A 115,343-nucleotide genomic window follows, 5' to 3' on the forward strand; every position below is an offset into this window, starting at 1 on the left:
GCCGTGTCTCAGTCCCAGTGTGGCCGATCACCCTCTCAGGTCGGCTACGCATCGTCGCCTTGGTGAGCCGTTACCTCACCAACTAGCTAATGCGCCGCGGGCCCATCCTGTAGCGACAGCTTGCGCCGCCTTTCAACGAAAGACCATGCGGTCTTTCGTATTATCCGGTATTAGCACCGATTTCTCGGTGTTATCCCCGTCTACAGGGCAGGTTGCCCACGTGTTACTCACCCGTCCGCCGCTAACGATCCAAAAGCAAGCTTTTGAATCGTCCGCTCGACTTGCATGTATTAGGCACGCCGCCAGCGTTCGTCCTGAGCCAGGATCAAACTCTCCATAGAAAAGTTATCCTTAGCTTTTACGCTGCTGTTTTGTTCAGTTTTCAAAGAACATCAAGCACAAGATATATCATACAAGATGCTTTTTTTATTGTCAACACTTTTTACGCTATTTTTTATAAAAAATAAAATGACAACGGCAATAACCATTGTCATTTTATAATCTCTTCAATGAACAAATCTTTTTTATCTTTGAGAGAAATAATTTTGTTTGTTTCAATCATCTTAACCATTGGGTGATTTGGTGCATCTTGTTCAAAAAAGATGATTTCCCCGATTTGTTCATTTGATAATTTTACTCTTGCCCCGATCGAAAGGGTCATTAAAAGAGAAGCTAACGCTCGAACAACAGAAAGATCAAATTTTCCAAAACAATCTTTATGGATTTGTTCAAACACTTTAAAAGGGGATTGTTTATTACGATAAGGCCGCTCAGAAATCATCGCATGGTAAACATCAGCAACAGCAACAATTTTACTATACGGGTGAATTTTTTCTTCTTGAACGCCAAGTAAATACCCGCTGCCGTCATTTCGTTCATGATGTTGCAAAACAGCGAGCTTTACCCCTTCTTGAAGCGCTGTAATTTTTTGAACCATTTTATATCCGTAAACGGTATGTTGGCGCATATCTTTATATTCCATTGGCGTAAGTGCTGTGCTTTTGTAAAGTATTTTCGGATCAACTTTAGCCATACCGCAATCGCTTAATAATCCAGCAATTGCGACTTGATAATAGTCTCCTTTTGTATATTGCAATTTTTTCGCCAATACGCCTGAGAGAAGGCCGACCGTTACTGCATGATGGAATAAATACTCTGATTTTGTAGAGTAGTGATGAAAAAAGAGCAATTCTTTTTCCGATTCCAATACTTTTTCAAATAAAGGAATAAACATGTGACGGACTTTGCCGATGTCAATCGGTAACCCAGACTGCCAACCTTGAAACATTTGTTTATACTGCTGCACAGCTTCTAAATATAGTGTCAATATATCTTTGTTATCGACTGCTTTTGGCTTTGGCGCATCTTCTTGAATAATTTCACTTGGTCGAAATGTACTCCCATCGACAAGAACTGACTGTACACGTACTTGAGAAACGAGAAACTTTTGTAATACAGTTAAAAGTTTTGGAGTTAACACCGTGTTTTTCGGAACGATGACACGATTCGATTTCCCGATAACATCTTCGGCTAAGATGCAGCCTTCTTGCAATTGAGCTGTTTTTACTAACAACACGTCTTTCTCCCCCGCCTTTGTAAGAACATAGAGGGGGAATTCCCCTCTACTCTTCTTGCAATTGTTCTTGTTCTTTTTCTTCTTCTTTCGGCACTTTAGCTACTGTCGCAACATACTCTTGCTCGTTTTCTCCATCAAGACGCATTAACTTGACTCCTTGGGTGTTTCGTCCCATGACAGAAATATCACTTACCGCCATACGAATCATTACACCACCTGCAGTCATTAACATTAAATCTTCTTCACCTGTAACCGTTTTTACTGCGACAACATCCCCATTTTTTTCAGTAATGTTACACGTTTTAATCCCTTTTCCTCCACGGCTTTGAATACGATATTCTGAGGCTGGTGTCCGTTTTCCGTATCCATTTTTCGTCACAATTAAAATTTCTTCGTTTCCATTCAAACTCTCCATACCGACTACTTCGTCACCCGGACATAACGTAATTGCTTTCACACCTGCAGCTGTGCGTCCCATCGAACGAACATCTTTCTCAGGGAAACGAATTAACATCCCGTTTTTCGTCCCTACAATGATATGTTTATGACCGTCTGTCAGTTTTACGGATATTAATTCATCCCCTTCATGCAAATGAATAGCAATTAAACCGTGGTTGCGAATGTTAGCAAATGACGATAGCGGCGATCGTTTTGCAATACCTTGCTTTGTTGTGAAAAATAAAAACGCATCTTCACGAAATTGATCTATGGCAATAACTGTATTAATCACTTCATCTTTTTCAATGTTTAATAAGTTAACAATCGGAATTCCTTTTGCTGTTCGGCTAAACTCTGGGATTTCATATCCTTTTGCTTTATACACTTTTCCTTTGTTTGTAAAAAATAAAACAATGTCATGTGTAGATGTAATGACTAAATGTTCAACAAAATCGTCCTCATTCGTATTCATTCCTTGAATACCTCGTCCACCTCGGCGCTGGCTTCGGTATGTTGAAACAGGGAGACGTTTAATATACCCTCTATGCGTTAATGTAACAACGATATTTTCGCGAGTAATTAAATCTTCATCATCAATTGTTTCTAACCCACCATTTACAATTTCTGTACGACGATCATCATTGAACTTCTCTTTAATTTCAAGTAATTCGTCACGAATAATTTGTAAAACTTTTTGTTCATCAGCTAAAATAGCTTTTAAATGCGCAATGAGCTTCACTAGCTCCGCATATTCTTGTTCGATTTTTTCACGTTCTAATCCTGTTAAACGTTGCAGACGCATATCTAAAATCGCTTGCGCTTGTTTTTCACTTAACTGGAACTTTGTCATTAATCCTTCTTTTGCTACGTCTACAGTCGCAGATTGACGAATAAGCTCAATCACTTCGTCTAAATGATCAAGGGCAATACGTAACCCTTCTAAAATATGGGCGCGAGCTTCCGCTTTGTTCAATTCAAACTGCGTACGACGACGAATAACAATCTTTTGATGATCTAAATAATGCTGTAAACATTGTTTTAAGTTCAACACTTTTGGTTGACCGTCAACAAGGGCAAGCATATTAATACCAAAGCTTGTTTGTAATGCTGTTTGTTTGTATAAATTGTTGAGCACCACATGGGCACTTACATCTCTTCTTACTTCAATAACGATGCGCATGCCGCTCCGGTCAGATTCATCACGCAAATCCGTAATGCCGTCAATTTTCTTTTCACGTACAAGCTCAGCAATTTTTTCAATCAACTTTGCTTTATTTACTTGATAAGGCAATTCTCGGACGATAATTGTTTCTTTTCCGTTTTCTTTTTGTTCAATCTCTGCTTTGGCGCGCAATGTAATCGAACCTCGTCCTGTTTCATACGCTTTTCGTATACCGCCTCTTCCGATAATTTGCGCACCTGTCGGAAAGTCTGGACCAGGCAAATACTCCATTAGTTCAGCAATCGTCATATCTGGATCTTTCATTAGTTCTAATAAAGCGTCAATGACTTCCCCAAGTTGATGCGGCGGAATGTTTGTCGCCATCCCGACCGCAATACCTGAAGACCCATTTACGAGTAAATTTGGAAAACGAGCCGGCAACACAATGGGCTCACGTTCTGAGCCATCGTAGTTATCTTGGTAATCAATCGTATCTTTGTTAATATCCCGCAACAACTCCATCGAAATTTTCGACATTCTTGCTTCTGTATAACGCATAGCTGCTGCGGCATCTCCATCAATTGATCCAAAGTTTCCGTGACCATCAACGAGCATATATCGATAGTTAAAATCTTGTGCCATCCGCACCATCGTATCGTACACCGCTGCATCGCCGTGTGGATGGTACTTCCCGATCACTTCACCGACAATACGTGCGGACTTTTTGTAAGGCTTGTCCGCTGTCATCCCTAAATCGTGCATCGCATATAAAATTCGGCGATGTACCGGTTTTAGTCCGTCACGCACATCAGGAAGTGCACGCGATACAATGACGCTCATAGCATAGTCGAGAAACGATGCACGCATTTCTTGACTAATACTTATTTCTTTTACACGTTCAGACATATAGACGAACCTCCCTTACTTAACAAAATAATAAAACGAGGGGAGGGTGAACAAACACTCTCCGACATACTTAAATATCAAGATTTTTTACATACTTCGCGTTTTCTTCGATAAACTGTCTACGCGGTTCTACTTTATCCCCCATTAAAATTTCGAACGTTTCGTCTGCTTCCATCGCATCTTGCAAACTTACTTTTAGCAACGTTCTCGTTTCTGGATTCATCGTCGTTTCCCAAAGTTGTTCTGGATTCATTTCTCCAAGACCTTTGTAACGTTGAATAATCGGTTTTGGTTGTTCTGGTAACCGAGCTAATATTTCCTCAAGTTGTCGATCACTATATGCATACTCAATTCGTTTCCCTTGCTGAATTTTATATAAAGGTGGCTGAGCGATATAAACATAACCTTGTTCAATGACCTCGCGCATATAGCGGTAGAAAAATGTCAACAACAGTGTACGAATATGCGCCCCGTCGACATCTGCGTCCGTCATAATAATGATTTTATGGTAACGAGCTTTTGTAATATCAAACTCTTCTCCAATTCCCGTACCAAGAGCTGTAATAATTGCACGCACTTCATTGTTTGATAAAATTTTATCTAATCTTGATTTTTCCACGTTAATAATTTTTCCACGCAACGGTAAAATCGCTTGAAAATGACGATCACGTCCTTGTTTTGCAGAACCACCCGCTGAGTCTCCCTCAACGACATACAGTTCACATATCGATGGATCCTTCGAAGAACAATCCGCTAATTTCCCAGGCAAACTTGATACTTCAAGGGCATTTTTCCTTCTTGTTAATTCTCGCGCCCGTTTAGCTGCTAGACGTGCTCGTGAAGCTAAAATTCCTTTTTCAACAATTTTTTTCGCGACCGTTGGATTTTCAAGTAAAAACTTTTCAAATTGCTCCGCAAAAATGGACTCTGTCGCGGTGCGAGCATCGCTATTTCCGAGTTTTGTCTTCGTTTGTCCCTCAAACTGTGGAGACGGATGTTTCACGGAAATGATTGCTGTTAATCCTTCACGCACATCTTCACCCATCAAATTAGCATCTTGTTCTTTAAACATATTGTTTTTTCGACCGTAATCATTAATGATTCGCGTCAACGCCGTTTTAAAACCTAACTCATGCGTACCGCCTTCGTGCGTGTGAATGTTATTAGCAAATGAGTATATATTACTCGTATATCCATCGTTATATTGTAAGGCGATTTCAACTTGGATGCCGTCTTTTTCTCCCTCAATGTAAATCGGTTCATCGTGCAGTGTTTCTTTCGTCCGATTTAAATGTTTGACGTATGAAGAAATTCCACCTTCGTAATAATATTCGTTGCGTCGCTTTTCGCCACGTCGATCTTCTAGCGTAATGCGAATCCCCTTATTTAAAAAAGCAAGCTCTCGTAAGCGATGTGCGAGCGTGTCATAATCATACTCGGTTGTTTCTGTAAAAATTTCTGGGTCTGGTTTAAAATGAATAGTTGTCCCTGTCCGATCTGTCTCACCTACAACTTGCAAATCAGAACAAGGTACGCCTCGCATATATTTTTGATAGTGAATTTTTCCATCACGATGCACATACACTTCTAACTCTTCTGACAGCGCATTGACAACAGATGCCCCAACTCCGTGTAAACCGCCAGACACTTTATATCCACCGCCGCCGAATTTTCCACCGGCGTGTAACACAGTCATAATTACTTCAACAGCTGGTCTTCCCATTTTTTCATGAATGCCAACAGGAATCCCACGGCCGTTATCGATGACTGTAATGCTGTTATCTTCTTCAACAATGACGTTAATTTCCGTACAAAATCCAGCTAACGCTTCATCAATGCTGTTATCGACAATTTCCCATACGAGATGGTGTAATCCTTTTGGACCAGTTGACCCGATATACATCCCTGGTCTTTTCCGTACCGCTTCTAACCCTTCGAGAACTTGAATTTGACTTTCATCATAAACGACTTGTTCTCTTTGTTCCATCGTCATTATTGATCACCTACGCTTTCCTTTTCGAACAATACGTTCGAGGTTTATAGAAAAACTATCGTCTCATCATTTGTCCAGAGACAACTTCATACACATCTGCCTCACGAATGACGCGATGCTCAATTCCATCTATGCTCGTTGTTGTTACAAATGTTTGTACTTTACCTTGGATAGCATCTAATAAATGCGTTTGGCGAAAATCATCAAGCTCTGATAGTACATCATCAAGTAACAGAATAGGGTACTCGCCAATTTCTGAAAAAATTAAATCGATTTCAGCTAGTTTCAATGAAAGAGCTGTCGTCCGTTGTTGACCTTGTGAACCGAACGTTTGTACATCTTTGCCGTTAATCGTAAAAGATAAATCATCTCGATGTGGCCCAATGAGCGTTGTACCTCGTTCGATTTCTTTTGTCTTTATTTTTGCGAACTTGTCGTTATACACTTCTACTATTCTCGACCATTGTTGTTCGTCTAATACATCAACTGAAGGACAATAGTGAATACCTAGTTGTTCATTGCCCCGGCTAATTTCAGCATGGATTGGTTTGGCCCACGTTTGTAACAATTCAATAAATTCATATCTTTTTAGAGTGATTTTTGCAGCGAACTCTACAAGCTGCTCCGTAAGCACATCGAGAAACGTGTCATCCGTCTGTTTTTTCGCCTGAAGCAGTTTCAAATATTGATTTCTTTGTTGCAACACTTTTTGATATTGTCCGAGCTCGTGCATATAAACAGGTGATACTTGACCAATTTCCATATCGATAAACCGTCTTCGAATTTGTGGGCTCCCTTTGACTAGGTTTAAATCTTCAGGGGCGAACATAACAACGTTCATATGGCCAACGTAGCTGCTTAATTTTGCCTGTTCAATATAGTTTAATTTCGCTTTTTTTCCTTTCTTCGACACAGTCAACTGCAAAAAAATTGGACCGTTTTTCTTTTCTACTTTACCTTCTATTTTAGCATAATCTTCTTCCCAACGAATGAAATCTTTATCGTTTGTTGTTCGGTGTGATTTTGCCATCGATAAGACGTAAATGGATTCCATAATATTCGTCTTACCTTGAGCATTTTCTCCTAAAATGACGTTTACTTTATTTCGAAATTGCCAACAACCTTGCTCATAATTCCGATAATTTTTTAAAGTTAATTGTTCTAAAAACAAAGGTGCTCCCACCTTTACGAACGAATCGTAAATGTACCGATTGTTTGAATATGAACAACATCTCCTACTTTCAACTTGCGACCGCGGCGTTGTTCCCTTTCGCCATTAACGAACACATCGTTTGTTTGTAAAAACCATTTCGCCATTCCACCTGTTGAAATGACGTTTGCTAGTTTTAAAAATTGTCCAAGTGTAATTGTTTCAGTTGAAATTTTTATTTCTTTCATCCATTATCCGCTCACTTTCTATAAAAGTGTCCATTCTTTCATTGTACTAAAAAATAAGGGGGAAGAAAAGGAAAGCTGCTAGATCTTCTAGCAGCTTTTTAGTATGTTCGTACAGGCAAAATTAACTGAAGCATAGAATCGTCATGAAGCGGTCGAATGACAAACGGCCGCATAGCACCAGTAAAGCTAATTTTAATTTCTGCCCCTTCTAACGCTTTTAATGCGTCCATCATATATTTTGCGCTGAAAGAAATTTTTAATTCTTCACCTTCTACCTGTTCACATTGTACTTCTTCGACAACTTTTCCGATTTCAGGTGAGTTCGATGAAATTTCAACGACTTTGTCAGACAATGTCGATAAACGAACGACGTTATTTCTTCCTTCACGCGCTAGCAACGATGCACGATCGATCGCTTGTAAAAACTCTTTTGTTTTGACAATCATATCTGTTTGGCTTTCTGTCGGGATGAGCCGGGATGTATCTGGATAGTTTCCGTCTAATAACCGTGAGAAAAACAATAAATGTTTTGTTTTGAATAATACTTGGTTTTCCGTTACGACAATGTGAACAGGCTCATTTGATTCTTCAAGAATTTTATTTAATTCGTTTAAGCTTTTGCCCGGAATGACAATGTTGTAATACGCTTCGGATTCCGTTTCTACTTTTGCTTTTCGCATCGCTAGTCGATGGCTATCTGTTGCAGTACACGTCAGTTCATTATTTTCAATGCGCCAGTTTACACCTGTTAAGATCGGGCGTGTTTCTGAGGTGGACACCGCAAATACCGTTTGGCGAATGACATGTTTTAGTAAATCAGCTGGCACTTTAAACATGTTTTCCTCTTGAATTTGTGGTAGGCGCGGATATTCTTCTGGATCTAATCCATTCAAATGAAATTCGGTTTTTCCGGAGCGGATCGTTGTGACGAATTGATCTTTTACTTCGATTTCTATCGTTTCTTTCGGTAACTTACGAACAATCTCACTGAAAAATCGTGCTTGTAAGACAACGCTACCTTGTTTTATGACGTCAACAATGACCCGATCTTCTTCTTCAGCTGGAATGAATGATTCGATCGAAATATCTGAATCACTTCCTGTTAAAGTAACGCCTTGTTTTGAGGCAACGATTTTAATTCCAGTTAAAATCGGAATAGTTGTTCGAGATGATACAGCTTTCATCACATCTTGTACACTTCTTACTAAATGATCGCGATCAATAATAACTTTCACAAAGAAAACCTCCCTAATTTATTTATTATATTTTTTTAAAAAACTATTAATCATAGTACTAGGCGCTGTGATTATGTGGATAAGTGAATAAAACAAAGGAAGCACAGACTATCCACATGTGGACAGACTGTGCACAAACATAAAGCAGTTATTCACATTATTTCAGTTTCTCCATAATTTCTTTTAGCTGTTTTTGTAATTGCACATCTGTTTGGATAAGCGCTGAAATTTTCTCGTGAGCATGGATGACAGTCGTATGATCACGTCCTCCAAATTCCTCGCCAATTTTCGGAAGTGAGCAGTCCGTCAGCTCGCGCGAAAGATACATCGCAATTTGGCGCGGAAATGCAACCGATTTTGTCCGTTTTTTTGCCTTAAAATCTTCGAGTTTCAAGTTAAAATGCTCCCCAACAACGCGTTGAATGTCTTGGATTGTAATGACTTTTGGTTTGGAGCTTGGAATAATATCTTTTAATGCTTCTGCTGCTAAATCTGCGTTAATTTCTTTGTTAATTAAAGAGGAGTAAGCAACGACGCGAATGAGAGCCCCTTCTAATTCACGAATGTTCGAGTCAATTTGATTAGCGATGTACAACATCACTTCGTTCGGGATGTCGAAGCCTTCTGCTTTTGCTTTTTTACGTAAAATGGCGATTCTCGTTTCTAAATCAGGAGGAGTAATGTCCGTAATTAATCCCCATTCAAAACGAGAACGAAGGCGATCTTCTAACGTCGGAATTTCTTTCGGAGGTCGGTCACTCGAGATCACAATTTGCTTACTTTCCTCATGTAACGTATTAAACGTATGGAAAAACTCCTCTTGTGTCTGTTCTTTTCCGGCGAGAAATTGAATATCATCTATTAACAGCACGTCCACGTTACGATATTTATTGCGAAAATCGTCTGGACGATTATCGCGGATGGCATTAATAAATTCATTTGTAAACTTTTCCGAAGATAAATAAACGACTTTCGCTGACGGATTATGTTCAAGAACGTAATGACCGATTGCGTGCATGAGGTGCGTCTTGCCTAGGCCTACACCACCATAAATGAAAAGGGGGTTGTACGCTTTGGCCGGTGCTTCTGCTACTGCTAAAGATGCAGCGTGGGCAAAGCGATTGCCTGATCCAATAACAAAAGTATCGAACGTATACTTTGGATTCAGCATACTTTGTGGAAATTCTGTTTGTTCGTCATCGTGTTTCCGCGGTTTGCTCGATGGTTTTAGATCAAATTCCTCTAGTGCTTGATGATTAGGGATCGTGCATTTAATTTTTAACTCTTCTCCGGTAATGTCATAGAGCGTTTGCTCAATGAGCCGCGTGTAGCGCGATTCGAGCCAATCTTTTGTAAATTCGTTTGGAACGGTAATAATAAGGATGTCGCCTTTTAGCGAATGAGCAGATGTCGATTTTAACCACGTTTCAAAGCTCGGTTTGCTAATTTTTTTCTCAATCTCGGCTAATGCTTTATTCCATAAGTCCGAAATATTTTCCACGCCGCTCTCCCTCCTTCTCCGCGCGGGTGTTCAACATTTGTATAACTTTGTCTATAAAAAAATTTTTTTTCGACAGTTTTCACCGATTGTGGACAAATATTTACACAGGATGTGGACGGAACTGTCCACACATTATCCACATTTTGTGGATAATGAAAAAAACTTATAGAATTATCCAGAGTAAAAACAACAATATAATAGCAGATAAATACTTATGTTGCAATGGGTTTAAAAGATTATCCACAAAACGAAAAAGATGTGAAAAAATTTTATCCACAAGGTTATAAGATGTGAAAAACTTGTCGATAAATGTTGTGGATACGAAAAAACCGACAAAAAATTTATCCACAACAATAATCACAAGATAGTCAAAAAAAGATACTCCTGGAGTAGTTGACATTTCTCTAAATTTCTCACTATAATTAGAAAGACTGTCTTTTAACAGTTATTCCTCAGGGAGGTGTCATATATGAAAAGAACGTATCAACCAAATAAGCGGAAGCGTAGTAAAGTACACGGTTTCCGTGCGCGCATGAGCACAAAGAACGGAAGAAAAGTTCTTGCTCGCCGTCGTCGTAAAGGAAGAAAAGTATTATCTGCATAGGCCACTGAACGATCAGTGGTCTTTTTTCTAACGGGAGTTACGATCGAGGTGTGATTGAGACACATGAAAAAAAAATATCGCATAAAAAAAAATGATGAGTTTCAAGAAGTATTTCAACGAGGAACATCGGTAGCGAATCGGCAGTTTGTCGTATACGTTTTAGATCAACCGGGACAATCGTATTTTCGCATTGGGTTATCCGTTAGCAAAAAAATTGGAAAAGCAGTCGTTCGGAATCGGGTGAAGCGTTATATTCGCCAAGTGTTTCACGAAGAACGTGATCGGATCGAAGCGGGAAAAGATTATGTCATTATTGCGCGAATGCCAGTAGCTACGATGGAGTATGAAGAGGTAAAAAAAAGTTTATTACATGTTTTGAGACGGGCAAACGTTTTTCATTAGCGATATGTTAAAATATTTCGTGGAACGTATAAAGTAAGGGGGAAAAACGAGTGAAAAAAAGGCAAGTCGCATGGTTGTTTTTACTTCTTGCTGTTGTGTTAGCAGGATGTTCAGAAATTAACCAGCCAATTACCGCGGAAAGTAAAGGATTTTGGAACGAGTACATCGTCTATCCACTATCTTGGTTAATTACATACACATCTGAGTTATTTGGCTCCAATTACGGCTTAGGGATTATTGTGGTGACGATTTTAATTCGTTTAGCTATTTTGCCGCTAATGGTCCAACAAACGAGAAATTCTAAAGCAATGCAAGCGTTACAACCAGAACTGCAAAAACTTCGTGAAAAATATAGTTCAAAAGATGCGCAAACGCAACAAAAACTGCAACAGGAAACGATGTTGCTTTTCCAAAAGCACGGTGTGAATCCGTTAGCAGGGTGTTTGCCGTTATTCATTCAAATGCCGATTTTAATTGGATTTTACCACGCTATTATGCGCACAGAAGAAATTGCACGCCATAACTTTTTATGGTTTGACTTAGGGGAAAAAGACCCATTCTATATCTTGCCGCTTGTGGCAGGGGTAACGACATTTATTCAACAAAAGATGATGATGGCGGGCACGGAACAACAAAATCCGCAAATGGCAATGATGCTTTGGTTAATGCCAATTATGGTCGTTGTATTTGCGATTAACTTTCCAGCCGCGCTCTCGCTTTATTGGGTTGTCGGAAACTTGTTTATGATTGCACAAACGTATTTCATTAAAGGACCAGACTTAAAAGCAACAAAACAAGCTGGGGGAACAGGAAAGTGAAACGAGTGACGGTGAGTGGCCAAACGGTAGAAGAGGCAGTAGAAAAAGCGCTAGCGCAATTACATGTGCCGAAAGAAGCGGTCGATATTGTTGTTGTTCAACAAGAAAAAAGGCCGTTTCTCGGCTTTTTCGGTGGAAAAGAAGCGGTCGTTGAAGTAACGATTAGCAATCCGTTTTCTTGTGTGGAATCATTTTTAAAACATGTGCTTGAGCAAATGAATGTCCGTGTCACTCTTTCTTATCAAGTGGAGGAAGACCGTTTCATCGTTTCACTTTCCGGACAAGATGTAGCACGAGTAATTGGAAGACACGGTCAAACACTTAATGCTTTACAATTATTGGCACAAGGAGTTTTAAACCGTTGCACCGATCGTCCGCTTCATGTTGTGATTGATGCGGAAGGGTATCGGAAACGAAGAGAAGAGACGCTCGTTCGTTTAGCGAAAAATATGGCGAAAAAGGCGATTCAAACGGGACAAGATATTTCGTTAGAGCCAATGAGTGCATGGGAGCGGAAAGTCATTCATACAGCGTTAAGCGATGATGAAAGGATACAAACGTTTTCAGCTGGGGCGGAGCCGCATCGTCATGTCGTTATTTCACTAAAACGATAAACATTCTCTAGGGGAAGTCGTTCCTAGAGAATTTTTTTTGTAAATGGAAACGTGACGTGTATGTTGTTATTCACATGTGGATAAGTTAAAATTTATTTGATTATCATTGTGAGGAAAACATACATGATATAGATTGTGGATATTTTTGTTTATGAAAGAAGGTGAACAAGGTGGAATTTGATACAATTGCAGCGATTTCAACTCCGATGGGGGAAGGGGCGATTGCGATCGTCCGTTTAAGTGGGGATGAAGCGATAAAAATTGTTGATCAACTGTTTGTCGGTGTTGGGGGGAAGAAGCTAAAAGACGTCCCATCTCATACGATCCATTACGGGCATATTGTGCATTCAGAGACGAAAGAAACAGTTGAAGAAGTGATGGTAACAGTAATGAGAGCTCCAAAAACGTTTACACGTGAAGATGTGGTTGAAATTAATTGCCATGGGGGGCTTGTTTCTGTTAACCGCGTGCTTCAGCTCGTGTTAGCGCATGGAGCTCGTCTAGCACAACCCGGAGAATTTACAAAAAGAGCTTTTTTAAACGGGCGTATCGATTTATCACAAGCAGAAGCGGTAATGGATTTAATTCGTGCAAAAACCGATCGGGCGATGGCTGTCGCATTGAACCAGATGGAAGGACGTTTGTCGAAACTCATTCGTCGATTACGTCAAACGATTTTAGAGACGTTAGCGCATGTCGAAGTAAATATTGATTACCCTGAATATGATGATGTCGAAGAAATGACGCATCGGTTGTTGCTTGAAAAGGCAACAGAAGTGAAAAATGAAATTGAGCGACTGTTACAAACGGCACAGCAAGGAAAAGTGTTACGAGACGGATTAGCAACAGTCATTGTCGGGCGACCGAACGTTGGAAAATCATCGCTATTAAACAGCTTAGCCCACGAAAACCGCGCGATTGTCACTGACATCCCCGGTACAACGAGAGATGTCATTGAGGAGTACGTCAACGTTCGAGGTGTGCCGCTCCGTCTATTAGATACGGCAGGTATTCGTGAAACAGAAGATATTGTTGAGCGAATTGGCGTTGAGCGGTCACGGAAAGTGTTAAAAGAGGCAGACTTAATTTTACTCGTCCTCAACTACAACGAACCGTTAACGGAAGAAGATGAACGATTGTTCGAAGCGGTCAAAGGAATGGACGCGATTGTAATTGTCAATAAAACGGATTTGCCGAAACGAATCGATATGGAGCGAGTGCAACAATTGGCGCAAGGCGCACCGATCATTACCACATCGTTGTTAGAAGAAAGAGGAATCGACCAACTTGAAGAGGCGATTGCCTCATTATTTTTCAGCGGAGATGTGGAGGCGCGCGATTTAACGTATGTATCAAACTCGCGCCATATTGCGTTATTGACGCAAGCGAAAAAAGCGATTGAAGAAGCGATTGACGGCATTGAATCAAGTATGCCAATTGATATCGTGCAAATTGATTTAACGAGAGCGTGGGAATTGTTAGGTGAAATTATTGGAGATACGGTGCACGAAAGCTTAATTGATCAATTGTTTGCACAATTTTGTTTAGGAAAATAAGGAGGGTATTTATGCATTACGAGGCAGGATCTTATGATGTCATCGTCGTAGGTGCCGGTCATGCGGGATGTGAAGCAGCGCTTGCTGCTGCGCGCATGGGAGCGAGTACGTTAGTGATCACACTGAATCTTGATATGATTGCTTTTATGCCATGTAACCCATCTATCGGCGGTCCTGCAAAAGGCATCGTCGTTCGCGAAATTGATGCGCTAGGCGGGGAAATGGGGAAAAATATCGACAAAACGCATATTCAAATGCGTATGTTGAATACAGGAAAAGGACCTGCTGTGCGAGCGTTACGTGCACAAGCAGATAAATTTTTATATCAACAAGAAATGAAAAAAACGCTCGAAAATCAAGAGAATTTAACATTATTGCAAGGAAAAGTAGAAAAATTAATCGTAGAAGACGGTGTATGTAAAGGAGTAACTACGCATACAGGTGCCCGTTATTATGCCAAGGCTGTCGTCATTACGACAGGAACGTTTTTACGCGGTGAAATTATTATCGGAGACATTAAATATTCAAGTGGGCCAAACAATCAACAGCCATCGATTAAGCTTTCAGAACATTTAGAGGAACTCGGTTTTGAACTTGTTCGCTTTAAAACAGGGACACCACCGCGGGTTAATAGCCATACGATTGATTACAGCAAAACAGAAATTCAGCCAGGCGATGAAGTGCCGCGCGCCTTTTCATATGAGACGAAACAATATATTACCGATCAACTCCCTTGTTGGCTCACTTATACGACAGAGGAGACGCACCGAATTATCGATGAAAATTTACATTTGTCGCCGATGTATTCAGGGATGATTAAAGGGACAGGTCCGCGTTACTGCCCATCGATTGAAGATAAAATCGTTCGTTTCCATGACAAGCCACGTCACCAAATTTTCCTTGAACCAGAAGGAAGACATACGCAAGAAGTGTATGTGCAAGGTTTGTCTACAAGCTTGCCAGAGCATATTCAACGCCAAATGTTAGCGACAATACCAGGGTTAGAAAAAGCGCAACTCATGCGAGCTGGCTATGCAATTGAATATGATGCCATCGTTCCAACGCAACTATGGCCAACGTTAGAAACAAAGGTCGTTCAACGGTTATATACAGCAGGGCAAATTAATGGGACATCAGGATATGAAGAGGCGGCTGGTCAAGGGCTTATTGCCGGCATTAATGCGGCATGCAAAGCGCTCGGAAAAGAGGAGTTAATTTTAAGTCGCTCAGAAGCATATATTGGCGTTTTAATTGACGATCTTGTTACAAAGGGAACGAACGAGCCGTACCGCTTGTTAACATCTCGTGCGGAATATCGCCTTTTATTGCGTCATGACAATGCAGATTTACGTTTAACAGAAATTGGTTACAGACTCGGGTTAATTTCACAAGAGCGATATGAAAAGTTTATAGCGAAAAAAGAAGCGATCGAAGCAGAAAAGAAACGTTTAAAATCGTACATTATTAAACCGACGCCGCAAGTGCAAGAAATGATTCGCAACGTCGGGGGAAGCGAATTAAAAGACGGCATTCGAGCAGCCGACTTGTTAAAGCGTCCAGAAATGACGTATGAGCATATTCAAATGATTGCACCGGCGGAACAACCGATTGATCCTGAAGTAGCGGAACAAGTAGAAATTCAAATTAAGTACGAAGGGTATATTGAAAAATCGCTACAACAAGTTGAAAAATTAAAGAAAATGGAGAATAAAAAAATTCCAGAAGACATTGATTACGATGCGATTACAGGGTTGGCGACAGAGGCGCGACAAAAATTAAAACAAGTTCGCCCGCTTTCTATTGCGCAAGCATCGCGCATTTCAGGAGTCAATCCAGCGGATATTTCAATTTTATTAGTTTATTTAGAGCAGGGAAAAATCGCACGCGTGTCAAATGAATAAAGAGGGATGAACGATGGATGTAAATACATTTAAACAAATGTTAGAGGAGAAAGGGATTTGGCTTTCTCCTCAACAACTCGCTCAGTTTGAAACATATTATCAACTGCTTGTCGAATGGAATGAAAAAATGAATTTGACGGCTATTACAGACAAAGAAGGCGTATATTTAAAACATTTTTTTGATTCCATTACACCTGCTTTTTATTACGACTTCTCGCGGCCGTTATCTATTTGCGATGTTGGGGCGGGGGCAGGGTTTCCGAGCATACCGTTAAAAATTTGCTTTCCTCACCTACATGTATCAATTGTCGATTCATTGCAAAAAAGAATTACGTTTCTCAATCATTTAGCTGCGCAACTTCAGCTTGAAGGAGTAGCTTTTTATCATGATCGTGCTGAAACGTTTGGACAAAAAACGGTCCGTGAGTCGTTTGATGTCGTCATGGCTCGTGCTGTCGCGCGGTTGTCTGTGCTAAGTGAACTTTGTTTGCCGCTTGTAAAAGTAGGCGGAACGTTTATTGCGATGAAAGGAGCATCCGCACATGAAGAGCTTGAGCAAGGGAATACAGCGATCCGCGTGCTAGGCGGTGAAGTGACAAAAGTAGAACAATTTTTATTGCCGATTGAGGAAAGTGAACGAGCGATTGTTTTTGTTGAAAAGAGACGAAAAACACCGAAGAAATATCCACGCAAACCAGGGGTACCAAACAAACTTCCAATTGAATGAATGTTTTGAGTTCTCAAAGGTGGTGTCAGGGGGAAATGAAGCATCCTTTTTCACGCTTTTTTAGCTTTGGTGAGAAAGAGCAAGAAGAAATCGTTGTACCAAATGAAGAAATAAAACGAATAGCTATTTCACAAATTGTTCCAAACCGTTTTCAGCCACGGACCATTTTTGTTGAAGATAAAATTGACGAACTTGCTCAAACGATTCGAACACATGGAATGATTCAGCCAATTGTCGTTCGAGAATGTGAGGATGGGAAGTTCGAAATTATTGCCGGGGAACGAAGATGGCGGGCAGCGCAAAAACTTGGCTGGACGGATATCCCTGCCATTATTAAAAATTTAAACGATACGGAAACAGCTTCTGTTGCTTTAATTGAAAACTTACAGCGGGAAGAATTGACGCCCATTGAAGAAGCGATGGCTTACGCTCGCTTGCTAGAATTGCATCATTTAACGCAAGAAGCGTTAGCGCAACGGCTCGGGAAAGGACAATCGACGATTGCCAACAAACTTCGCTTATTAAAGCTGCCTCAAGAAGTACAAGATGCATTATTGCAACGTCAAATTACAGAGCGACATGCTCGCGCTTTGATTGTGCTAAAAGACTACAATAAACAGTTAAAATTGCTTGAGGAAATTATCCAAAAGCAATTAAACGTGAAGCAAACAGAAGATCGAGTGGCGAAAATGTTAGAAGATGAGAATGAAAAACGTCCGAAACCGAAGCGAAAATCGTTAAGTAAAGATATGCGCATCGCTGTCAATACGATTCGTCAGTCGTTAACGATGGTCGCTGATAGTGGTGTTGCTATTGATTCGGAAGAGGAAGAGTTTGAAGACTATTATCAAATTACAATCCGCATCCCGAAAAGACAAAAATAGTACCTCATCAAAAACGACGATGAGGTTTTCTTTTTGTATATGAAAATATTGAAAAATTCATGATACAATAAAAGTATTATAGGTAAAGGATGGGGAGCATTGTGGGGAAAATTATTGCGATTGCTAATCAAAAAGGCGGTGTTGGGAAAACGACAACGGCGGTAAATTTATCGGCGTGTTTAGCTCATATGGGAAAGAAAACGTTACTTGTCGATATTGATCCGCAAGGAAATGCGACAAGTGGCATTGGTGTGGAAAAACATGAAATTGAACAATGTGCATACGACTTATTAGTGGAGGAAGTGGATGTACGTCAAGTCATTCGCCCGACAAATATTGAGCGATTGCACATCATTCCTGCCACTATTCAATTAGCAGGAGCTGAGATTGAGCTCGTTCCAATCGTTTCAAGGGAAGTGCGCTTACAAAAAGCATTAAGTCCAGTGAAAGAGATGTATGATTTTATTATTATCGACTGCCCACCTTCCCTCGGATTGTTGACGATTAACGCTTTAACTTCAGCTGATACAGTATTAATTCCTGTACAATGTGAATATTACGCATTGGAAGGATTGAGTCAACTATTAAATACGATTCGTCTTGTGCAAAAACATTTAAATTCAAATTTACGTATTGAAGGTGTATTGCTCACGATGTTTGATGCGCGCACAAACCTTGGTATTCAAGTGATTCAAGAAGTGAAGAAATATTTTCGTGAAAAAGTGTATGAAACGATTATACCACGCAATGTACGACTAAGTGAGGCACCAAGCCATGGGAAGCCAATTATTTTGTATGATGCGAAATCGCGGGGAGCGGAAGTATACGCAGACTTTGCGAAAGAGGTGATCGCAAATGGCTAAAGGGCTCGGAAAAGGCATTCATGCTCTTTTTACTAATTTAGAAGCGGAGAAAGGGGAAATGGTTCAAGAAATCGATATTCAACAACTTCGCCCTAATCCATATCAGCCGCGCAAAACGTTTGATGAACAAGCGCTAGAAGAATTAAAGCAATCGATTATGGAACACGGAATCGTTCAACCGCTCATCGTTCGCCAGACGATCAAAGGGTATGAAATTGTCGTAGGTGAGCGGCGTTTTCGAGCGGCGCAATTAGCAGGAATGAAAACTGTTCCAGCGGTTGTGCGTGAACTCTCGGACGATAAAATGATGGAGATTGCGTTGCTGGAAAATTTACAGCGCGAAGATTTAAATCCAATTGAAGAAGCAACAGCATATCAATTATTGCTTACGCGATGCAAATTAACGCAAGAAGAGTTAGCGAAACGTTTAGGAAAGAGCCGGCCGCATATTGCTAACCACCTTCGACTTCTTTCACTTCCAAGTGATGTTCAGCAAATGATTGAAGAAGGTACACTATCGATGGGACACGGTCGGGCGTTACTAGCATTAAAAAACAAACAGAAGCTTGCAGCTGTTATTCAACGAGTCATGCAAGAATCCCTTAATGTCCGACAACTTGAGGCGCTTATTCAACAGCTAAACAAAAATGTTCCACGTGAAACATCGAAAAAGAAAGAGGAAAAAAGCCTGTTTTTAGCGCAAAGTGAAGCGTTATTGCGCGAGCGTTTAGGAACAGCGGTATCTATTAAAAAACATCGGAAAAAAGGGAAAATTGAAATTGAATTTTTCTCTGAAGAAGATTTGACGCGTATTTTACAATTGTTGAATGCATACGATGAACAAATGGACGAATAGGATGTGACATCAATTGGCTTTACTCGGTACACTCGTTAACGGAATATGTATTATTATTGGGGCTCTATTAGGTGCTGTGTTTAAAAATATACCCGAGCGGATAAAATCTACGGTTATGAATGGAATTGGGCTTTCCGTTGTCGTCCTTGGTGTAAAAATGGGATTAGAAAGCGACCAATTTTTAATTGTTATTATTAGTTTAGTTTTCGGTGGAGTGCTAGGAGAAATATGGGATATTGAAGAAAAGCTTGAGAGATTAGGAGTTTGGGTAGAAAAAAGAATAGGATATGGAGCAGAAGGGGCAATTGCAAAAGGATTTGTGAGTGCCACGCTTTTGTTTGTTGTTGGTTCGATGGCTGTCGTCGGTGCGCTACATAGCGGATTAAGAGGCGATCATCTTATACTGTATACAAAATCGATTTTAGACGGCTTTGCGAGCATCATCTTAACCGCTACGTTTGGCATCGGCGTTCTTTTTTCAGCCATTCCTGTTGTTGTATATCAAGGTTCTATTGCCTTAATGGCTACGCAAATTGATCGGTTTATTCCGCCAAGCGCCCTCGAGGCATTTATTGCTGAATCGACCGCAACAGGCGGAATTTTAATTATGGCGATCGGATTAAATATGTTAAATCTTACGTCTGTTCGTGTAGCGAATTTATTGCCGAGCATTTTAGTTAATGCGTTAATTGTTGCTTTTATGCACATGTTATTCTGATAGTTTATATTTCAGCTCGTTTATCTTTAATGATGCGAATCGGTTTTGTTTTTTCAGCTGCATTCCGGCCTCATAAATACCTGTTGCAATCATTTCAGCCATATTCATTACTAAATGAAGTCGGGTGTTTTGTAGCACGAAAAACTCCATAAATCCGCTTACATTAACAATGCCAGTAATGTGAGCGTCACCGACAGAAGGGAGATTTTTATTGACAGCAGCTCCAGGTTTTAATGGACCTTTTTCAATGGAAATCATCCCGATGTTTTTTACGCGCCCGAGACAAGCATCGACGGCGATAATAAATGCATGTTTATGTTTTTGTTGAATGTCTTTTAGTTTATCTTCTAAATTCACCGCATGAATCGGATCTTTTAACGTTCCGTACACATAAAACGGCAACGATCCTTTTTGTTCAAGCATCGTGCCGACAAGTGGGCCAAGCGAATCGCCAGTCGAACGATCGGTACCGATGCAAACGATGGCAACAGGCGTATGTGTAGAAGTTGGAAGCAAATATAAAATGGCCGATGCAAGTTGGGATACTGCATCCGGTTCATCGTAAAAAAATTTGTTTTGCATACGTTCGTTCCCTCCTTCAATGAAATGACGTGGTAACAGTATACGGAAAAATGTGAATATATATACATTGGACATCGTAGAAAGTTCGCGCGCTACAAATATAAGTGAAATACTGTTACAATAACTTATGCGCAAACAAATAAGCTTGTATAGGTCATTTTGCTACGATGGAGGTGCGATGAATGGAGCAAGTGCAAAAAATATACGGTCGTGTCGTTGAAAAAATTATCGAAGGTGAATGGCTCGTTACAGTTGGTGTCAGTTTGTTTAAAATGATAGTGATCATTCTCTTAGCATCAATTTTGCTGAAGGTTGTCAAATTAACGATCGCAAAGTTTTTTGCTGTTCGGCAAAAAGCACCGATTCGATTATCTGAACGAAGAGAAGCAACATTGATGCGCTTATTAAACAATATGGCTACGTATAGCATTTACTTTATTACGTTTATGATGATTTTAGACGCCTTTGGTGTCGATATTCGTGCCATTTTAGCTGGCGCTGGCATCGTTGGACTTGCTGTTGGTTTCGGGGCACAAAACCTTGTTCGCGATATTATTACCGGCTTTTTTATTATCCTTGAAGATCAGTTTGCGGTTGGAGACTATGTACGTATCGGTACATTTGAAGGACATGTAGAAGAAATTGGTTTACGTACGACGAAGCTGAAAAGTTTTACAGGTGAAGTGCATATTTTGCCGAATGGGTCGATTACGCAAGTGACAAACTTTTCTTTAAATAATAGCGTGGCGGTTGTCGATGTAAGTATTGCTTATGAAGGTGATTTAGAAAAGGCGGAAGCTGTTATTCGTGAAGTGTTACAAGAAATGCCAAACAAATATGAAGATATTGTGAGCCCGCCAGAATTATTAGGCGTGCAAAATTTAGGACCGTCTGAAGTCGTCATGCGCATTACGTGTGAAACGAAGCCGATGCGTCATTGGCATATCGCGCGCGCCTTGCGAAAAGAAATTAAGCTTCGTTTGGACGAGCGTGGCATTGAAATTCCGTTTCCTCGTTTAGTTCTTTATAATCGTGAACAACAAGCGGAACGTGCTTAAACAACGGAAAGGAGTGTGCTATATTGAATAAAGAGTATGGCATGCATGATATCGTCGAAATGAAAAAGGCGCATCCTTGTGGGACAAATCGTTGGAAGATCATTCGAATGGGCATGGATATTCGCATCAAATGTGAAGGATGCGGTCATAGCGTTTTGTTACCACGGAAAGAATTCGAAAGAAAAATGAAAAAAGTGCTTGTCAAACATGAGGAATAGATGAAGAGAGGAGTATGATGATGGGTTTAACAGCAGGGATTGTTGGTCTTCCGAACGTCGGAAAATCAACGTTGTTTAATGCGATTACAAAAGCAGGTGCCGAATCTGCCAACTATCCGTTTTGTACGATCGAACCAAACGTGGGGATCGTTGAAGTGCCAGATGAGCGACTAAAAACGTTGACAAAACTATTTAATCCAAAACGTACAGTTCCAACAGTATTTGAGTTTACAGATATTGCTGGGATTGTTAAAGGTGCTAGTAAAGGTGAGGGGTTAGGAAATAAGTTTTTGTCGCATATTCGTCAAGTTGATGCGATCTGCCAAGTTGTGCGCTGTTTTGCTGATGAAAATATTACGCATGTGGCTGGAAAAGTCGATCCGATTGCCGATATTGAAACGATTAATTTAGAGCTTATTTTTGCTGACTTAGAAACCGTAGATAAGCGAATAGACCGCGTTGGAAAAATGGCTAAACAAAAAGATAAAGAAGCGGTATTCGAATACGACATTTTAAGCCGTCTAAAGGAAACGTTTGAAGCAGGAAAACCAGCTAGAACACTTTTGTTTACAGAAGAAGAAATGAAAGTCGTAAAGCAATTGCATTTATTAACGATTAAACCGATGTTGTACGTTGCGAACGTTGGTGAAGAAGATTTAGCTGATCCAAACAGCAATGAGTACGTCCAACAAGTAAAAGCGTTCGCAAAAGAGGACAACGCAGAAGTGATCGTCGTTTGCGCTAAAGTCGAGGCGGAGATGGCAGAATTGGACGATGAAGAAAAAGAGATGTTTTTACAAGAACTCGGTATCGAACAATCTGGTTTAGACCAACTCATTCGCGCCTCATATAGCTTGCTTGGGTTAGCGACGTACTTTACAGCGGGTGAACAAGAAGTGCGCGCATGGACGTTCCGTAAAGGAATGAAGGCACCACAATGTGCAGGCATTATTCATTCTGATTTTGAACGAGGGTTTATTCGAGCAGAAACGGTATCATACGAAGATTTAGTGGCAGCAGGATCGATGGCGGCTGCTCGTGAAGCTGGAAAAGTACGCTTGGAAGGCAAAGATTACGAAGTGCAAGATGGCGATATTATTCATTTCCGTTTTAATGTCTAATCTTGCATACGAAAGTTGTTCGTGATATAATCAACAAATGTGAGTAATGATATATTGCTCCTTGCTCTGTATAGAGCCGTGTAGACCAAAAGGAGGTGACTGTGATGAGAAAGTACGAAATTATGTACATTATCCGTCCGAACATGGAAGAAGAAGCGAGAAAAGCAGTTGTTGAGCGTTTTAATAACGTGTTAACTGAAAATGGCGCAGAAATTACAAATGTAAAAGAATGGGGTAAGCGTCGTCTCGCTTATGAAATTGAAAAATTCCGTGACGGTTACTACATGATTTTAAACGTTGTTGCGAAACCAGCAGCGGTTCAAGAATTTGACCGTTTAGCACGCATCAGCGAAGATATCATTCGTCATATCGTAGTGAAGGAAGAAGAATAATTTCCTCATGAATAGGAGTGGTTCTGATGATTAATCGCGTAATTCTCGTCGGAAGACTGACGAAAGATCCGGAATTACGCTATACTCCAAATGGAGTTGCTGTTGCCACGTTTACGCTAGCGGTAAACCGAACATATACAAACCAACAAGGTGAACGTGAAACAGATTTTATTAACTGTATCGTTTGGCGCCGGCAAGCTGAAAATGTGGCGAACTATTTGAAAAAAGGTAGTTTAGCTGGATTAGAAGGTCGAATTCAAACGAGATCATATGAAAACCAAGAAGGAAAAAAAGTGTATGTGACAGAGGTTGTCGCCGATAGCGTGCAGTTTTTAGAGCCGCGAGGTGGCGGTGAGCAACGTGGCATGGCATCAGGCAGCTATGGCGAGCCGTTTCCATTTGGATCAAATCAGAACCCGAACCAAGGACGTAGCAGCGGATTTAGTCGAATTGATGATGATCCATTTGCGAACGATGGACAACCAATCGACATATCGGATGATGATTTGCCGTTTTAATATACATGATCAACGAAAGGAGGATACACGATGGCAGGACGTAAAGGTGGACGCACAAAACGTCGTAAAGTTTGCTACTTTACAGCAAACGGAATTACACACATCGACTACAAAGATGTCGACACATTAAAGAAATTCATTTCTGAGCGCGGTAAAATTTTACCTCGTCGCGTAACAGGTACGAGCGCAAAATATCAACGTAAATTAACAATTGCGATCAAGCGTGCTCGTCAAATGGCTTTATTACCATACGTTGCGGGCGAATAAAAAGAAAAAGCAGTAAGGGGGACGGAGCCTTACTGCTTTTTGTTTTCAAGGAGGGAAAAAAGTGAAAAACGCGCGTGTATTAACAGAAGGGGCTGTGCAACTCGCCATTTTTACAGTGCTTCTTTTACTTAGTTTATATATGCCTGTATTCGGGATGGTTACTACGTTTTTTTTAGCAATTCCATTTCTTTTATTTACGATGCGCCATACATATAAAAATGGCTTGTTTTTACTTGCTGCATCATTTATTCCATCCATTTGGTTCGGTTCATTTTTCTCTGTTCCGATGACGTTTATGTTTGCAAGTAGTGGAGTGGCCATGGGGCATGTATGGCGAAAACACGGTGGAAAATACGCCGTTTTGCTCGTTGGTACGCTCTCTTTTTTAGTCAGCATGATCATCATTTATGCGGGTTCTGTTTTATTTTTTGACATTCACATTGGTAAACAAATTGAAGAAATCATGCAACAATCGTTTCAAAGTGCACAAAACATATTAGAAAAAATCGGGCAACAAACGAACGACCAATTTGAAAAAACGATGAAACAAACGATGGATGTTGTTATCGATTTGTTGCCGACGGCGTTCGTTTTTGCTGCCGCATGTTTTGCTTGGATTACTCAACAAGCTGCCTTGCCTATTTTAAAGCGATTAAATATGCCGATTGGTAACTGGCAACCGTTTCGGGAACTCGTTTTACCAAAAAGCTTATTGTGGTACTATTTAGCGACAATGCTTGTATTATTTTTTCCGATCGGGCACGATTCATTTCTTTACGTTATACTCATCAACTTATTTCAAATTTTGCAGTTGCTTATGATGATCCAAGGGTTCTCGTTCATTTTTTATTGGACGCATCATAAACATATGGGACGTAAAGGGGCCATTGCCATTGTTGTTCTATCGCTATTTTTCCCTTTTTTACTTCACCTCGTGCGAATATTAGGTATAATTGATTTAGGATTTGATTTGCGAAAGAGGTTGAAAGATTAATGACGCAAGGAGCTGACGTTCATGTCCAGTTTGTATGAAAAGCAGAGGCATCGCTATCCCTTGTATGTTTTAATTGGTATTACGTTCATATTGCTTGTTATCGTGACGTACTTTGAATGGGTAATTGGGATAGTTGCTGCTGTGCTCCTTGGACCGACGTTATTTCACGTATTTCGATCGTATAAAGTCGCTCAAGAGGAAATTGAAGATTATATTTCTACCCTTTCTTACCGCATTAAAAAAGTTGGAGAAGAAGCGTTAATGGGTATGCCGATTGGCATCATGCTCATTAACGATGAGCTGGAAATTGAGTGGACAAACACTTTTCTATCTTCTTGTTTTGGAGTGGATACGTTAGTTGGCCAATCGTTATATGATGTTGCTGAGCAACTCGTTCCGTTAATGAAAAAAGAGGCAACCGAAGAAGTCATTACGTTACATGATCGAACGTTTAAAGTAATCATTCGGCGAGAAGAGCGGTTACTTTACTTTTTTGATATTACTGAACAAGCAGAACTAGAGAAAAAATACGAGCAAGAAAAAATCGTATTAGGAGTCATCTTTCTCGACAATTACGATGATGTAACGCAAGGAATGGACGATCAAACGAAAAGCCAGCTCAATAGTCAAGTGACGTCCATTTTAAACAGATGGGCGAGCGAATACGGGTTATTTTTAAAACGTACGTCGTCTGATCGATTTATCGCTGTGTTAAATGAACATATTTTACAACAGCTAGAGAAAAATAAATTTTTTGTTTTAGATGAAGTGCGTGAGCAAACAGCGAAAAATCATGTGCCGTTAACGTTAAGTATCGGTATTGGAACAAATTCTCCTTCTTTGCCGGAATTAGGGGCATTGGCTCAGTCTAGTTTAGATTTAGCGCTTGGACGTGGTGGCGACCAAGTAGCGATTAAACAACCGAATGGCAAAGTGAAATTTTACGGCGGGAAAACAAATCCAATGGAAAAACGGACAAGAGTTCGGGCCCGCGTCATATCACATGCGCTAAAAGAGCTCATTTTAGAAAGTGAACAAGTGTTTATTATGGGACATAAATATCCCGATATGGACGCCATTGGTGCTGCCATCGGTATTTTAAAAGTGGCTCAAATGAATCAAAAAGAAGCGTTTATTATTATTGATTCGAGCCGCATTGATTCTGGGGTACAACGGTTGCTTGAGGCGGTCAAAAAGCAGACGGAACTTTGGTCTCGCTTTATTTCCCCTGAACAAGCATTAGAGTTAGCGACAGAAGATACGTTGCTCGTTGTCGTCGATACACATAAACCTTCTCTTGTGATTGAAGAACGGCTATTGTTGCGACTAGATCGGGTTGTAGTCATTGATCATCATCGTCGCGGTGAAGAATTCATTCAAGATCCGATTCTCGTTTATATGGAACCGTATGCGTCATCAACGTCAGAGTTAGTGACGGAATTGCTAGAATATCAACCGAAACGTTCGAAGCTTTCTATGCTTGAGGCGACAGCTTTATTAGCTGGGATTGTCGTTGATACGAAAAGTTTTACGTTGCGCACAGGATCACGAACGTTTGATGCCGCTTCATATTTACGGGCGCAAGGGGCGGATACAACACTTGTCCAAAAATTGTTAAAAGAAAATATTGAGCATTACATTAAACGTGCTAAAATAATTGAGAACGCTATCATTGATGAGCACGGTTTTGCGATTGCGAAAGGAAATGTGAACGAAGCGTATGATCCTGTTTTAATCGCTCAAGCAGCCGATACGTTATTATCTTTGCATGGTGTTGTCGCTTCGTTTGTCATCTCGAAGCGAAACGATCAAACGATTGGAATTAGCGCTCGTTCATTGGGAGATGTCAACGTTCAGTTAATTATGGAAAAACTTGATGGCGGAGGCCATTTAACGAATGCGGCGACTCAGCTTACCAATGTAACGATTGACGAAGCCGAAAAACGATTGCGAGCAGCTATTCGAGAATATATTGAAGGAGGTAAAGAAACATGAAAGTGATCTTTTTAAAAGACGTGAAAGGAAAAGGGAAAAAAGGAGAAGTAAAAAACGTTGCAGATGGTTATGCGCAAAACTTTTTATTTAAACAAGGTCTTGCGATTGAAGCAACGCCGGCGAACTTAAAAGCGTTAGAAGCGCAAAAAAATAAACAAAAGAAAGAAGCGGAAGAAGAATTAGCCCGCGCAAAACAATTGAAAGAAAAAATCGATACATTAACTGTGGAATTGTTTGCGAAAGCTGGTGAGGGAGGTCGTTTATTCGGTTCGATCACAAGCAAACAAATTGCTGAAGCGCTCCAGCAACAACATGAAATTAAGATTGATAAACGTAAAATTGAATTAGATGATGCGATTCGGGCGCTTGGATATACGAATGTACCGGTTAAGCTTCATCCAGAAGTGACTGCGACATTAAAAGTACATGTGCAAGAGCAAAAGTAATGAAATGTGATTTTATGCCGGATTTTTTCCGTGCATATAATCACATTTTTCTTATGAGAAAGGATGGTGAGCGTATATGAACGACGTATTTGCTGATCGACTCCCCCCACAAAATATTGAAGCTGAGCAAGCTGTGCTCGGAGCAATTTTATTGGAGCCATCAGCGCTCACAACCGCTTCAGAAATATTAATTCCCGAAGATTTTTATCGAGCTGCCCATCAAAAAATTTTCCGGACGATGTTGCAACTATCTGATCGTGGTGAACCAGTCGATTTAGTGACCGTTACATCAGAACTAGCAGATGCGAATGCCCTTGAAGAAATAGGGGGCGTTTCATATTTAACCGAGCTAGCGAATGCTGTTCCAACGGCGGCAAATGTACAATATTATGCGAAAATTGTAGAAGAAAAGTCCATTTTACGCCGTTTAATTCGTACAGCTACATCAATTGCTCAAGACGGCTATACGCGGGAAGATGAAGTAGAAGATGTGTTAAATGAAGCGGAGCGCAAAATTTTAGAAGTATCGCAACGAAAAAATACGAGCGGATTTCAAAATATAAAAGATGTGCTCGTTCAAGCGTACGATAACATTGAAATGCTTCATAATCGCAAGGGTGAAATCACTGGAATTCCGACTGGATTTATTGAACTAGATCGGATGACGGCCGGGTTTCAACGAAGCGATTTTATTATTGTTGCTGCTCGTCCATCTGTCGGAAAAACTGCATTTGCATTAAATATTGCGCAAAATGTGGCGACGCGTACGGGTGAGAATGTGGCCATTTTCAGCTTAGAAATGGGTGCGCAACAGCTTGTGATGCGTATGCTTTGTGCAGAAGGAAACATTAACGCTCAAAACTTGCGGACGGGCAAACTCACACCGGAAGACTGGGGAAAGTTAACGATGGCGATGGGAAGCCTGTCAAATGCCGGTATTTTTATTGACGATACGCCGAACATTCGCGTAAGTGAAATTCGTGCCAAGTGTCGCCGCTTAAAACAAGAACAAGGACTTGGAATGGTATTAATCGATTACTTACAGCTTATTCAAGGAAGTGGACGAAACCGCGAAAATCGTCAACAAGAAGTATCGGAAATTTCTCGCTCGCTAAAAGCGTTAGCTCGTGAATTAGATGTTCCTGTCATCGCTTTATCTCAGCTTTCTCGTAGCGTAGAGCAGCGCCAAGATAAACGCCCGATGATGTCTGACTTGCGTGAATCAGGAAGTATTGAGCAAGATGCCGATATTGTCGCTTTTTTATATCGTGATGATTATTACGATAAAGAATCGGAAAACAAAAATATCATTGAAATTATTATCGCAAAACAACGGAACGGTCCGGTTGGTACTGTACAGCTTGCTTTTGTTAAAGAGTATAACAAGTTTGTCAACTTAGAGCGCCGCTTCGATGATGCAAACGTTCCGCCTGGAGCTTAATTGAATACGAATAAAAATGATAAAAGCATATATAAATGTTCGGTTTTTTATTGATTTTTTGTAGTTGATTTGGTACACTTACTTTGTTTGGAATTGATGAAGCGGAGGTGCTCGCCATGTCTTCAGTTGTTGTTGTTGGAACACAATGGGGCGATGAAGGAAAGGGTAAAATTACAGACTTTTTATCACAACATGCAGAAGTGATTGCACGATATCAGGGTGGAAATAACGCCGGACATACGATTGTATTTAACGGCGAAAAGTATAAATTACATTTAATTCCTTCTGGCATTTTTTATAAAGATAAAATTTGTGTCATTGGAAACGGAATGGTTGTTGATCCGAAAGCGCTTGTGCAAGAATTAGCGTATTTACATGAGCGTGGTGTAAGCACGGAAAATTTACGCATTAGCAACCGCGCACATGTGATCTTGCCTTATCATTTAAAGCTGGATGAAGTAGAAGAAGAACGAAAAGGGGCTAATAAAATCGGAACGACGAAAAAAGGAATTGGCCCTGCTTATATGGATAAAGCGGCACGTGTCGGCATCCGCATCGCAGATTTGCTCGACCGTGAAGTATTTGAAGAAAAATTAGCCCGTAATTTAGCGGAGAAAAACGTACTTTTTGAAAAAGTGTACGGTGTTGAAGGATTTAAATTAGAACACATTCTTGATGAATATTATGAATATGGACAACAAATTGCGAAGTATGTTTGCGATACGTCTGTCGTATTAAACGATGCGCTTGATGAAGGACGTCGTGTTTTATTTGAAGGCGCCCAAGGCGTCATGTTAGATATTGACCAAGGAACGTATCCGTTTGTTACGTCATCTAACCCTGTGGCTGGTGGGGTAACGATTGGTGCAGGTGTTGGTCCAACAAAAATTAAACATGTTGTTGGTGTAGCTAAAGCATATACAACACGTGTCGGTGACGGTCCGTTTCCAACTGAGTTAAACAATGAAATTGGTGACCGCATTCGCGAAGTAGGCCGCGAGTATGGAACGACGACAGGGCGCCCACGTCGCGTCGGTTGGTTCGATAGCGTTGTTGTTCGCCATGCCCGCCGAGTTAGCGGGATTACAGATTTATCTTTAAACTCAATCGACGTATTAACAGGTATTGAGACGTTAAAAATTTGCGTCGCTTATCGATATAAAGGACAGATCATAGAAGAGTTTCCGGCAAGCTTAAAAGTGCTAGCGGAATGCGAACCTGTATATGAAGAATTGCCAGGGTGGACAGAAGATATTACTGGCGTAAAAAGCTTAGACGAACTTCCAACTAATGCCCGCCGTTACGTTGAGCGCATTTCGCAATTGACAGGTATTCCGCTTTCTATTTTCTCTGTCGGACCAGACCGTTCTCAAACGAATGTTGTCCGTAACGTATATGCATAAGAAAAAACGTCGATGACTCGTTCGTCGACGTTTTTTTAAAAAAACTATTGTCTTTTTACTAATTATATAATAGAATAATAGATGTCTGTTAGAATACGGTTCCGTGGTGTAGTGGTTAACATGCCTGCCTGTCACGCAGGAGATCGCGGGTTCGAATCCCGTCGGAACCGCCATTTTTTATTAGCACGCTCGAATGGACTTCATTGATCAGGCACCAGCGTACCGCTCGAGCCGCATCTTGAGTAAGCAAACGGAGAGCGGGACGAAGGACGTTTGGTTTTCGAATAAATAAAGGATGAAGCTATAATCGATATGGCTCGGTAGCTCAGTCGGTAGAGCAAAGGACTGAAAATCCTTGTGTCGGCGGTTCGATTCCGTCCCGAGCCACTTGTAAGCATAGATACATATATGTGTCTATGCTTTTTTATTTTATAATAGTGACATGGTACACTATATGTAAATACGCCTTTTTGGGGGAGTGAACATAAATGGAGAAAAAAATTTTAGTTGTTGATGATGAAAAGCCGATTGCTGACATTTTGCAATTTAATTTAAGAAAAGAAGGATATGACGTATATTGTGCGTACGACGGTGTGGAGGCGTTACAAAAAGTAGAAGATATTCAACCGGATTTAATTTTATTAGATATTATGCTTCCGCAAAAAGATGGTATGGAAGTATGCCGCGAAATTCGTAAAAAATACGATATGCCGATCATTATGTTGACAGCAAAAGATTCTGAAATTGATAAAGTGCTTGGACTAGAGCTCGGTGCGGACGATTATGTAACGAAGCCATTTAGCACGCGCGAGTTGTTGGCACGCGTGAAAGCTAATTTGCGTCGCCATCAACAAAGCCAAGAACAAGATGTAAAAGAAATGAGCGAAATAAAAATTGGTTCGCTTACCATTCATCCAGACGCTTATATTGTATCTAAACGGGGAGAGGAAATTGAATTAACTCATCGCGAGTTTGAACTTCTTCACTATTTAGCGAAACATATCGGTCAAGTGATGACACGTGAACATTTACTTCAAACGGTATGGGGATACGATTATTTTGGCGATGTGCGTACCGTTGATGTAACCGTTCGACGTTTGCGTGAAAAAATCGAGGACAACCCTTCGCATCCAACGTGGATTGTGACAAGACGAGGGGTAGGATATTATTTACGAAATCCGGAACAGGAGTAACCGCATGAAAAAAGTAAGTATATTCCAATCGATTCACGTGAAATTTGCCTTGATTTATATTTTGCTTATTTTAATCGCAATGCAAATTATCGGGGCTTATTTCGTGCGTCAATTAGAGGCACAACTCGTTGAAAACTTTAAAAACTCGTTAAATGAGCGCGTGATTTTGCTCGCTTACAATATTGAACAAGAAATGAATAAAGAACGCGATAAAAAAAGTCCTACAATCGAAGAAGAGATTCGCGCAATTTTACAAGATTTCGTGTCACAAGATATTTCTGAAGTGCGCGTTATTGATAATAAAAGTAAAGTATTAGGAACATCGAATCCATACAATCAAAATATTGTCGGAAAACGGACGACAGATTTACTAATTAAACGAACGTTAGTTGCAGGCGAAATGACGGAAAAAATGCTTGTTGATCCGAAAACAGGGCACCGCATGTATATTTCCTCGACCCCAATTAAAGTAAAGAACGAAATGAAAGGGGCTATTTATGTTATCGCCTCGATGGAAAATGTTTTTGCACAAATGAGGCAAATTAATAACATTTTAGCGACTGGAACAGGAATCGCTTTAGTCATTACAGCGTTGTTAGGCATTTTACTAGCGCAAACGATTACTCGTCCCATTTCAGATATGCGTAAACAAGCATTAGCGATGGCAAAAGGTAATTTTTCACGAAAAGTAAAAGTATACGGGTATGATGAAATTGGACAGCTTGCGCTCAGTTTTAACAACTTAACGAAAAAATTGCAAGAAGCGCAAGCGACGACCGAAGGAGAGCGTCGTAAGTTAGAATCGGTATTGACGCATATGACAGATGGTGTGATCGCCACAGATAGAAAAGGGAGAATTATTTTAATTAATGATGCGGCGCTAAACATTTTAAATGTTTCACGTGAAACAGTGTTGTCTGCCCCTATTGTGAGCGTATTAGGATTAGACGAACAATACACATTTGAAACGCTGCTGGAAGAGCGTGAAACGTTAATTTTAGATTTTAGTACAGAAGAAGAAATGTACATTTTACGCGCTTCTTTATCTGTTATTCAAAAAGAAAAAGGGTTTGTAAACGGGTTAATCGTTGTGTTGCACGATATTACAGAACATGAAAAAATTGATCGCGATCGTCGCGAGTTTGTCGCTAATGTTTCGCACGAGCTACGGACGCCGTTAACGACCATGCGCAGTTATTTAGAAGCGCTTGCGGACGGAGCATGGCGCGATGAGGAAATTGCTCCGCGATTTATTGAAGTGACACAAAATGAAACAGAGCGAATGATTCGTCTCGTCAACGATTTGTTGCAGCTTTCTAAGCTTGACAGCAAAGACTACAAATTGAAAAAGACGCGCGTTCATTTTATTCCATATTTTCATAAAGTGATCGATCGATTTGAACTAACGAAAAAAGAAAACGTTTCGTTCGTTCGAGACTTTCCTGATGAAAAAATCTTTGTTCATATGGATGAAGATAAAATTACACAAGTGCTTGATAACATTATTTCTAACGCCTTAAAATACTCTCCGCAAGGAGGAAAAATTACGTTTCGTGTGAAGAAAAAAGAGGATCATATCGAAGTAAGTGTGAAAGATGAGGGAGTCGGTATTCCTAAATCGGATTTATCGAAAATTTTTGAGCGTTTTTACCGTGTCGACAAGGCGCGCTCACGGAAGCTCGGTGGAACAGGGCTAGGTCTTGCGATTGCAAAAGAAGTTGTCGTCGCACATGGTGGGCGTATTTGGGCTGAAAGTCAAGAACGGAAAGGGACAACGATTTACTTTACTTTGCCGATTGAACAACAGAAAAAAGGATGAAAACGATGAAATACGAAACGATGAAATCGATTGTATTGACGATTCTTGTATGTACGAGCGTTTTTTTAACGTGGAGCTTATGGACGTATCAGCCGAAATATGACTTCATTGAAAACGCAAAATACATTCAAAACGTCCCTGTCAGCAATGTTGCGGTCGATTATGGTACAGTCGTTCAGCCGCGTTATATTTTTATTCATAAAGATGCACAACATTACGGGATGACGCATCATTCAGACATTTATAAATTTATGAAGGAAATGAAAAATTGGACGTTCGATCATTTTGAAAATATATCAGACACAGTAAAAAAAGAACAATTTCTTTCGTTTATCCATGGGAAAGGAAAAATAGAAATTATTTATCCAGACGACATACCGATTGAAATGTATCATACGATTTTTCAAATAGATGATACAGATGTTGAAAAAGTTCGCTTTGATCGCATCATTATTCCAATGAATGAAAACGAAGAAGAAATTCACGTATATTTCGTATCTGTCAATGAAAAGCGTATATATAAAGCGGTCGCTCAAGATGTGTCGATAGAGAATTTGAAACAAACATATTATGCGCGCGCAGAGCGTTATACACCATTTTTATCGTACGACATCAGTGAAACAAAATCGCTATTTTTACCAGCTCGTCCACTCGTATTAAACCGATTGCAATACTATATGGACGAATTAAGCGCAGATCGTTTTAAAGATGCGCTATTTACAGATCCGAGTTTTGTGAAAAAAGATGTGCTCAACTTCGGAGAAGAATATACAGATGGTTCGCGGTTAATGGATGTCGATTTATCTAAAAAGTTACTATTGTATGTCAATCCAGCGGCTCGTGGCGAAACACAAACGTTTGATCCAACGATCTTGCAAAAAAGCATCGACTTTGTCAACGATCACGGCGGTTGGACGGATACGTATTATTTTGATCGCTTAGACGAAAACGGTAGAAAAGTAACTTTTCGTTTGTTTGCCAATGGTTATCCTGTATTTAATCGTTACGGTATGGCAGAAATTATACAAATATGGGGAGAAAATGAGATTATCAATTACCAACGCCCATTATTTACATTAGCTATTCCCGATCGGGTGAGCTTGCCAATTACACTTTCGTCTGGATATGAAGTCATTGATCAGTTGAAACAACAAAAAAATATTCAACATGAGTTAATTGATGATATTGCCATCGGTTATGAGCTCATTCGTGATTCGGAGCGGGAAAATATCGTCATGTTAGAACCAGCTTGGTACTGTTTATATAACGGAACATGGCGGAAAATTGTGATGACGACAGATGAACGAAGAGGGGATATCATTGGATTGGAGTAAAACGAAAACGATTTTTATTATTACATTTCTCATTCTCGATATATTTTTAGGGTACCAATTTATTCAGAAAAAAAATAGTAGCCAGCTTGATGTCATTTTAGAGGCGACAATTGAAGAACAACTTGAAGCAGATGGTATTACATATGTCGATTTGCCAAAAGAGATCACGAAAGCGACATATGTCAGTGGGAAAAGTAAAACGTTTACGGAAGAAGAAGTTAAAAATTTGCCAAACCAACAAGTAGAAGCAGCAAATGAAACGGTTTTGCAAGCTCATTTTATTAAACCTGTTCCATTGCAAGACCCGAAAGACGGTTATCGTTTAACAGAGTTTTTAAGGCAAAATATCATTGCGGGTGATCAATATACGTTTTGGAAGTATGACGAAGATTTACAAGCGCTCATTTATTTTCAACAATATGAAGGAAAAACGATTTATAAAAACGTGAGCAGTATGTTGCTTATTTATGTGAACGATCAAAATGAAATGGTCGGTTACGAACAAACGTTGCTTGTTGATTTAGAAAAGAACGAGAAAAAACAAGAAATTTTGCCAGCGATTAAAGCATTAGAGACGTTGTATAAACGAAATCACTTAAAGCCTGGTGATCGCGTAACGAAAATCGATTTAGGTTATTATGCACTTGTCCAGTTTACGACTTCGCAAGTGTTAACACCGACATGGCATGTTGTTGTGAATGGAAAAACAGATTATTATGTCAATGCATTTGAAGGACAAGTGATTAGCGATGAAAATAAAGTGTTGGAGTGAATGAGATGAGGTTTAGCGTTTTGGCAAGTGGCAGTACAGGTAACGCCTTTTACGTAGAAACGGAACGTGAACGGTTACTTGTTGATGCAGGATTAAGCGGTAAACAATTAGAGCAACTATTTGCTCATATTGATCGCCGTCTTCAAGATGTAACAGGTGTTTTAGTGACGCATGAACATAGCGATCATATTAAAGGTTTAGGCGTCATTGCTCGGAAGTACCGCCTTCCGATTTATGCGAATGAAAAAACGTGGAAAGCGATGGATGGACTCATTGGTGACATTCCATCTGAACAAAAATTTATTTTCCCAACGGGTGCTGTTCGCACGTTTGGAGATATGGATGTTGAGTCATTTGGCGTGTCGCACGATGCCGCCGAGCCTATGTTTTATGTGTTTCATTACGAGGGAAAAAAGTTAGCGCTTATTACAGATACAGGGTATGTTAGCGAGCGCATGAAAGGTGTCATTTGTCATGCGGATGTATTTGTATTTGAAAGCAACCATGATGTAGAAATGTTACGTATGGGAAAATACCCATGGAACATTAAGCGACGTATTTTAAGTGATGTCGGACACGTATCTAACGAAGATGCAGGTCTCGCCTTAGCGGACGTGATCGGTGATAAAACAAGGCGCATTTATTTAGCTCATTTAAGCCAAGATAACAATATGAAAGAATTAGCGCGAATGACAGTTGCTCAGACGCTTGAGAAAAAAGGGATGATCGTCGGACAATCTTTTCAACTATATGATACGGATCCGGTTCGTCCGACAGCGCTCGTTTCCGTATAAATTTCACCGTTTTTTCACCAACATGACGTATGTATATTGTTAGATGATGAGCGAAAAAACAGGTTATAATGGAAAATGGGTCAATATTTGAGATAGAAAGGACGGGTGAAAAATGGGCTATTATGATGATCATTATGAACATGTTCGTCAAAAACAAAAAGGGAACCGCGGAGGCACGTTTTTGGCGGGATTAGTCGGGGCGATTTTAGGGGGAATGCTTGTCATCGTCGCTATTCCTTCGCTAGTAAAATGGGACGTGTTACCTTATTCACTTGAACAAACGGAAGAAAAACAGACGACGGTAACAGAGCAGCCAAAAGTAGATAAAAGTGTAGCAGTAGATGTCGTCACTCAAGTAACGAAAGCTGTAAACAAAGTATCTAATGCGGTTGTCGGCATTGTAAATATTCAAGAAGCAAGTTTTTGGTCAGAAGGCGGGGAAGCTGGAACAGGTTCCGGTGTTATTTATAAAAAAGAAGGGAATAAGGCATATATCGTCACTAACCATCACGTCGTTGAAGGTGCGAGCCGTGTCGAAGTGAGCTTAAGCGACGGAACAAAAGTGCCAGCTCGTCTTCTTGGAAGTGATGTATGGACCGATTTAGCAGTATTAGAAATCGATGCGAAACATGTCACAAACGTAGCTGAATTCGGTAACTCAGATGTCGTGAAGGTCGGGGAACCAGTGATTGCAGTTGGGAACCCACTCGGCTTGCAATTTGCAGGTTCTGTGACGCAAGGAATTATTTCTGGGGTAAACCGTACGATTCCAATTGATATTGATCAAGATGGCATTCCAGATTGGCATGCAGAAGTATTACAAACAGACGCTGCAATTAACCCAGGAAACAGCGGAGGAGCACTCGTAAATATCGAAGGTCAAGTCATTGGAATTAACTCGATGAAAATTGCGCAAGAAGCCGTGGAAGGAATCGGATTATCCATTCCGATTAACTATGCAAAACCGATCATTGCGGATTTAGAGAAGTTTGGACAAGTTCGTCGACCATATATGGGCGTAGAGTTACGTTCATTAAGCGATATTCCAGCATATCATTGGCAACAGACGCTCCATTTGCCGGCAAACGTGAAAGAAGGGGTTGCTATTTTACAAGTCGTACCGGGATCACCAGCTGCCCAAGCGGGTTTGCGTGAATTTGATGTCATTGTCGCGTTAGATGACGAAAACATTCCGGATGTCATCGCCTTAAGAAAGCATTTATATAATCGGAAACAAATTGGCGATACGATGAAAGTAACGTTTTATCGCGATGGCAAAAAACAAACAGTGACATTAAAATTGGCTAAACAATCATTATAATGAAACGGCAGGGCATGCCCTGTCGTTTCATTCATAAACGAGGAGTGGTATGTTTTGTGGAAATGTTGTGAACAACATGTCGAACTTGCGATTGATATGTATGTGGATGAAAAACAACAAGCGCCTGAGATATCAACAGTTTCTGTGGATAAAAAAGAAGAAATGTGCGATTTTTGTGAACTGCGTGCGGTATATATAGTAGGGAACTAACGTTTCTACACAATATGTGGATTTATATTGTGGATATGTGGATAAAACCTGTGGATATTATGTTTGTAAAGTGGGGATCACTTGTGAATATATATATTATTGCTGTGGGTAAGTTGAAAGAAAAATATTTAAAACAAGGAATCGAAGAATATACGAAACGACTGTCATCCTATGCAAAAATCGACATCATTGAAGTAGCGGATGAAAAAGCGCCAGAGCAGTTAAGTGAACAACAAATGGAGCTCGTAAAAAAGAAAGAAGGCGAACGCATTTTAGGTAAAGTAACAGACGATATGCACGTCATTGCTTTAGCCATTGAAGGAAAAATGATGTCTTCTGAACAATTTGCTCAAACGCTCGATCGATTAGCGACATACGGAAAAAGTAAAGTCGCTTTTGTCATCGGAGGGTCTCTCGGCTTAAGCGATGACGTCATGAAACGAGCAAACGAATCGCTTTCATTTTCAAAAATGACGTTTCCGCATCAACTCATGCGCCTCATTTTAACCGAGCAAATTTACCGCGCTTTTCGCATTAACCGAGGAGAACCGTACCATAAATAAAATAAGCGGCGAAATGAAGCCGCTTATTTTACCCCTTTCATAAAGCTTTCAATTTTTGGTGAGATGATGAAAAGAATGATACTAAAGACGATGGCGATTCCGCCGATTGTTCCGAAATAAGCCATTTCGGTTTCAGGCGTATAAAACTTCACAATTTGCGCGTTAATGGCTTGGGCAGCTGCGCTTGATAAAAACCATAAGCTCATCGTTTGTGCTGAAAACGCCGCAGGAGCAAGCTTTGTTGTTGCCGATAAACCGACTGGCGATAAACATAGTTCCCCAAACACAACGATTAAGTAGCTTAGCACGAGCCAAAGAGGGCTCACTAATGAGTCGTTTCCGCCGAGATAAGCTGGTAATAAAATGACGACAAACGATAAACCAGCAAACAGTAGCGCTAAAGAAAATTTCTTTGGAATGGACGGCTGTTTATCCCCTAACTTCACCCATAGCCAAGCAAAAATCGGTGCAAATGTAATGACAAATAACGGGTTCAACGATTGGAACCAAGCTGGCGAAAGATCAATACCAGCAAAATGCAACTGTGTTCGTTTATCCGCATATGTTGCTAAAATGGTCGAACCTTGTTCTTGGATAGACCAAAACATGGCTGATGCAATGAATAATGGAATATAGGCGATGATGCGCGAGCGCTCAACATCTGTCGTTTTTGGACTACGATACATCACTACGAAATAAATAGTTGGAATGACAATACCGAAAATGCCGACGAGTGATACAAACAGATCAATTGTTAATACGTTTGTCCATGAGCCAATGAGAACGAGCAAGGCGATGACCGCTGCGCCAATTGCCCCCCATGTAAACACTTTTTTCTTTTCATCTGCGGATAATGGATTTGGGACATGCGTTCCGGCAAGACCAAGATTTCTTTTTTTCGTTCCGATAAATACGAGAAGTCCAAAAAACATACCGATCGCCGCAATCCCAAAACCGAGATGGAAGTTATATTTCATCCCAACTGTTCCAACAACGAGCGGAGCTAAAAATGCACCAAGGTTAATCCCCATATAAAAAATGCTAAATCCTGCATCGCGACGGTGATCCCCTTCAGCATATAAATCGCCAACGACGCTCGAAACGTTTGGCTTAAGCAATCCTGTCCCAAGAACGATGAGAACCATTGAAACGAAAAACATTGTGACACTTCCTGGAATCGCTAAAGCCATATGACCGAGCATAATTAAAATTCCGCCGTAAAAAACGGCTTTCGCCGTTCCGAACAATCGGTCAGCAAACCATCCACCAATAATACCAGACATATAAACGAGTGAGCCGTAAATGGACATGATCGCTAAAGCAGTTGTTTCATCTAGCCCTAGCCCACCTTTTGATACTTCGTAATACATGTAAAATACGAGAATGGCACGCATGCCATAGTAAGAGAAACGTTCCCAAAACTCAGTAAAAAATAACGTAAACAGTCCTTTCGGATGGCCGAAAAAACCACGTTGAGGAACGCTGTCCACAATTTGTTGTTTACTTTGTGACATAATAAAACACCTTCCATTTTCGAAAATAATAATTTTTATTTTCAGTATTTTCTGTATGAAACCGATCCATATTAATAAAAAGGTTTCACAAATCATAATTTTAAACGAATAGACAGATTAAGTAAATAAAAAATTTTCTAAAATAATATAAGAGGATAGCTTTTCGCCATCCTCTTATTTGCGATGCATTTTAAACTGTAAAAACAATTCATTGTAATATGCAAGCATGCTTTTTCCGAGATTTTCATACACTTCAAGTTTATTGGCCAGTTGTTCGCTCGGGTAAAAACGTTCATCTTCAACAATTTCCTTCGGCAAATATTCGAGCGCCTTTTTATTTGGCGTTGAGTAGCCGACGTATTCGGCATTTTGGGCTGCATTTTTCGGATCAAGCATAAAATTAATGAATTGATGGGCACCTTCAATGTTTTTTGCCGTCTTTGGGATAACCATATTATCAAACCATAAGTTTGTTCCTTCTTTTGGGATGACATAATCGAGCCGTTCATTTTCCCACATTATTTCTGCCGCATCCCCTGACCAGACGATGCCGATTGCTGCTTCTTCGTTCGCAAGAAGCATTTTAATTTCGTCACCGACGATCGCTTTGACGTTTGGCGTGAGGGCATCTAGTTTTTGCTTTGCTTGTTGTAAATGTGTTTTGTTCGTATCGTTGAGCGAGTAATGTAAACTATTTAATGCCATTCCTATAATTTCGCGCGCTCCATCGACAAGCAAAATTTCATTTTTAAACGCCGGATCCCATAAATCGTTCCAACTCGTGATTTCCTTTCCGCCAAGTAGGGCACGGTTATAGACGATGCCGACCGTTCCCCAAAAGTAAGGAATGGAATATTGATTCCCTGGATCAAACGATAAGTTAAGGAAGCGTTCATCAATATAGCGTAAGTTCGGGATTTTTGCATGATCGATCGGAAGTAACAACCCTTCTTCTTTCATTTTGCTGATGGCGTATTCTGAAGGGACAGCGACGTCAAATGTCGTGCCACCTTGCGCAATTTTCGTCATCATCGCTTCGTTTGAATCAAACGTTTGGTAAATCACTTTCAAGCCTGTTTCTTTTTCAAATTTTTTAATGAGTGCGGGGTCAATGTAGTCGCCCCAGTTATAAATCGTGACAGTATTGTCTCCTCCATACCCTTCAGATGATTCGATCGTTTTTGTAACATAAAGCAAACTAAAAGCAACGAGCCAAACAAGCAAAAAAAGCGACAATATTTTTTTCATTTTTGTCCCCCCTTCACGCTAGCTCGTTTTGTCATAACGTAATACACGACGACGAGAGAGAGCGTAAATAAGAAAAGAAGGGTAGATAAAGCGTTCACGGATAACGAAATCCCTTGTCGTGCCCGCGAATAAATTTCAACAGACAACGTTGAAAAGCCGTTGCCCGTCACGAAAAACGTAACTGCAAAATCATCAAGCGAGTATGTGAGCGCCATGAAAAACCCAGCGAAAATGCCGGGGGTAATGTATGGGAGGACGACTTTCGTCAATACGTTCCATTCGTTTGCCCCTAAGTCGCGTGCCGCGTCAATGAATGTTGGGCTCATTTCTTGTAGCTTTGGCAGCACCATTAACACGACAATTGGAATGCTGAAAGCGATATGAGACAGAAGAACGGACGTAAAGCCGAGCTGAATGCCAGCGATCGTAAATAAAATGAGAAACGATGCCCCGATAATGACGTCAGGGCTGACAATTAAAATGTTATTTAACGTAAGCAACGTCTGTTTCCAGCGATGCTTCGCATAATAAATGGTGATCGCCCCGAAAACGCCAATGATTGTCGCAAGCGATGACGATAATAATGCGATGATCATCGTATGCAATACAATGATGAGCAAGCGCGTATCATCAAACACTTCTTTATACCAATCGAGCGTAAACGATTCGAAATGATGCATCGTTCCGCCACTATTAAACGAATAGTAGATTAAATAAAAAATAGGCATGTATAGTATAAAAAACACAAGCGCTAAATAGAGGCGAGAAAACTTCATTGTCTCACCCCCCATTTTTTATTCCCTGTCAACGCCATGATACTAGCCATGGCAATCATTAAAAAGACAGCGATTGTCGCCCCCATTCCCCAGTTTTGCGTCACGAGAAAATGTTGCTCAACAGCGGTGCCAAGCGTAATGACGCGGTTTCCAGCGATCAACCTCGTCAACATAAAGAGCGAAAGCGACGGAATGAACACCGCCTGACAGCCTGCTTTTACGCCATCAAGCGTAAGTGGAAAAATGACGCGACGAAATGTCGTCCATTCGCTCGCTCCTAAATCGCGTGCCGCATCCATGAGAGAAGGATTCAATTTTTCAAGCGCATTAAAAATCGGCAAAATCATAAACGGAATAAAAATATAAACAGATACGAAAACAAAACTAAAATCCGTAAACAATAACTGCTTCGTTCCGATTCCGATGGCTTCAAATAGCGCATTGATTGCGCCATACGTGCCGAACAATCCGAGGAAAGCATACGCTTTCAACAATAAATTGACCCATGTCGGCAAAATAATAAGCAACAACCATAGCTGCTTATGCTTCGTTTTCGTCAATAAATAGGCGGTTGGATAAGCGATAAGAAGCGAAATGGCTGTAATTAAAAATGCATACCAAAACGAATTAAACGTCATTCGTAAATAAACAGGTGTGAAAAAAGTTTCATAGTTCACGAGCGAGAAATGGCCTTCCATATCGAAAAACGAATAATAAACGATAAGAATGATCGGTGCAATGACGAACAACCCGATCCATAGCCAATATGGGATAGCATAAGCGTAACGGCGCATGTTACTCCCCTCCGCTCTGCTTCATGACATGGATCGCTTCCGGTTCAAAATGAAGGCCAATTTCTTCTCCGATTTCCGCCTTTTTTGTTGAGTGAACAAGCCACTCGTTCCCATATGCATCATAACAACAAAGCTCGTAATGAACACCACGGAATAAAACGGAATCGACGCGCACGCGCAATTTGCCTCGTTCAACAGTTGTTAATTCTAAATCTTCAGGACGAATGACAATATCTACCCGTTCATTTTTTGCAAAACCGTGATCGACGCACGTAAATTGTTGATTTGCAAATTCTACAACAAAATCGTCAATCATCGTGCCAGCAATGATGTTTGACTCCCCGATAAAATCAGCGACGAAGCGGTTGACAGGCTCATCATAAATATCTTTTGGTGTACCGCGTTGCTCAATTTTTCCTTTATTCAATACAAAAATTTCATCTGACATCGCAAGTGCTTCTTCTTGATCGTGAGTGACGAAAATAAATGTAATGCCAAGTCTTCGTTGTAGTTCGCGCAACTCATATTGCATTTCTGTTCTCAATTTTAAATCAAGTGCAGAAAGCGGTTCATCTAACAACAAAACTTCCGGCTCGTTGACGATCGCGCGGGCGATGGCGACACGTTGTCGTTGTCCACCTGACATTTCATGAATCGCACGTTGTTCGTACCCTTCTAAGTTGACGAAACGAAGCGCTTCCTTTACTTTTCGTTCGATATTTGCCATGGGCATTTTTTTAATGCGCAAGCCAAACGCGACGTTTTCAAACACGTTTAAGTGAGGAAAAAGAGCGTAATCTTGGAACACCGTATTCACTTGCCGTTTATTTGCTGGAACGTTGTTTATTCGTTTTCCATGGAAATAAATATCGCCTTTCGTCGGTTCGATAAAACCAGCGATTAAGCGAAGGATGGTCGTTTTTCCGCAACCGGACGGACCGAGAAGCGTATAAAATTTTCCTCGCTCGATTTCAAAACTAACATCATCGAGCACAGGAAGATCATCATCGTATTGTTTTGTCACATGGTCAAAGCGAATAATGACGCGATCGTCCATATTGTTTTTCCCACCTCATTTAGCTATTTTTAAATTCATTATGAACGATCGGTTTATATTGGGCAACTTTTTATTGAAGGACACCGTAGCTAATGATTTCAACGGTTGGATGAATATCGATCTTTGCTTTCGCAAAAGCTTTCGGCCAGCTTTTTTGTTTTTGAAACGGTTTGTATTCGTAAGCGCGGGCATACAAACCAAATCCGACTGGATCGACTTCGTACTTTTGCATTTTTTTGACGATGCTCTCCAGCTGTTTTTGTATTTCCTTTGCAAGCCATTTCTCGACTTTTTTCTTTTCTTTTTTCATATCGATATATGTCGTTGACTCCGTGACGATTACGCCGAGCTTCATACGAACGTCAAAATGGAACACCCCATTTCGAAATGACGGTTTATATGAAAAATCACCATGTTCAACCGAAATGCTTACGTATTCATTTTGTTTAGTCAATTCTTTCGTTTGAAACGTAAGCGATGTAGCAGGTTTAACATTTTTTTTCAATATCGCAAAATACGGGCTCTCTTTTTGGGAAAGGCTACCGACATATTTTCGTTGTCGATTAAATAAAGCAATGCCACCTGCTACTAAATCCCCTTTATGCACCTTTAAAATGGGGGCGAATGGAGTTTGGGCACGATCGAGCGATGAACGTCGAAAATCAAGCATATTAATTTTTGTCGTTTGTTTACTTACATGTGCCGTTAATATGACATCGCGAATAGCGACAGATAAACGCGGTTTATCGTCAAGACGAACGAACATTAAATCTTTTAACGGACCATCAAAAATGATAAAATTCGCTGTTGTTGAATTTTTCGGATCGCGATAAAACACATCCAAATAGGAAAACATGTCGTGTTTTTTCGCGAACGTTTTACTGACGATAATGTTTTGCGCTTTTCCACCAACAATTTTTCCAGACGCAAACGCGTTTGCTTTTGACCGTCCGTCGCGCGGCGTCATTCCAACTGTACGAATGACTTCGTAAATGTTTTTAGACTCTTTATTAAACACAGGGCTAATCGAGTAAACGAGTAACTTTCCATCTTTCCCCTCATCTAAACCGACCGTTAATACAAGTGTCAATTCGTCAAGTTGTGTTTTCATTCCACATCCACTAGCTATAAAAAAGCAAACGATGACATATATACACTTTTTCATTTGTTTTTCCCTCCTTGAAACCATCGTGCAATGGAGGTGTAAATAAATAAACCGATAGGGAAAAAGTACGCTCCCCATAAACCGTATCTTTCCCACCACGAACCCATCGTTTGAATATGGGAATACGATGGGTTGTATAAAAACGACGTGAAAATAAATATACAAACAGCAACGAGTAATACGATCGTATGATCCTTTTTTCCAATGAGTTGACTAATGCCAAAAACAGTTGTGAAAATATAGGGGATGCCTGTCGTTGACATCACGAACAAATAAAACGATAAAAAAATCACTTCAAACCGTTCGATAAACGAAAATTCGATCGTTTTAAGCAGCGACAACGTCGGCCAAATAAGCGAAGGTGTTTCGTCTGGGCTAAAAAAAATAAAACATGTGATCGTAATGAGCAAAAATGTAAAAGCCGAGATGCTGTTGGCGATGACCATCGCTTTTACCGCATGCTTTTTTTCTTTTAAAAACGGGTAAAACACGAACGCTAATTCAAATCCTAAAAAAGATAAAACCGTCGTTTTCACCGCTTGAATAATTGGAGCCCATCCTTCCTTGAGCATAGGGAGCATATGCAAAATTGTTCCTTTTTGTAACGGCACAGCAATAAGAATAGGCATCCAAAGCGTTAAATAAAAGACAACTTCAGCATAACGCCCAAGTACACGCACACCATTTCGTGTAATGAAAAAGCCAGGGAGCATAAATAACATCATAATGAGATAGTTTGGTGTGTTTGGTAAAACCCATACTTGTGTAATATGAATAGAGGTAAAAACGACGGTGATTGACGCTAATAAAGCGTAAGCGACAAAAGCAAGATGAAGAAACGTCCCAAATATACGGCCGAAGTAGCGACGAGAAAGATCAAAAATCGTGTCTTGTTCATGCTTTTCCATCGTTTTTATAATGATCGTACTTGCGATGATCGAAATGATCCAGCCCATGACAATGGCGATCCATCCATCTGTATTGGCAATATCGGCAAGTTGGGCTGGAAGCGATAAAATGCCAATGCCGACTTGTGTACCTGAAATAAGAAAAATATATTGCATCGTTGTTATTTCGTTAAATTGATATCGTTTCATACCCACCACTTATTTACGAAATTTTTTTTGTCTCGTCAGTTGCGTTGGACGGGCGGATAATGGGCGCGTGCGCATCATCCAAAGCGGGAAGCGCAAAAGTGTATCTTTCCAATCGCGCAACCGCGCAGGAGCAAACGGACTTCCTGCAGGTGTGCCGAGCGACTCTAATGAAATCAAATGGCCGATAATAAGCATGAACCCGATAACCATACCGACTAAACCAAATAAAGAAGCGGCAATCATCATTGGAAAACGCAATAAACGAATCGACTCGGACATATCTGGGTTCGGAATAATAAACGATGCAATGGCTGTCAACGAGACGATGACGACCATAATGTTGCTGACGATGCCGGCTTCAACGGCTGCTTGTCCAATGACGACACCGCCAACGATGCCGACCGTTTGTCCGATCGGTGCAGGTAAACGCAACCCCGCTTCACGTAACATTTCAATCGCAAGTTCCATTAAAACGGCTTCTAAAAGCGGTGGAAGCGGGACGCGTTCGCGCGATTCGCCAACGGTTAGCAATAAATTGAGCGGAATAATTTCGTAATGAAACGAAAGTGCTGCGATGTAAGCCGATGGTAAAAAGATCGCCATAAAAAAGGCAAGCAAGCGCAACAGTCGCAAAAACGAGGCAATCATCCAACGTGTACTGTAATCATCAACGGTTTGGAAAAACGTAATAAACGTCATCGGACCAATCATGACGCTAGGCGAGCGGTCAACAACGATAACGATGCGCCCTTGTAATAAGTTGCTGACCGCAGCATCTGGTCGTTCCGTCAACAAAAATTGCGGAAACGGTGAAAACGGATTATCTTCAATATGTTGCATCAACTCCCCGGTATTGACGATCGTATCGACATCAACTTGTTCAATCCGATCTTTCAACTCTTGCAGCACTTCTGGATGAGCGATGTCTTCTAAGTACAATAATACGACAGGGGTATGTCCGCGTCTGCCGACGGTCGTTTCTTCAATTTTTAATTGTTGGTGTGGCAAATAACGACGAATTAACGCGATATTTTTTTCACACGTTTCAATAAAACCTTGGTGCGACCCTTTAAGCGATGATTCAATTTGCGGCTCTGCGATCGCGCGTTGCGGCCATCCTTGCGTATCCAACAACAATACATGGTCGTCGCCGTCTAAGAATAGTGCGGTTTCCCCTTGAAACACCCGTTGAAAGACATGTTCCCATTTTGTCGTATATGATTTTGAGCCGATTGGCAATTGAATATCAGCAATCGTGTGAATTTGTTTCGTTTCAAATAAAAGCGGATCAATAATGTTATTGTTAATCGAGTTTTTATCAACGAGCGTGTTGAGATAAATAAGCAACGCTCGTCTTTTTGGTTCCCCAATAAATAGATGACAATATATGAGATCAGGCGTTTTTGAAAAATAATCACGCAACGTTTGTTCGTTCATATCGAGCGAGTGCGTGACGGTTTGTTGTATTCCGTTCATCATTCATCCCCTTTAAGCTGTTGAAGTGGTTCGATAGCTGGTCCTTCTAGCACTTTTCCAGTAAAACAGAAGCGTGAACCGTGGCATGGGCAGTCCCATGACCGTTCACTATTGTTCCATTCCAGTTCGCAACCCATATGCGTACACGTTGTATCGACGACATACAGCGTGCCTTGTTCGTCGCGGTAGGCACCTGCCCGTTTTCCGTCTACATTGACAACGGCTCCTTCCCCTTTCGATATGTCGCGAGGGGTACGAAGGGCATATTCCAGTTTTCCGGTTAAAAAATGTTTAGCGACATCGATGCCCTCAGTGAACAAATTGTTTAGTGACGGGTCAGCGATAAATCGTGACGGAGTAAATAAATGCGCGTAACGATGTTCTTTTTGTAACGCTAAATGTGTCAAAAGACGAGCTGCGACCATACTTGTCGTCATCCCCCATTTTCGATATCCTGTCGCGACAAGAATGTGCGGAAGACTTTTGCGAATCGGACCGATGTATGGAAGATTGTCTAACGTGACGAGATCTTGCGCCGACCAACGATATAGCACATGTGATAGTCCGAACGTATGTTCACAAAACGATTGTAACGCTTCATAGTGGTGAATCATGTTGATTCCTTGTCCGACTTTATGCGACTCGCCGCCAACGAAAAGAAGTGTTTTTCCGTCCATCGTTGTACAGCGCAGCGACCGCTTTGGTTCATTTGCGCTTAAATACATGCCTTGCAATCGTTCGTGAGCTTCGACTGCAATGACATAAGATCGCTCTGCATGCAAGCGTGCAAAGTAAAAAGCAGGGTCAAAAAACGGAAAGTGGGTACAAATGACAACAGTGTCACAAGTGATCGTTGCTCCATTTTTCGTTTGTACAATCGGCTGCGTCGTTGTCTCAATATGTTGTGCAACAGTTTGTTCGTAAAAAGATGCCCCGTATTTTACAGCAAGCTCGACTAATGTTTTTATATAATGGAGCGGATGAAATTGCGCTTGGTTTCGCATCATGACTGCACCTTGGATAGAGAAAGGAAGCGACAGTTGATCGACATATGCCCCATCGATGCCGAGCGTTTCATACGCTTTCCATTCCGCCTCAAGCTTATGTAATTGCGTTTCTTCGGTTGTATATACGTATGCATCTTCTAGCGATACGTCGCAATGAATATTGTGTTCTTTTACGATATGCAAAATCGATTGCAACGCTTCTTTGTTTGCTTCGTAATATTGCCGAGCGCTATCTTCACCGAAGTGGGCAATCAGTTCATGATAAATGAGATCATGCTGGGCAGTTATTTTTGCGGTCGTATGCCCTGTTGTGCCGTGACATAGCCGGTCTGCTTCGATGACGGCGACACGCACTCCTTGTTTAGCGAGCAAATAAGCCGTTGTAATGCCTGTTATTCCTCCACCAATAATCGCTACATCCGTTTCAATCGGTTGCGTCAAAGATGGAAAAGACGGAAGCGTTGTTGTTTGTAGCCAATACGATTGAGATAACTTTGGTAAAGACATGTTTTTGTTCCTCCATACCCATGTTTTTCTTAATTTTCCCCAAATCGAAAAGTTTATGATGAACATTTGCAAAGATGATAAAATGGAAATAGACGAGTATAGAAACGTTTTTATAACATAACGTAAGAGGGAGATTGAAAGTGAATAAAGATGCAAACATTCGTTTACAAGATAACGTGGTGTTAGAACATTATGGGCTTAATGAGTTGCATTTAGAATCTGTTCGTCATTATCGCGAGCAATTTGCAAAAGCAAAGCCAAACCATCCGTGGAACGGGTTAGAAACGAAAGATTTTTTATATAAAATTGGGGCATGGGGAAAAATACGAGATACAAACAAAGAAGGGCTCACATTAGCAGGGCTCCTTATGTTTAGTGAAGAGCGAATGATTACAGAAGTTTTACCACAATACTTTTTAGAATATCGCGAATATGATGATCATGCGGTGCATTGGACAAACCGCTTTACTTCACAAGACGGAACGTGGTCGGGAAATATTTATGATTTTTATTTTAAAGTGATGAACGAGCTCAAAGATGTATCTACATTTGAAAAAGAAGCGGTGCATGAAGCGCTTATCAACGCGATTGTCCATGCCGATTATAATGGCGATGGAGGCATTATTGTTGAACGGCAGCAATCATATATACAATTTTCTAATCCAGGGCTTTTCGGCATTCCTTTAGAACAAGCATATAGCGGCGGGATTAGCCATTTGCGCAATCCGAATATGTTTAAAATGTTTATTTACATTCAGTTTTGTAAACGTGCTGGAGTCGGTTTAAAAACAATAGAGACGATTTGCTCACAACAACTCGCTGTCGAGCAATATGATTTTCAAAAACGAACGGTCGTTACATTGCCTATTGTGTCCTTCTCAGAAAGACATGAACATATAGAGGAGATCGAGGCAGTAAGTGATTGGACGGACGATGTGCCATTGTCGGACTCCGTAAATAAAGAAGAAAACTCCTATAATATCGAGCAAAACTCCGTTAATAACGAGATTAAGTCCGTAAATAACGAACCAGACTCCTTAAATAGTGAAGTTTACTCCTTAAATAAAGGGCTTAACTTCATAAATAACGAGGACAACTCCATAAATAAAGAAGAAAACTCCGTAAATATCCCATCCGACTCCGTAAATAAAGTGGATGAGGAAGAAGAAATAAATGTCGATCAGGAGTTATGGAACATTGCTGAAATTGCACGTAAGAAAAAAAGGCTTGCACCGACCAAAATGGAAGAAATCATTTTGCAACTATGCGCTCATCGACCGTTAATGTTAAAACAATTAGCGTATTTACTAGATCGGACGCCAGACGGTTTACGAAACAACTATTTAGGAAAGTTATTAGCAGAAGGAAAAATGCGCTTAAAGTATCCAGAACAACCAAATCACCCAAAACAAGCATATATGACGAATAAATAATATTCATGATTTGTTCAATATTTCACAAACTATAATCGACAAAAGAATGTTACAATGATGGTAACAAAAGAAAAGTTGAGGTGACAGAAGATGCTTGTATGCGAATGGAGAAACTTTTCAACAGATGCGGAAACATATACACTAGAGATATTTGAAGAAATGATTGGCGATGAATTTGAAGCGATGATGTTTGAAGATGATCAAGAAATTCCTTCTTATATATGGACAGTAAACTATGTTGTCATTGTGAAACGAAATACGCGCATGTACAACGATATTTCGTTTACGAAAATCCCACGCAATCCAGTGTGTGAGTAACCGTCTTTTTTAACAAAAGACGGTTCTCTTCTAAAAATAATTGCTCAACATTTCACAAAGTTGACACACACGAAAGTGATTCCTTTCGTTATAATGTAAATGTGAAAACAATCACATTTTATTTTTTTTAATTATCTTGTGAAAAGTTTCACAAGAACAATATAGGAGGGTCTTATATGGCTATTGATGAAAAAGTATTAGACCAAAAGAAAGAAGTTACAAAAATGATTGATACGCTTGTGGCTAATGCGCAAAAGGCGTTAAAAGCGTTTCGCGATTACGATCAAGAAACGATCGATCATATCGTCAAACAAATGGCGTTAGCTGGGCTTGATAAACATATGTATTTAGCAAAATTAGCGATTGAAGAAACAAAACGTGGCGTGTATGAAGATAAAATTATTAAAAACATTTTTGCGACAGAATACATTTACCATAACATTAAATACGATAAAACGGTTGGCGTCATCCGCGAAAATGAACAAGAAGGCATCATTGAAATTGCCGAGCCTGTTGGGGTGATCGCTGGGGTTACACCGGTAACAAACCCAACATCAACAACGATGTTTAAGGCGCTTATTTCAATCAAAACGCGCAACCCAATCATTTTTGCGTTCCACCCATCTGCGCAAAAATGTAGCAGTGAAGCAGCACGTATTTTACGCGATGCAGCCATTGCAGCTGGCGCGCCAGAACATTGTATTCAATGGATCGAAACGCCTTCTGTTGAAGCGACTCAACAATTAATGCATCATCCTGGCGTTTCGCTTATTCTTGCGACAGGTGGAGCAGGCATGGTTAAAGCGGCATATAGCTCAGGAAAGCCAGCATTAGGGGTTGGACCTGGTAACGTGCCTTGCTATATTGAGAAAACTGCAAATATAAAACGTGCCGTGAACGATCTCATTCTATCAAAAACGTTTGACAACGGTATGATTTGTGCGTCTGAACAAGCGGTTATTATTGATAAAGAAATTTATGATGCCGTGAAAAATGAGATGATCGCAAACAAATGTTACTTCTTAAATGAAGAAGAAAAGAAAAAAGTTGAAAAGCTTGTCATTAATGAGAATACGTGCGCAGTCAATCCGAATATCGTCGGTAAACCAGCATATGAAATTGCGAAAATGGCAGGCGTTGATGTACCTGTTGATACGAAAATTCTTGTAGCAGAACTAAAAAGCGTTGGTCCGCAAGAGCCGCTTTCTCGTGAAAAATTAAGCCCGGTATTGGCGTGCTATAAGGTGAATAGTACAGAAGAAGGTTTAAAACGAGCAGAAGAAATGCTTGAATTCGGTGGACTTGGCCACTCGGCTGTCATTCATTCAGAAAATCAAGAAGTCATTCTTGAATTCGGTAAGCGAATGAAAGCAGGACGGATCATTTCGAATGCCCCATCTTCACAAGGAGCGATCGGTGATATTTACAACGCATACATTCCGTCATTGACGCTCGGTTGCGGCACATTCGGTGGCAACTCTGTTTCGACAAACGTTGGGGCGACACATTTAATTAACATTAAAAAATTAGCGAGAAGGAATGTAAACATGCAATGGTTTAAAGTTCCGCCAAAAATTTATTTTGAAAAACATGCGACACAATATTTAGCGAAAATGCCAAACATCTCACGTGCCTTTATCGTTACAGACCCAGGCATGGTGAAGCTCGGCTATGTTGATAAAGTGTTGTACTATTTACGCAAACGCCCAGATTATGTGCATTGCGAAATTTTCTCAGAAGTTGAGCCAGATCCATCGATTGAAACCGTCATGAAAGGTGCCGATATGATGCATGCGTTCCAACCAGACGTCATCATTGCTCTTGGCGGTGGTTCGGCGATGGATGCGGCGAAAGCGATGTGGTTGTTCTATGAACATCCGAATACAGACTTCAATGGGTTAAAACAGAAGTTTTTAGATATTCGTAAGCGTGTATTTAAATATCCAAAACTCGGTCAAAAAGCGCAATTTGTCGCGATTCCAACAACGTCTGGTACAGGTTCAGAAGTGACATCGTTTGCGGTCATTACAGATAAGAAAAATAACGTCAAATATCCGCTTGCTGATTATGAGTTAACACCAGATGTCGCCATCGTTGACCCGCAATTTGTTATGACGATGCCAAAACATATTACAGCGGATACAGGTATGGACGTATTAACACATGCCATTGAGGCGTACGTATCGAACATGGCGAACGACTATACAGACGGATTAGCGCTAAAAGCAATTCAGCTCGTTTTTGAATACTTGCCACGCGCATACAAAAACGGCAACGATGAAGTAGCACGCGAAAAAATGCACAACGCATCAACCATTGCTGGTATGGCATTTGCGAACGCCTTTTTAGGCATTAACCATAGTTTAGCGCATAAACTTGGGGCAGAATTCCATATTCCACACGGACGTGCAAATACGATTTTAATGCCGCATGTCATTCGTTACAACGCGCAAAAACCGAAGAAATTTACAGCGTTTCCGAAGTACGAACATTTCGTAGCTGACGAACGTTATGCTCAAATTGCGCGCTTGCTCGGCTTGCCAGCAAGAACGACAGAAGAAGGAGTAGAAAGCCTCGTTCAAGCGATCATTAAGCTTGCAAAAGAACTTGATATGCCATTAAGCATCGCGGCAACAGGCGTCAGCAAAGAAGCATTCGAAAGCAAAGTTGACCAACTCGCTGAATTAGCTTTCGAAGATCAATGTACAACAGCTAATCCAAAATTGCCATTAGTCAGCGACCTTGCCGACATTTATCGCCAAGCGTATAAGGGAGTGTAAGATGATTTAGGGACGTCCGATGGAGGATGTCCCTTCTTTTTGTTTATGGTACACTAATAGAGGAAAGCGAGGGACGGATCATGAAGCAAGCGAAGACGAACGCTGTGCGCATGCTTGATCGCGCACGTGTGCCATATGAACTGTTCACTTATGACTATACAGATGGACAAATTGATGGAATATCGGTTGCGAAAAAAATTGGGCAACGTGAAGAAATGGTATATAAAACGCTTGTGACAAAAGGGGCGAGCGGACAACTTTACGTATTCGTCATCCCTGTCGCAGCGGAGTTGCATGTAAAAAAAGCAGCGGCTGTTGTTGGAGAAAAAAGTGTGCATATGTTGCCTGTGGCAGATATTGAAAAAATGACAGGGTATGTGCGTGGCGGTTGTTCGCCAATTGGAATGAAAAAGATGTATGACACGTATGTTGACGAATCCGCTCTTGCGCACGAGCAAATCATTGTGAGCGCAGGGAAAATTGGCATGCAAATGAAACTTTCTGTTCAAGATTTATTAAAGCTGACAAATGGAAAAACGGCACATGTCGTCAAAGAGTAGAAAGGAGAATTTTCGCATGCGAATGATCAAAGAGGAAGAACGACACATCGAAGAAGGACTGTTAGATGATGACAATCGGTTGCTTGCGGAAATGATTTTGCCAAGCCGCTTAAAGCGCATGTATGATGTGCTAAGTGCACGAACAAGGTATATTACCATTTTGACGGAAGCGGTAGACGACCCGCACAATCAGGCAGCGGTATTGCGTTCGGCGGAGGCATTTGGCATTCAAGACGTTCATGTCGTCACCGGAGTGGCTCGGTTTGAGCCAAACAAATGGGTGACGCGACATGCGGACAAATGGTTAACAGTGCATAAACATTCATCGATTGAACGGGCGATTCGCCATCTCCAACAAAACGGCTACCAAGTATATGCAAGCTATCTCGGGGAAGGAACGATTCCGCTTGAACAAATTGACGTATCGAAACCGACGGTGCTTTTGTTTGGAAATGAGCATCGTGGGGTATCAGAAGAAGCGCTTGCTTTAGCGGACGGAAAGTTTATCATTCCGATGAACGGATTTGTGCAAAGTTTTAATATTTCTGTCGCGGCAGCGATTTCCCTTTATGAAATCACGAAGCGAGCGAAACAAGTGGCAGGCGAGCAGTATCATTTATCGCTAGCAGAAAAGAAAGAAATATACGAACATTGGATGAAGCTTTCGCTTAGCCCACGGCTAAGAAAAATGGTGGAAAGTAAAATGGGAGGACGCAATGATTGAAGCGGTGATTTTTGATTTAGATGGCGTCATTGCTGATACCGTTGAGCTGTATTATATCGCGACAAAACGTGTCGCGGATGAAATTGGTGTACCGTTTGATCGACAGCTCAATCAAAAGCTACAAGGCATGAGCAGACAGGCGATGGTTGAGGCGCTTCTCGGTGAAAAGGCGCATGAATGGTCGGAGGAAGAGAAGCGAGCTCTTGGTGACCTTCGCGGTCAATATTATCGCGAGTTGATCGAGCAATTGTCGCCAAGTGACGTGTTGCCGGGAATGATGGAGCTTCTTTGCGACATTCAGCGCGACGGTGTTCCGATGGCACTTGCATCGTCAAGCTCAAACGCACATGTCGTTGTCGAACGGCTCAACGTGCGCTCTTTTTTCGATGTCATTGTTGATGTCAAAACGATTACGCGCATGAAGCCAGATCCGGAAATTTTTTTAACAGCTGCGAGACAGCTTCGTGTCGACCCATCCCATTGTGTCGCTATTGAAGACGGGGAAGCGGGAATGAAAGCGATCAAACAGGCAAATATGTTTTCAGTCGGCATCGGAGTGCATTTAGCCTCGCTGTCTCCCGATTGGCTCGTTCAACGGACAACGCAATTGACATGGGACGAGTTAAAAAAGCGATTTATGCAAAAAGCTGGTCAATGACGACCAGCTTATTTTGCACCTAATATTTCCTTGGCCTTTTCGACAAGTTCTTCTGATGGCGTCGGGATGCCTTCAAGTGGATATGTGAGTCCAAGTGCTTTCCATTTGTATACACCGAGTTGATGATACGGAAGAACTTCAATTTTTTCGACGTTGTGCAACGTACGAATGAAGTCAGCTAAGCGATGTAAATCTTCTTCATCGTCTGTGACGGTTGGAACGAGCACATGGCGAATCCAGACAGGCACGTTTCGTTCTGATAATAGACGTGCAAACGCTAAAATATGTTCATTCGTTTTTCCTGTTAGTTTACGATGTTTTTTTTCATCAATATGTTTTAAATCAAGCAAAATTAAATCTGTGTATTGAAGCAATTCATTTAACTTTTGTTGAAATGACGGTTCCGTCGTATAACATCCGCCAGACGAATCAATCGTTGTATGAATGCCAAGCTGTTTACAACGGCGAAATAGCTCAATTAAAAAATCGATTTGTAAAAGCGGTTCTCCGCCACTGACCGTTATTCCGCCGCCAGATGCTTGCATAAAAGGCAAGTACGTCTGGGCATCAGCAATTATTTCATCAACAGACATTTGTTTTCCTTTGCCAATCTCCCACGTATCTGCGTTGTGACAATATTGGCAGCGCAACAAACAGCCTTGAGTAAAAATGACGTAACGAATGCCGGGGCCATCCACCGTTCCGCACGATTCGATTGAATGAATAAATCCGTTCATGTTGTTTCCTCCTAGGTAGAAAGCTCCCACGATGCGTGGGAGCTTCCATTACATTGTTTCATGGAACGTCCGATTAATGACGTCAATTTGTTGTTCACGTGTTAATTTAATAAAGTTGACCGCATAACCTGATACGCGAATAGTCAATTGCGGATATTTTTCAGGATGTTCCATCGCGTCAAGTAATGTGTCGCGGTTAAAGACGTTGACGTTTAAGTGATGACCGCGTTTTTGCGCATATCCATCTAAAATCGCCACAAGGTTTTGAATGCGTGTCGCTTCATCTTTACCGAGCGCTTTTGGTACGATCGAGAACGTGTTTGAAATGCCGTCTAATGCATATTCATACGGTAATTTTGCGACAGAGCTTAACGATGCAAGCGCTCCTTTTGTATCGCGACCGTGTAATGGATTCGCACCAGGTGCGAACGGTTCACCAGCGCGACGACCATCTGGTGTATTTCCTGTCTTTTTACCGTATACAACGTTTGATGTGATCGTTAAGATGGATGTCGTATGTTTCGAGTCGCGGTACGTTTTATGTTTGCGCAATTTTGTCATAAAGCGTTCAACAATATCGACCGCAATCGCATCAACGCGATCATCGTTATTGCCGTATTTCGGGAAGTCGCCTTCAATTTCAAAGTCGACAGCTAAGCCATTTTCATCACGAATCGTTTTTACTTTCGCATATTTAATCGCACTTAATGAGTCAGCGACAACGGACAACCCAGCGATACCAGTTGCCATCGTGCGCAAAATGTGCGTATCGTGAAGCGCCATTTCGATTCGTTCATAACAATATTTATCATGCATGTAATGGATGACGTTTAATGTATTAATATACAATTCTGCTAGCCATTCCATGACGTTGTCAAATTTGCGCATCACTTCATCGTAGTCTAAGTATTCAGATGTGATTGGCGCAAATTCTGGGCCGATTTGTACTTTTAATTTTTCATCCACCCCGCCGTTAATCGCATATAATAATGCTTTTGCAAGGTTTGCACGCGCGCCGAAAAATTGCATTTGCTTGCCGATTCGCATCGCGGATACGCAGCATGCGATACCGTAGTCATCACCGAACTCAGGTCGCATTAAATCGTCATTTTCATATTGAATGGAGCTTGTTTGAATCGACATTTTCGCGCAATATTTCTTAAACGCTTCTGGCAACTGTGTTGACCAAAGCACCGTTAAGTTTGGTTCTGGCGCCGGGCCTAAGTTATCGAGTGTATGCAAGAAGCGGAATGAGTTTTTCGTCACAAGCGGACGACCATCAATCGCGACACCGCCAATGGATTCTGTGACCCATGTTGGGTCGCCGCTAAATAACTCGTTGTATTCTGGCGTTCTGGCAAATTTGACGAGACGCAATTTCATGACGAAATGGTCAACAAGTTCTTGCGCTTCGCGTTCTGTTAATGTTCCTTCTTGCAAGTCGCGTTCAATATAAATATCTAAAAATGTAGAGACGCGGCCTAAACTCATGGCTGCACCGTTTTGTTCTTTAATCGCCGCAAGGTAAGCGAAATATAGCCATTGGAACGCTTCGTGTGCATTGCGCGCTGGTTTAGAAATATCGTAGCCGTAACTTGCAGCCATTTCTTTTAATTCTTGAAGGGCGCGAATTTGTTCAGCTAATTCTTCACGAAGACGAATGATGTCTTCACTCATTGTACGCGCACCTGTGTTGCGTAAATCTTTTTTCTTCTCTTCAATTAAGCGATCAACACCGTATAAGGCCACGCGACGATAGTCACCGATAATGCGACCGCGTCCATATGCGTCAGGAAGCCCTGTAATGATTCCTGCTTTGCGCGCCGCTTTCATTTCGTCCGTATATACGTCAAATACGCCTTGGTTATGCGTTTTACGATATTGAGTGAAAATTTTCTTTACTTCATCGCTTACTTGGTAGCCGTACGCTTCGCATGCTTGCTCGGCCATGCGAATACCGCCAAATGGCATAAGCGCCCGTTTAAACGGTTCGTCTGTTTGGAAACCGACGACTTTTTCAAGTTCTTTATTCAAATAGCCAGGTCCGTGCGACGTAATGGTCGATACGATTTCCGTATCCATGTTGAGAACGCCGCCTTTTTCGCGTTCTAGTTTCGAAAGTTCCATCACTTGTTCCCAAAGTTTTTTCGTCGCTTCCGTCGGACCTTGTAAAAACGATTCATCCCCTGTGTAAACGGTTACGTTATTTAAAATAAAATCGCGAACGTCAATTTCTTTTTTCCATTTATCACCTTTAAACGTTCTCCAAGCGTCCATTAACGCTTCATGTACAGTCAGTAGCGCCATTATAATCTCCTCCCATTCATTCAGGATAATAAAAATATCCCCTATATAAAGAATACTACTTTTTAACAAGGTGAGGAGCATAAAGGATTGAAAAATTTGTGAAAAGTTGATCAAAAACATTTTTTAAAATAAAGATTTTTCCAAAAATTATTTTTATAAAATTTGTTGCATAAAAACAAAAAAGCTGATAATATGTGAAACATGAGGAGCATAACATGTTTATACACAAGCATTTATTATTTTACAGCAAATAGTAAGGGGGAATAACAATGGTGAAAAAAGGAATGATTGCAACGCTTGTCTTTATGCTTATGTTTGCGCTTGTTGGATGTGGTAGTTCGACAGAAAAAACGGCGACAACAGAAAAGAAAATTACTGTCGTCACAGATGCGGCGTTTGCCCCATTTGAATACATGGATAAAGGGGAAATTGTCGGTTTTGATGTCGATTTATTAAAAGCTGTCATGAAAGAAGCTGGACTAGAATATGAATTAAAAAACATCGGTTGGGATCCATTGTTTGCGGCTATTCAAGGGAAAACAGCGGATATGGCCGTTTCAGGAATTACAATTAACGATGATCGGAAACAAACGTATGACTTTTCTATTCCGTACTTTGAATCGACACATATGATTCTTGTTAAAGAAGGAAGTTCGATTAAAAGCGCGAAAGATTTACAAGGAAAAGTTGTCGGCGTCCAAAACGGTACAACTGGACAAGAAGCGGTTGAGAAGATTTTAGGAAAAGAGAATAAAAATATTAAAAAGTTTGAGAATACGGTCGTTGCGATTATGGACTTATTAAACGGTGGTGTGGAAGCCGTTGTCACAGATAATGCCGTCGCCAACGAATACGTAAAAAATAATCCAGATGCTAAAATTGTAGCGTTCGAAGACCCAGAACATTTTGAATCTGAATTTTACGGCTTTATGTTCCCGAAAGGAAGCGAGTTAAAACAAAAAGTAGACGAAGCGTTGAAAAAAGTCATCGAAAATGGCACGTACACAGAAATTTACAAAAAATGGTTTGGTGCAGAACCGAATATTGAATCATTACAACAACAGCAATAACGTTGATGTAAAAATTGCGTAACTTTAGACAGTTACGCAATTTTTACAAAGGGAAAGGTGATTAATGATGGATTTTCGTTTCAATATGATTGTTGAATATGCACCGTTTTTTTTGAAAGGAGTGCTCTGGACGATCGGCTTATCGTTAGTTGGCATTTTTTTCGGGACGATTCTCGGTTTAGCCATCGGGCTCGGAAAAATGGTTCAAAGCCGCCTCGTTCGTCTTCCTTTTGATTGGTACGTTCATTTTTTCCGTGGCACGCCATTATTCGTACAAATTTTGCTTATTCATTTTGGTGTGATGCCTATTTTTACGGCTCAACCGAATCCGCTCGTATCTGGCGCAATTTCTTTATCTTTAAACGCGGCTGCATATATTGCGGAAATTTTCCGTGCTGGCATCCAGTCCATTGATCGCGGTCAAATGGAAGCGGCCCGTTCGCTTGGAATGACACACGTACAGGCAATGCGTTACATCATTTTGCCACAAGCCATTAAACGAATGATCCCACCGCTCGGCAATGAATTTATCGTTCTCATTAAAGATTCGTCTCTTGCGGCAATTATTGCGGCACCTGAACTGATGTACTGGGGACGAGCAATGCAAGGGCAATATTATCGCGTCTGGGAGCCGTACTTAACTGTTGCGCTCATTTACTTAGTGCTTACCCTCTCGTTAAGCAAGTTGCTACATCGGTTAGAAAGAAGGTATGATGCATGATTCAAGTGACAAATTTAAAAAAATCGTTCGGATCGCTACAAGTGTTAAAAGGAATTGATGTACACATTCATGAAAAAGAAGTGGTCGTCGTTATCGGCCCTTCTGGTTCAGGAAAGTCGACATTTTTACGTTGTTTAAACTTGCTTGAAGATTTTGATGAGGGGGATATCATCGTTGACGGATTTCATTTAAAGGATCCGAAAACGGATTTAAATAAAGTGCGTGAAGAAGTTGGCATGGTGTTTCAACGATTTAACTTATTTCCGCATATGACGGTGCTTGATAATATTACACTCGCCCCGATGAAAGTGCGCAAATGGTCGAAAGAAAAAGCGACAGAAAAAGCGATGCAGTTGCTTGCGAAAGTCGGTTTACAAGATAAGGCACACGTATATCCGGATTCATTATCCGGTGGACAGGCACAGCGTGTTGCTATTGCTCGTGCGCTTGCGATGGAGCCGAAAGTGATGTTATTTGACGAGCCGACGTCTGCGCTCGATCCGGAAATGGTCGGGGAAGTGCTTGCCGTCATGAAGCAACTAGCGAAAGAAGGCATGACGATGGTCGTCGTGACGCATGAGATGGGATTTGCGCGTGAAGTCGGGGATCGCGTTCTCTTTATGGACGGTGGAGTGATTGTAGAGGAAGGAACACCACAACAAATTTTTGATGCACCACAACATGAGCGAACGAAGTCGTTTTTATCTAAAGTGTTATAAGAAAAAGGTGTCCCATGTTGTCAGGACACCTTTCGTTTTTTTATGCTAATAATTGTTTTTCTAATGCCACTTCAACAGGAACGAAGTCGTAACCGAGGTCGCGTGCGACTGCTTCGTATGTGATTTCTCCGTTTGCGACGTTTACACCAAGGCGTAATGCAGGGTTGTCTGCGACCGCTTTGTGTACGCCTTTATTTGCAATTTGTAGTGCATATGGCATTGTGACGTTTGTAAGTGCAAGTGTTGATGTGCGTGGCACAGCTCCAGGCATATTCGCTACTGCGTAGTGAACGACGCCGTGTTTCACATATGTTGGGTTGTCGTGCGTTGTTACATGGTCGCTCGTTTCAACAATCCCGCCTTGGTCGATCGCTACGTCAACGATGACTGAACCTGGTTGCATCGCTTTGACCATTTCTTCTGTCACTAATTTTGGCGCTTTTGCTCCTGGGATTAATACTGCACCGATCACAAGGTCAGACTCCGCAACAGCTTGTGCGATGTTCATTGGGTTAGACATAAGCGTATTAATTTGGCTTCCGAAAATATCGTCAAGTTCACGTAAACGTTCTGCGCTTAAGTCGATAATCGTGACGTTTGCACCTAAGCCGATCGCCACTTTTGCTGCGTTCGTTCCGACGACACCGCCGCCAATGATCGTTACTTTTCCGCGGCTAACGCCTGGAACTCCGGAAAGAAGAATACCTTTTCCGCCTTTTGTTTTTTCAAGAAATTGGGCACCAATTTGTGCTGCCATCCGTCCTGCTACTTCGCTCATCGGTGTCAAAAGCGGTAACGTACGACCAACTTGTACCGTTTCATAAGCGATTGCGATGACGCCTTTTTCTTTTAGCGCACGCGCTAACTCTGGTTCAGCAGCGAGGTGTAAGTATGTGAACAATACTAATCCCGGACGGAAGTATTCGTACTCGCTTGGTAGCGGTTCTTTTACTTTCATTACCATATCCGCTTGCGCCCATACATCTGCGGCACGTTCAACGATTTGTGCGCCTGCTTGAACGTAAGCTTCATCTGTGAAACCGCTTCCAATTCCTGCATCTTTCTCAATGATGACAGTATGTCCATTGCTGACGAATGACATAACGCCAGCTGGTGTAATCGCTACACGATTTTCATTATTTTTAATCTCTTTTGGAACACCAATAATCATGTGCTGTTTCCCCTTTCATGTTGTCTTTCGTTATTATCTACAGTATAAATGTTTTTTATCATTTGTTGTTTGTTTAGAAAAGAGAAAGAAAAAACAAGCTTTTGTGGATTTCCACAAAAGCTATGTTATCCGATATTTGTCTAATTTCATATCGATATATAGTTTTACTTTTTCGCTCATATTGCTTAAGTCGATGTTTCCAATTTCACTTATTCGCTTCAGACGGTAAGCGAGTGTATTCGGATGAATATTGAGCGTTTTCGCCGTTTCATTGACGTTGCTGTCACAGTCAAGATACGTTTCAATCGTCTCCACTAAGTTGGTGTGATGCTGTGCGTCGTACTGTTTCAGCTTTTCGAGCGCAACGTTGTGGAAATCCCCATGTCGTTTTTGTTCAAAAAGTAAATCAAAAAATTGATACATGCCAAGATGCTGATAGCTTTGAATATTCGCAAGTTGATGAGGAAAGGCGCGTTTCATTTTTAATACCGTTTGTGCTTCTTCATAACTTTTTGCAATTTTTGTGTAGCACTCATATACATTTCCGAACGCCCCCATCATAATGTCGACGCGAAATCGCTCTTTCATTTGCGTCATAAACGAGCGAAAAAATCGCTCAATGTGCGATTCCCCGTAGACGTTCGAGCTTGGAGCGACGAGCACGATAAGCCGCTGATGGTCGATCGTATAAAGCGGAATAGCGAGTTGTTGTGTCGTTTTTAATAAATAATCAATTTGCCGCTCCACTTGCGTTTGAATCTGTTGTTGAAATTGAAAAATGCCAACAGAAAAAAACGGATATACATGCACATTTAATTGGTGACATTGTTCAACGATGTCGTGAGGAGAGGAAACATGCCCTGTTAGTAGTTTCCAAAAAAACTCTTGAATGCGCTCTTCTTTTTTATGTTTGCGAATTTGCAATTGCAACAACAAATTTTTTGCTGCTTTCGCTGCTTGTTTTAACAAATGGAACTGTTGCTCTGTCCACGGCTCATTCATTTCAATTGCCCAAATAAATCCGAGCACCTCTTTATTTTTCCAAATCGAAATGGCGATGCGATTGCCGAGCCCTACTTCTGAAATTTCTGCGACACGAACAGGCTCTTCACCCTGCAAAAGTTTTGGGATCACCCCTTCACGCCATAAACTATTAATGACACGCTCTGGTACGCGACGATGAATGATGGTTGCCGTACGGGCAGGATCGGTGTAATGCTCATGTCCACTATAAGCAATTAAGCGATGGTTTGCATCTTCAATCGTAATCGGACATTGCAATAACTCGCTCACACGATCTGCAAACTCCTCTAAACTTTCAAAATGAGTGGCAAAAGGATTCATTACATCCACTCCGTTTCTTACGTTGTTTTTACGATTATTGTAGCATATTGACAAATGAAAGAGCTTACTTTACTCTATAAGTGAAAAAGTCGCATATTGTGGGATTGTGACTGCGTTGCAGGCAAGACCTAAAACGGATGAAAGAAGGTTTCTTTCTTGCGTTTTAGGTCTTTTATTTTTATCCAAATAATTCTTTAGGAAGGAGATATTTCAAATGTTTCGTTTGTTTCGTAAGCGTGAAGAGGTCATTGTTTCCCCTTTAACAGGAAATGTACGATCGCTTGAAAATGTTCCAGACCCTGTGTTTGCCCAGAAAATGATGGGCGATGGCTTTGCGATTGAGCCAACAGATGGTGTCGTTGTTTCACCGATTCATGGAGAAGTAGTACAAGTGTTCCCGACAAAACATGCTGTTGGCTTGCGTTCGGATGAAGGATTAGAAATTCTTATTCACGTTGGCATTGATACAGTTCATATGCATGGAGAAGGATTTGAAGCGTACGTGAAAGCAGGGGATCGTGTGAAGGCCGGGGATTTACTTTTGTCGTTTGACTTGGCGCTTGTGCAACAAAAGGCGAAAAGTCTCCTTACCCCAGTAGTGATTACAAACGGGGAGGTGGTAAACGAGTGTCATCGAGAGCATATAGAACAAGCAGAAAGAGGAAGTACTGTTTTAATGAAAGTGAAATTGAAATAATATATATGTGATAAAACAATCGGTGTTAAGGGGACGAAGATGACGTTGCGAATCCATAAAATTTTGAACAATAACGCTGTCGTTGTATTGGATGAAGGGCAAGAGAAAATTGTAATGGGACCAGGAATTGCTTTTCAAAAAAAGAAAAATGATATTGTACCTCGTGCAAAAATCGAAAAAATTTTTGTGATGGAAGAAGAGAATGAAAAGTTCCAAGAGTTGTTACGTACCCTTCCAGAAGAGCACATTGATATCGCGGAAGAAATTATTAGCCATGCTGAAGGTGAATTGCAAGCACCGTTAAACAATCATATTCATATTGCATTGACAGACCATTTATCATTTGCGATTGAACGGATTCAACAAGGGTACCAAATACAAAATAAGTTGTTAAATGAAATTAAAGTGTTGTATAAAAAAGAATATCAAATAGGTCTTTGGGCAAAACAACTGATTCGAGAACGTCTTGGTATCGACATTCCTGATGACGAAGTTGCCCATATTGCTCTTCATATTCATACAGCGAAAATGGACGCAGCCAGCATGAACAGAACGTTAAAACAAACGACTTTAATTCGAGAAATGATCGATTTGATGAAACAAACATTACATGTTCATATTGACGAAGAAGGAATATCTTACCAAAGACTTGTAACACATTTGCGTTTTGCACTGAACCGAATTGAAAACGGTGAGTTGTTTCATTCGATGGATGAAGAGATGTTAACGCTCATTCAAAAGAAATACGAAAGAGAGTTTGCATGCGCTGTTGCGATGGCTGAATATGCAAAAAAGGAATACGGAATCCAATTTCCTGTCACCGAGTTAGCTTATATTACGCTACACATTCAACGCTTAACCACAAAATAATCATTTTGTAGAATATTGACGAATTTTGAATAATAAGCTAAAATGAAAGCGGATAAAAAATCAAATATCGTAGGATTGTTACTGCATAAGCAGGCAAGACCTAAAATGTACGACGATGTTTAAGGAATTCGTATGTACATTTTAGGTCTTTTTGTTTTCTATCATTTTATATGCAGAGGAGGAGTTTATATGAATTACGAACACATAACAAAGCAACTTTTGTCTTTGCTTGGTGGAAAAGAAAATGTCATTAGTGCGGTTCATTGTGCAACTCGTCTTCGTCTTGTTTTAAAAGACGAAAAGAAGGTTAATCAACAAGCAATTGAACAACTTGATGGGGTCAAAGGTGCATTTTCTAGTTCCGGTCAGTATCAAATTATTTTTGGTACAGGTGTTGTCAACAAAGTATACGAACAGTTTGTCAAAGAAGCAGGTTTACAAAACGTAAGTGCCGATGTGCACCAAGAAGCAGTCAAGCAAAAGATGAATCCGATCGCTCGTCTCGCGAAAACGTTGTCAAATATTTTTGTTCCAATTATTCCAGCCATTGTAGCTAGCGGATTGCTTATGGGATTGCTCGGGATGATGAAGGCGTTCAAATGGGTAGCGCCAGATAGTGCATGGATTGTATTACTTGATATGTTCTCAAGTGCTGCTTTCATTATTTTGCCGATTTTAATTGGTTATAGTGCTGCGAAAGAATTTTGGGGAAACCCGTTTCTAGGAGCAGTGATCGGCGGAATTATGACTCATCCTGCTTTGTTGAATCCTTGGGGATTAGGAAGTGCTGAACCTGAGTATTTGCATTTTCTCGGTTTTGATATCGCAATGATTGGATATCAAGGAACGGTCATTCCAATTTTGCTTGCAACATATGTCATGAGTAAAATCGAAAAAAGCTTGCGAAAAGTCGTTCCACACGCAGTCGACTTGCTTGTTACACCATTTATTACGGTTATTTTAACAGGTTTCACTGCGATTTTAGTCATTGGTCCACTTGGAAATATAGTTGGGAAAGGAATTACAACAACGTTAAACTTCATATATGACACAGGTGGAGCGCTTGCAGGCCTCATTTTCGGTGGTCTGTATTCGATGATTGTAATCACAGGTGTTCATCATAGTTTCCATGCGATTGAAGCCGGATTGCTTGCGGATATTGGTAAAAACTATTTATTGCCTATTTGGTCAATGGCAAACGTTGCTCAAGGTGGAGCGGGTTTAGCAGTATTTTTAAAATCAAAACGGACGAAAACAAAAGAAATCGCTTTGCCAGCTGCATTTTCTGCTTTTCTAGGCATTACTGAGCCTGTTATTTTTGGGGTTAACTTGAAATATCGAAAACCGTTTATTGCAGCAGCTATCGGTGGTGCTGTCGGTGGTGCGTATGTTGTATTTACAAACGTTGTGGCAAATGCGTACGGATTAACTGGTATTCCAATGATTGCGATCGTGGCACCGATGGGGATGGCGAACTTAATAAACTATTTAATCGGCTTTGCAATTGCGGTTGGTACAGCATTTGTGGCAACATGGATATTAGGATTTAAAGAAGAATAAGGCGAGCGAATAACTCGCCTTTTTATGTAGGAGGGAATGATGATGAAGCAAGGAATTATTAGTCTTGGTGAAGTGTTAATTGATTTTATTCCACTAGATGCAACAAATCGGTCGTATCAAAAAAGTCCAGGGGGAGCGCCGGCAAATGTTGCGGTTGGTGTCGCACGGCTCGGTGTTCCATCGACGTTTCTAGGGAAAGTTGGTCGCGATGTATTAGGCGTTTTTCTAAAAGAAACGCTTGATGCATATGGAGTGAATACATCTTTCCTTCAATTTAGTGATGATGTTCGCACAGGTGTTGTTTTTGTAACGTTAGCGGAAAACGGAGAACGGAGCTTTGATTTTTACATTAACCCGAGCGCTGATCGCTTTTTATGCGAAGAAGAAATTGATGAGTCGTTATTTCGGACACATCGCATTCTTCATTTTGGTTCGATCTCACTGATTAGTGAGCCAGCACGAAGCGCTACAAAGCGAGCTGTTATGCTAGCTAAAGAAAACGGCATGATCGTTTCATATGATCCAAATTTACGCCTCGGTTTGTGGGAAGGTGAAAAACAAGCTCGCGAAATGATTATGTCGATGTTAAGAGAGGCAGATGTACTTAAAATTTCTGAAGAAGAGTTGACATTTATTACGGGAGAGAAAGATATTCAAAAAGGTATTGATGCCCTTGCCCCATACAATATTCCTCTCATCGTCGTTACGCTAGGGGAAAACGGTAGTTATGCGTTTACGAAAGAAGGATCCGTCTTTACGCCAGCGCTTAAAGTAGAGGCGGTTGATACGACAGGAGCCGGTGATGCTTTCGTTTCTGGCATGCTGTATTGCTTGCACGAAAGAGAAGGAACAATTGATTCGTTATCCCTTACGGAAATTGAACAAATGGCGCGTTTTGCGAGCGTTTCTGGAGCGTTAGCTGCATCAACGAAAGGAGCAATGACAGCGTTGCCAACACGCGATGAAGTCGAACGTATTTTACGCGAAGGTTGGTCGAAATGAAATCATTGAACGAAAAAAAACAAATACAGCTTGCGGAAGAAGAAGTAAAAAAATATGCTTCAATTGTTGAAAGTGACCCAAATCGTTTGCGTTATCATTTAATGCCTCCTGTCGGATTAATGAACGATCCAAATGGACTGATTTATTGGAAAGGGACGTACCATGTGTTTTATCAGTGGATGCCGTTTCAAACGACACATGGAGCAAAATTTTGGGGACATTATACATCGCGTGACTTTGTTCATTGGGAAAGACAAGTGCCTGCATTAGCTCCAAGCGAATGGTTTGATCGAAACGGTTGCTACTCCGGAAGCGCTGTGGACAATGATGGTGTACTTACACTTTTTTATACAGGGAATGTCAAAGACGATGACGGAACACGCCATACGTATCAATGTATGGCAGTATCAAGTGACGGTGTTCGCTTTGAGAAAAAGGGAGTTGTTGTTCATCTCCCAGACGGTTACACGGCTCATTTTCGTGACCCAAAAGTGTGGAAGCATGAAAACAAGTGGTATATGGTGATTGGCGCACAGAGCGAGCAATTAGATGGGAAGGCAGTATTATTTCGCTCTGATGATCTCATGCATTGGGAGCATGTCGGTGCTATAGCAGGAGGAGAGGACGGAAACTTTGGGTACATGTGGGAGTGCCCAGATGTATTCCGTTTAAGCGGAAAAGATGTACTGATCGTTTGTCCGCAAGGATTGCAACCGGAAGGCATGCACTATCAAAACGTATATCAAGCAGGATATTTTGTCGGACAGTTAAATTATGAAACAGGACAATATGTACACGGTACATTTACTGAGCTGGATCGAGGGTTTGAATTTTATGCGCCACAAACGATGGTCGACGAGCATGGGCGTCGCGTGATGATTGCTTGGATGGGGGTACCAGATCAAGACGAAGATCAGCACCCGACAATTGCTTATCGATGGGTACATGCATTGACATTACCGCGTGAACTCGTTTTAATCGGAGATAAATTATATCAGCGTCCGATTGAGCAGTTGCAGTTGCTTCGGAGTGACGAAGTTCATCATCCAAATGTATTCTTGCAGAAGGAAGTTAGGCAATTTGATGGTGTAAAAGGAAAAACGGTTGAACTGCTACTTAAACAGATCGATGGTAAAGGTGTTTTCTCCATTCATATACAAAACAATGTTTCATTTTCATATGATTTTGAACAAAAAGTTGCGACGTTAGAGAGAGAAAGTTTTGCTCGAAATGGCATGAAAGAGAAACGACAATGTTTATTATCACAATTACACACGATTCACATGTTTATCGATACGTCGTCTATTGAAATTTTCTTAAATGATGGAGAAGAAGTATTTACGGCGCGGTTTTTCACGAAAGAAGAAAATGAACATATCTCATTTCAGACAAATGCGGAAGCTTCGTTTCATTTATCTAAATGGAAATTATGTTAAAACTTTTTCTTGTCAAATGTTCAGTTTTTTTCGTATGATGAAAGAAAAGGGAGTATTCCTTCAAATATGGAAGGTTGCTCCTTTTTCATTCATAAATAAAAGGTGATGAAGCGATGGAGCAAGATAAGCTAAAAAAAGTCGTTGAAGCAGCAAAATTGTATTATTTACTAGACTACAATCAAAACGACATTGCAAAAAAGCTTGGCGTATCGCGGCCGACGGTGTCGCGTCTACTACAGCAAGCAAAAGAAGAAGGAATTGTAGAAATTAAAATTAACGATCCGGCTGAAGATATTCAACAGTTAGCAAAACAGCTTGAACAAAAGTTCAATCTAAAAAAAGCAATTGTTGTATCGGTTCCAGAACATCAAGATGGCATTATTAAAAAATATGTAGGAAAAGAGGCCGCCGAGTATTTACGTTCGATCGTCAAAGACGGCGATGTGATCGGTGTGACGTGGGGAACAACGTTGTATCACGTTGCATTACAGCTAAAGCATAAACATGTCAAAGACGTGAAAGTTGTGCAATTAAAAGGTGGCGTTAGTTTATCCGAAACGAATACGTTTGCGTCAGATATTTTGCACTTGTTTGGAAGCGCCTTCAATGCAACGGTGCACCATTTGCCGCTACCTGCAATCGTGGATCATGTCGTTGTTAAGCAGGCGATGGAGGCGGACCGCCACATTCGCAAAATTCTTGATCTCGGTCGGCAAGCGAATATTGCTGTATTTACGATCGGACCAATTAAATCAGAGTCGCTATTGTTCCAGCTTGGTTATTTTACAGAAGAAGATTTACAAACGATTTATTCAAAAGCTGCTGGTGACATTTGTTCGCGCTTTTTTGATCAAAATGGAAAACTATGTAGCGAAGAGCTCAATGCACGCACGCTTGGCATTGAGTTAGAAGAGCTCAAAAAGAAAGAATATTCGATTGTCATTGCGGGAGGCATTCATAAAGTGGCTGGCATATACGGCGCGTTGAAAGGGAAATACGCCAACGTATTAGTGACAGATCAATTTACTGCCGAATGTTTGCTAGAAAAAGAATAAAGAAACGACAAATGGGGGAAAAGAAAAAAGCCCCCTTTTATTTATGTATTTATGCAAAAAGGAAGAAACATTTAGCGAAACCATGAATTTTCTTTGACATTTGTTCATGTTAACGTTTACATATGTTCTTTTTCCTGTTATATTGATTACGTAATCAAAATTCAGCTTATAGGAGTGTTCAACATGAATATCGTTTGGGGACTTGTTGGTATTGTCGTTGTCCTTGGGATCGCTTTTCTTTCTTCAAACAACCGCAAAGCGATTAATCCGCGAACGATTTTAGGTGGTCTCGCGATTCAAGTCGCTTTTGCGTTTATCGTTTTAAAATGGGAAGCAGGGAAAGCAGCATTGCAGTGGTTAACAAATGGTGTCACAAACATTATTAACTATGCGAACGAAGGAATTAACTTTTTGTTCGGTGGTGTGTTTGCGGCAAAAGGAATTGGATTTGTGTTTGCGTTCCAAGTGTTGCCGGTCGTCATTTTCTTCTCCGCATTAATTTCTGTTCTTTACTACATTGGTGTGATGCAATGGATTATCAAAATGATCGGTGGTCCGCTTGCGAAATTGCTCGGAACGAGCAAAGCGGAGTCTATGTCAGCAGCGGCAAACATTTTCGTCGGTCAAACGGAAGCGCCTCTTGTTATTCGTCCGTATTTATCTAAAATGACACAATCGGAATTGTTTGCAGTTATGACAGGAGGATTGGCATCTGTTGCTGGTTCTGTGCTCGTTGGTTACTCGCTTTTAGGTGTTCCGCTTGAATATTTACTTGCGGCAAGTTTCATGGCAGCGCCAGCAGGATTAGTTATGGCGAAAATGATTGTGCCAGAAACAGAGCCGATTAAAGAAGATGAGCATTTTGAGATGGAAAAAGACGAAGAATCAACAAACGTCATCGACGCAGCTGCGCGCGGAGCAAGCGATGGTTTGAAGTTAGCGTTAAATATCGGTGCGATGTTGTTAGCGTTTATCGCTCTTATTGCGTTAATTAATGGGTTGCTTAGCGGCATCGGTAATTTGTTTAATTACGAAGGTTTGACGCTTCAGAACATTTTAGGATTCCTCTTTGCGCCTATTGCATTTGCGATTGGTGTACCGTGGTCTGAAGCGGTGACAGCTGGTGGATTTATCGGACAAAAATTAATTTTAAACGAATTTGTTGCGTATTCATCATTCGCACCACAAATTCCAGATTTATCTGCAAAAACGGTAGCGATCGTTAGCTTTGCGCTATGTGGATTTGCTAATATTTCTTCGATGGGTATTTTACTTGGTGGATTAGGAAGCTTAGCGCCAAATCGTCGTAGCGACATTGCGCGCATGGGCTTAAAAGCTGTCCTTGCTGGTATGCTTGCTTCATTGTTAAGCGCATCCATTGCGGGTATGTTTATTTAAAAAACAAGGAGGAATGAATGATGAACATTGCTAGCATGATTGATCATACGTTATTAAAACCAGAAACAACGAAAGCACAAATTGAAAAATTAGTGGAAGAAGCGAAAAAATATGAATTTGCATCTGTATGTGTGAATCCAACATGGGTGAAATTCGTTGCTGAGCGTTTACAAGGAACGAAAGTAAAAGTGTGTACAGTCATCGGCTTTCCGTTAGGAGCGACAACACCAGAAGTAAAAGCGTTTGAAACAAAACAAGCGATTGAAAATGGTGCGCAAGAAGTCGATATGGTCATCAATATCGGTGCGTTAAAAGACGGCGATCATGAGCTTGTAGAGCGCGACATTCGTGCTGTTGTTGATGCAGCAAAAGGAAAAGCTTTAACAAAAGTGATTATTGAAACAGCGTTGTTGACAGATGAAGAAAAAGTGCGCGCATGCGAAATTGCCGTTCGTGCTGGGGCAGATTTCGTTAAAACATCAACAGGATTCGCAAGCGGCGGTGCAACAGTAGAAGACGTTGCATTAATGCGCAAAACAGTTGGTCCAAACGTTGGCGTAAAAGCATCTGGCGGCGTGCGCAGCGCAGCGGACGCAAAAGCGATGATTGATGCAGGCGCAAACCGTATCGGTACAAGTTCTGGACCAGCAATTATGGAAGGAACAACTTCAAACGAAGCATACTAATGGAGGCATTGACCTATGAAAGAAGTATTACTTAGCTTACTTGCTGGGCTTGTTGTCGGGATTTTGTTTAAGTTTTTACGTTTGCCATTGCCAGCTCCGCCTGTATTGGCAGGAATGATGGGGGTATTTGGCGTATATTTAGGTGGCGTCGTTGCCGATTGGTTAATGAAGACGTTTTTTAACTAAACAGCCCAAGAAGGGATGATCAACAATGAATAAACAACAGTTAATTGAAGCGGCAAAACAAGCGAGGGAGCGGGCGTACGTTCCGTATTCCAAGTTTAAAGTTGGAGCAGCACTATTAACGAAAGATGGAAAAGTGTACGGTGGCTGCAACATCGAAAATGCATCATACGGTTTATGCAACTGCGCTGAGCGTACAGCTTTATTTAAGGCGTACTCAGAAGGCGATCATGAGTATGCGATGTTAGCCGTCGTTGCAGATACGGAGCGACCAGTTCCGCCGTGTGGCGCATGCCGTCAAGTCATTGTTGAATTATGTGATCCAAATATGCCTGTCATTTTAGCGAATATGAAAGGCGATATGCAGGAAACAACAGTAAAAGAACTTCTTCCTGGAGCGTTTTCAAAAGAAGACTTGCGATAAGCGTCGGTTTTTCCCGACGCTTTTTGCATTGATACATAACAAAAAAGGAAATATAATCATGAGGAAGACAATTTGACAGCTGACAACGGAGGGATGACATGAGTAAAGACGTATCAAGAAACAAGTTGCTTTGGATTGCCGGGCTTGGTTGGTTATTTGATGCGATGGATGTAGGGATGCTTTCGTTTATTATTGCTGCATTGCAAAAGGAATGGAATTTAACGGCCGAACAAATGGGTTGGATCGGAAGTATAAATTCGATCGGCATGGCAGTCGGTGCGCTCGTTTTCGGATTGTTAGCTGACCGCATTGGGCGAAAACAAGTTTTCATCATTACGCTTTTATTATTTTCGATCGGTAGCGGACTATCCGCACTTGCGACAACGTTAACGGTCTTTTTAATTTTACGTTTTTTTATCGGCATGGGACTTGGTGGCGAACTGCCTGTTGCGTCAACGCTCGTATCGGAAAGCGTTGCTGCACATGAACGCGGGAAAGTTGTCGTTTTATTGGAAAGCTTTTGGGCAGGTGGTTGGTTACTAGCAGCGCTCATTTCATTTTTCGTTATTCCAGCGTATGGATGGCAAATGGCGCTTATTTTAGGAGCTGTACCAGCGCTATATGCCATTTATTTGCGCATCAATTTGCCAGATTCGAAAAAGTTTATGGCGACAAAAACGGAGCGCCGTTCCGTTTGGCAAAATATCGCAGACGTTTGGGCAAAACCGTACGCAAAACAAACGACAATGCTTTGGATTTTATGGTTTTCAGTCGTCTTTTCGTACTACGGCATGTTTTTATGGCTACCGAGCGTCATGGTCATGAAAGGATTTAGTTTAATTAAAAGTTTTGAGTACGTGCTCATCATGACATTAGCGCAGCTGCCGGGTTATTTTAGCGTCGCATGGTTAATTGAACGCATTGGTCGAAAAGCAGTACTGATCATTTATTTAACTGGTACCGCATTAAGTGCTTATTTCTTCGGAAATGCTGACTCAGCTGCGGCATTAATGACGTTTGGAGCATTGTTATCGTTTTTCAACCTTGGGGCATGGGGAGCGCTTTATGCCTATACACCAGAGCAATATCCAACGATCATTCGTGCGACGGGTGCAGGAATGGCTGCTTCATTCGGACGCATTGGCGGCATTTTAGGGCCGCTTCTCGTCGGCTATCTCGTCGCACAAAAAGTATCCATCACGATGATTTTTGCGATTTTTTGTATCGCGATTTTCATCGGTGCGCTTGCTGTTCTTTTCCTTGGCAAAGAAACGAAACAACAAGAACTCGCATAATCATACGAAAAGAAGCTATAATGGTATCATTGTAGCTTCTTTTTTTGAAAGGGGATTTTCTTTTGGGTGTTTCTGTAGTCGTTGCGACATATAACCGATTACTTCCATTAGCAGAATTGTTAGAGTCGTTAAGCAAACAAACGTATAAACCAACGCAAGTCATTATTGTTAATGATGGTGGTCCATCTGTGCAAGCTGCTGTCGATGCATATCCGGAGCTTTCTGTTGAACTCATTGAATTGCGTGAAAATGTCGGTCATGTCGAGGCGCGTAATATCGGTGTACGTGCCGCCACAGAAGATTTTATTATGCTTTGTGATGATGACGATTTACTATTGCCATGCCACGTTGAGCGAATGATCGCTAATATGAATGATGCCGATTTTGTATATTCGGACGTAGAAATTTTTCATTATCGTATTGAAAATGGAGTGCGCATACCGACCGATCGCTTTTTATTTGCATATGAATTCGATTTGCAAGCAATGCGTACATTTTCGACGTATGTTCCTTCAGGGAGCATGTATCGGCGCACAATTCATGATACAATTGGATATTTTGATCCGTACGTTCATAACTATTGGGATTGGGATTTCTTTTTACGTGTGGCGAACGAGTTTCGTGTGAAACGTGTAGCGACAGCGAGCGTCCTTTATGCATTTTCGAATGAAGGCGATCATTTATCGAAGCAAATGAATGAAACGAGACAAATGTATTTAAATCGATTAAGTGAGAAACATCTGCTCGGTCATTTACCGACAAAAAACTTTTGGCTTCTTTTGTCAGAGCCGGAGGTACAAAAGCGACAAGCAACGAGCGAAGTCATATGGAATGGTGAACCGTTTCGTTCCCGTCTCGCCCACTTTATTCATTGTTAGGAGGGGGAAAATGTATTGGTGGAGCATTCAGCAATTATTTCTTTTGCTTTTGTTTTCACCGCTTCTTACTCGTCACGTATTTTATGGGCGCATCAACTCGTTTTTATTGTTTGTTTGCTTCGCTTTTGGAACGACCGTATTTGCAGAATATATGGTGAAGAAAAAAGGAAAACAAACATGGCTATTTGTCGCTGCGCTATTATGTAATGTTTCTGTTTTACTTGTTTTTTCTTTTGCTATGTGAGAAAGCAGAGTCTTTGCGAAGGCTCTGTTTTTTTATTTATGAAAAAGGAATAAAAAGAAAATGTGTCGAAAAACTAAGACAGTTGTATAGTTTTTACTTGACAAATAAACATTCCTATATGATAATTTATATCGAATTATAATTGTTATAATTTATTTTTGCGTTCAGTCATATTTTTCGTATGGCTGGAGCATACTACTAACATGCAAAAAAATGATGCAGGAGGATGATTGACAATGCCATTAGTAGGAAAACAAGTACAACCATTTAAAGCGATGGCGTTCCATAACGGCGATTTCATCGAGGTAACAGAAGAAAACTTCAAAGGAAAATGGAGCGTCGTTTGCTTCTATCCAGCTGACTTTACATTCGTTTGTCCAACAGAATTAGAAGATTTACAAAACGAATATCCAAAATTAAAAGAGCTTGGTGTAGAAGTATACTCCGTTTCAACAGATACACATTTTACACATAAAGCATGGCACGACCACTCACCAGCGATCAGCAAAATCGAATATGTGATGATCGGTGACCCTTCTCAAAAATTATCACGCATGTTCGAAGTGCTTGATGAAGAGACAGGCCTTGCACAACGCGGTACGTTCATTATCGATCCAGATGGCGTTATTCAAGCTGTTGAAATTAACGCTGATGGCATCGGTCGTGATGCAAGCACAATCGTAAACAAAATTAAAGCAGCACAATACGTGCGCAACAATCCTGGCGAAGTGTGCCCAGCAAAATGGCAAGAAGGTGGAAAAACATTAAAGCCAAGCCTTGACCTTGTAGGTAAAATTTAAGGAGGCTTATGTCAATGATATTGGATGCTGAAATTAAAGCACAGCTCGCCCAATATCTACAATTGATGGAAAATGACATTGTGTTAAAAGTGAGCGCGGGAGACGATGAAGTTTCCCGCGATATGCTTGCTTTAGTTGATGAGCTTGCGACAATGTCATCGAAAATTAAAGTAGAGAAAACAACGCTAGAAAGAACACCTAGTTTTAGCGTCAATCGCATAGGGGAAGAAACAGGCGTTGTATTTGCGGGCGTGCCTTTAGGACATGAATTTACTTCTTTGGTGCTTGCATTGCTTCAAGTGAGCGGAAGACCGCCGAAAGTCGATCAAGCAGTCATTGAACAAATTAAAAATTTAAAAGGGACGTATCGTTTTGAAACATACGTCAGCTTAACATGCCATAACTGCCCAGACGTCGTTCAAGCGTTAAATGTGATGAGCGTACTAAATCCGAACGTCTCACATACGATGATTGATGGGGCTGCATTTAAAGAAGAAGTCGAGCAAAAAGATGTCATGGCTGTGCCAACCGTCTTTTTAAACGGTGAACCGTTCGCAAGCGGCCGTATGTCGCTTGAGGAAATTCTTGCGAAGTTAGGAAGCACGCCGGATGCTTCTACTTTTGAGGAAAAAGATCCGTTTGATGTGCTCGTCATCGGTGGAGGACCTGCGGGTGCAACAGCTGCCATTTATGCAGCGCGTAAAGGCATTCGCACAGGAATTGTTGCTGAACGCTTCGGCGGTCAAATTTTAGATACGTTAGGCATTGAAAACTTTATTAGCGTCAAATATACAGAAGGTCCGAAGCTTGCTGCGAGCCTTGAGGAACATGTGAAACATTACAATGTTGATATTATGAACTTGCAGCGTGCAAAACGGCTAGAAAAGAAAGACCTTATTGAAGTAGAGCTTGAGAATGGTGCGATTTTAAAAAGCAAAGCAGTCATTATCGCGACAGGCGCACGTTGGCGCAATCTCGGCGTCCCAGGCGAAGCAGAGTTTAAAAATAAAGGCGTCGCTTACTGCCCACATTGCGACGGTCCGTTATTTGAAGGAAAACATGTCGCAGTCATCGGCGGTGGAAACTCTGGCGTTGAGGCGGCAATTGATTTGGCCGGAATTGCTAAGCATGTGACGGTGCTTGAATTTGCGCCAGAATTAAAAGCAGATGCGGTATTGCAAGATCGTTTATATAGCTTACCGAATGTCACAGTAATCAAAAACGCGCAAACGAAAGAAATTACAGGCACAGATAAAGTGAATGGTATCACATATATTGATCGCGCAACAGGCGAAGAGCACCATATTGAACTTCAAGGTGTATTCGTGCAAATCGGACTTGTACCGAATACCGAATGGTTAGAAGGAACGGTAGAGCGCAATCGCTTCGGCGAAATTATCGTTGATAAGCGCGGAGCGACAAACGTCCCTGGCGTCTTCGCTGCTGGCGATTGTACAGATAGCGCATATAAACAGATTATCATTTCCATGGGTTCAGGCGCAACAGCTTCTTTAGGAGCGTTTGACTACTTAATTCGAAATTAATATGATCAACCCCTTAACTCACTTTGACCCGCTTTACTGCTTATGTAAAGCGGGTTTTGTTCCCCCCTTGACTCTCCTATTGCGGTTTGATACAATATTAGCCAAATGAAATACAGGTGCAACGATGAAAGATGGATAGTAGCTAAGGTAGTTCTTTTATAGCGAGCTAGGGGTGGTGGAAGCCTAGTAAAGACGCTTAGCGAAACGGCAGTCTGGAGTTGCTTCACGCAAAAGTGGATGCGTTATGCATCAACTAGGGTGGAACCGCGGGAGTTACGCTCTCGTCCCTAGGCGAAAGGCCTAAGGATGAGAGCGTTTTTTGTTTACATTTTATTATAAGGAGGATGAACGATGTCAGTAACGATGGAGCAAATTGTAGCACACGCGAAACATCGCGGCTTTGTTTTTCCCGGTTCAGAAATTTACGGCGGATTAGCAAATACGTGGGATTACGGTCCGTTAGGGACGGAATTAAAAAACAACATTAAGCGAGCATGGTGGAAAAAGTTCGTTCAACAATCACCATACAACGTCGGTTTAGATGCGGCTATTTTAATGAACCCACGCACGTGGGAAGCATCTGGTCATTTAGGAAACTTCAACGATCCGATGATTGACTGTAAACAATGTAAAGCACGTCATCGGGCGGATAAGTTAATTGAAAGCGCGCTTGAAGCGAAAGGGATTGAAATGGTTGTCGATGGGCTTCCTTTTGAAAAAATGGAGCAGCTCATTCAAGAGCACGACATTGCTTGTCCAGATTGCGGCAGTCGCGACTTCACAAACATTCGTCAATTTAACTTAATGTTTAAAACGTTCCAAGGCGTGACCGAGTCGAGCGCAAACGAAATTTACCTTCGTCCTGAAACGGCACAAGGCATTTTTGTAAACTTTAAAAACGTACAACGAACGATGCGCAAAAAATTGCCGTTCGGTATTGCGCAAATCGGAAAAAGCTTCCGAAACGAAATTACACCAGGAAACTTTACGTTCCGCACACGTGAATTTGAACAAATGGAGCTTGAATTTTTCTGTAAGCCGGGCGAAGAATTACAGTGGTTTGATTATTGGAAACAATATTGTGAACAATGGCTTTTATCGCTTGGTATGAAGCGTGAAAACATTCGTTTACGCGATCATTCCGAAGATGAATTGTCCCACTACAGCAACGCCACAACAGATATTGAATATAAATTCCCGTTTGGTTGGGGCGAGCTATGGGGCATTGCATCGCGTACCGATTACGATTTGCGTCGCCATATGGAATATTCAGGAGAAGACTTCCACTACCTTGATCAAGAAACGAACGAACGTTTTATTCCATATTGCATTGAGCCTTCACTTGGTGCAGATCGCGTCACGCTCGCCTTTATGATTGACGCGTATGAAGAAGAGCAACTGGCAGACGGTACGACGCGCACAGTGATGCATCTTCACCCAGCGTTAGCGCCATATAAAGCGGCTGTATTGCCATTATCGAAAAAGTTATCAGAAGGTGCGCGTGCGATCTTTGAACAACTTTCACAACATTTTATGGTCGATTACGATGAGTCTGGATCCATCGGAAAACGATATCGTCGTCAAGATGAGATTGGAACACCGTTCTGTATTACGTATGATTTTGATTCAGAACAGGACGGCATGGTGACCGTGCGCGACCGCGATACGATGGAACAAACACGCATTCCAATTGCGGAATTAAAAAGCTTCTTAGAAGAAAAAATTCAGTTTTAAGCAAAAACAGGCTATCCTATAAAGTAGGGTAGCCTTTGTATTAGAAAGGAGTGCGATGATGAGCATATTGAAAAACGATTGGGCTCCTTTATTAGAAGAGGAGTTTCAAAAACCGTATTATGTGAAATTGCGTCAGTTTTTAAAAGAAGAATATCGAACGAAAACGATTTATCCGGATATGCACGACATTTTCAACGCCCTTCATTACACCCCGTATGCGAATGTAAAAGTCGTCATTTTAGGACAAGACCCATACCATGGGCCGAATCAAGCGCACGGATTAAGTTTTTCCGTCAAACCGGGCGTCGCTTTGCCTCCATCGTTGTTAAACATTTTTAAAGAGTTGCAAGATGACATCGGGTGCTATATTCCAAACAACGGCTACTTATTAAAATGGGCAAAGCAAGGGGTATTGCTTTTAAATACCGTATTGACGGTACGACGTGGAGAAGCGAATTCGCATAAAGGAAAAGGTTGGGAGTATTTTACAGATCGCGTCATTGAACTTGTGAATGAAAAACGTGAACCCGTTGTCTTCATTTTATGGGGACGTCATGCGCAAGCGAAAAAAGCCTTGATCACGAATGAACATCATTACATAATTGAAGCGCCACATCCAAGCCCATTTTCCGCAGCGCGAGGCTTTTTCGGTAGTCGCCCTTTTTCAAAAACGAATACTTTTTTACAACAGACAGGGAGAGAGCCAATTGACTGGCAAATCGAAAACATATAATGAGCGAGTAAATTGTTATGCATGCAAACATTTTTATGTCACGTGGGATGCGCAAATGCCGCGCGGTTGTCGCGCATTCGGTTTTAAAAGCGCGATGTTGCCGTCTATTGTCGTCAAGCAATCGTCTGGTGCGCCTTGCATGAAGTTTGTACAAAAAGAACATAAGGGGAGAAACGGATGAGTTCATCGCGCTCGATCGTCGTTTCCGTCATCGCGATGATTGTCGCCATTATCGCAGGAACGATCGGATTTATGTTTTCAGAACAATTAACGTTTTTTGATGCACTTTGGTTGACAGTTGTCACCATTTTAACGGTTGGTTATGGCGATACAGTGCCACAAACGTTTTATGGTAAACTGTTTGCCCTTATCATTATTCCGATTGGTATTGGCATTGTGACATATGCGACAGGGGCAGTCGTGTCGATGATGATGGAAGGGGAATTTTCAAAAACGGTTCGGAGGCGAAAAATGAAAAAGAAAATAGAAGCGATGACAAACCATATTATCGTATGCGGGTTCGGGCGTGTCGGGGAACAAGTCGTACGTGAACTTGTCAAAAACGGGACAGCTGTCGTTGTCATCGAGCGGAATACGGACCGGTTAGACGAAATGAATGATCCGATTCCGTATGTCGAAGGGGATGCGACAGAAGATGACGTGTTGATTGCGGCAGGTATTGAACGAGCGGCAGGGTTGGTCGCCGCATTGCCTTCAGATGCCGATAACGTCTTTATTTCCCTCACAGCAAAAGGGCTAAATCACGACATTCAAATTGTCGCGCGCGCCGAGCGACCGGAATCGGAAGAAAAGTTGCGGCGTGCAGGTGCTGATAAAGTCATTAACCCATCGTTTTTGAGCGGTCGCCGCATGGCGATGACAATGTTAAAGCCTGTCAGTGTCGATTACGTCGATACGATTTTTCACGGCCATGCAGAGCAATACGCGATTGAAGAAGTGACAATTGAGCCGCATTCTTCATTTGTTGGGACATCTGTCCGCGATCAAGCGGTGCGCACGCGCTTTCATGTGACGATTATTGCGATTCAGCGTCAAAACAACATGATTGGTAACCCAACGCCAGACGAGCGGTTTTTCGTTGGAGATGTCCTGATCGTATTCGGTGAAAAACGAGCGCTAGAGGCGTTTGAACAGGCGGTAAATAAAAAATAAGCAGCCAAATCGGGCTGCTTATTGTAATGCATAAATTCTTGCTTCGTGCGGACGCATATAAAGCGTTGTACCTTCTTCTTTTACATCTGTATAATTGCCGAGCAAAAGATGGCGGTGAGCCGAAGCAAGCTCTTCTGGCAACTCATATACGTTGTCGTTATCGCAATGGTTTAAGACGATGAGCCAACGAACGCCATCGAGCTCGCGCGTGTAAGCGTAAATGTACGGATCATTTTCCGAAAAATCGCGGAACGTTCCGTACACCATAACGGCATGTTGCTTGCGCAATTGAATGAGCTTTTTATAGTAATAATATACAGAGTTCGGATCCGCTAATGCTTGTTTTACATTGATTTCTTTATAGTTCGGATTCACTTTTAGCCAAGGTGTTCCTGTTGTAAATCCAGCATGTTCGCTATCATCCCACTGCATTGGTGTACGCGAGTTATCTCGGCTCAGTAGCTGCAAGCTTTCAAGCACTTCTTTCGGATCGCGACCTTTTGCGACTTCTTCTGCATATTTATTTTTCATCGCAATGTCGTTATAGTCTTCGATCGTGTCGAACTTGACGCCAGTCATGCCAATTTCTTCACCTTGATAAATATATGGGGTTCCCGGCAACGTATGCACGAGCGTAGCGAGCAATTTTGCTGATTCGACGCGGAACTGTTTATCGTTTCCGTAGCGCGTCACTTGTCGCGTATGGTCGTGATTGTTTAAAAACTGCGAGTTCCACCCTTTGCCCCACAATCCTTCGTACCAACGTTTTTGAATTTGTTTAAAACGAATCGGATCCCATGCCGGCATTTCGTCGCACACTTCAAAGTGGAACAAAGTGTGTAGTTCGTTTCGGTCTTCTCCGACATATTTTAATCCTTCCTCTGGCGATACGAAAGCGACTTCTCCGACGGTGAAAATATCATAATGTTTTAATACTTTTTCGTGCATTTCTTGTAAATAATCATGCACGCCTGGATTGTTTGTTAAATAACGAATGTCATACGGGTTTTCGGCATCTGGGAATCCTTCAGGTTTGGCTAGTAAGGCAATCGCATCTAAACGGAAACCATCGATCCCTTTATCTAACCAAAAACGCATCATTTTATAAATTTCTTCACGAACTTCTTCGTTTTCCCAGTTCAAATCTGGCTGTTCTACCGCAAACGAATGGAAATAATACTGACCTGTTTTTTCATCATATTCCCATGTGGATGGAGTAAAGTACGAGCGCCAGTTATTCGGTTTGTCGCGCCATATGTACCAATCGCGTTTCGGATTGTCTTTTGACGAACGAGATTCAATAAACCAAGGATGTTGATCAGATGTATGGTTCACGACAAGGTCCATAATTAATTTCATTCCACGTTTATGCACCTCGTTCAGCAAGCGGTCAAACGTCTCCATATCCCCTGCTTTATCCATGATGCGATAGTAATCAGAAATGTCGTATCCGTTATCTTTATCAGGCGACTCATAGCACGGATTCAGCCAAATGACATCCACCCCTAAGTCGCGAATGTAATCGAGTTTTTGAATAAGCCCTTCTAAATCGCCATACCCATCACCATTTGAGTCAAAAAAGCTGCGCCAATACACTTGATATACGACGGCTTCTTTCCACCATGTCCGTTTCATTTGTTGTCACTCCTTTTTTAAGCGTTTTCAATTTGAAAAGTTGCTATGTATAAGATACCATTGTTGTAAAGGAAAAAGAAGTAGGGAGTGAAAACGTTTTGGACATATCGGTGACAAATGTATTCGCAAAGATAGAAGAAGAAATCGCAAAAGCAAAAGATGCGTCATCATCGCAAGCGGTGCGTGAACATATATATGCTGTTCGCGCATTGTGCGACATTATTTTGCAACAACCATCACCAAGCACACAAGAAGTGACTTTGCCGCAACCGACAACAATCGAACGACTAGATATCGGTGCCGATGCGAACGGACGATCATTACTTGATTTTTAGGAGGGGAAAACATGAAACTATTTACAATCATCGCTTCAATGAGTGCAGCGCTATGTGTGGCGCTAGGAGCGTTCGGAGCACACGTGTTGGAAGGAAGAATTCCAGAGCGATATATCGACACGTGGCAAAAAGCCGTTCAATATCAAATGTTCCATACGATCGGTTTGTTTCTCGTTGCGTTGCTGGCGACAAAATGGCCGCACGTGACGCCTGCTGGTTGGTTTATGCTTGCGGGAATCGTTTTATTTTCAGGTAGTTTATACGTACTAAGCTTAACACAAATAAAAATACTTGGGGCGATTACGCCGTTTGGGGGCGTGTCGTTCATTGTTGCATGGCTATTTTTAGCCTATATCGCGATCAAACAAATGTAAAACGAGGCGCTGTGGACGCCTCGTTTTTAACGTGGAGCATATGTGCTTAATCCGACACCAGATGCAAATGGATATTCATAATTAATTTCTTCATCAAATGTGACATAGTCGAGATAAATCATTGGTAATAAATAACGCATTCCTGTTTGTGGATCGCTTAAAATGAGATGGTCGCGCCCCGCTGCTTCAATGACACCGCGGAAAATTTTCGCATTCCATTCACGATTGTTTTCAAACGTCATATAAACAGTCGCAATTTTGCCTTTGTTTAAGCGTAAAATGTTTTCAATGTACGATTCTTCGATCGGAAGCATGCCGGGAAGCGGCTGACTGGCGGTTGTTGGTGTTTGCATCGCCCCTGTTTGTGGTGTAAACGTTGGTGTAGGCATGCCAAACGGATATGTTGGCATTTGGTATGGATAGTAGTACGGATACGAATAATACGGCATTTGTTGACGTTCATCACTCATTGAAACCCCTCCTTCTAATATACGCGTGGACAATTAGAACGCGTCGGTGCATAAAAACAATGTGCCTTAAAACGTCCCGTATTCCATTGATTAAACCATTGTGGCGGGCAATTGCCATCTGGTCGGAAAAACCAAAGCGAATTCGTTGCCGGATGAAAACGTTCCCCGCGAATGACACGACGGGCGAGACGTATGTCTTGTTCACGCGCCCGTTGATAAAAATACCCTTTTTGTACCGCTTCAAATCCCCCAGGGCTTTGAAATACCATTTGGCGAATGGTACGAAGCCCTTCAAAGTCTAGACAGTTTGCGCGCACGCGGTTCACTCCAACATTCCCAACCATTAACATGCCGAGCTGTCCGTCTTCCTCCGCCTCTGCGCGCATAAGACGGGCAAGCAATTTGACATCTTCTTCTGTATACGCAACAACAGCCATCCCTTCACCTCACTTTATGAAAATCGCTATTAGCCTATGATGAGACATACGAAAATGTGAGGAAAGTCGTCATTGTTATATGTATGAAAGAGATAATAAAAAAAGACCTCCAAACCGGAGGCCTACACATGTAAAAACTGTTCCATTTTTTCTTTCGGTAAAATGTTGCCGACGAAGAAAGAGCCGAATTCGCCAAACCGTGCGCTCACTTCATCGAAACGCATTTCGTACACAAGCTTTTTAAATTGAAGCACATCATTTGAAAAGAGCGTCACGCCCCATTCATAGTCATCAAAGCCGACCGAACCGGTAATGATTTGTACGACTTTTCCAGCATATTTTCTTCCCGTCATGCCGTGTGCGCGCATTAAATTGCGGCGCTCTTCCATCGGAAGCATGTACCAGTTGTCGTTTCCTTGACGGCGCTTGTCCATCGGATAAAAGCAAACGTGGTTCGTTTTTGGTAAGATCGGATATAAACGGCGACGCACTTCTGAATTTTCGTATGGGTCGCCTGCCTCTGCCGGCAAGTAATTGCTTAATTCAACGACAGAGACGTATGAATAAGCAGGTACGAGATATTCAGCGAGCTTTGTTTTATTGATTGCTGTTTCAATTTCATGAAGCTCTTCCATCGTTGGACGTAAAAGCATGAACATCAAATCTGCTTTTTGCCCCATAATTGTGTAAATCGCATGGCTGCCTTCATTTGCAGCTTCTGTTTTTTCCCATTTTTCCACTAATGTGAAAAACTCTTGTATTGCTTCTTGTCGCTCTTCATTTGTGAGCGTTTTCCAAGCCGCCCAATCAACCGTGCGGAAATCATGCAGACAATACCAACCGTCTAACGTTTGTGCTGCTTCGCTCATGTCCAACACTCCTTTTGTTATGTACTACCGAAATTGTATCATATGTGTTTCGTTTATGCCAAACGCACTATTTGAACCGTTTATAAATAAGAAAAGCAATGATCATGACAATGCCGCCAACGATCGTGATCGTTGTAAAATGTTGTTCAATAAATGTTTTCGCTTGAGCGCCTAAGGTGAAAATAATAAGCCCTTCTGCGAAAAAGCGCGCCCCACGACCGATGAACGACCAAAAAAGCAACGTGCGAATGTTGACGTTAGAAATGCCCGAGAAAATAGTGAACACTTTATACGGAATAGGGGTAAACCCAGCGATAACGATCGCCATTGCCCCGTATTGTTGAAAATATTGTTCTACCTTATTCATTTTTTCATCAGAGATAAAATAACGCAAAATCGGTCTGCCGAATTTTTTCCCAATGTACCACCCGAGCAGCGCACCGAATACAGAGGCGACCGTTGTTAAAAAGGAAAACCATAACGCTTTCTCTGGTTGGGCAATGCTTAACGGAATTAATAACACATCAGGCGGAATCGGAAAAAATGAAGATTCTGTAAACGAAACGATAACGAGACCGATGACGCCAAATTCAAGCAACCATTGTTCAAGATGATGAATCCATTGTGACATATGATAACGCTCCTTTATTTGTACATGTTCCTTAACAAATATATCACTTTTTAGGCTATATATCACTCAAGATAAAAAACAGAATTGTTATAAAAAAAAGACTATTTTCTTTTGTGGTGTAATTCATTGCTTTTCGCCTCAATAAGAGTATTCTAATAGATAGACGAATTTTTTTAAACTAAGGAGGAACATTTCGTGAGTGATTTATTTGCAGCCTTAAAGCAAAAGGTGGCAGGAAAAAATGTAACGATCGTGTTTCCGGAAGGACTAGATGAACGTATTTTGACAGCTGTCGGACGTCTAGCGGCAGAAAATGTATTGCATCCGATTGTTATCGGCGAGCAAGAAGCTGTCGTTCAAAAAGCAAAAGAACTTGGTTTGACGCTTGAGAAAGTAGAAATCATTCATCCGCGTACGTACGAAGGAATGGATGAGATGGTTGCTGCGTTTATTGAACGTCGCAAAGGAAAAGTGACGGAAGAAGATGCGCGCAACATTTTACTTGATGAAAACTACTTCGGTACGATGCTTGTGTATATGGGGAAAGCGCACGGGCTTGTGAGCGGTGCCGCGCATTCGACAGCGGATACAGTTCGTCCTGCGTTACAAATTATTAAAACAAAGCCAGGTATTCGCAAAACGTCTGGCGTGTTCATTATGGTGCGCGGCGATGAGAAATATGTATTTGCCGATTGCGCCATTAACATCGCTCCAGATAGCCAAGATTTAGCGGAAATCGCTATTGAGAGCGCACAAACAGCGAAAATGTTTGATATTGAGCCACGTGTAGCGATGCTTAGCTTCTCTACGAAAGGATCGGCAAAATCGCCAGAAACAGAAAAAGTGATTGAAGCGGTGCGCATCGCAAAAGAAATGGCACCAGAGTTAACGCTCGATGGCGAGTTTCAATTTGATGCCGCATTCGTTCCGTCTGTAGCGAAAAAGAAAGCGCCAGACTCTGTCATCCAAGGCGATGCGAACGTCTTTATTTTCCCAAGCTTAGAAGCGGGAAATATCGGATATAAAATTGCACAACGTCTCGGCAACTTTGAAGCGGTCGGTCCAATTTTACAAGGATTAAATCAACCGGTGAACGATTTATCGCGCGGATGTAACGCCGAAGATGTGTACAAGCTATCACTCATCACAGCAGCGCAGGCGCTTGCGGCGATGGAATAATGAGCGAATTGTTGCGACAACAAACGTGGCGAATGATTGACCATACAACCCTCGGGCCATCGTTTGATGCGAAGCAGTCATTTGCGTTTGATGATGCGCTTTGCGAATCGGTTGGAAACGGTCAATCGCATCCGATCGTTCGCTTATGGGTGCATCATCAGACCGTTGTGCTTGGCATTCAAGATACGAAATTGCCGTATATTGAAAAAGGACTCGCCTACTTACATGAGCACGGTTGGCGTACGATCGTTCGCAACTCTGGTGGATTGGCGGTCGTGTTAGATGAAGGGGTTTTAAACGTTTCACTTATTTTTCCTGATACAAAAAAAGGAATTGACATTGATCGTGGATATGAGGCGATGGCCACACTCATTGCGCGCATGTTGCCAGAAGCGCGCGTGCAAGCAGGGGAAGTTGTTGGCTCGTATTGTCCGGGAAGTTTTGATTTAAGCATTGATGGAAAAAAGTTTGCGGGCATTTCACAGCGCCGCATTCGAGGCGGTGTTGCTGTGCAAGTATATATATGTGCAAACGGAAGCGGCGCAACACGAGCGGAGTTTATTCGTCAGTTTTATGAGCGAGCGCTGGCGGGAGAACAAACGAAGTTTACGTATCCAACGGTCGTTCCACATACGATGGCGTCGCTTAGTGAATTACTCGGCAAAGAAATGACGGTTTCTGCGCTCGTCATTCGCCTATACGAAGCGCTCCAAGCGCTTGGAAGTAGGCTCGAGCCATCATCGCTCACCCCGGAAGAATGGGAGCGATATAACGTGTATTTTCAACGTATGATTGACCGAAACGAGACGATGTTGCCGAAATAAAAAAGCTGTCCGATGCGACAGCTTTTTTCATTGAAATGATTGAATATATAGCTATTTTCACCACTTAGCGAACGCTTGCAGTGGAGACTTCTTTCTGAAATTACGTTAAAAAAAGAGGATTATTGCGAATGACGGAAAATAAGTATATTAAATGTTTGCAGTTAGTTATAAATGCCGACGTTTAGATGAAATGAGTGGTGATAATTAATGAATAAAGAAGTAAGCAAGATAATAAAAGACATTTTTGTTCGTCAAAAAGGATTTGCGAAGACAGAGGATTTAACGAGAGAAGGAGTGAGCAAATATTATATTCGAAAATTCGAGCAAAATGGAGAAATAATTAGGATAAAACGAGGGCTTTACCGTTATGCTGAATTGGAAAATGATCAAAATGAAGAAGTGATTGAAGTATCAAAAGTGATCCCGAACGGTGTTCTTTGTCTTTTGTCGGCATTGTCTTTTTATGAGTTGACAACTTATAACCCATGGGAGTATCAAATCGCCATTGAGAGAAAATCAAGGAAACCTAGTTTGCCTGATTATCCACCAATTAAAATTTTTTATTTTTCAAAAAAACAGTTTGAGTATGGAATTGAGGAAGTGGAGATAGGTGGCCATAAAATAAGCATTTATAATCGCGAAAAAACGATTTGTGATATTATTCGATACAGAGAAAAAATAGGAATCGATTTAATGAAAGAAGGTTTGCGAAATTACTTACAAAGTTCTGAAAAAAATATAAATAAACTAGTGGAATGTGCAGAGAATATGCGCATCAAAACGGTTTTATTAAAATACTTAGAGGTGCTTTTGTAATGGGAAATGTTAAAAATATACCTGCTTCAGTTAGTGAAAGATTAAAAAATATTGCCAAACAAAGCGGGAAAACATTTGATCTCATTTTATTGTTATATTTTCAAGAAAGGCTATTATATTGACTTTCCATTTCTAGTTATCGTGATAAATTTGTTTTAAAAGGTGGTCTTTTTTTATTCTCTTTAACACAATTTAAATCTAGACCAACGAAAGATATTGACTTTTTAGCTAAACAAATTTCGAATGATATAAAATATATTAAATCTGTGTTTGAATCAATTTGTGCTTTAACCGTTGAAGAAGATGGAGTCGAATTTGATGTAAATAGAATGACCGTTGAACGAATCAAAGAGGACGCTAATTATGAAGGAGTGCGTATTAAAGTCTCAGCATCGCTTGGTAAAATAAGAAAGCAATTGCAATTAGATATTGGGTTTGGTGACGTCGTCATCCCAAAACCAAAAGAGATGAAGTACCCTACTTTATTAAACATGAATCCCCCTGAAATCCAAGTTTACTCCACTTATTCAGTAATAGCTGAAAAGTTCGAAGCGATGATCTCACTATCTGTTATTAACAGTCGAATGAAGGATTTTTATGATGTTTTCACGCTTCTATCAACTGAAAATTTCGATGGGCGTATTTTATGGGAAGCAATATTTGAAACGTTTCAGAGACGTGGAACAAATTTAGAAAAAGACCGTCCTATGTTTTTATGTTCTTTTGCAGAAGATGAGCGTCGAAACAAACAGTGGAAGGCATTTTTGCAAAGAATGGGTATAAAAGAAGATCTACACTTCTCCTTCGTCATGAGGAAGATTCGAGATTTTCTTTTTCCTGTATATGACTCCATTTTGAAAGAGGAAGAATATTTTAAAAAGTGGAATAAAATTACTCTTGAATGGGAGTAATCAAGAAGAAAACCGTTCGAAAATCAAAAACCATTAGGGTAGTTTAAACGAACTAAAAGAACCTGACTTTTTTGTCAGGCTCTTTTTTACTCGGCAATCTTTTCGATTTTTTCTAAGTTTCCGTTACGATCCATTTTGAAAATAGGTGGTTTAAATTCATCCTCTGAAATTTCCATTTGTCTTGCACGGTTAATGATGCGTGCCATCGTTCCGTAATCTTCGCGTAATTCTTCATTTTCTTTTTGAAGTTTTGTAAATTGTTGTTCTAGTTGTTTATATTGTTGTTGTAGTTGTTCGAGCTCAATCTTCAGCTGTTTATTTTCCACTAGCGCGGTTTCTTGTCCGATATACGATTGTTTTAAAGAGTGTAAAAAAGCAATGACATGATCAAGCGTCAAATGATCTGTTTCGACATGTTCATATTCATTTGCTTGCACTTCTAACGGTTCCATTCCTAACTCTTCAAGCGAAGGAACAGGTGGTGTATAAAGCGGCCGTTTTCGCAATGCGTGTTTATTTCCAAGTGCTCGCTGCCGTTGTTTTCGGAACTTTTTCGCCATTTGTAACGATTCTTCATATTGTTGGCGGACGACCGCATTCCAGCGAAACCCGCATGCCGCTGACGTACGATTCAACTTATCGCCCACTTCTTCAAACGCATTTAATTGCGTGCTCCCTTCGCGCACATGGCGCAACACCGTTTCAGCTAGCAATAAATCTTCTTCTTCAGTCCAAGCATCTTGTCGTTTTTTTGTCATGAAAAAAACCCCTTTCGCATTCTTTTACTTTCATAATCACCAAAAAACGAGAAATATATACTATTTTTAAAAGGAAATAGATGCAGCTTGCATTGTTCGCGCATACGCGTTAGAATACTCGTTAGCGAAAAGGAGTGAGGACGGTATGCAAAATGAATTTCGCGTCTGTGACGACTGTCAAGCGACGAATTTAAAAACGTTGTTGCCAAGGCTAAAAAAATTAGATCCGAACGCAACAATCGAAATTGGCTGCCAGTCTTATTGCGGTCCAGGTCGAAAAAAAGTGTTTGCGTTCGTCAACAATCGACCTGTATCAGCGATGACGGAAGACGAGTTAATCGAAAAAATTGCTGCGAAGTTGAAAAAATAAGGTGGCGGTTACCGATCAAGGGGCATTCTATGCGAGAGGAATGCCTTTTTTGTTTGATTTTGGTATATGTCATTGAAGGAAGTCTTTGTTTTTTTCATAGAACGCTCTATAATAAAGCTATGTTATGAACGGAAGAGAGGGAGAAGGATTGTATCCCAACGAAAAATTGAGCGAAGAGAAAGTGTTCAAAGATCCGGTGCACCGGTATGTGCATGTGCGTGATAAAGTCATTTGGGATTTAATTGGTACAAAAGAATTTCAACGGTTGCGTCGCATTAAACAGCTCGGTACAACGTATTTGACGTTTCACGGTGCCGAACATAGTCGTTTTAACCATTCGCTTGGTGTATATGAAATCGTGCGTCGCATCGTTGACGATGTGTTCGCTGGTCGTGCGGATTGGGATGAAAACGAGCGGCTGCTTTGTTTATGTGCCGCGCTTTTGCACGATTTAGGACATGGACCGTTTTCGCATTCGTTTGAAAAAGTGTTTCATCTTGATCATGAACAATTTACACGAGCGATTATTTTAGGCGATACAGAAGTCAACGCGGTGCTTCGTCGTGTATCGTTAGACTTTCCGAAAAAGGTTGCAGAAGTCATTGCGAAGACGTATGAAAATAAGCTCGTTGTTAGTCTCATTTCAAGCCAAATTGATGCGGATCGCATGGACTATTTATTGCGCGATGCATATTATACAGGCGTCAGCTATGGGCATTTTGATATGGAACGCATTTTGCGCGTGATGCGTCCACGCGAGGAGCAAGTCGTCATTAAACGAAGCGGCATGCACGCAGTAGAAGATTACATTATGAGCCGGTACCAAATGTATTGGCAGGTGTATTTCCATCCCGTGACGCGCAGTGCAGAAGTGATTTTGACGAAAATTTTGCATCGTGCGAAACATTTATATTTGACAGGCTATACATTTCAAACACCTCCTGTTCATTTCCAATCTCTTTTTCATGGACACGTGCAACTAGAAGACTACTTAAAATTAGATGAGGCGGTTACATTATATTATTTTCAACAATGGCAAGATGAACGAGATGCGATTTTAAGCGATTTATGCCGTCGTTTTATGAATCGTAATTTATTTAAATACGTCGAATTTCAACCGACGAATGAAGAAATGAAAAAGTTGATGGAACTGACGACGTTGTTTAAAAAAGCGGGCATTGATCCGGATTATTATTTAGTCGTTGACTCCTCATCCGATCTTCCGTACGACTTTTATCGTCCGGGGGAAGAAGAAGAAAGGCTTCCCATTTATTTGTTAATGCCAAGCGGGGAGTTACGCGAATTGTCGCGGGAATCGACGATCGTTGATGCGATTTCAGGCAAACGTCGCACCGATCATAAATTATATTTTCCACAAGATTTTCTTGATGACTTATCGACAAAACGAAACGTGAAGAAAAAAATAAAACAACTTTTATATGAATAGGAGATGGGGACGTTGCTTTTCGAACATGCGAAAATGTTGAAAGCGTTAGCGGCAGTCGGGGAGATTGTTGGACGAAAAAAGCTGCAAAAAATGATTTACATTGCGAAAAAAATGAACTTTCCTTTTTACGAAAAATTTGATTTTCATTTTTACGGCCCGTATTCGGAAGAATTGACATTGCGCATTGAAGAGTTATGTAACGTCGGGTTTGTGCAAGAAATGAGAGAGAAAAAAGGCGGATATTATCAATATCGTTATGCGTTGACGGAAGCGGGCAAGCAATTTTTAACGCATTACAATTTGGACATGCCTGATTTAGATGTTTGTTTGCGCAGTTTAAATGAACAAAGCGCGAGATTTTTAGAGCTTGTTTCTACTATTCTTTATTTTGAAGATTTAAGTAAAGATGAAGTGAAAGAAAAAGTATTTACATTAAAAAGCAAACAACGATACACGGAAGAAGAAATGGAAGAAGCGTATCGTTACATCGAACAGTTACGCACACAAGCGTACATAAAAAGCTGACAGCCCCCTGTCAGCTTTCGTCGCTTAATCGTTTTCCGCCAATGGCGTAATGATTTTTAGACATTTCTTCAATAAAAACGACGATTTTTTCTTTCGGTGCACCTGTCGTTTCCGCAACGGCTTCTGTTACTTTTTCGACGAGTGCTCGTTTTTGTTCTTCTGTGCGACCTTCAAGCATTTTTACTGTTACATATGGCATCGTGATCGCCCCTTTCTCCTTTATTCACAATCGTTATTATATCACGCATCGACCGTTGTCAGTAGTGCTTCCGCCTGTTTTTCGTGTATAATAATGAAAAAATGAAAAAAGTTTGAAAAGGAGAAGGAACGTGGACCAATTTTTAGCATATCCAATTCGAGAAATACCGTATGTCGTGTTGGCGCTTGCGATTGCATTTTCTGTTCATGAGTTTGCGCACGCATACGTGGCGTATAAATTTGGTGACCCGACGGCGAAACAACAAGGAAGACTAACGTTGTCGCCGCTTGCTCATTTAGACATATTAGGAACGTTGCTTATTTTCATTGCCGGATTTGGTTGGGCGCGTCCGGTACCTGTGAATCGCGGTTATTTTCGTCATCCGCGTCTAGCGGGCATTCTCGTTTCTGTTGCCGGTCCGCTCAGCAATTTGTTGCTTGCGGCTATCGGCTTCGCTTTATGGTATGCGATGATTCGCATCGGTGTATTTGATTTTATTCCGGTATGGTTTCGTGACGGATTGTATCAGTTTTTTGAAATTTATATCGGACTGAATATTTTATTGTTCGTTTTTAACTTATTGCCGTTTCCACCGCTTGATGGATATCGCATCGTCGAAGACTTGGCGCCGATGCATGTGCGTGCGAAAATGACGCAATTTGAAAATTACGGGGCACTCATCTTTTTAATTCTTATTTTTACGCCGTTAGATCGATATACGATTCAGCCGGTTTTTCATGTCGCCATTCCAGCTGTTGCCCAATGGCTACAAAGTATATTTTCAACGCTTATTTTATGATGAAAGGATGAACGATTGTGGAAGAGAAAAAAAAGCCGATGTTTAATATTATTAAAAAAGAGCCGAAAGTGCACGGAACGTTCGGCACAGGGGTACTCAGTCTCGCAAACGTTTCGCCGGTCATTATCGATGTCGAAGCTGGCGAGGCGTTCATTGATATGGGAGCGATGCATGCGCGCAGTGTCGTCGAAAAGGGAATTAAATTTACTCCGAATCGCGATGAAGTGCCAAACGGCAAGCCGTATTGGCTCGTATGGGTAACGGTCGATCAGGCGGAAGAAGGGGCGTATTATGCGGGGGTGACAGCATGCGAAATGACGGTTGATCGCGAAGTGCGCCGCGGGTATAAATCGCTTCCTGAGCACGTCAATCGCATGGACAAATCGTTAAAGCGCCATATTATTGTTGACCATATGGATGAGCGGTCAAAAGAAGTATTAGCTTCATTTTTACAAAAGCATAACCGCGACATGTGGGACCGTTCGAGCGAGGAGTTAAAACGACAGCTTCAAAATCATGGATAAAATGTGACGGTTTTGTGAACGAAAATAGGTCTATACTTGTCGTTGAGTGGGAAAAGGAGTAAACTAAAGGTACAAATGTAACACATGATAAAACTAGGACACATAAACGCCCAAGCATATGAGCTTGGGCGTTTATGTTTAAAACCAATCGAACAGTCGTTTAAACCACGAATCTTTTTCTTTTTGTTTCTTCTTCTTTTTCTTTTCAGCTGGATGGTCTTTGCAGTAGTCGGTTGGCTCGGTGCCGACGACATAATAGCTTAACCGTTTTATCGGACAAGCGGTTGTCGCAAGCTTCCCGCTATGAGGATCGACATATACACCAATGACCCCTTCCGGCGGTTCGAACGTCGCGACCTTTCTTCCACGTAAACTATCTTCCATGAAATTGACCCAAATATGTTTCGCATATTGTTTTTCATCGGTGCGATCAATCGTTTTGTCGCGGTCGTATCCTGTCCAAACGGTTGTGACGAGCTGCGGCGTATAACCGATCATCCAACTGTCTGTTTTCGTCGTCCCTGATTTGCCAGCATAAGGGCGAGTGATGCGCGGAATGATCGATTGCCCTGTCACAGAAGCATAGTCATTTAACGTTGGATCAAACATGCCGGTCATTAAGTGCGTCGTCACAAAAGCAAGCGCTGGATCGAGTATTTGTTCATCGCTTCGCCGTTGTTCGTATAGCACTTTTCCTTCGTAATTCGTCACTTTTTTTATAAATATCGGCTCGACTTTTTTTCCGCCGTTAGCGATAATGCTGTAGGCGCGCGCCATATCAATGACTTTAACGGGCGCTGTACCGAGCGCGAGCGACGGCACTTGTTTCAGTTTGCTTGTGATGCCAAGTTGTTTCGCGATGTCAACAAGCTTTTCTTGTCCGAGTAACAAATGTGTTTTTACAGCATAGACGTTATCGGAAAGAGCAATCGCTTGGGCAAGCGTAATCGTATCGTTCGCGTAGTAGTTGTTAAAGTTGCGCGGTGTATACGTCGAGCCGTCTTCTAGCGTAAACGTCGTCGCCTCGCTCCGCAATAGCGTCGATGGTGTAAACCCATGTTGGAGCGCCACATAGTATAAAAACGGTTTAAATGTTGAGCCGGGTTGACGTTCTGCCTGTGTCGCGCGATTAAACGGGCTTTTTTCATAGTCGCGCCCTCCGACAAGTGCTTTCACTTCGCCTGTTTTCGGCTCCATGGCGACAAGCGCCACTTGAATGTTTGACTGCGAATGAATCGTTTCTTTTATTTTCGCCTCTGCGATCGACTGCATCTCGACATCGAGCGTCGTGTATACGCGTAATCCGCCCATTTCAATCGTTTCTTCATCGAGTCCAAGCACCGTTTTCAACATATGTTTGACTGCATCTTGAAAATATGGGGCAATCGTTTTTGTTTTCATTTGCTCGCCGTTTGAGAAATGAAGCGGCTCGTTCGCAGCTTGTTTAGCTTCTTTTTTTGATAAAACATTTGCCTCAACCATCGCTTGCAAAACGATGCGTTGGCGCTTTTTTGCTCGCTCCATATCGACAAGCGGGGAATAGTAGCTCGGTCCTTTCGGGATCCCAGCAAGCATCGCCGCTTCCGCCACCGTCAATTCACGGGCGGATTTTCCGAAATAAAAATTTGCGGCTGCCTCAATTCCATATACGCCATGTCCGTAGTAAATCGTGTTTAAATATCCTTCTAAAATGTCTTCTTTATCGTAGTTTGCTTCAAACTGGACGGTATATAGCGCTTCTTGTATTTTGCGCCACCACGTTTTTTCGTAGCTTAAAAATAAATTGCGCGCATATTGTTGCGTAATCGTACTTGCTCCTTGCACTTTCCCCATCGCTTTCATATTCGCAACGATCGCTCCGGCAATTCGCTTAAAGTCGAAACCGTAATGCTCGAAAAATTTTCGGTCTTCTATCGCAATCGTTGCATCAATGGCGTGTTGCGACATATCGGATAGATGAATCCAATATCTTTTTCCGCCGTAATGGTTTTCCCCAATTTTTGTGCCGTCTTCCGCATAAAAAATCGTTGATTGCGGAACGGCTAAAGGAGGAGGGCCTTTCCATTTGGCAAATATAATGAGACCTGCGATCGTAAGCGTGCATAATAAGCTGCCAATAAAAGCGAGCCAAAGAAATAGCCGCATATATTTAAACGTTCGTTTCCATCGTTCGATGGCAATCATCTCCATAGCCATCACCTCATTTTTTACGTTTAAAATTAGTATGAAAACATTTTTATTTTTTTAAACGTTTTCTAGCAATTTTTACTTGAAATTTTGCTAGATTGCTCTATACTTTTTCATGTTTAGCATTTTATTTTTTGGGCATGATAAGCGGTGCATTATTGACGAAAGGGTGTTCAATATGGAACTTTGGTTTACTGAAAAACAGACGGACAACTTTGGGATTACAGCACGAATTAAACGCACTTTACATACAGAGCAAACGGAATTCCAAAAGCTCGATATGGTGGAAACAGAAGAATTCGGGAACATGCTTATTTTAGACGGAATGGTGATGACAACGCAAAAAGATGAGTTCGTCTATCATGAAATGGTTGCGCACGTTCCGCTATTTACGCATCCGAATCCAGAAAACGTTCTTGTCGTTGGCGGTGGAGACGGCGGCGTCATTCGCGAAGTGTTAAAGCATCCAAGCGTGAAAAAAGCGACGCTTGTTGAAATTGACGGAAAAGTCATCGAGTATTCGAAAAAATATTTGCCAGAAATCGCTGGTCAATTAGACGATCCCCGTGTTGAAGTGAAAGTGGACGACGGCTTTATGCACATTGCGCAAAGCGAAAACGAATACGACGTCATTATGGTTGACTCGACAGAGCCAGTCGGTCCAGCGGTCAATCTATTTACAAAAGGGTTTTATGCAGGCATTGCGAAAGCGTTAAAAGACGACGGCATTTTTGTTGCGCAAACAGACAATCCGTGGTTTAAAGCGGATTTAATTCGCACTGTTCAACGCGATGTGCGCGAAATTTTCCCGATTACACGTCTATATATCGCGAACATTCCAACGTATCCGAGCGGCATGTGGACGTTTACACTCGGTTCGAAAAAATATGATCCGCTTGAAGTAAGCGAAGAGCGCTTCCACGACATTGAAACGAAATACTATACAAAACAGCTTCATAAAGCGTGCTTCGTATTGCCGAAATTTGTTGAAGACTTAGTGAAGTAAGGGGAGAAAACGATGCGATTTGATGAAGCGTATTCTGGCAACGTATTTATTAAAAGCCATCCAAATTTTGAAGAAAGCCAAGCGGTTATTTATGGGATGCCAATGGACTGGACAGTTAGCTATCGCCCAGGCTCTCGCTTCGGTCCGGCGCGCATTCGTGAAGTGTCGATCGGGCTTGAGGAATACAGCCCGTATTTAGACCGTGAGCTCGATGAAGTGAAATATTTTGATGCGGGTGACATTCCTTTACCGTTCGGTAACGCGCAACGCAGTTTAGATATGATTGAACAGTTTGTCGATCGCATATTGGAAGCGGGAAAGTTTCCGCTCGGTCTTGGCGGAGAGCATTTAGTGTCTTGGCCGGTGATGAAGGCGGTATATAAAAAGTATCCCGATTTAGCGATTATTCATATGGATGCCCATACGGATTTGCGCGAGCATTATGAAGGCGAGCCGTTGTCGCATTCTACGCCAATTCGTAAAATTGCGGAACTCATTGGGCCGAAAAACGTATATTCTTTCGGTATTCGTTCAGGAATGAAAGAAGAATTTGAGTGGGCGAAACAAAACGAGATGTATATTGCGAAATTTGACGTGCTTGAACCGTTAAAAGAAGTGCTTCCAACGCTTGCAGGTCGTCCGGTATATGTTACGATCGACATTGACGTATTAGATCCAGCGCATGCGCCGGGAACAGGAACAGTCGATGCTGGCGGCATTACGTCAAAAGAACTATTAGCTGCGATTCACGCGATCGCTCGTTCCGATGTGCGCGTTGTCGGAGCAGATTTAGTCGAAGTGGCGCCGGTATATGACCACTCTGAACAAACAGCCAACACAGCAAGCAAGCTTGTACGCGAAATGCTTCTCGGTTGGGTGAAATAAAGACGAAAATCCCTGTCTGCGCGACAGGGATTTTTTGAAGAAAATGAATGAATAATCTTTTGTATATATGATCCATACTTTTTTATGTTTATACAGTTTTGTTCATTATTCATGATGATGAATAATGAAGCTAATGATAGAACTTTTTTTAACGTCGTTATTCATTTTTATATACTTTTCTACATAAAAAACAAGTATATGGTATAAAAAGTAACCGATCCAGATCCCCAACGTATTCATCAAAATGTCATTAATATCTATAATCCGCTCGGAATATGATGTTAAAAAAAATTGGAGTAATTGCCCGCCTTCAATGATAATCGGAACAAAAATGCTCCAAAAGATCATTTTTTTACTACTTATTTTTCTTATGAGAGGAAATATAAATCCAAAAGGAATGGTCATAAAAATATTTAATATATAGTTGATAAAAGTGCGATTCAAATTAATCAGAGGGACGATATTTATTACTTCATCCATGTTTTGCTTAAAGGGAACATGAGTAAATAAAGTGATAGGGAATTGTGTATATCTAATCAGTAAACATATATACAGATAGAAAGATGATAAAAAAAAGAAACGTATAGGCTCTTTGCTGAATCTCAACCATATGAGCGATACACCTACAATAAAAACCATAACAAAAATAGGACCTTCGAAATATATTCTCATTGAGTATCACCTTGCAAGAAATATTTTTTAATAAAAAGTTTAAAAAGTTTCTATGGTGTAGATAATGTACCGCTGCCGACTATTTTCCATCCATTATTGCTTTTTACTATAACTAAATAGTATCTCGAAGAATCAGAATCTAATTTTGATGGGAAAGATTCTTTTATTTCTGCCACATTATTTTTATCATTATTTTTTGATACATAATGATTCACACACCCATAGCTAGTATCAAACCCTGTTTTTTCTCTGTAAAGGCAATAAGTTACTGTTTCTCCTGGTGGGGTAACGCCGTCAGCCCAGTTTTCCTTGCTGCCATTGTAAAAAGCGTGACCATCTATTGTAGCCGTCCCTTTCCTTAAACTGTGGTATATTCCGTTAGCTTTTCCATCAACTATATAAACAGCACTATACGAATAAGAAGAGGATATCGCCGATACAATTACAGGGGTTAATGTCGCAATCGATATGATAAGCACAACAGATATTGTGCAAATTCTTGCTCTCATCATTATGACCTCCTAAGTTTTCATCATTTTCCTTTATTATAAAGTTTTTTTCTATACATGTATATCCGTATATTCCACAATTTTTTATTTTTAAATTAATATGGTTCATCACCAAAAGATGTACTTGACAAGTGATACGCTTCCCTAAACAAGAATGTGCAAAAATCATTGATTTGCTGATTGTTTCTCACAAGCTTCGGTAGAGCGTATTACAAAAAATCAAGTACAACTTTTGGTGGAGAGTCATTAATATAAAATTTTGTTTTTTAATTCTAAATTGCACATTACTGCCTGAGCTACTGTGTGCATTCAACTTTTTTCTAGGTTGAAAAATTTTAATTAATTTGTTTAAAAATATTAAAAATTTTAATGAAAAGCATTCAAAAGTATAGTTATTTTTGTTATTATAAGTAGGAGGTGATGAGATGAAAGCGAAAGAAGTATTAGAGTTGTTGCAAATATCAAGACCAACGCTCACTAAATATGTAAAAGAAGGAATCATAAAAGTCCATGTCTTGCCTAACGGAAGATATGATTATGACAAAGAAAGTGTATATCAATTGTTTAATAAAGGCGTGGAAAGAAAAACATATATCTACGCCAGAGTTTCTACACCAAAACAGAAAGCCGATTTAGAAAATCAAATTCAGATGCTAAAACAATTTTGTTTTGCGAATGGCTATTCTGTATCCAAAGTTTTTTCAGATATTGCAAGTGGCATCAGTTTTGAAAAGAGAAAAGACTTTTTTCGTATGCTTGATGATGTGTTGGCTGGAAAAGTTGAAAGAGTTGTCATTAGTTACAAAGATCGGTTGAGTAGAGTGGGTTTTGAATTATTTCACCATTTGTTTAAAAAATACCATTGTGAAATTGTTGTGATGAGCGAAGTGGGTTCTGAAAAATTAGACAGCGAGGAAATATTTGAAGAAATCATCAGCCTGTTGCATTGTTATTCCATGAAGATGTACAGCAAAAGAAAAGGCGAGAAGATCAAGCAAATATTAAGCGAAGGAGAACTTCCGTCATGATGGCGAATCGAGTGGAAAGGCATATGATTTGCGCCACTCATCCGTATTATCCGATGATCGACGAGTATTGTTTTCGGTCAAAAAACTTGTACAACTTCGCCAACTATCAAGTGAGGCAAACGTTTTTTCAACACGGCACGTATCTTTCTTACAACAAGCTAGACAAGCTGCTGAAAACAGAAGGGATGGATACAGACTATCGAGCGATGCCAATGGCTCAATGTGCCCAACAAACGTTAAGAATGTTGCATCAAAATTGGCAATCATTTTTTAAGTCGATGAAAGATTGGACAAAAAACAAAGACAAATATACAGGCAGACCGAAACCGCCCAAATATCTCAAAAAAGACGGACGATATGTACTTGTGCTAACGAATCAATCATGCAAAGTCGTCGATGATCATATAATATTTCCTATCTGTTTTCAAGGGTTTCGGTTAAAGACAAACATGAAAGGGAAGCTACAACAAGTCCGATTCATTCCGAAACACCGCCATATCATCGTCGAAGTCGTTTACAAAATTCCTATCCCAGCGCAAAAACAAGATCACAACAGATATATCAGTATTGATTTAGGTTTAGATAACTTCGCAACCATTGTGAACAATGTGGGGAAACAACCGATCGTGATCAATGGTAAAGGTCTAAAATCCGTCAATCAATACTACAACAAACAGATGAGCCACTACCGCAAAGTAGCGAAACAGATGAATGGACTCGATTGGACAAAACGAATGAGCAAAATGACAGAAAAACGAAACCGCATCGTAGAAAACTTTATGCACCAAGCGAGTGCCTTTGTCATCAAACATGCGCTGGCTTTAGACTGCGATACGATTGTGGTGGGGATGAATAAAGATTGGAAGCGTGAAGTCCATCTCGGAAAGCGCACAAATCAAGCGTTCGTTCACATTCCGTATCAAACGTTTCTTCATCAGTTGCAGTACAAAGCGGTACAGCATGGCATTCGTGTCATCGTGACAGAAGAAAGCTATACATCGAAATGCAGTTTTTTAGACATGGAAGAAATGAAGAAACAAAAGGAATACAAAGGAACGCGCATCAAGCGTGGGCTGTTTCAATCTGAAAACGGAACGCTCATCCACGCAGATGTCAATGGGGCATACAACATCATGAGAAAAGTATTCCCAAAGGCGTTTGCCAATGGGATAGTGGGTGTGGGGTTACACCCGATCCGAGTACATGTCGCTTAAACGACGTGGACGGATAAACAATTTTGTTAAAATCTTTCCCATGATTTTATGATTTTAATAAAATTGATAACCTACTTAACTACAGTCACAACAACAGCGAGGGTGTGGGGAAGGTGAACGGAATACCGATACAACTAAAGCAAGTGACAGAAATTCGTGATGGCGTGCGAAAAGAAATTGTTGTCATCGAGGCAAATGGTTTATACTACTTAAAAGGAGATGCGACGTATGTGACGTTTGAAGAGACGCATGAAGGAGAAACGATTAAAAACGTCGTAAAAATCGCCAATGATGAAGTTGTCGTGCTTCGCTCTGGTGCCATTTCGATGCGCCATACGTTTCGTAAACAGTCGGAAACGATCGGCACGTACGAAAGCCCAGTGGCGCGCTGGGAAATGAAAACAAAAACAGAACAAGTGCTGTATCAGTATAACGAGAAAACGAAAAAAGGGCAGTTGTTTTTTTCTTACATACTTCACTTATCAGGGAAACATGTTGGTCGTCATGCGGTGACGATTTCGTTTAAGGAGGCAAAGCGATGAATATTGTTGAACAAATGAAACAAAAGTTAAAAGAAGAAATAAAAGAAGCGGTCATTCGTTCAGGGGTCGCGACAGAAGCAGACGTGCCAAGCGTCATTTTAGAGACACCGAAAGATAAAGCGCACGGTGATTATTCAACAAATGTCGCCATGCAGTTAGCGCGCGTGGCGAAAAAGGCGCCGCGTATGATTGCGGAAGACATCGTTCGTCATTTTAACGGTGAAGCTGTGTTCGTGAAAAAAGTAGACATTGCTGGACCAGGATTTATTAATTTTTACATGGACAATCGTTATTTAACAGAGCTCGTTCCCGCCATTTTACAAGCAGGGGACGCATACGGTGAAACAAACGTCGGTCAAGGTCAAAAAGTGCAAGTTGAGTTTGTTTCAGCAAACCCAACAGGTAGTTTACATTTAGGACATGCTCGTGGAGCAGCGGTTGGCGATTCATTATGCAACATTTTGAAAAAAGCAGGCTTTGATGTTACGCGTGAATATTACATTAACGATGCCGGCAATCAAATTGCCAACTTAGCGAAATCGGTAGAAGCACGTTATTTTCAAGCGCTCGGAATCGAGAAAGATATGCCGGAAGATGGATATTTCGGTGAAGATATTATTGAATTAGGGAAAAAGCTAGCGGAAGAACATGGCGACAAATTTGTCACGCTTGATGAACAAGAACGGCTTCAGCTGTTCCGTGAGTACGGATTAGCGTTTGAAATGGATAAAATTAAAAAAGATTTAGCAGACTTCCGCGTCACATTTGACGTTTGGTATTCGGAGACGTCGCTTTATAATAACGGAAAAATCGATAAAGCGCTTGAAACGTTACGTGAAAAAGGTCATATTTATGAACAAGATGGCGCGACATGGTTCCGCTCGACGACATTCGGCGACGACAAAGACCGTGTGCTCATTAAGCAAGATGGAACGTACACATATTTATTACCAGATATCGCATACCATCAAGATAAACTTGAGCGCGGCTTTGAAAAAATTATTAACATTTGGGGAGCGGATCATCACGGTTATATTCCGCGCATGAAGGCGGCGATCGCTGCGCTCGGGTACGATCCGGATGTATTAGAAGTTGAAATTATTCAGCTCGTCAGTTTATATCAAAACGGTGAAAAAGTGCGCATGAGCAAGCGGACAGGAAAGGCGGTGACGTTGCGTGACTTAATGGAAGAAGTCGGATTAGACGCAACGCGCTATTTCTTCGCGATGCGCTCATCGGATACGCATTTAGATTTCGATATGGATTTAGCCGTATCGCAATCGAACGAAAACCCTGTGTATTATGCGCAATATGCTCATGCACGCGTATGCAGCATGCTGCGTCAAGGCGAGGAACAAGGATGGCGTTATGACGGTGATTTGTCATTCACATACGAATTAGCGGAAAAAGAAATTGACTTATTGAAAAAGCTAGGGGAATTTCCTTCCGCTGTGGCAGAGGCAGCTGTGAAACGTTCACCACATCGCATGACGAACTACATTTTTGATCTCGCATCGGCACTTCATAGTTTTTACAATGCAGAAAAAGTGCTTGATGCAGCGAACGTTGAAAAAAGCCGCGCCCGCCTAGCGCTCATGAAAGCGGTGCAAATTACATTAAAAAATGCTTTAGCGCTCGTTGGAGTACATGCGCCAGAAAAAATGTAATACGAAAGCCCTTCTCGGTCGAGAAGGGCTTTTTATAGTAATGGAGACAACATCGTTGCAACGGCTTCTTTGAAGCGATGAAGCCACGATTGCTTACGGAAATATTCCGCTGTCAACAATGTAGATGTGTCGATATCGCGAGCGATCGTTTGTTTCACATGTTGAATAAACGGTTTGTCATATATATAACAATTCATCTCGTAATTGATAAACAAACTGCGGCGATCGAAATTTGCGGTGCCGATATCACATATGTCATCATCAATGACGATCACTTTTGCATGGTAAAACCCGTTATAAAACTGATAAATATGAGCGCCTGCATGAAGAAGCTGACGAAAATAAGGGAATGAAGCTTCTTTCACAAACGGATGATCCGCTTGGATCGGTGCGATAACCGTTAGTTGCACCCCACGCTTTATCGCTTCCAAAAGAGCATTCATCATTTTTTTACTCGGGATAAAGTACGGAGTACCGATGACGATCTCCCGTTTGGCGTGCTTGATGAGCTCAATAAACTCCTCTTCCAAATACGCCCCGTTTGTCGGAAGAAATCGATGTTTTACCGCTCCTTTTTGAAGAGATGGGAAATATCGTTCATCATCTCCAAACGATGGCCCCGTTGCTTCTTTCCAATCTTCTGCGAACTGCCGTTGTAAATCAGCCACCCCTTCCCCCGTTATTTTTAAATGACAGTCGCGCCAATGGCCAAACTTCGGATCTTGACCGATATATTCTTTTCCGACGTTAAACCCGCCTAAATAGCCGATTTTTCCGTCAATGACAGTAATTTTGCGATGATTTCGCTCGTTTAGCTTATAGAAAAAAAACGGCAATGTCGGACGGTTCGCAAAGGCGAATTGCCCGCTTTTTTGTCGAAGGGAAGACGGTAGTCCGAAACTTCCGACCCAATCGACGAGCAGACGCACTTCTACCCCTTCATTTACCTTTTGTTCAAGTAAAGAAAAAAAGCGTTGTCCCATTTCATCATCGCGCACGATATAAAATAAAATGTGAATATGATGTTTTGCTCGTTCTAACTCTGCAAAGTAATCATCGAACAGCGTTTCACCCGTCGTAAATAGCGTGATATCGCTTTGTCGTTCGATGCCGATTTTTTTCCGTGCGGCATTTTTTGCAACTTTGTCTCCCCATTTATAATCAAGTAAAAGAAGAAACAATAAAATGATAACAATGACGAGCCAGCGCAATGTCTTCACTCCTTTCGTTGTCGTAGTTTCCCCAAAAAGAAAATAAAAAATAAGAAAAAATATTGACTGAATGCTCATTCATTATATAATGAAAGTAAGTTTGTTCAGAAAATTTATTTTATTTTCACAACAAAGGGGGAAGGGTATTGTGCTTTGGTTGAACTGGATCGCTTTTTTACTTGTGACAGCGTACGCCGTTCATTTATTCGTGTATCTCGTGAAAACGCGCATCGCTTATATTCAATTAGGGAAAAAAGTGGAGTTTGATGGAAAAGTAAAAGAGCGCATGCAAAACATATGGGTGAACGTCTTTGGACAAAAAAAGCTGTTAAAAGACAAAAAAAGCGGCATTATCCACGTTATGTTCTTTTACGGCTTTATTCTCGTACAGTTTGGTGCCATTGATTTCATCATTAAAGGGCTTGTCCCAGGGGCGCACTTACCGCTCGGACCACTATATCCAGCGTTTACGTTTTTTCAAGAAATTGTAACATTACTTATTTTAGTGGCTGTTTTATGGGCGTTTTATCGCCGTTACATCGAAAAACTTGTTCGTTTAAAACGAGATTTTAAAGCAGGGCTTGTCCTTATTTTTATCGGTGGACTCATGCTTTCCGTGCTGTTCGGTAACGGTATGGGGCGCATTTGGCATAACGAAGGAACATCATGGAGCGAACCTGTCGCTTCTGCGATTGCACTTGCGTTTAGTTGGGTAGGAGAAACAGGAGCAGCTGTATTGTTTTTTGTCGCTTGGTGGGTGCACTTGCTTATTTTATTAACGTTTTTAGTGTACGTGCCACAATCCAAACATGCACATTTAATCGCTGGACCAGTGAACGTCTTTTTCAGTCGATTAACGAGACCGAAGCTTGAGAAAATCAATTTTGAAGATGAAACACAAGAATCGTTTGGTGTTGGGAAAATCGAAGACTTTAAGCAAACACAACTCATCGATTTATATGCCTGTGTGGAGTGTGGACGCTGTACAAACATGTGTCCAGCAACGGGGACAGGGAAAATGCTATCACCGATGGACCTCATTTTAAAATTGCGTGACCATTTAACAGAAAAAGGGGCAGCCATTACATCGAAGGCGCCTTGGGTACCGACGTTTGCGTTTGCGAATACAAAAGGAAACCAGCTTGCTTTTATGGCGCAAGGAATGCAAGAACAAGCAGCAACGATCGAAATGCCAAACTTAATTGGCGATGTCATTACAGAGGAAGAAATTTGGGCATGTACGACGTGCCGCAACTGTGAAGACCAATGTCCAGTTATGAACGAACATGTCGATAAAATTATTGACTTACGTCGTTATCTCGTATTAACAGAAGGAAAATTAAATGCGGATGCACAACGGGCGATGACAAATATTGAACGTCAAGGCAATCCGTGGGGATTGAACCGAAAAGAGAAAGAAAACTGGCGCGAGTTGCGTGAAGATGTACGCATTCCGACAGTGAAAGAGATGCAAAAAGCAGGCGAAGAATTTGAATATTTATTCTGGGTTGGTTCGATGGGATCGTTTGATAATCGAAGCCAAAAAATTGCGTTAGCTTTTGCGCGCCTATTAAATGAGGCAGGGGTAAAATTTGCGATTTTAGGAAACAAGGAGAAAAACTCTGGCGATACTCCACGTCGTTTAGGAAACGAATTTTTATTCCAAGAACTAGCAACAGCAAACATTGCTGAATTTGAAAAAGCAGGCGTGAAAAAAATTGTGACGATCGATCCACATGCGTACAACACATTTAAAAATGAATATCCAGGTTTCGGATTTGAAGCGGAAGTATATCACCATACAGAGTTACTAGCAAAGCTTGTAGAAGAAGGGCGCCTCGTTCCGAAATATGAAGTCAACGAAGTCGTGACGTTCCACGATTCATGTTATTTAGGTAGATATAACGACGTATACGATGCACCGCGTCAAATTTTGAAAGCGATTCCGGGTGTGAAGCTCGTGGAGATGGCACGTCATCGTGAGACAGGCATGTGTTGCGGGGCTGGCGGCGGATTAATGTGGATGGAAGAAACGACGGGCACGCGCATTAACGTAGCGCGCACAGAACAGGCGCTAGAAGTGAATCCGACAGTCATCAGCTCTGGCTGTCCGTACTGTTTAACGATGTTATCAGATGGAACGAAAGCGAAAGAAGTAGAAGAAAAAGTCGGCACGTACGATGTGGCGGAGCTGTTGGAAAAAGCGGTATTTGGCTCTGTTCATTAAAAATTCTAAAAAAAATAAATAGTTTTATTTTTAAGATATTTTCAGTATAATGAAAGCAATAGGAAGGTGTACGATTCTCGTGCGCCTTCTTTGCCCGTCCATTGTTGAACGAGCGTTCGCTCAATATTTTTGAAAGGGCTTTCTTATGACGAAAAGGGGGAGAAACATGGGGAAAACGGTCATTGTTAGCGGGGTACGTACGCCATTTGGGAAATTTGGAGGAAGTTTAAGCGCATTGAGCGCAGCACAACTTGGAGGCATTGCGATCAAAGAAGCGTTAGTGCGCGCACATGTGAATGCAGAACATGTCGATGAAGTCGTATTTGGCACCGTATTGCAAGGTGGACAAGGGCAACTTCCATCGCGGCAAGCGGCTAGAGAAGCAGGCATTCCATGGGAGACGAAAACAGAAACAATCAATAAAGTATGCGCCTCTGGTATGCGCAGCGTCACGCTTGGCGATCAAATCATTCGCGCAGGGGATGCGGACGTCATCGTGGCAGGTGGAATGGAGTCGATGAGCAATGCCCCGTATATGTTGCCGAAAGCGCGTTGGGGTTTGCGCATGGGCGATTCGACAGTAAAAGATTTAATGGTGTATGACGGATTAACATGCAGCTTCACAGGTGTGCATATGGGTATTTATGGAAGTGAAACAGCGAAAGAATTAAGTATTACGCGTGAGGAGCAAGACCGTTGGGCGTATCGTAGCCATCAATTAGCGATTGCGGCGATCGAAAGTGGAAAGCTAGCAGAAGAAATCGTCCCTGTTGCCATTCCGCAACGAAAAGGAGAGCCGATCACGGTAGCGATTGATGAATCACCACGAAAAGATACATCGCTTGAAAAATTAGCAAAACTGGCGCCCGTGTTTGATCCAACAGGCACGATTACGGCAGGAAATGCGCCAGGCGTAAATGACGGAGCTTGCGCGCTTGTATTAATGAGCGAAGAGCGCGCGCAAAAAGAAGGGCTTACTCCGCTTGCGACGATTGTTGCTCATGCGGCCATTGCGGTAGAAGCGAAAGATTTTCCGAAAACACCAGGCATCGTCATCAATGAATTGTTGCGCAAAACAGGAAAAACCGTACATGACATTGATTTATTCGAAATTAACGAAGCGTTTGCAGCCGTCGCTTTAGCAAGCATGAAAATTGCTGATTTGCCAGAAGAAAAAGTGAACGTCAACGGTGGCGCCATTGCGCTCGGGCATCCGATCGGTGCAAGCGGTGCGCGCATTATTATTACGTTAATTCATGAATTAAAACGCCGTGGTGGCGGCACGGGTATTGCAGCCATTTGTAGCGGCGGCGGTCAAGGCGACGCAATCATGATTGAAGTTCATTAATGGGGGATGGGAAGATGAAAAAAGTGATGGTTGTTGGCGCTGGGCAAATGGGCTCAGGTATTGCCCAAGTGTGCGCAACGGCAGGATATGATGTCATTTTAAACGACGTGAACGAAGAGCGCGTCCAGTGGGGGCTTAACAATATTAAAAAAAGCATAAACAAATTTGTTGAAAAAGGATCGTTAAGCGAACAGCAGCGCGATGAAACGATGGGCCGTATCCGCCCCTCGACAAATGTGCGCGATGGGAGCGATGTTGATATCGTGATCGAAGCGGTCGTTGAAAATATGGATGTGAAAACAGCGTTATTTGCACAACTAGATGAAATCACACCTCCGCATGCCATTTTAGCAACAAATACGTCCTCATTACCGATCACAGAAATTGCCGCAGCAACGAAACGACCAGAAAAAGTGATTGGCATGCATTTTATGAATCCGGTACCGGTCATGAAACTCGTGGAAATTATTCGCGGTCTCGCAACAGCTGATGAAGTGTATGAAGCGATCGAACAAATGACAAAAACGTTAGGAAAAGTACCGGTTGAAGTAAACGACTTTCCGGGATTTGTTTCCAATCGTGTGTTAATGCCGATGATTAACGAGGCGATTTATTGTTTATATGAAGGGGTTGCGACAAAAGAAGCGATTGATGAAGTGATGAAGCTCGGGATGAATCATCCGATGGGACCGCTCACCTTAGCCGATTTCATCGGATTAGATACGTGCTTATACATTATGGAAGTGCTTCATGATGGACTTGGGGATGACAAATACCGTCCGTGTCCGCTTTTACGTAAATATGTGAAAGCAGGCTGGCTCGGAAGAAAAACGGGACGAGGATTTTACACGTACGAATAAAGGGGTTGGCATCATGAATTTACATTTTACAGAAGAACAACAAATGATGCGTCAAATGGTGCGCGAGTTTGCGGCAAATGAAATCGCTCCGTTTGTCGAGCGCATGGAGCGCGGAGAGTTTCCGCGCCCCATCCTTGAAAAAATGGCGGAGCTTGGTCTCATGGGGATTACCGTCCCTGAACAATATGGCGGGGCAGGAATGGATTTTACGTCATACATTATCGCCATTCATGAAATTTCAAAAGTGAGTGCAACGGTTGGGGTTATTTTATCTGTCCATACGTCTGTTGGCACAAATCCGATTTTATATTTGGGAACGGAAGAGCAAAAGCAAAAATATGTGCCGAAGCTCGCGCGTGGAGAATATTTAGGGGCGTTTTGTTTAACAGAGCCAGGATCGGGATCGGACGCGGCAAGCTTAAAAACGACGGCTGTTCGCGATGGTGATCATTACGTATTAAACGGCTCAAAAGTATTTATTACAAACGGTGGAGAAGCGGATACGTACATCGTGTTTGCCCGCACAAATCTAGAAGAAAAGGGAAGCAAAGGGGTTAGCGCATTTATTGTTGAAAAACAGACGCCTGGGCTTGTCATCGGGAAAGACGAGAAAAAAATGGGGCTTCACGGATCGCGCACGGTACAATTGTCGTTTGAAGATATGCGTGTGCCAGCAGAAAACTTGCTCGGTCAAGAAGGGCACGGATTTAAAATTGCGATGGCTAATTTAGATAGTGGTCGCATTGGAATTGCGGCGCAATCGCTCGGCATTGCCGAAGCAGCGCTTGAACATGCGACGAGCTATGCGAAAGAACGCATTCAGTTCGGCAAGCCGATTGCCGAGCAACAAGGCATCGCTTTTAAACTAGCAGATATGGCAACGAACGTCGAAGCGGCCAAATTGCTCGTTTATCATGCTGCTTTTTTACGCTCAAACGGCATGCCTTGTGGAAAAGAAGCATCGATGGCGAAGCTGTTTGCATCAAAAACAGCGATGGAAAACGCCATTGAAGCGGTACAAATTTTTGGGGGGAACGGCTACACAGAAGATTACCCGGTTGAGCGGTTATTCCGCGATGCGAAAGTATGTGAAATTTACGAAGGGACGAGCGAAATTCAACGGCTCGTTATTAGTAAACATTTGTTAAAGGGGATGGGAAAATGAATTTTCAAATAAGTGAAGAACATGAAATGATACGAAAAATGGTGCGCGACTTCGCGAAAAATGAAGTGGCACCGACAGCGGCGGAACGCGATGAAGAAGAACGATTTGATCGCAGCATTTTCAACAAAATGGCGGAGCTCGGTTTAACGGGTATTCCGTGGCCAGAACAATACGGTGGCATCGGCAGCGACTATTTAGCATATGTGATCGCTGTTGAGGAGCTTTCCAAAGTGTGTGCCTCGACAGGAGTAACCCTATCCGCTCATATTTCTTTAGCGAGCTGGCCGATTTATAAATTTGGGACAGAACAACAAAAACAAACGTATTTACGGGCATTAGCGACAGGTGAAAAGCTTGGAGCATACGGTTTGTCTGAACCAGGGGCAGGTTCTGACGTTTCAGCAATGAAAACGCGTGCTGTTCGCGATGGCGACCATTACGTACTAAACGGCTCAAAAGTATGGATTACAAACGGCGGAGAAGCGGACATTTATGTCGTGTTTGCGGTCACTGATCCAGAGAAAAAGCATCGCGGCATTAGCGCATTTATTGTTGAAAAAGGAACGCCTGGGTTTTCGATCGGGAAAAAGGAGAAAAAGCTCGGCATTCGTTCATCACCGACAACGGAGCTTATTTTTGAAGATTGCCGCATTCCGAAAGAAAATTTACTTGGGGAAGAAGGGGACGGATTTAAAATTGCGATGATGACGCTCGATGGCGGACGAAATGGCATTGCGGCGCAGGCAGTTGGCATCGCGCAAGGGGCGTTAGATGCAGCGGTTGAATATGCAAAAGGGCGCGTTCAATTCGGCAAGCCAATTGCTGAACAACAAGGCATTGCTTTTAAACTAGCGGATATGGCAACGGCCATCGAAGCGGCACGTTTATTAACATATCAAGCAGCATGGCTCGAATCAAACGGCTTACCGTACGGAAAAGAATCCGCGATGGCAAAATTGTTTGCAGGGGATACAGCGATGAAAGTCACCGTTGAAGCGGTACAAATTTTCGGTGGTTACGGCTATACGAAAGATTATCCAGTAGAACGCTTTATGCGCGATGCAAAAATTACGCAAATTTATGAAGGCACGCAAGAAATTCAGCGCATCGTTATTTCAAGAATGTTAACGAAATAGGAGTGATGTAATGAAGAAGCGTGAAGTGCCCGCGTCTGTGAAAGACGAACGGCTTGTGAAAAAAAGGCGCAATCAAATGATTAAAGGGGCGATTTCGCTATTTAAACAAAAAGGGTTTCATCAAACGACGACGCGCGAAATTGCCCGCGCTTCTGGCTTTAGCATCGGAACGTTATACGAATACATTCGCAAAAAGGAAGACGTTCTTTATTTAGTATGCGACCGTATTTACGATGAAGTACGCGATCGCATGGAGCAAGCAATCGATACGACAAAAGGGGATTTAGACGGGTTAAAATTAGCGATTGATTACTATTTTCGCGTTGTTGACGAGCTGCAAGACGAAGTGCTCGTCATGTATCAAGAAGCGAAGTCGCTCGGCAAAGAATCGCTCCCGTACGTGTTAAATAAAGAATTGCAAATGGTGGCGATGTTTGAACATATTTTGCGACGCTGTGTCGATAACGGGGTATTTTCCCTTACAGAACAAGAAATTCAATTATTTGCACATAACATTTTCGTTCTCGGTCAAATGTGGGGGTTCCGTCGTTGGGCGTTGAAAAAAATGTATACGCTCGATGAATATATTGAATGGCAAACAAAGCTATTGCTTGAAGGCATTATGAAGCGGTAGCGAAAGGGGATGGGAGAAAGATGGCGCACATTTATCGTCCAAAACATCACGTTCGCTTTGTGACGGCATCGAGTTTGTTTGATGGACACGATGCGGCCATTAACATTATGCGCCGCATTTTACAAGCGAGTGGAGCGGAGGTCATTCATCTAGGCCATAATCGCTCAGTAGAAGAAATTGTGAACGCTGCGATTCAAGAAGACGTACAAGGGATCGCTGTATCTTCGTATCAAGGCGGACATATGGAATTTTTTAAATATATGTATGATTTATTGCAACAGCGAGGCGCTTCGCATATTCGCATTTACGGTGGCGGTGGCGGCGTAATTATTCCAAGGGAAATAAAAGAATTGCACGCGTATGGTATTGCTCGTATTTTTTCACCAGAAGACGGGCGGCGTTACGGGTTGCAAGGAATGATTAACATCATGATGGAAGAATGCGATTTCCCAACGGTCAGAGAAATAACAGATGAAGTCGAACGATTGGCAAACGGAGACGTTCAAGCGGTGGCGCGATTAATTACTGTGTGTGAAAACCGTGTGAATGCCCATAGCGAAGTAGCTGCGACAGCAGAAACAGTTTTACAACGGGTCAAAGCGATGGCCAAGCGCATTCCCGTCATCGGGATTACCGGAACAGGTGGAGCCGGCAAAAGCTCGCTCACAGATGAGCTCGTCCGTCGCTTTTTAAATGAAATTCCTGAGAAAAAAGTGGCGATTTTATCGGTGGATCCGACAAAACAAAAAACGGGCGGAGCATTGCTTGGTGACCGTATTCGCATGAATGCCATTTCTTCGCCGCGCGTCTACATGCGCAGTTTAGCGACGCGCAGTTCGCGTTCAGAATTGTCGCTTGCGATTCAAGATGCCATTGAAGTCGTCAAAGCGGCAGGTTTTGATTTAGTGATCGTAGAAACGAGCGGCATCGGTCAAGGCGATGCAGCGATTAAAGATATTTGTGATATTGCGATGTATGTGATGACGAGCGAGTTCGGCGCCCCATCGCAGCTTGAGAAAATCGATATGATCGACTATGCCGATTTGATCGTCATTAATAAATTTGAACGCAAAGGTTCAGAAGATGCGAAACGCCAAGTGCAAAAACAATATCAACGAAGCCATCAATTGTTTGATCGCGATGTGAGCGAAATGCCTGTATTCGGCACGATCGCAAGCCAATTTAACGACCCAGGAACAAATACGCTCTTTGTCGCATTAATCGATTTAATTAACGAACGAATGGGAACAAATTGGACGACGACGTTGCAAAAAGTAGATCATGTCGAAAAACAAAATGTGATCATTCCGAACGAACGGCGCCATTATTTGCGCGAAATTGCTGATACGATTCGACAATATCATCAACGCGTCAATGAGCAATGTGACATCGCTCGCCGCGTATTTCAGCTTGAAGGTGCCATTGAAACCATGAACGAACGCCATGATGAACAAGCCATGGCAGCTTTACAAGAGGCTAAGCGAACATATGAAGAAAAATTAACACCAGAGTCAAGAAAGTTATTAGCTTCATGGGAAGATGTGAAAAAGAAATATAGCGCAGAACAGTTTGTCACAAAAGTGCGCGATAAAGAAATTGTCACACCGTTAAAGACGAAAAGTTTAGCAGGTTTAAGCATTCCGAAAGTAGCGTTGCCGAAGTTTAAAGATTATGGGGAAATTTTACACTGGCTTTATAAAGAAAACGTTCCGGGGGCATTTCCATTTACGGCTGGTGTTTTCCCGTTTAAACGGCAAGAGGAAGATCCGAAGCGACAATTTGCAGGAGAAGGTACGCCGGAGCGGACGAATCGCCGCTTCCATTACTTATGCAAAGACGACCCAGCGAAACGTTTAAGTACGGCATTCGACTCCGTGACGTTATATGGAGAAGATCCGAATGAACGTCCAGACATTTTCGGAAAAATTGGCGAGAGCGGTGTAAGTGTTTGTACGTTAGATGATATGAAAAAGCTATACAAAGGCTTTGATTTGTGCGATCCGCTCACATCTGTATCGATGACGATTAACGGACCTGCGCCGATCATTTTAGCGATGTTTATGAATACAGCGATCGATCAACAAGTCGAAAAGAAAGAAGCAGAGCTTGGTCGAAAACTGACGCAAGAAGAATACGAACAAGTGAAAGCACAGACGTTGCAGACGGTGCGTGGAACGGTCCAAGCGGATATTTTAAAAGAAGACCAAGGGCAAAATACGTGCATTTTCTCAACGGAGTTTGCTTTACGTATGATGGGGGATATTCAACAATATTTTATCGACAACCGTGTGCGTAACTATTATTCTGTTTCCATCTCAGGCTATCATATTGCGGAAGCTGGAGCGAACCCGATTACACAATTGGCATTTACGCTGGCGAACGGCTTTACGTACGTCGAATACTATTTAAGCCGAGGCATGCATATTGATGACTTTGCACCAAACTTATCGTTTTTCTTCAG

114 protein-coding genes, 2 tRNA genes and 1 rRNA gene (1 of these 117 running past the window's edge) are annotated in these 115,343 nt (G+C 41.5%); 84 read left to right on the plus strand and 33 right to left on the minus strand.

The genetic code is table 11. The features are described from left to right. The 8 genes from K1I43_RS10130 to dnaA form a co-directional block, all read right to left on the minus strand. Positions 1-341: ribosomal RNA gene (locus K1I43_RS10130) — 16S ribosomal RNA — on the minus strand; the annotation flags it as partial. A gap of 149 nt (positions 342-490) precedes the next feature. Next, positions 491-1,576 carry an HD-GYP domain-containing protein gene (locus tag K1I43_RS10135; protein WP_019416581.1) on the minus strand — a complete coding sequence of 362 codons (1,086 nt, stop codon included), beginning with the start codon at positions 1,574-1,576 and terminating at the stop codon, positions 491-493. Positions 1,577-1,622: 46 nt separating this feature from the next. Continuing rightward, a complete protein-coding gene (gene gyrA, locus K1I43_RS10140) occupies positions 1,623-4,082 on the minus strand; it encodes a DNA gyrase subunit A (protein WP_009361097.1) in 2,460 nt (819 codons plus the stop codon). 70 nt (positions 4,083-4,152) lie between these two features. Next, on the minus strand, positions 4,153-6,069 hold the full coding sequence (gene gyrB, locus K1I43_RS10145; protein WP_370628354.1) for a DNA topoisomerase (ATP-hydrolyzing) subunit B: 1,917 nt from the start codon (positions 6,067-6,069) through the stop codon (positions 4,153-4,155). Positions 6,070-6,130: 61 nt separating this feature from the next. Continuing rightward, a complete protein-coding gene (recF, locus tag K1I43_RS10150; RefSeq protein ID WP_009361095.1) occupies positions 6,131-7,246 on the minus strand; it encodes a DNA replication/repair protein RecF in 1,116 nt (371 codons plus the stop codon). A 14-nt stretch (positions 7,247-7,260) separates the two neighbouring features. Continuing rightward, on the minus strand, positions 7,261-7,473 hold the full coding sequence (yaaA, locus tag K1I43_RS10155; RefSeq protein ID WP_009361094.1) for a S4 domain-containing protein YaaA: 213 nt from the start codon (positions 7,471-7,473) through the stop codon (positions 7,261-7,263). Positions 7,474-7,571: 98 nt separating this feature from the next. Next, entirely contained in the window at positions 7,572-8,708 is a 1,137-nt protein-coding gene (gene dnaN / locus K1I43_RS10160; RefSeq protein ID WP_009361093.1) for a DNA polymerase III subunit beta, read from the minus strand. A 157-nt stretch (positions 8,709-8,865) separates the two neighbouring features. Further along, complete coding sequence (gene dnaA, locus K1I43_RS10165; protein WP_009361092.1) at positions 8,866-10,209, minus strand: chromosomal replication initiator protein DnaA; 1,344 nt, start codon at positions 10,207-10,209, stop codon at positions 8,866-8,868. Positions 10,210-10,678: 469 nt separating this feature from the next. On the opposite strand from dnaA, the gene rpmH reads away from it, so the two are divergent. The 11 genes from rpmH (at position 10,679) to K1I43_RS10220 (ending at position 20,152) form a co-directional block, all read left to right on the plus strand. Continuing rightward, on the plus strand, positions 10,679-10,813 hold the full coding sequence (rpmH, locus tag K1I43_RS10170) for a 50S ribosomal protein L34 (RefSeq protein ID WP_003397591.1): 135 nt from the start codon (positions 10,679-10,681) through the stop codon (positions 10,811-10,813). A 63-nt stretch (positions 10,814-10,876) separates the two neighbouring features. Continuing rightward, complete coding sequence (gene rnpA, locus K1I43_RS10175) at positions 10,877-11,215, plus strand: ribonuclease P protein component (RefSeq protein ID WP_019416584.1); 339 nt, start codon at positions 10,877-10,879, stop codon at positions 11,213-11,215. Between the two features lie 50 nt (positions 11,216-11,265). Next, entirely contained in the window at positions 11,266-12,033 is a 768-nt protein-coding gene (spoIIIJ, locus tag K1I43_RS10180; protein ID WP_009361090.1) for a YidC family membrane integrase SpoIIIJ, read from the plus strand. Then, a complete protein-coding gene (gene jag / locus K1I43_RS10185) occupies positions 12,030-12,647 on the plus strand; it encodes an RNA-binding cell elongation regulator Jag/EloR (RefSeq protein ID WP_019416585.1) in 618 nt (205 codons plus the stop codon). Before spoIIIJ ends, jag begins: the two co-directional genes overlap by 4 nt. A 170-nt stretch (positions 12,648-12,817) precedes the next feature. Continuing rightward, positions 12,818-14,203, plus strand: coding sequence for a tRNA uridine-5-carboxymethylaminomethyl(34) synthesis GTPase MnmE (gene mnmE / locus K1I43_RS10190; protein ID WP_026011468.1), 1,386 nt, complete (start codon positions 12,818-12,820; stop codon positions 14,201-14,203). Positions 14,204-14,214: 11 nt separating this feature from the next. After that, positions 14,215-16,104, plus strand: a complete 1,890-nt coding sequence (mnmG, locus tag K1I43_RS10195; protein ID WP_026011469.1) for a tRNA uridine-5-carboxymethylaminomethyl(34) synthesis enzyme MnmG — start codon at positions 14,215-14,217, stop codon at positions 16,102-16,104. 13 nt (positions 16,105-16,117) lie between these two features. Then, the gene (gene rsmG / locus K1I43_RS10200; protein WP_019416588.1) at positions 16,118-16,831 is read left to right on the plus strand and encodes a 16S rRNA (guanine(527)-N(7))-methyltransferase RsmG; all 714 of its coding nucleotides are present in this window, start codon (positions 16,118-16,120) and stop codon (positions 16,829-16,831) included. 35 nt (positions 16,832-16,866) lie between these two features. Beyond that, positions 16,867-17,715 (plus strand): nucleoid occlusion protein, encoded by an 849-nt coding sequence (noc, locus tag K1I43_RS10205; protein WP_009361085.1) that lies wholly within the window; start codon positions 16,867-16,869, stop codon positions 17,713-17,715. Positions 17,716-17,816: 101 nt separating this feature from the next. Next, entirely contained in the window at positions 17,817-18,578 is a 762-nt protein-coding gene (locus K1I43_RS10210; RefSeq protein ID WP_026011470.1) for a ParA family protein, read from the plus strand. Then, a complete protein-coding gene (locus tag K1I43_RS10215; protein WP_019416590.1) occupies positions 18,571-19,434 on the plus strand; it encodes a ParB/RepB/Spo0J family partition protein in 864 nt (287 codons plus the stop codon). Before K1I43_RS10210 ends, K1I43_RS10215 begins: the two co-directional genes overlap by 8 nt. A gap of 13 nt (positions 19,435-19,447) precedes the next feature. Further along, positions 19,448-20,152, plus strand: a complete 705-nt coding sequence (locus K1I43_RS10220) for a DUF554 domain-containing protein (RefSeq protein ID WP_019416591.1) — start codon at positions 19,448-19,450, stop codon at positions 20,150-20,152. On the opposite strand, the gene yyaC is transcribed toward K1I43_RS10220, so the two are convergent. Continuing rightward, positions 20,144-20,734, minus strand: coding sequence for a spore protease YyaC (gene yyaC / locus K1I43_RS10225; RefSeq protein ID WP_050982316.1), 591 nt, complete (start codon positions 20,732-20,734; stop codon positions 20,144-20,146). The two genes, K1I43_RS10220 and yyaC, sit on opposite strands and share 9 nt — an antisense overlap. A gap of 182 nt (positions 20,735-20,916) precedes the next feature. Between yyaC and K1I43_RS10230 the strand changes: the two genes are divergently transcribed. The 21 genes from K1I43_RS10230 (at position 20,917) to rlmH (ending at position 38,593) form a co-directional block, all read left to right on the plus strand. Further along, positions 20,917-21,792, plus strand: a complete 876-nt coding sequence (locus K1I43_RS10230) for a mechanosensitive ion channel family protein (RefSeq protein WP_019416593.1) — start codon at positions 20,917-20,919, stop codon at positions 21,790-21,792. Between the two features lie 41 nt (positions 21,793-21,833). After that, on the plus strand, positions 21,834-22,010 hold the full coding sequence (locus tag K1I43_RS10235) for a DUF951 domain-containing protein (protein ID WP_178378767.1): 177 nt from the start codon (positions 21,834-21,836) through the stop codon (positions 22,008-22,010). A gap of 20 nt (positions 22,011-22,030) precedes the next feature. Then, a complete protein-coding gene (gene ychF / locus K1I43_RS10240) occupies positions 22,031-23,131 on the plus strand; it encodes a redox-regulated ATPase YchF (RefSeq protein ID WP_019416594.1) in 1,101 nt (366 codons plus the stop codon). Between the two features lie 104 nt (positions 23,132-23,235). Next, complete coding sequence (gene rpsF / locus K1I43_RS10245) at positions 23,236-23,523, plus strand: 30S ribosomal protein S6 (RefSeq protein WP_009361077.1); 288 nt, start codon at positions 23,236-23,238, stop codon at positions 23,521-23,523. A gap of 26 nt (positions 23,524-23,549) precedes the next feature. Further along, positions 23,550-24,041 carry a single-stranded DNA-binding protein gene (ssb, locus tag K1I43_RS10250; protein ID WP_026011473.1) on the plus strand — a complete coding sequence of 164 codons (492 nt, stop codon included), beginning with the start codon at positions 23,550-23,552 and terminating at the stop codon, positions 24,039-24,041. A 30-nt stretch (positions 24,042-24,071) separates the two neighbouring features. Further along, the gene (gene rpsR / locus K1I43_RS10255; RefSeq protein ID WP_003397568.1) at positions 24,072-24,308 is read left to right on the plus strand and encodes a 30S ribosomal protein S18; all 237 of its coding nucleotides are present in this window, start codon (positions 24,072-24,074) and stop codon (positions 24,306-24,308) included. Positions 24,309-24,369: 61 nt separating this feature from the next. Further along, entirely contained in the window at positions 24,370-25,302 is a 933-nt protein-coding gene (locus tag K1I43_RS10260; protein ID WP_019416596.1) for a YybS family protein, read from the plus strand. 21 nt (positions 25,303-25,323) lie between these two features. Then, positions 25,324-27,297 carry a DHH family phosphoesterase gene (locus K1I43_RS10265; protein WP_019416597.1) on the plus strand — a complete coding sequence of 658 codons (1,974 nt, stop codon included), beginning with the start codon at positions 25,324-25,326 and terminating at the stop codon, positions 27,295-27,297. Next, a complete protein-coding gene (gene rplI, locus K1I43_RS10270) occupies positions 27,294-27,743 on the plus strand; it encodes a 50S ribosomal protein L9 (RefSeq protein ID WP_019416598.1) in 450 nt (149 codons plus the stop codon). Before K1I43_RS10265 ends, rplI begins: the two co-directional genes overlap by 4 nt. A gap of 76 nt (positions 27,744-27,819) precedes the next feature. Continuing rightward, the gene (dnaB, locus tag K1I43_RS10275) at positions 27,820-29,184 is read left to right on the plus strand and encodes a replicative DNA helicase (protein WP_009361072.1); all 1,365 of its coding nucleotides are present in this window, start codon (positions 27,820-27,822) and stop codon (positions 29,182-29,184) included. Positions 29,185-29,300: 116 nt separating this feature from the next. Then, on the plus strand, positions 29,301-30,587 hold the full coding sequence (locus K1I43_RS10280; RefSeq protein WP_026011474.1) for an adenylosuccinate synthase: 1,287 nt from the start codon (positions 29,301-29,303) through the stop codon (positions 30,585-30,587). Between the two features lie 97 nt (positions 30,588-30,684). Further along, a tRNA-Asp gene (locus tag K1I43_RS10285) sits at positions 30,685-30,760 on the plus strand. 141 nt (positions 30,761-30,901) lie between these two features. After that, a tRNA-Phe gene (locus K1I43_RS10290) sits at positions 30,902-30,974 on the plus strand. Positions 30,975-31,075: 101 nt separating this feature from the next. Continuing rightward, the gene (gene yycF / locus K1I43_RS10295) at positions 31,076-31,780 is read left to right on the plus strand and encodes a response regulator YycF (RefSeq protein WP_009361070.1); all 705 of its coding nucleotides are present in this window, start codon (positions 31,076-31,078) and stop codon (positions 31,778-31,780) included. A gap of 4 nt (positions 31,781-31,784) precedes the next feature. Beyond that, entirely contained in the window at positions 31,785-33,599 is a 1,815-nt protein-coding gene (gene walK / locus K1I43_RS10300) for a cell wall metabolism sensor histidine kinase WalK (protein ID WP_019416600.1), read from the plus strand. A 5-nt stretch (positions 33,600-33,604) separates the two neighbouring features. Next, the gene (locus K1I43_RS10305) at positions 33,605-34,933 is read left to right on the plus strand and encodes a YycH family regulatory protein (RefSeq protein WP_009361068.1); all 1,329 of its coding nucleotides are present in this window, start codon (positions 33,605-33,607) and stop codon (positions 34,931-34,933) included. Further along, positions 34,920-35,705, plus strand: coding sequence for a two-component system regulatory protein YycI (locus K1I43_RS10310; RefSeq protein ID WP_026011475.1), 786 nt, complete (start codon positions 34,920-34,922; stop codon positions 35,703-35,705). Before K1I43_RS10305 ends, K1I43_RS10310 begins: the two co-directional genes overlap by 14 nt. Positions 35,706-35,710: 5 nt before the next feature. Next, positions 35,711-36,499, plus strand: coding sequence for an MBL fold metallo-hydrolase (locus K1I43_RS10315; RefSeq protein ID WP_026011476.1), 789 nt, complete (start codon positions 35,711-35,713; stop codon positions 36,497-36,499). A 112-nt stretch (positions 36,500-36,611) separates the two neighbouring features. Next, complete coding sequence (locus tag K1I43_RS10320) at positions 36,612-37,820, plus strand: S1C family serine protease (protein ID WP_019416603.1); 1,209 nt, start codon at positions 36,612-36,614, stop codon at positions 37,818-37,820. A gap of 54 nt (positions 37,821-37,874) precedes the next feature. Next, on the plus strand, positions 37,875-38,030 hold the full coding sequence (locus K1I43_RS10325) for a CxxH/CxxC protein (RefSeq protein ID WP_019416604.1): 156 nt from the start codon (positions 37,875-37,877) through the stop codon (positions 38,028-38,030). Positions 38,031-38,113: 83 nt separating this feature from the next. Further along, on the plus strand, positions 38,114-38,593 hold the full coding sequence (gene rlmH, locus K1I43_RS10330) for a 23S rRNA (pseudouridine(1915)-N(3))-methyltransferase RlmH (protein ID WP_039938461.1): 480 nt from the start codon (positions 38,114-38,116) through the stop codon (positions 38,591-38,593). Positions 38,594-38,616: 23 nt separating this feature from the next. Here rlmH and K1I43_RS10335 read toward each other — a convergent pair whose 3' ends face one another. The 9 genes from K1I43_RS10335 to K1I43_RS10375 form a co-directional block, all read right to left on the minus strand. Next, positions 38,617-40,107, minus strand: a complete 1,491-nt coding sequence (locus tag K1I43_RS10335; protein WP_019416483.1) for a peptide MFS transporter — start codon at positions 40,105-40,107, stop codon at positions 38,617-38,619. A gap of 174 nt (positions 40,108-40,281) precedes the next feature. After that, on the minus strand, positions 40,282-41,355 hold the full coding sequence (locus K1I43_RS10340; RefSeq protein WP_019416482.1) for an ABC transporter substrate-binding protein: 1,074 nt from the start codon (positions 41,353-41,355) through the stop codon (positions 40,282-40,284). Beyond that, positions 41,352-42,131, minus strand: coding sequence for an ABC transporter permease (locus K1I43_RS10345; RefSeq protein ID WP_009361045.1), 780 nt, complete (start codon positions 42,129-42,131; stop codon positions 41,352-41,354). Before K1I43_RS10345 ends, K1I43_RS10340 begins: the two co-directional genes overlap by 4 nt. Beyond that, positions 42,128-42,925 carry an ABC transporter permease gene (locus tag K1I43_RS10350; RefSeq protein ID WP_009361044.1) on the minus strand — a complete coding sequence of 266 codons (798 nt, stop codon included), beginning with the start codon at positions 42,923-42,925 and terminating at the stop codon, positions 42,128-42,130. The genes K1I43_RS10345 and K1I43_RS10350 overlap by 4 nt, the downstream gene beginning before the upstream one ends. Position 42,926: 1 nt before the next feature. Beyond that, positions 42,927-43,982 (minus strand): ABC transporter ATP-binding protein, encoded by a 1,056-nt coding sequence (locus K1I43_RS10355; protein ID WP_019416480.1) that lies wholly within the window; start codon positions 43,980-43,982, stop codon positions 42,927-42,929. 70 nt (positions 43,983-44,052) lie between these two features. Continuing rightward, positions 44,053-45,147 (minus strand): Ger(x)C family spore germination protein, encoded by a 1,095-nt coding sequence (locus K1I43_RS10360; RefSeq protein ID WP_220382662.1) that lies wholly within the window; start codon positions 45,145-45,147, stop codon positions 44,053-44,055. Further along, positions 45,144-46,244 carry a GerAB/ArcD/ProY family transporter gene (locus K1I43_RS10365; protein ID WP_019416478.1) on the minus strand — a complete coding sequence of 367 codons (1,101 nt, stop codon included), beginning with the start codon at positions 46,242-46,244 and terminating at the stop codon, positions 45,144-45,146. Before K1I43_RS10365 ends, K1I43_RS10360 begins: the two co-directional genes overlap by 4 nt. Positions 46,245-46,253: 9 nt before the next feature. Continuing rightward, positions 46,254-47,723, minus strand: coding sequence for a spore germination protein (locus K1I43_RS10370; RefSeq protein WP_019416477.1), 1,470 nt, complete (start codon positions 47,721-47,723; stop codon positions 46,254-46,256). After that, on the minus strand, positions 47,720-49,234 hold the full coding sequence (locus K1I43_RS10375) for an FAD-dependent oxidoreductase (protein ID WP_019416476.1): 1,515 nt from the start codon (positions 49,232-49,234) through the stop codon (positions 47,720-47,722). Before K1I43_RS10375 ends, K1I43_RS10370 begins: the two co-directional genes overlap by 4 nt. A gap of 140 nt (positions 49,235-49,374) precedes the next feature. Between K1I43_RS10375 and K1I43_RS10380 the strand changes: the two genes are divergently transcribed. The 6 genes from K1I43_RS10380 to pgmB all read left to right on the plus strand — a co-directional run bounded on the left by K1I43_RS10380 (position 49,375) and on the right by pgmB (position 55,707). Next, positions 49,375-50,667 (plus strand): ATP-binding protein, encoded by a 1,293-nt coding sequence (locus K1I43_RS10380; RefSeq protein ID WP_136260330.1) that lies wholly within the window; start codon positions 49,375-49,377, stop codon positions 50,665-50,667. 90 nt (positions 50,668-50,757) lie between these two features. Next, a complete protein-coding gene (locus tag K1I43_RS10385) occupies positions 50,758-50,985 on the plus strand; it encodes a hypothetical protein (RefSeq protein ID WP_009361037.1) in 228 nt (75 codons plus the stop codon). A 176-nt stretch (positions 50,986-51,161) separates the two neighbouring features. Beyond that, positions 51,162-53,765, plus strand: a complete 2,604-nt coding sequence (gene adhE / locus K1I43_RS10390; protein WP_009361036.1) for a bifunctional acetaldehyde-CoA/alcohol dehydrogenase — start codon at positions 51,162-51,164, stop codon at positions 53,763-53,765. A gap of 80 nt (positions 53,766-53,845) precedes the next feature. Continuing rightward, positions 53,846-54,325 carry a Cys-tRNA(Pro) deacylase gene (ybaK, locus tag K1I43_RS10395; protein WP_009361035.1) on the plus strand — a complete coding sequence of 160 codons (480 nt, stop codon included), beginning with the start codon at positions 53,846-53,848 and terminating at the stop codon, positions 54,323-54,325. Positions 54,326-54,341: 16 nt separating this feature from the next. Further along, complete coding sequence (locus K1I43_RS10400) at positions 54,342-55,049, plus strand: TrmH family RNA methyltransferase (RefSeq protein WP_026011440.1); 708 nt, start codon at positions 54,342-54,344, stop codon at positions 55,047-55,049. Further along, positions 55,042-55,707 carry a beta-phosphoglucomutase gene (pgmB, locus tag K1I43_RS10405; RefSeq protein ID WP_019416472.1) on the plus strand — a complete coding sequence of 222 codons (666 nt, stop codon included), beginning with the start codon at positions 55,042-55,044 and terminating at the stop codon, positions 55,705-55,707. The genes K1I43_RS10400 and pgmB overlap by 8 nt, the downstream gene beginning before the upstream one ends. An 8-nt stretch (positions 55,708-55,715) precedes the next feature. Here the strand turns inward: pgmB and pflA are convergent, their stop codons facing one another. Together pflA and pflB are read right to left on the minus strand one after the other, a co-directional pair. Continuing rightward, positions 55,716-56,444, minus strand: a complete 729-nt coding sequence (gene pflA / locus K1I43_RS10410; RefSeq protein WP_019416471.1) for a pyruvate formate-lyase-activating protein — start codon at positions 56,442-56,444, stop codon at positions 55,716-55,718. A 48-nt stretch (positions 56,445-56,492) separates the two neighbouring features. Next, a complete protein-coding gene (gene pflB / locus K1I43_RS10415; protein ID WP_370628355.1) occupies positions 56,493-58,721 on the minus strand; it encodes a formate C-acetyltransferase in 2,229 nt (742 codons plus the stop codon). 299 nt (positions 58,722-59,020) lie between these two features. Between pflB and K1I43_RS10420 the strand changes: the two genes are divergently transcribed. From K1I43_RS10420 to K1I43_RS10430, 3 genes are all read left to right on the plus strand, one after another. Then, a complete protein-coding gene (locus K1I43_RS10420; RefSeq protein WP_019416470.1) occupies positions 59,021-59,821 on the plus strand; it encodes a basic amino acid ABC transporter substrate-binding protein in 801 nt (266 codons plus the stop codon). A gap of 67 nt (positions 59,822-59,888) precedes the next feature. Beyond that, the gene (locus K1I43_RS10425) at positions 59,889-60,542 is read left to right on the plus strand and encodes an amino acid ABC transporter permease (protein ID WP_009361029.1); all 654 of its coding nucleotides are present in this window, start codon (positions 59,889-59,891) and stop codon (positions 60,540-60,542) included. Beyond that, positions 60,539-61,261, plus strand: coding sequence for an amino acid ABC transporter ATP-binding protein (locus K1I43_RS10430; protein WP_019416468.1), 723 nt, complete (start codon positions 60,539-60,541; stop codon positions 61,259-61,261). Before K1I43_RS10425 ends, K1I43_RS10430 begins: the two co-directional genes overlap by 4 nt. A gap of 40 nt (positions 61,262-61,301) precedes the next feature. Here the strand turns inward: K1I43_RS10430 and ald are convergent, their stop codons facing one another. Continuing rightward, positions 61,302-62,432 (minus strand): alanine dehydrogenase, encoded by a 1,131-nt coding sequence (ald, locus tag K1I43_RS10435; protein ID WP_009361027.1) that lies wholly within the window; start codon positions 62,430-62,432, stop codon positions 61,302-61,304. Between the two features lie 120 nt (positions 62,433-62,552). After that, positions 62,553-63,776 (minus strand): PucR family transcriptional regulator, encoded by a 1,224-nt coding sequence (locus tag K1I43_RS10440; protein ID WP_033383149.1) that lies wholly within the window; start codon positions 63,774-63,776, stop codon positions 62,553-62,555. 214 nt (positions 63,777-63,990) lie between these two features. On the opposite strand from K1I43_RS10440, the gene K1I43_RS10445 reads away from it, so the two are divergent. The 19 genes from K1I43_RS10445 to K1I43_RS10535 all read left to right on the plus strand — a co-directional run bounded on the left by K1I43_RS10445 (position 63,991) and on the right by K1I43_RS10535 (position 81,488). Beyond that, positions 63,991-64,473 (plus strand): PTS sugar transporter subunit IIA, encoded by a 483-nt coding sequence (locus K1I43_RS10445; RefSeq protein ID WP_019416466.1) that lies wholly within the window; start codon positions 63,991-63,993, stop codon positions 64,471-64,473. A gap of 39 nt (positions 64,474-64,512) precedes the next feature. Continuing rightward, entirely contained in the window at positions 64,513-65,343 is an 831-nt protein-coding gene (locus tag K1I43_RS10450; RefSeq protein WP_019416465.1) for a PRD domain-containing protein, read from the plus strand. Between the two features lie 189 nt (positions 65,344-65,532). Then, positions 65,533-66,903, plus strand: coding sequence for a sucrose-specific PTS transporter subunit IIBC (locus tag K1I43_RS10455; RefSeq protein ID WP_019416464.1), 1,371 nt, complete (start codon positions 65,533-65,535; stop codon positions 66,901-66,903). Between the two features lie 36 nt (positions 66,904-66,939). After that, positions 66,940-67,905, plus strand: coding sequence for an aminoimidazole riboside kinase (locus K1I43_RS10460; RefSeq protein ID WP_019416463.1), 966 nt, complete (start codon positions 66,940-66,942; stop codon positions 67,903-67,905). Beyond that, positions 67,902-69,341: a glycoside hydrolase family 32 protein gene (locus K1I43_RS10465; protein ID WP_026011438.1), complete on the plus strand. Its 1,440-nt coding sequence runs from the start codon at positions 67,902-67,904 to the stop codon at positions 69,339-69,341. The genes K1I43_RS10460 and K1I43_RS10465 overlap by 4 nt, the downstream gene beginning before the upstream one ends. A gap of 113 nt (positions 69,342-69,454) precedes the next feature. Continuing rightward, a complete protein-coding gene (locus tag K1I43_RS10470; protein WP_019416461.1) occupies positions 69,455-70,396 on the plus strand; it encodes a DNA-binding transcriptional repressor DeoR in 942 nt (313 codons plus the stop codon). 183 nt (positions 70,397-70,579) lie between these two features. Next, positions 70,580-71,794, plus strand: a complete 1,215-nt coding sequence (locus tag K1I43_RS10475; RefSeq protein ID WP_026011437.1) for a NupC/NupG family nucleoside CNT transporter — start codon at positions 70,580-70,582, stop codon at positions 71,792-71,794. 17 nt (positions 71,795-71,811) lie between these two features. Next, a complete protein-coding gene (gene deoC / locus K1I43_RS10480) occupies positions 71,812-72,480 on the plus strand; it encodes a deoxyribose-phosphate aldolase (protein WP_009361022.1) in 669 nt (222 codons plus the stop codon). Between the two features lie 15 nt (positions 72,481-72,495). Further along, complete coding sequence (locus K1I43_RS10485) at positions 72,496-72,666, plus strand: XapX domain-containing protein (protein WP_003397112.1); 171 nt, start codon at positions 72,496-72,498, stop codon at positions 72,664-72,666. Positions 72,667-72,691: 25 nt separating this feature from the next. Continuing rightward, complete coding sequence (locus K1I43_RS10490) at positions 72,692-73,087, plus strand: cytidine deaminase (protein WP_019416459.1); 396 nt, start codon at positions 72,692-72,694, stop codon at positions 73,085-73,087. A 98-nt stretch (positions 73,088-73,185) separates the two neighbouring features. Beyond that, the gene (locus K1I43_RS10495) at positions 73,186-74,382 is read left to right on the plus strand and encodes an MFS transporter (RefSeq protein ID WP_019416458.1); all 1,197 of its coding nucleotides are present in this window, start codon (positions 73,186-73,188) and stop codon (positions 74,380-74,382) included. 62 nt (positions 74,383-74,444) lie between these two features. Continuing rightward, on the plus strand, positions 74,445-75,260 hold the full coding sequence (locus K1I43_RS10500; RefSeq protein ID WP_019416457.1) for a glycosyltransferase family 2 protein: 816 nt from the start codon (positions 74,445-74,447) through the stop codon (positions 75,258-75,260). Between the two features lie 10 nt (positions 75,261-75,270). Beyond that, positions 75,271-75,504, plus strand: a complete 234-nt coding sequence (locus K1I43_RS10505) for a hypothetical protein (RefSeq protein WP_019416456.1) — start codon at positions 75,271-75,273, stop codon at positions 75,502-75,504. Between the two features lie 236 nt (positions 75,505-75,740). Next, the gene (ahpC, locus tag K1I43_RS10510; RefSeq protein ID WP_009361017.1) at positions 75,741-76,304 is read left to right on the plus strand and encodes an alkyl hydroperoxide reductase subunit C; all 564 of its coding nucleotides are present in this window, start codon (positions 75,741-75,743) and stop codon (positions 76,302-76,304) included. A gap of 14 nt (positions 76,305-76,318) precedes the next feature. Continuing rightward, positions 76,319-77,848: an alkyl hydroperoxide reductase subunit F gene (gene ahpF / locus K1I43_RS10515; protein ID WP_019416455.1), complete on the plus strand. Its 1,530-nt coding sequence runs from the start codon at positions 76,319-76,321 to the stop codon at positions 77,846-77,848. A 351-nt stretch (positions 77,849-78,199) separates the two neighbouring features. Further along, on the plus strand, positions 78,200-79,582 hold the full coding sequence (locus K1I43_RS10520; RefSeq protein WP_009361015.1) for a glycine--tRNA ligase: 1,383 nt from the start codon (positions 78,200-78,202) through the stop codon (positions 79,580-79,582). A 58-nt stretch (positions 79,583-79,640) separates the two neighbouring features. Then, positions 79,641-80,315, plus strand: a complete 675-nt coding sequence (locus K1I43_RS10525) for a uracil-DNA glycosylase (RefSeq protein ID WP_009361014.1) — start codon at positions 79,641-79,643, stop codon at positions 80,313-80,315. Then, the gene (locus tag K1I43_RS10530; RefSeq protein ID WP_019416453.1) at positions 80,290-80,496 is read left to right on the plus strand and encodes a hypothetical protein; all 207 of its coding nucleotides are present in this window, start codon (positions 80,290-80,292) and stop codon (positions 80,494-80,496) included. The genes K1I43_RS10525 and K1I43_RS10530 overlap by 26 nt, the downstream gene beginning before the upstream one ends. Further along, entirely contained in the window at positions 80,493-81,488 is a 996-nt protein-coding gene (locus K1I43_RS10535; protein ID WP_019416452.1) for a potassium channel family protein, read from the plus strand. The genes K1I43_RS10530 and K1I43_RS10535 overlap by 4 nt, the downstream gene beginning before the upstream one ends. Before the next feature lie 18 nt (positions 81,489-81,506). Here the strand turns inward: K1I43_RS10535 and K1I43_RS10540 are convergent, their stop codons facing one another. Further along, complete coding sequence (locus tag K1I43_RS10540; protein WP_019416451.1) at positions 81,507-83,123, minus strand: glycoside hydrolase family 13 protein; 1,617 nt, start codon at positions 83,121-83,123, stop codon at positions 81,507-81,509. Between the two features lie 98 nt (positions 83,124-83,221). Here K1I43_RS10540 and K1I43_RS10545 point away from each other — a divergent pair, with 98 nt between their 5' ends. Both K1I43_RS10545 and K1I43_RS10550 read left to right on the plus strand, forming a co-directional pair. Next, entirely contained in the window at positions 83,222-83,458 is a 237-nt protein-coding gene (locus tag K1I43_RS10545) for a YwdI family protein (RefSeq protein WP_019416450.1), read from the plus strand. 11 nt (positions 83,459-83,469) lie between these two features. Then, entirely contained in the window at positions 83,470-83,832 is a 363-nt protein-coding gene (locus K1I43_RS10550) for a DUF423 domain-containing protein (protein WP_009361010.1), read from the plus strand. A gap of 26 nt (positions 83,833-83,858) precedes the next feature. Here K1I43_RS10550 and gerQ read toward each other — a convergent pair whose 3' ends face one another. From gerQ to K1I43_RS10570, 4 genes are all read right to left on the minus strand, one after another. Further along, entirely contained in the window at positions 83,859-84,302 is a 444-nt protein-coding gene (gerQ, locus tag K1I43_RS10555) for a spore coat protein GerQ (RefSeq protein WP_009361009.1), read from the minus strand. A 14-nt stretch (positions 84,303-84,316) separates the two neighbouring features. Then, a complete protein-coding gene (locus K1I43_RS10560; protein ID WP_009361008.1) occupies positions 84,317-84,739 on the minus strand; it encodes a cell wall hydrolase in 423 nt (140 codons plus the stop codon). A 122-nt stretch (positions 84,740-84,861) separates the two neighbouring features. Next, on the minus strand, positions 84,862-85,608 hold the full coding sequence (gene hemQ, locus K1I43_RS10565; RefSeq protein ID WP_026011435.1) for a hydrogen peroxide-dependent heme synthase: 747 nt from the start codon (positions 85,606-85,608) through the stop codon (positions 84,862-84,864). Positions 85,609-85,675: 67 nt separating this feature from the next. Beyond that, positions 85,676-86,239 (minus strand): YqaA family protein, encoded by a 564-nt coding sequence (locus K1I43_RS10570; RefSeq protein WP_009361006.1) that lies wholly within the window; start codon positions 86,237-86,239, stop codon positions 85,676-85,678. Positions 86,240-86,434: 195 nt separating this feature from the next. Between K1I43_RS10570 and pta the strand changes: the two genes are divergently transcribed. From pta to K1I43_RS10590, 4 genes are all read left to right on the plus strand, one after another. Continuing rightward, complete coding sequence (pta, locus tag K1I43_RS10575) at positions 86,435-87,418, plus strand: phosphate acetyltransferase (RefSeq protein ID WP_009361005.1); 984 nt, start codon at positions 86,435-86,437, stop codon at positions 87,416-87,418. Next, positions 87,418-88,242, plus strand: coding sequence for an octanoyl-[GcvH]:protein N-octanoyltransferase (lipL, locus tag K1I43_RS10580; RefSeq protein ID WP_019416448.1), 825 nt, complete (start codon positions 87,418-87,420; stop codon positions 88,240-88,242). Before pta ends, lipL begins: the two co-directional genes overlap by 1 nt. Before the next feature lie 207 nt (positions 88,243-88,449). Further along, positions 88,450-89,058 (plus strand): type IV toxin-antitoxin system AbiEi family antitoxin domain-containing protein, encoded by a 609-nt coding sequence (locus K1I43_RS10585; RefSeq protein WP_019416447.1) that lies wholly within the window; start codon positions 88,450-88,452, stop codon positions 89,056-89,058. Positions 89,059-89,186: 128 nt separating this feature from the next. Beyond that, positions 89,187-89,969 carry a nucleotidyl transferase AbiEii/AbiGii toxin family protein gene (locus tag K1I43_RS10590; RefSeq protein WP_238148442.1) on the plus strand — a complete coding sequence of 261 codons (783 nt, stop codon included), beginning with the start codon at positions 89,187-89,189 and terminating at the stop codon, positions 89,967-89,969. A gap of 86 nt (positions 89,970-90,055) precedes the next feature. On the opposite strand, the gene K1I43_RS10595 is transcribed toward K1I43_RS10590, so the two are convergent. Next, complete coding sequence (locus K1I43_RS10595; RefSeq protein WP_019416444.1) at positions 90,056-90,727, minus strand: RsfA family transcriptional regulator; 672 nt, start codon at positions 90,725-90,727, stop codon at positions 90,056-90,058. Positions 90,728-90,872: 145 nt separating this feature from the next. Here K1I43_RS10595 and K1I43_RS10600 point away from each other — a divergent pair, with 145 nt between their 5' ends. The 3 genes from K1I43_RS10600 to K1I43_RS10610 all read left to right on the plus strand — a co-directional run bounded on the left by K1I43_RS10600 (position 90,873) and on the right by K1I43_RS10610 (position 93,069). Continuing rightward, entirely contained in the window at positions 90,873-91,097 is a 225-nt protein-coding gene (locus K1I43_RS10600) for a YuzB family protein (RefSeq protein WP_003397078.1), read from the plus strand. Positions 91,098-91,221: 124 nt separating this feature from the next. Next, complete coding sequence (locus tag K1I43_RS10605) at positions 91,222-92,544, plus strand: HD domain-containing protein (protein WP_019416442.1); 1,323 nt, start codon at positions 91,222-91,224, stop codon at positions 92,542-92,544. Between the two features lie 12 nt (positions 92,545-92,556). After that, entirely contained in the window at positions 92,557-93,069 is a 513-nt protein-coding gene (locus K1I43_RS10610; RefSeq protein WP_009361001.1) for a YwgA family protein, read from the plus strand. 10 nt (positions 93,070-93,079) lie between these two features. Here the strand turns inward: K1I43_RS10610 and K1I43_RS10615 are convergent, their stop codons facing one another. Further along, positions 93,080-93,268: a 2-hydroxymuconate tautomerase gene (locus K1I43_RS10615; RefSeq protein WP_003397075.1), complete on the minus strand. Its 189-nt coding sequence runs from the start codon at positions 93,266-93,268 to the stop codon at positions 93,080-93,082. Positions 93,269-93,398: 130 nt separating this feature from the next. On the opposite strand from K1I43_RS10615, the gene K1I43_RS10620 reads away from it, so the two are divergent. After that, on the plus strand, positions 93,399-94,067 hold the full coding sequence (locus K1I43_RS10620; RefSeq protein WP_026011434.1) for a site-2 protease family protein: 669 nt from the start codon (positions 93,399-93,401) through the stop codon (positions 94,065-94,067). A gap of 17 nt (positions 94,068-94,084) precedes the next feature. Then, on the plus strand, positions 94,085-94,591 hold the full coding sequence (locus K1I43_RS10625) for a YwhD family protein (protein ID WP_019416439.1): 507 nt from the start codon (positions 94,085-94,087) through the stop codon (positions 94,589-94,591). Between the two features lie 138 nt (positions 94,592-94,729). Here the strand turns inward: K1I43_RS10625 and K1I43_RS10630 are convergent, their stop codons facing one another. Then, entirely contained in the window at positions 94,730-96,781 is a 2,052-nt protein-coding gene (locus K1I43_RS10630; protein ID WP_026011433.1) for a transglycosylase domain-containing protein, read from the minus strand. A 175-nt stretch (positions 96,782-96,956) separates the two neighbouring features. Between K1I43_RS10630 and speE the strand changes: the two genes are divergently transcribed. Next, positions 96,957-97,784 carry a polyamine aminopropyltransferase gene (speE, locus tag K1I43_RS10635; RefSeq protein ID WP_026011432.1) on the plus strand — a complete coding sequence of 276 codons (828 nt, stop codon included), beginning with the start codon at positions 96,957-96,959 and terminating at the stop codon, positions 97,782-97,784. Positions 97,785-97,796: 12 nt separating this feature from the next. After that, positions 97,797-98,669 carry an agmatinase gene (gene speB / locus K1I43_RS10640; protein ID WP_019416437.1) on the plus strand — a complete coding sequence of 291 codons (873 nt, stop codon included), beginning with the start codon at positions 97,797-97,799 and terminating at the stop codon, positions 98,667-98,669. 105 nt (positions 98,670-98,774) lie between these two features. Here speB and K1I43_RS10645 read toward each other — a convergent pair whose 3' ends face one another. Continuing rightward, positions 98,775-99,341: a VanZ family protein gene (locus K1I43_RS10645; protein WP_019416436.1), complete on the minus strand. Its 567-nt coding sequence runs from the start codon at positions 99,339-99,341 to the stop codon at positions 98,775-98,777. A 50-nt stretch (positions 99,342-99,391) separates the two neighbouring features. Continuing rightward, positions 99,392-99,853, minus strand: a complete 462-nt coding sequence (locus K1I43_RS10650) for a hypothetical protein (RefSeq protein WP_238148428.1) — start codon at positions 99,851-99,853, stop codon at positions 99,392-99,394. Positions 99,854-100,275: 422 nt separating this feature from the next. Between K1I43_RS10650 and K1I43_RS10655 the strand changes: the two genes are divergently transcribed. The 4 genes from K1I43_RS10655 (at position 100,276) to argS (ending at position 104,301) form a co-directional block, all read left to right on the plus strand. Then, the gene (locus K1I43_RS10655; protein ID WP_009362398.1) at positions 100,276-100,878 is read left to right on the plus strand and encodes an IS607 family transposase; all 603 of its coding nucleotides are present in this window, start codon (positions 100,276-100,278) and stop codon (positions 100,876-100,878) included. Next, entirely contained in the window at positions 100,875-102,092 is a 1,218-nt protein-coding gene (locus tag K1I43_RS10660) for an RNA-guided endonuclease InsQ/TnpB family protein (RefSeq protein WP_116052123.1), read from the plus strand. The genes K1I43_RS10655 and K1I43_RS10660 overlap by 4 nt, the downstream gene beginning before the upstream one ends. A 104-nt stretch (positions 102,093-102,196) precedes the next feature. Then, entirely contained in the window at positions 102,197-102,634 is a 438-nt protein-coding gene (locus K1I43_RS10665; protein ID WP_012576220.1) for a YwiB family protein, read from the plus strand. Then, complete coding sequence (gene argS, locus K1I43_RS10670) at positions 102,631-104,301, plus strand: arginine--tRNA ligase (protein ID WP_136260471.1); 1,671 nt, start codon at positions 102,631-102,633, stop codon at positions 104,299-104,301. The genes K1I43_RS10665 and argS overlap by 4 nt, the downstream gene beginning before the upstream one ends. 32 nt (positions 104,302-104,333) lie before the next feature. Here argS and cls read toward each other — a convergent pair whose 3' ends face one another. Next, the gene (cls, locus tag K1I43_RS10675) at positions 104,334-105,512 is read right to left on the minus strand and encodes a cardiolipin synthase (protein ID WP_026011874.1); all 1,179 of its coding nucleotides are present in this window, start codon (positions 105,510-105,512) and stop codon (positions 104,334-104,336) included. 88 nt (positions 105,513-105,600) lie between these two features. Here cls and K1I43_RS10680 point away from each other — a divergent pair, with 88 nt between their 5' ends. The 7 genes from K1I43_RS10680 to icmF all read left to right on the plus strand — a co-directional run. After that, entirely contained in the window at positions 105,601-107,739 is a 2,139-nt protein-coding gene (locus K1I43_RS10680) for a (Fe-S)-binding protein (protein ID WP_050982339.1), read from the plus strand. A 166-nt stretch (positions 107,740-107,905) separates the two neighbouring features. Then, on the plus strand, positions 107,906-109,087 hold the full coding sequence (locus tag K1I43_RS10685) for an acetyl-CoA C-acetyltransferase (protein WP_026011873.1): 1,182 nt from the start codon (positions 107,906-107,908) through the stop codon (positions 109,085-109,087). Positions 109,088-109,101: 14 nt separating this feature from the next. Continuing rightward, the gene (locus K1I43_RS10690) at positions 109,102-109,947 is read left to right on the plus strand and encodes a 3-hydroxybutyryl-CoA dehydrogenase (protein WP_009360990.1); all 846 of its coding nucleotides are present in this window, start codon (positions 109,102-109,104) and stop codon (positions 109,945-109,947) included. Positions 109,948-109,960: 13 nt separating this feature from the next. Beyond that, positions 109,961-111,112: an acyl-CoA dehydrogenase gene (locus K1I43_RS10695; protein WP_019418648.1), complete on the plus strand. Its 1,152-nt coding sequence runs from the start codon at positions 109,961-109,963 to the stop codon at positions 111,110-111,112. After that, positions 111,109-112,248: an acyl-CoA dehydrogenase gene (locus tag K1I43_RS10700; protein ID WP_019418647.1), complete on the plus strand. Its 1,140-nt coding sequence runs from the start codon at positions 111,109-111,111 to the stop codon at positions 112,246-112,248. Before K1I43_RS10695 ends, K1I43_RS10700 begins: the two co-directional genes overlap by 4 nt. Positions 112,249-112,258: 10 nt before the next feature. Further along, positions 112,259-112,882 carry a TetR/AcrR family transcriptional regulator gene (locus K1I43_RS10705; protein WP_009360987.1) on the plus strand — a complete coding sequence of 208 codons (624 nt, stop codon included), beginning with the start codon at positions 112,259-112,261 and terminating at the stop codon, positions 112,880-112,882. Positions 112,883-112,902: 20 nt separating this feature from the next. After that, on the plus strand, positions 112,903-115,343 hold the 5' portion of the coding sequence (gene icmF, locus K1I43_RS10710) for a fused isobutyryl-CoA mutase/GTPase IcmF (RefSeq protein ID WP_019418646.1). It continues 814 nt past the right edge of the window; only the first 2,441 of its 3,255 coding nucleotides appear in the window; its start codon is at positions 112,903-112,905; its stop codon lies off the right edge, out of view.

The organism is Anoxybacillus sp. ST70 (assembly GCF_019553625.1).
GTDB classification, from domain to species: domain Bacteria; phylum Bacillota; class Bacilli; order Bacillales; family Anoxybacillaceae; genus Anoxybacillus; species Anoxybacillus gonensis.

Excerpts from the sequence above, each read along its gene's own strand:
- ssb (WP_026011473.1), top strand. The coding sequence starts at position 23,550 with ATGATTAATCGCGTAATTCTCGTCGGAAGACTGACGAAAGATCCGGAA.
- hemQ (WP_026011435.1), bottom strand. The coding sequence starts at position 85,608 with ATGAGCGAAGCAGCACAAACGTTAGACGGTTGGTATTGTCTGCATGAT.
- K1I43_RS10485 (WP_003397112.1), top strand. The coding sequence starts at position 72,496 with ATGAAAGAAGTATTACTTAGCTTACTTGCTGGGCTTGTTGTCGGGATT.
- lipL (WP_019416448.1), top strand. The coding sequence starts at position 87,418 with ATGAGCGAATTGTTGCGACAACAAACGTGGCGAATGATTGACCATACA.
- mnmG (WP_026011469.1), top strand. The coding sequence starts at position 14,215 with ATGCATTACGAGGCAGGATCTTATGATGTCATCGTCGTAGGTGCCGGT.
- K1I43_RS10660 (WP_116052123.1), top strand. The coding sequence starts at position 100,875 with ATGATGGCGAATCGAGTGGAAAGGCATATGATTTGCGCCACTCATCCG.
- K1I43_RS10570 (WP_009361006.1), bottom strand. The coding sequence starts at position 86,239 with ATGTCACAATGGATTCATCATCTTGAACAATGGTTGCTTGAATTTGGC.
- K1I43_RS10600 (WP_003397078.1), top strand. The coding sequence starts at position 90,873 with ATGCAAAATGAATTTCGCGTCTGTGACGACTGTCAAGCGACGAATTTA.
- ychF (WP_019416594.1), top strand. The coding sequence starts at position 22,031 with ATGGGTTTAACAGCAGGGATTGTTGGTCTTCCGAACGTCGGAAAATCA.
- K1I43_RS10585 (WP_019416447.1), top strand. The coding sequence starts at position 88,450 with ATGAATAAAGAAGTAAGCAAGATAATAAAAGACATTTTTGTTCGTCAA.
- K1I43_RS10540 (WP_019416451.1), bottom strand. The coding sequence starts at position 83,123 with ATGAAACGGACATGGTGGAAAGAAGCCGTCGTATATCAAGTGTATTGG.
- K1I43_RS10690 (WP_009360990.1), top strand. The coding sequence starts at position 109,102 with ATGAAAAAAGTGATGGTTGTTGGCGCTGGGCAAATGGGCTCAGGTATT.
- gyrB (WP_370628354.1), bottom strand. The coding sequence starts at position 6,069 with ATGGAACAAAGAGAACAAGTCGTTTATGATGAAAGTCAAATTCAAGTT.
- K1I43_RS10595 (WP_019416444.1), bottom strand. The coding sequence starts at position 90,727 with ATGACAAAAAAACGACAAGATGCTTGGACTGAAGAAGAAGATTTATTG.
- K1I43_RS10560 (WP_009361008.1), bottom strand. The coding sequence starts at position 84,739 with ATGGCTGTTGTTGCGTATACAGAAGAAGATGTCAAATTGCTTGCCCGT.
- ahpC (WP_009361017.1), top strand. The coding sequence starts at position 75,741 with ATGCCATTAGTAGGAAAACAAGTACAACCATTTAAAGCGATGGCGTTC.
- speB (WP_019416437.1), top strand. The coding sequence starts at position 97,797 with ATGCGATTTGATGAAGCGTATTCTGGCAACGTATTTATTAAAAGCCAT.
- K1I43_RS10345 (WP_009361045.1), bottom strand. The coding sequence starts at position 42,131 with ATGAAGTTTTCTCGCCTCTATTTAGCGCTTGTGTTTTTTATACTATAC.
- noc (WP_009361085.1), top strand. The coding sequence starts at position 16,867 with ATGAAGCATCCTTTTTCACGCTTTTTTAGCTTTGGTGAGAAAGAGCAA.
- K1I43_RS10445 (WP_019416466.1), top strand. The coding sequence starts at position 63,991 with ATGTTTCGTTTGTTTCGTAAGCGTGAAGAGGTCATTGTTTCCCCTTTA.
- K1I43_RS10465 (WP_026011438.1), top strand. The coding sequence starts at position 67,902 with ATGAAATCATTGAACGAAAAAAAACAAATACAGCTTGCGGAAGAAGAA.
- K1I43_RS10520 (WP_009361015.1), top strand. The coding sequence starts at position 78,200 with ATGTCAGTAACGATGGAGCAAATTGTAGCACACGCGAAACATCGCGGC.
- K1I43_RS10700 (WP_019418647.1), top strand. The coding sequence starts at position 111,109 with ATGAATTTTCAAATAAGTGAAGAACATGAAATGATACGAAAAATGGTG.
- K1I43_RS10320 (WP_019416603.1), top strand. The coding sequence starts at position 36,612 with ATGGGCTATTATGATGATCATTATGAACATGTTCGTCAAAAACAAAAA.
- K1I43_RS10375 (WP_019416476.1), bottom strand. The coding sequence starts at position 49,234 with ATGTCTTTACCAAAGTTATCTCAATCGTATTGGCTACAAACAACAACG.
- pgmB (WP_019416472.1), top strand. The coding sequence starts at position 55,042 with ATGATTGAAGCGGTGATTTTTGATTTAGATGGCGTCATTGCTGATACC.
- adhE (WP_009361036.1), top strand. The coding sequence starts at position 51,162 with ATGGCTATTGATGAAAAAGTATTAGACCAAAAGAAAGAAGTTACAAAA.
- K1I43_RS10340 (WP_019416482.1), bottom strand. The coding sequence starts at position 41,355 with ATGAAAAAAATATTGTCGCTTTTTTTGCTTGTTTGGCTCGTTGCTTTT.
- K1I43_RS10400 (WP_026011440.1), top strand. The coding sequence starts at position 54,342 with ATGCGAATGATCAAAGAGGAAGAACGACACATCGAAGAAGGACTGTTA.
- K1I43_RS10695 (WP_019418648.1), top strand. The coding sequence starts at position 109,961 with ATGAATTTACATTTTACAGAAGAACAACAAATGATGCGTCAAATGGTG.
- gyrA (WP_009361097.1), bottom strand. The coding sequence starts at position 4,082 with ATGTCTGAACGTGTAAAAGAAATAAGTATTAGTCAAGAAATGCGTGCA.
- K1I43_RS10460 (WP_019416463.1), top strand. The coding sequence starts at position 66,940 with ATGATGATGAAGCAAGGAATTATTAGTCTTGGTGAAGTGTTAATTGAT.
- rpsF (WP_009361077.1), top strand. The coding sequence starts at position 23,236 with ATGAGAAAGTACGAAATTATGTACATTATCCGTCCGAACATGGAAGAA.
- K1I43_RS10680 (WP_050982339.1), top strand. The coding sequence starts at position 105,601 with ATGAAAGTAAGTTTGTTCAGAAAATTTATTTTATTTTCACAACAAAGG.
- K1I43_RS10495 (WP_019416458.1), top strand. The coding sequence starts at position 73,186 with ATGAGTAAAGACGTATCAAGAAACAAGTTGCTTTGGATTGCCGGGCTT.
- K1I43_RS10705 (WP_009360987.1), top strand. The coding sequence starts at position 112,259 with ATGAAGAAGCGTGAAGTGCCCGCGTCTGTGAAAGACGAACGGCTTGTG.
- argS (WP_136260471.1), top strand. The coding sequence starts at position 102,631 with ATGAATATTGTTGAACAAATGAAACAAAAGTTAAAAGAAGAAATAAAA.
- K1I43_RS10440 (WP_033383149.1), bottom strand. The coding sequence starts at position 63,776 with ATGAATCCTTTTGCCACTCATTTTGAAAGTTTAGAGGAGTTTGCAGAT.
- yaaA (WP_009361094.1), bottom strand. The coding sequence starts at position 7,473 with ATGAAAGAAATAAAAATTTCAACTGAAACAATTACACTTGGACAATTT.
- pflB (WP_370628355.1), bottom strand. The coding sequence starts at position 58,721 with ATGGACGCTTGGAGAACGTTTAAAGGTGATAAATGGAAAAAAGAAATT.
- K1I43_RS10280 (WP_026011474.1), top strand. The coding sequence starts at position 29,301 with ATGTCTTCAGTTGTTGTTGTTGGAACACAATGGGGCGATGAAGGAAAG.
- K1I43_RS10525 (WP_009361014.1), top strand. The coding sequence starts at position 79,641 with ATGAGCATATTGAAAAACGATTGGGCTCCTTTATTAGAAGAGGAGTTT.
- K1I43_RS10455 (WP_019416464.1), top strand. The coding sequence starts at position 65,533 with ATGAATTACGAACACATAACAAAGCAACTTTTGTCTTTGCTTGGTGGA.
- K1I43_RS10490 (WP_019416459.1), top strand. The coding sequence starts at position 72,692 with ATGAATAAACAACAGTTAATTGAAGCGGCAAAACAAGCGAGGGAGCGG.
- K1I43_RS10265 (WP_019416597.1), top strand. The coding sequence starts at position 25,324 with ATGTCCAGTTTGTATGAAAAGCAGAGGCATCGCTATCCCTTGTATGTT.
- K1I43_RS10305 (WP_009361068.1), top strand. The coding sequence starts at position 33,605 with ATGAAATACGAAACGATGAAATCGATTGTATTGACGATTCTTGTATGT.
- K1I43_RS10550 (WP_009361010.1), top strand. The coding sequence starts at position 83,470 with ATGAAACTATTTACAATCATCGCTTCAATGAGTGCAGCGCTATGTGTG.
- gerQ (WP_009361009.1), bottom strand. The coding sequence starts at position 84,302 with ATGAGTGATGAACGTCAACAAATGCCGTATTATTCGTATCCGTACTAC.
- rnpA (WP_019416584.1), top strand. The coding sequence starts at position 10,877 with ATGAAAAAAAAATATCGCATAAAAAAAAATGATGAGTTTCAAGAAGTA.
- K1I43_RS10650 (WP_238148428.1), bottom strand. The coding sequence starts at position 99,853 with ATGATGAGAGCAAGAATTTGCACAATATCTGTTGTGCTTATCATATCG.
- K1I43_RS10430 (WP_019416468.1), top strand. The coding sequence starts at position 60,539 with ATGATTCAAGTGACAAATTTAAAAAAATCGTTCGGATCGCTACAAGTG.
- rplI (WP_019416598.1), top strand. The coding sequence starts at position 27,294 with ATGAAAGTGATCTTTTTAAAAGACGTGAAAGGAAAAGGGAAAAAAGGA.
- K1I43_RS10615 (WP_003397075.1), bottom strand. The coding sequence starts at position 93,268 with ATGCCATATGTAACAGTAAAAATGCTTGAAGGTCGCACAGAAGAACAA.
- speE (WP_026011432.1), top strand. The coding sequence starts at position 96,957 with ATGGAACTTTGGTTTACTGAAAAACAGACGGACAACTTTGGGATTACA.
- dnaB (WP_009361072.1), top strand. The coding sequence starts at position 27,820 with ATGAACGACGTATTTGCTGATCGACTCCCCCCACAAAATATTGAAGCT.
- K1I43_RS10425 (WP_009361029.1), top strand. The coding sequence starts at position 59,889 with ATGGATTTTCGTTTCAATATGATTGTTGAATATGCACCGTTTTTTTTG.
- K1I43_RS10470 (WP_019416461.1), top strand. The coding sequence starts at position 69,455 with ATGGAGCAAGATAAGCTAAAAAAAGTCGTTGAAGCAGCAAAATTGTAT.
- ald (WP_009361027.1), bottom strand. The coding sequence starts at position 62,432 with ATGATTATTGGTGTTCCAAAAGAGATTAAAAATAATGAAAATCGTGTA.
- K1I43_RS10420 (WP_019416470.1), top strand. The coding sequence starts at position 59,021 with ATGGTGAAAAAAGGAATGATTGCAACGCTTGTCTTTATGCTTATGTTT.
- K1I43_RS10655 (WP_009362398.1), top strand. The coding sequence starts at position 100,276 with ATGAAAGCGAAAGAAGTATTAGAGTTGTTGCAAATATCAAGACCAACG.
- K1I43_RS10360 (WP_220382662.1), bottom strand. The coding sequence starts at position 45,147 with ATGAAAAAGTGTATATATGTCATCGTTTGCTTTTTTATAGCTAGTGGA.
- yyaC (WP_050982316.1), bottom strand. The coding sequence starts at position 20,734 with ATGCAAAACAAATTTTTTTACGATGAACCGGATGCAGTATCCCAACTT.
- walK (WP_019416600.1), top strand. The coding sequence starts at position 31,785 with ATGAAAAAAGTAAGTATATTCCAATCGATTCACGTGAAATTTGCCTTG.
- K1I43_RS10365 (WP_019416478.1), bottom strand. The coding sequence starts at position 46,244 with ATGAAACGATATCAATTTAACGAAATAACAACGATGCAATATATTTTT.
- K1I43_RS10215 (WP_019416590.1), top strand. The coding sequence starts at position 18,571 with ATGGCTAAAGGGCTCGGAAAAGGCATTCATGCTCTTTTTACTAATTTA.
- K1I43_RS10235 (WP_178378767.1), top strand. The coding sequence starts at position 21,834 with ATGCATGATATCGTCGAAATGAAAAAGGCGCATCCTTGTGGGACAAAT.
- rsmG (WP_019416588.1), top strand. The coding sequence starts at position 16,118 with ATGGATGTAAATACATTTAAACAAATGTTAGAGGAGAAAGGGATTTGG.
- K1I43_RS10355 (WP_019416480.1), bottom strand. The coding sequence starts at position 43,982 with ATGGACGATCGCGTCATTATTCGCTTTGACCATGTGACAAAACAATAC.
- rpmH (WP_003397591.1), top strand. The coding sequence starts at position 10,679 with ATGAAAAGAACGTATCAACCAAATAAGCGGAAGCGTAGTAAAGTACAC.
- K1I43_RS10475 (WP_026011437.1), top strand. The coding sequence starts at position 70,580 with ATGAATATCGTTTGGGGACTTGTTGGTATTGTCGTTGTCCTTGGGATC.
- K1I43_RS10605 (WP_019416442.1), top strand. The coding sequence starts at position 91,222 with ATGAACGGAAGAGAGGGAGAAGGATTGTATCCCAACGAAAAATTGAGC.
- K1I43_RS10350 (WP_009361044.1), bottom strand. The coding sequence starts at position 42,925 with ATGCGCCGTTACGCTTATGCTATCCCATATTGGCTATGGATCGGGTTG.
- K1I43_RS10385 (WP_009361037.1), top strand. The coding sequence starts at position 50,758 with ATGCTTGTATGCGAATGGAGAAACTTTTCAACAGATGCGGAAACATAT.
- K1I43_RS10645 (WP_019416436.1), bottom strand. The coding sequence starts at position 99,341 with ATGAGAATATATTTCGAAGGTCCTATTTTTGTTATGGTTTTTATTGTA.
- K1I43_RS10370 (WP_019416477.1), bottom strand. The coding sequence starts at position 47,723 with ATGATGAACGGAATACAACAAACCGTCACGCACTCGCTCGATATGAAC.
- rpsR (WP_003397568.1), top strand. The coding sequence starts at position 24,072 with ATGGCAGGACGTAAAGGTGGACGCACAAAACGTCGTAAAGTTTGCTAC.
- ahpF (WP_019416455.1), top strand. The coding sequence starts at position 76,319 with ATGATATTGGATGCTGAAATTAAAGCACAGCTCGCCCAATATCTACAA.
- K1I43_RS10535 (WP_019416452.1), top strand. The coding sequence starts at position 80,493 with ATGAGTTCATCGCGCTCGATCGTCGTTTCCGTCATCGCGATGATTGTC.
- K1I43_RS10685 (WP_026011873.1), top strand. The coding sequence starts at position 107,906 with ATGGGGAAAACGGTCATTGTTAGCGGGGTACGTACGCCATTTGGGAAA.
- K1I43_RS10450 (WP_019416465.1), top strand. The coding sequence starts at position 64,513 with ATGACGTTGCGAATCCATAAAATTTTGAACAATAACGCTGTCGTTGTA.
- yycF (WP_009361070.1), top strand. The coding sequence starts at position 31,076 with ATGGAGAAAAAAATTTTAGTTGTTGATGATGAAAAGCCGATTGCTGAC.
- ybaK (WP_009361035.1), top strand. The coding sequence starts at position 53,846 with ATGAAGCAAGCGAAGACGAACGCTGTGCGCATGCTTGATCGCGCACGT.
- pflA (WP_019416471.1), bottom strand. The coding sequence starts at position 56,444 with ATGAACGGATTTATTCATTCAATCGAATCGTGCGGAACGGTGGATGGC.
- K1I43_RS10630 (WP_026011433.1), bottom strand. The coding sequence starts at position 96,781 with ATGGAGATGATTGCCATCGAACGATGGAAACGAACGTTTAAATATATG.
- K1I43_RS10335 (WP_019416483.1), bottom strand. The coding sequence starts at position 40,107 with ATGTCACAAAGTAAACAACAAATTGTGGACAGCGTTCCTCAACGTGGT.
- K1I43_RS10315 (WP_026011476.1), top strand. The coding sequence starts at position 35,711 with ATGAGGTTTAGCGTTTTGGCAAGTGGCAGTACAGGTAACGCCTTTTAC.
- deoC (WP_009361022.1), top strand. The coding sequence starts at position 71,812 with ATGATGAACATTGCTAGCATGATTGATCATACGTTATTAAAACCAGAA.
- K1I43_RS10230 (WP_019416593.1), top strand. The coding sequence starts at position 20,917 with ATGGAGCAAGTGCAAAAAATATACGGTCGTGTCGTTGAAAAAATTATC.
- K1I43_RS10505 (WP_019416456.1), top strand. The coding sequence starts at position 75,271 with ATGTATTGGTGGAGCATTCAGCAATTATTTCTTTTGCTTTTGTTTTCA.